Raw genomic sequence first — 105,352 nt, 5'->3', positions numbered from 1 at the left:
AAGGAAAGCGACAGGTCAATATGACTGGCATCCAAGGAATACAAGGGATTCTTAAAGCGAAATTTATGAGCTACTTTTGAGTGTTCATAGTATTTAAGCAACTTGTAAAATAGCTGTTGATACAAGGCAGCAGGCTGCTGCTCATTGATTCGTGCCAGCGTGCTTCGGGGAATAGACTTTGCTCCGAGATGACTCAGCTTTTCCTGTTGGCACTCCAAATTGGATTGAATATCTCTCAGACTTTGCCTACAAGAGAATTGAGACATCAATATGGCAATAAACTGATCCCACCGGGAAGCCGCTCTAAATTTCTGTCCAACATGGTGTACTTTAGCAAGTTGTTCAAAATCCTGTCGCACAACAGGTTTAATTAGCTCATGAAATACGGTATTCTGATGTGACAAAACCTGAATCCTGGTCGTTAAAGTGTTTGTTTACACTCATATTTTAACTGTTAGGACTCAGGTTTTTTTATTTAAAGCAAACTATGGGACAGCAGTGAAAAGCACCATACCTTTTGCAGGCATGATGCTTGAATTTTTAGTTACATTGCGCCAGTGCATCTTTATGGAAATGATCGCGCAGGGTCAGGAAGTTTTTCTGTACCGTGGCATCATGCAGGTCAAAATTATGGGCGGTGCTGGTGCCATCTTGGGCAAAGGTAGCTGAACCGGCTGAAATGAGGGTGTTGCCTTTAAATGCCCATTGTTCAATTGAGCGGCCGGCTTTGAGCTGCCCTCTAAATTCAATCACGCATTTATCAATAAACTTGGTCAGTTTGGCCGAGTTATGCGTGGTGTCTGGATAGACCTCAAGATTTTGGACTTCTTGTAATACCCCCGCTTGTAGTTGTGGAATGACTGGCGCAGAGGTACATGCACCCAGAGAAAGGCAAGTTAGACCAGATAAAATTAAAGTTTTAAGTTTCATAAGCTTCTTTCTTGTTGAGTGTTTTCAGTTTGAGTATAGGGAATATGGAAGGAAAAGCCTATAGGTATGACCTATAGAATAGTGGTACTTAAGAGAAGGAGGAGAGAATTAACTGTAAAGTGAGTAGTGGCGTGTTTGTAAGGTCAGTAATTGAGGTTTTAAATGATTTAAATCTTCATTGAGGCCTACACGTTTTGCCAGAGGGTCAACTAATCTTCTTGTATCATGAGTGCTCGGCAATGGAACGACATTCAAGGCTTGGGAGAGCGCTTTAAGTTGTTGGCGTCTAGAAACACTTGAGCATGAGTATCTGCGGAATTTTTCTAATAGAAAAAACAGTCGGCGCTTTTCTAAGGGGTTTAAACTGGAACTCACAGCAGGTAGTAGTTCTGAATATAATAATGCTTCAGCAACGGGTTTAACCTGCTCGAATGTTGCAGAATTCAATGGCTGCTTTAATAGTGCTTTTAAAGCATGCTCAAATTCCAGCTGATTCATTGTGTCAATCTCCCAGGTCTGAAAGAAGCGAAATCATATATTGAATATTAGAATCTAATTGCTCAGGTGTAACGTAATAGTCTTTAGCATTATTTGCTATTTCTTTGAACTGCTCAAGCGAAAACTTGTTTCTTGCATATAATGCTTGAATATCTTCGATGTCTCTGTCAGACAAGCGTGCCAATTTAGAAACAGCCAAATCTACGCCAGATACGAGATAGACCTCTACGATACTTTCAGCGGTTAAGGGGATAACTCGTTCCCTGTAATCAGGATCGATGGAGGCAAGGCTGGTATTAAATCCACTGTCAAATTCTAAATTTGTTTCAAGATTATTATGATCCAGATATTCAATATCATTATTTTCTAGAAATAAGAAAATATCTTCTTTTTTTAATTGGCTGATCGATTGGATTTCAGCATCAATATCATTACTACCTCGAACATTGGTGTGGATGTGAAACGCACAGCCACCAAAAATAAATGCCTTAACGGCACCATGAGGAAGATATTGATGATTCATTGAAATCCAATCCTCAAGCTCTTGAAAGAGCTTGAGGATTGCAAGGGTGATAGGTGAGTCGTTATAAATACTCATCTTTAGTGTTGAAGCACCGAAATATCCGCCACTTTGGTAAACAAGTCACGCAGCTGAGCAAGCAGACGTAAACGGTTTGCTTTCAGGTCAGCATCATCCGCCATCACCATGACACCGTTAAAGAATGCATCAACAGGCGCACGAAGTGCAGCAAGTGCAGAGAGCGCAGCAGTGTAATCTTTAGAAGCAAACAGTGGCTCAACCACTGGTGTGATTTTCGCAAGTTCAGCGAACAATGCCTTTTCAGCATCTTCAACCAGATTTGCTTCAAGCACAGCGCCTTCATGTGCCGCTTCTTTAGCAAGAATATTGGCAACACGCTTATTCGCAGCAGCAAGTGCAGCCGCTTCAGGCAGTGCACGGAAGTGATTTACTGCATTGACACGTTTGTCAAAATCAAGCGGTGATTTTGGCGACAACGCTTGAACGGCTTGAATCACATCAACAGCCACACCTTGGTCTTCGTATTTGGCACGGTAACGACCTTCAAGGAATGCAACCGCATCGTTTAAAGTCTTATCGTGATCTTTGAGTACATCGCCATACGCAGCTAAAGCAAGTTTGATCAAGTCTTCAATTGATACATCAAGCTCGTTTTCAGTCACTAGACGTAAAATACCAATTGCAGAACGACGCAGGGCAAACGGGTCTTTCGAACCTGTAGGCGCTTGACCAATACCGAAAATACCGGTGAGCGTATCTAAGCGGTCTGCAAGCGCAATGGTTGTCCCAGTTTTGGTTTTCGGTAAAACATCACCAGCGAATTTAGGCAAGTACTGCTCGCCAAGTGCTTCAGCCACTTCATCATTTTCGCCTTCAAGACGTGCGTAGTAAGTACCCGCGATGCCTTGAAGTTCTGGGAATTCACCCACAAGTTCAGAGGTTAAGTCGCATTTCGCAAGAAGTGCCGCTTTTTCAGCATCAGCCGCATTTGCACCTGTAATTGGCGCAAGCGCAACAGCAAGTTTGGCAATACGTTCAGATTTGTTCCAAAGCGTACCGAGTTCTGCCTGGAATACCATATTCGCCAGTTTCTCCTTACGAGAAGCAAGCGGTTGTTTTTGGTCTTGCAGGAAGAAGAATTCAGCATCCGACAAACGTGGACGAACCACTTTCTCGTTACCTTCAATGATCTGTGATGGGTCTTTCGACTCAATGTTTGACACAGTAATGAAGTACGGTTGAAGTTTATTATCGCTGTTCACCAAGCAGAAGTACTTTTGGTTGTCCTGCATGGTTGTGATGAGTGCTTCTTGAGGAACTGCAAGGAAGCGTTCTTCAAAGCTTGCACGAAGCGCAACAGGCCATTCAACAAGAGCAGTTACTTCATCACGAAGGTCGCTTGGTACAATCGCAATGGCATTCACTTCATCAGCCAATGCTTTCACTTGTTGGTCGATGATTGCTTGACGCTCTTCAAAAGATGCCACAACGTGCGCAGCTTTTAACTTGGCAAGATATTCATCTGCATGCGCTAAAGTGATTGCTTCAGGGGCATGGAAACGGTGACCGTAAGTCACGTTACCTGCTTTATGATCTTGAATGGTTGCATCAACAACGTCGTTGTCTTTCAGCAATACCACCCATTTTACAGGACGTACGAATTCAGTACGGCTTGCTGCAGAACGCATGCGTTTTGCGATTGGAAGATTATCCAAAGCCGCTTGTAAAATTTGCGGTAAAAGTACGTCTAGGCTTTGACCTTTGACATCTTTTAAGTAGCAAACTTTTTCAACTTTACCTGCTTGGAAAGTCGATACTTGATCAACCGTAATGCCTTGACCACGCATAAAGCCTTCTAAAGCTTTGGTTGGTTTGCCTTCCGCATCATACGCCGCTTGCACAGCAGGGCCGTCAAAACGTTTTTGTGTGTCGGCTTGCGCGCCATCAACATTGACAATTTTAAGTGCTAAACGACGTGGTGCAGCATAGGCTTCGATTGAATCGAAAGCCAGACCTGCATCTTTTAAGCCTTTAACCGTTTCTGCCTGTAATGCATCACGTAATTTTTTCAGGCTTTTTGGTGGGAGTTCTTCACAGCCAAGTTCAAATAAAACAGTATGTTTAGACATTATTTGTTCTCCGCTGATTTTTCTGCTTGTGCGGCTTCCGCCTCAACCTGTGCTTTTAACTGTGCCAGAACTTCATCACGTAAGTGTGGTTCCGCCATTGGGAAACCAAGCTCTGCACGTGCGGCCACGTAGCTTTGTGCAATGGCACGCGCCAGTGTACGGACACGTAAAATATAACGCTGACGCTCAGTCACAGAAATCGCACCACGCGCATCAAGCAGGTTAAAGCTGTGTGATGCTTTCACCACTTGCTCATAGGCAGGAAGTGGCAGTTTCGCTTCCATCAAACGAGAGGCTTCTGCTTCATAGAAGTCGAACAGTTCAAACAGTTTGTCGACTGGCGCATATTCAAAGTTATAGGTCGATTGTTCTACTTCGTTTTGATGGAACACATCGCCATACGTGACCGTACCGAACTGACCTTTGGTCCAAACCAAATCGTAAACCGAGTCTACACCTTGCAGGTACATCGCCAGACGTTCTAAACCGTAAGTGATTTCACCCGTGACCGGATAACATTCAACACCACCGACTTGCTGGAAATAAGTGAATTGCGTGACTTCCATACCATTCAGCCAAACTTCCCAACCTAAGCCCCAAGCACCGAGTGTTGGTGATTCCCAGTTATCTTCGACAAAACGGATGTCGTGAACCAAAGGATCAATCCCGATGGCTTTTAAAGAATCCAGATACAGCTGCTGGATGTTGTCCGGGTTTGGCTTTAATACCACCTGGAACTGGTAGTAGTGTTGCAAACGGTTCGGGTTTTCACCATAACGGCCATCTTTTGGACGACGTGAAGGTTGCACATAAGCGGCATTCCAGGTTTCAGGCCCTAATGCACGTAGGAAAGTTGCAGTGTGGAATGTTCCTGCACCCATTTCCATGTCGTAAGGCTGCAACACGACGCAGCCTTGCTCCGCCCAGTAATTTTGTAAGGCAAGAATTAAGCCTTGGAAAGTATCAATATGCGATATGGCGCGACTCATGGTCATCCACTTAAAATTAGAGAAAAATTGTGCTCAATTATAAGGATTTTGGCGGGAGGTAGCAAAGGTTATCCATACAATGCTGGCGCTTTGATCAGAAAGCGAAGCCTAACCGAAAAATCGCCATGAAAAATTAGTAGAGAAACCGACATTCGGTTGATCTGTCTATCCACAAAAAACGGATTTTGATCTGTAGGATTCGGGGAAAACCCAGCATTGTCATTTCAGTCATTTTTCTCAAAGATTGGTTTCATCTGGTGTATACAGCGCAATCATCTGCGCTGAACGGTGTATACGCAAAAACGATGTTTTTAAAATGAAGGGCTTATCAATTTTTTCTAAAAAGAGGATGATTCAGTGTGCCTATACTGATATACATCTCAACAGAAAAATTCATAATTATAAGATATAGAATGAATACATCTTATAAGCTGCTTCATTTTATAATGGCGGCCGTCGCCAAAATCACAAAGGATTCCCGTGTTTCATCCGCAATCTGAATGGTTAGAAATCTTAAAACCCAATTTCAAATTACTGCCGCTGAAAGAACGTCTGTTGTGCGGATTGGGTGCTTTGCTGGGCTTAAGTTTATCTTCACTGATCAGCTTATGGATTCTGGGCGATATTAATGCCTGGTATATCGCGCCGATGGGTGCGTCGTCAGTATTGCTGTTTGCGGTGCCGGCCAGTCCGCTGGCACAGCCGTGGAATATGGTGATTGGCAATACTATTGCCGGCATTATTGGTGTGACTTGTGCGCTGTATATTCCGAATCTGACCGAAGCCTTTAGTGTGGCGGTGGCCTTATCTATTATTTTAATGATGTCGACCGATTCGCTGCATCCACCGAGTGGTGCTGTGGCGATTACCGCAGTATTGGGCGGTGAGGCGGTCAGTGAACTGGGCTATTTATTTATCTTTTATCCGGTGCTGTTAAATTCGCTGTTATTGCTGTTGGTGGCAATGATGTTTAACCGACTGACTGGCAAGCAATATCCACACAAGGCCCAGCTGAATCTGCGCTCGCAAGACCCGACCCCGACCCAGAAAGTCACCATTCAGCCGCAAGATATTCATCATGTGCTGGAGCATCAGACCGAGCTGCTGGACATTAGTGAATATGACTTGCAGAAAATTATTCTGGAAGCGCAATATCAGGCCAATGCGCGTATGCAGGATGAAAACGTGCAGGAATGGCGCTGTGAAGATATCATGACCCATGATGTGATTACCTTGCAGCAGGATGATGATATCCAGCTCGCGCTAGACAAGTTCAAGCAGGTCAATTTAATGAGCTTGCCGGTGGTAAATGCCGAGCAGCAACTGGTCGGCACATTGGCACTGTATGAAGTGGTGGAATGGTTTAAACATGCTACCGATGTGCGGATGTCATGGCAGCATCAGGTCAAACACATTATGAACCGCAAGGTGGTGACGGTAAAACCACATCAGAGTATTGCCGATCTGGTCCCGTATTTTGTGGAACGTTCGTTTAACTATATTCCAGTGGTGGAACAGCAGCAGCTGGTCGGGATTATTAGCCGCGCCGATATGATTGCCGCCATGAACCAGCGTCTGATCTGGCTACGCAGCAAAACTACGGAAAGTTAAAGCCAGAAAAAAGAAGCTACGGTAATAGGGGTCCACCGTAGCTTTAAACTGTGCAAGAAAAATGAAGATTAACGGTAACTGTTCTGATCTTCATGAATGGTACGTACCGGATTGCGATAGCCATTCACGTGTTCAATTTCAGCTTTCTTTTTCGGCATCACCAGCCACAGTACCAAGTACACCAGAATACCCGGGAAGGCGGCACTCATAATGGATACCAACACAAAAATAATGCGGAGTAAATTTGCATTCCAACCAAAACGTTCAGCAATACCACCCATTACACCTGCAATCATGTTTGAGCGGTTAGAGCGGTATAAACCAACATTGGCCATTGAGGTCTCCTTAAAAAATAAAATGGTGAGTCAATCAACAACTCATAAAATAAAAATGGCGACCTATTTCCGTTTTTAAAGGGTCAATGCGCTATAAATCGTTAATTTATGTAAATAAAATGACACGGTATAAATATTGCGCTTTAAAATCTTGAAACAGGTCTACAAAAACTGTAGATTTGGGTGAAAATTCATGTAATTTCAATAGCTTCGCTGTGTGCCCATCAATCTGATGCAAAGGCATACGGTGGCTATTTTTATTGATACCCGGGAGACACCATATTGGCTGTGCATTGTTCGAAATGGTTATGGGGAATCTGTTGCCTGTCTTTGGCCGCTTGTGACCCGACGTTTAACAGTCAAGAAGGAGAGGAGGCACAGCCGTTTACACCCGTGGCAGACCTGCAGGTGACAGAAGATGCGCCAAGTAAGCGCCTGAGTGAAGTGGCTGGCCAGCCGGTATTTCCATCTGCAGAAGATGCCGATAAAGCCGTGGTGCCGGAAGCGGCCTTGGCCTATGTCGGCCGGTATCAGGTAAAAATTAGCTGTGAAGATGCCTATGTCAAATGCGAGACCGGTACAGCCGATTTTATTCTGACTTTATTGCCCGATGGCACCGCACATCGTTCCATTGTCTATCTGGGCCGGGTCATGGCCGGTGCACAAATGAATTATCATCTGGATTACTGGATGTATGATGAAACCACACACCAGATTATTGTGCATCGCAGTAATGGGGTGGAAATTTTTTATGATATTGATGACACGCAGAATCTACGCATGGATTTAGAAAAAATTGCCACAGTATCGACGGTAAATCAGCAGTATTTTTCCCGTAATCCTTTACCGGCACATGCTTATTATCTGGAAAAGTCGGCCGATTAAAAAAGCAGATTGAGCGTTCTTTCATCCACATTAATATTGAGGTTGTAGCGCAGATACGATGCAGCCCAGCATATAAATGTGCAATGCAGAGTAGGGAAGCGAAGATATTTATTTTGGAAGATAAATGGTGGGTCGTCCGCGACTCGAACGCGGGACCAACGGATTAAAAGTCCGCTGCTCTACCAACTGAGCTAACGACCCTGAGGAATAAAAAATAAGCTGCTTATTTTTTAAGATGCAAGAACTGGAGTTTTTGCAGAGTTCCTAAGGAAATATGGTGGGTCGTCCGCGACTCGAACGCGGGACCAACGGATTAAAAGTCCGCTGCTCTACCAACTGAGCTAACGACCCATCTTAGGCTTTCAAATGAGTGGTGGGTCGTCCGCGACTCGAACGCGGGACCAACGGATTAAAAGTCCGCTGCTCTACCAACTGAGCTAACGACCCATATCATTTGATGGAGCGTATTGTAGCAAGATCTCGTTTGAGCGCAAGTAAAAAATAAAAAAGTTGTCTATGTTTGATTATAAATGAAACAAATCCATGCTAGGGAATCAAAAAATAGACAACTTTGGGCTTAGAAGCGGTATTGATAGGTTTGAATCTGCTCGAAAATTTCCGGGGTTAGATCAGTATAAGCCGCTGCACCGGGCAGCAACACCAGCAAACGATCCGTGGTAGCTGCCGGATTAAATGCCTGTTCTTTGAGCTTGTTTTTCTGATATTTAAAAGTGCCGGTGGTTTCAACCTGGGCCTGAATCCGTAAAAATACCGGAACCGCATAGCCGGGCAGGGCCTGTTTAAACTGGCTCACCATCTGCTGTAGGTCATGTTCATCCAGTGTTGCATCGGCATTTAAGGTAATGGCCGCCATTCCGGCCCGACCATTGGTTTCTGGAATTTCTACGCCGTAGACCACCGCTTCGGCAATTTTGTCATAATCGCAGAGTATATTTTCCACTTCGGTGGTGGAGACATTCTCGCCTTTCCAGCGGAAGGTATCCCCGAGGCGGTCAACAAACTGGGCATGACGGAAGCCGATATTTCGTACCAGATCACCGGTATTAAAGTATTGATCGCCACGCTGGAAAACACCTTTTAAAATCACCGCCTTGTTTTTTTCCGGATCGGTATAGCCATCAAACGGCGAACGGCGGGTAATTTTGCCAATCAATAAACCAACTTCACCTTTTTTGACTTTCTGGCACCAGCCGCGCGCATCCCGGACCGGTTCATTTTTTTCTTTATCGAAAGCCACAATCGCATAGGGGGTTGGAGAAAAGCCAACGGTATTGTCAAAGTTAAAGATGTTGCTAAAGCCAACATTGCCTTCACTGGAGGCATACAGCTCCAGAATTTCTTCAATCCCAAAGCGCTGTTTAAACTTGTTCCAAATGTTCGGGCGCATACCGTTCCCAATCATTTTGGTAACACGATGGTCCTGATCCAGCGCAGATGGCGGTGCATCCATCAGGTAGCGGCACAGCTCGCCGACATAACCAATGGCAGAGGCATTAAATTTCTGTACATCTTTCCAGAAGCTGGAGGTGGAATATTTACGTCGAATTGCCAGGGTTGCGCTACCGGCAATTACGCCGCACCAGCACACCACAATACCAGTGGCATGATACAGCGGCAGGGTCACATACATGACATCTTTTGGATTCAGATTCAGTACATGGCCGTAGGTGCCATAGGCCAGGGTCCAGCGGCTATGGGTGAACACCACGGCTTTCGGCAGGCCGGTGGTTCCCGAGGTATAGATATAAAACAGGCCATCTTTGCCCTGGACGGAATGCGTGGTCGGCGGATTGAATTTCGGAAAATGGTCGATCTTTTCGGCCAGATTGTTAAAGCCTTTCGGAGCTTTGCCCGCATCGCGCTGGGTTTCCTGATCGGCAAACCAGTCCAGACGATCTGCCGGCAAATCCAGCGCCTGACGAATCTCCTCTACCGCAGCACGGCATTCTTCGCCAACAATTAGCGCGACCGGTTTGACCAGATTGATGCTATGGGTCAGCACCTTGCCGACCTGTGAGGTGTTTACCAGTGCAATGGTGACGCCAATTTTGGCCAGACCGATGACAGTCGCGATCAGTTCCGGGCGGTTTTCCAGCATTACCGCAATCACATCGCCTTTGCGTGCGCCTTGTGACAGATAATAGTGGGCAATCTGGTTGGCCCATTCATTCAGGGCTTTGTAGCTAAAGCGCTGCTCTTCAAACATTAAAGCCAGACCATGCGGATTACGTTTGACCGCTTTTTCAAAGGCAATGCCCAGACCGGCAGGGGTGGATGGCGTTCGTAAATAGGCTTGACTCAGACCCTGAATAAGATTCGGGACTTTGCCGATAAACTTTGGAATTTTGGCGGCGACATCGGCCAGACCAATAAGATCATGTTGTGTTGTATGGCTCATATGAATCCTATTTATTCTCGACATCCAATCTGTAGTTCTAGCGCATGAATATTGCACTTTAAGGTTTTAATCGTTTCGTTGTAGTGTAATCAACCTAATCTGACAAATTAACAAAAAAAATCCAGCCACCGAAATGACTGGATTTTTTTATTCACCTGCAAAAAAGCAAATTATGACTCAGTTGAGGTGTTGGCTTTCTTTGGTGGACGGCCACGTGGACGACGCGGACGTGCCGGTTTTTCTTTCTCGGCCTTGTCTGCTGCGGCTTCTGGAGCTTCGGCTTCTGCATTTGCCGGTGCTTCGCTGGCATCTGCTGCATCAACTGGCAGTTCAGCCTGTACTGGTTGCGCTGCTTCAGCTTTCGCTGTTTCTTTAGCCGGTGCTTCGGCTGCAGCGCTTTCTTCAGTCGCCACTTCAGTTTCAGTCGCAGTGGTTTCAGCCGCTGGTGCTGCTTCAGTTGCTGCTGGCTCGGCAGTCGCTTCTACAGGTGCTGCTGTGCTGCTTGCAGCAGTGGCTTCTGTTGCTTCAGCTGCTTGAGCGTCCGCCGCAGTTTCTGCTGGTGCATCGTTAGCGGATGCTTTTTCTGCTTCGTCGGCATGGGCCTGTTTGGCCTGTTCCAGCGCCTGTTCGGCAGCAAGTTTGGCTAAACGACGACGCTCACGCGGATCATTGGCCACACGTTTGACTGGCGCTGGTGGAGTCAGGTCCAGCACAGGAGCAGGTTCTGCTTCTGGCTCAGCTTTGCTGACTTCAACATCACGGGTCACAGGCTGCTTTTGGCTTTCTGCCGCAGGTGCTTGAGCGACCAGGCTGGCTGCATATTGTTCAGTGAACTTTTGCAGGGCGCGGTTAAAGGTTGGGATTAAACCAAACTGCTCAATCAGTACCGAGCAATCTTCACCATACACATGACGGATCAGGCTGCCTACCGTGTACTGCTGCAAGGCTGGAACCTGAGATGGTGACAGCTTTGGCGGCTGGTTTTGTTGCGCACGACCTTCACGTTGCTGGCGACGACGCTGACGCGGATCGTTGCTGGCGCGTTTCACCGGTTGCGATTTGTGCTCTTCAGCCACAATTGCCGCAGGTGCCACTTCTTCTTTTGGTACTGGTGCTTCTTCTACTGCTTCAGTGCTGGTCGCAACCGGAAGTTCAGCAGTTGCTGCAGGTGCAGCGGCTGCGTTCTGGTTTAGCGCGACAATTTCACTTTGTGCAGCATCAACATTCACCACCAGAGCAGTTGGCATCACGTCCTGACGTGGTGCATCCACCAGGTCCACTTTCAGGCCTTGTGCTTCAGCGGCTGGTGCTGCTGTAGCTGCTGCCGGTGCAGCCGTGTCATTCAGCACGCTGGCATCGCGGTGGCGATTTGGACGCTCTGGACGTTGCTGGTTACGACGGTCACGACGTGGCACAGCATCTTGCTGTTGCGCTTCGTTTTGCGTCTGTTCATTGTTGTTGTGCTGACGGCGGGAGTTGCGTTTGTTTTCACGCGCTTCCTGACGTTGCTCCTGACGTGACAGCTGCACCACTTCTTCGTGTACCTGATGCTGTGCTGGGCTGTTGTCATTCTGGCTGTTTTGCTCGCGCGGCTCTTTGTGCTTGCTGCGCTTTTTGTTGTTGTGACGTGATGATTTTTCTTCACGTTCAGCCGGTTTTTCAGCGTGATCACGCTCATGCTTGGCCACAGTTGATGGGGCAAGATAAGCATTGCTGGTTGCTGCTGGTGCAGCCACAGGCGCCGCAGCTGCAATCTGACCGAACTGGCCACGGCTAACTGCGCCATTATTGACCATTTGCTCAATCGCTGCAGCCGCATTGTTGGCGCTACGTGACTGATCAACCGTGTTGGCCTGTTTTTGCACAAACAGGTTTTCTAACCATGCACATGGGCTAGCACTTGGTGCAGCGGCAGCAGGGGCCACTTGTGCAGGCGCAGCGGCTTGAGCTTTGGCTGGACGCTTCTGTTCCTTTTGCGGTGCTGCAGGCGCAGCTGCATGCTGAGCGTGCTGTTCTTCTTCTAAATGCCATTCAGAGGCTTCATAACCCAGTTCCTGTTCGCTTAAGCGGGTGGCTGCTGTGCGTTCATAGCTGGTTGGGGCAAAGCCTTCCGGATTGTAAGAGATTTCGTAATGTGGGGTTTCTAAATGCGGGTGCGGCAATACCGTTACACGTACATTTGAGGTTTGTTCAAGGTAAACCAGGCTGTGACGCTTTTCATTCAATAAGAATGCTGCAATTTCAACCGGTACTTCAACCTGAACTTCACCATGACGCTCACGTAGCGCAATCTCTTCCACTTTACGCATAATCGACAGTGAGAGAGAACGTAAGTCACGTACCATGCCGGTACCATGACAACGTGGGCAAACATAACCGGTCGCTTCTTCTAAAGATGGACGTAAGCGCTGACGGCTCATCTCCATTAAACCAAAGCGTGACAATTGACCAAACTGGATACGCGCGCGGTCGCTTTGCGTTGCTTCACGCAGCTTGGCTTCCACCATACGCTGGTTACGGTCTTTGGTCATGTCGATAAAGTCGATTACTACCAGACCACCGATGTCACGTAAACGTAACTGGCGTGCAATTTCTTCAGCAGCTTCCAGGTTGGTGTTTAGTGCGGTATCTTCAACGTCCTGACCACGAGTTGATTTTGCCGAGTTAATGTCGATTGACACCAATGCTTCGGTCTGGTCAATCACAATTGAGCCACCTGAAGGCAGTTTGACTTCGCGTTCATAGGCGGTTTGAATCTGGCTTTCGATACCGAAATGCGCGAATAATGGCTCATTTAAAGTATAGGTTTTTAGCTTGTCGAGCTGACGCGGCATCACCGCTTTTACGAAGTTATAGGCTTCGTTATAGGCCTGTTCTGAGTCAATCAGGATTTCAGCCACATCATCACGCAGGTAGTCACGAATGGCACGCGTGACGACACCGGCTTCCTGATGCACTAGCATTGGCGATGGACCAGAACTTGAGGTGCTTTGAATTTGCGCCCACAGATCTAGCAGATGCTGTAAATCGAGTTGTAATTCTTCTTGAGAACGACCAATACCGGCGGTACGTACAATCACGCTCATCCCGCGTGGCACGTTTAAAGAGGCCAGCATTTCTTTCAGTTCTTCACGCACTGAACCGGAAATCTGACGGCTGATACCGCCTCCTTTCGGGTTGTTTGGCATCAGGACCAGGTAACGGCCCGCCAGTGAAATAAAGGTCGACAGGGCAGCACCCTTGTTGCCGCGCTCTTCTTTTTCCACCTGAACCAGCAGTTCGGTGCCTTCAGTAATCAGTTCGCGAATATTTGAGGTTTGACGAGGATCGGCCTTGTAGTAAGAGTTGGCAATTTCGCGCATCGACAGGAAACCTTGACGACCGGCACCATACTCAACAAATACAGCTTCTAAAGATGGCTCTACGCGAGTCACATGACCTTTATAGATATTTGATTTTTTTTGTTCACGGGTACGATTTTCTAAATCAAAATCGTAAAGACGCTGACCAGTGACAAGTGCAACGCGAATTTCTTCAGCATGTGTTGCATTAATCAACATACGTTTCATGGGTGTAACACCTTATAGTGATACACAGCAAAACATCGCTCTATACGTAGCGAGCATCAAACATCACGGATCATGGTTCAGATCTCAAATACAGCGGTCTGAACGTTTCTCTACCGGCCTGATAATCGGGTTTCGGTGGATGATTCACGTATTGATGATGTCAATACGGCTTCAATCTTTAAACGATTAAAGTCACCTGGTCGTTTCACTGGCGGACGAGCGGTACATTGGATGTGAGTAACTTTCACTGTCACATTGCTCAAAGATCATCCCTTCTTTTAGTCGAGTGTCTTGATACGGAATTATCGTCGTATCTTTACAATTTGTGCAGATCCAATGTATCAACGCTGTAGCCTGAATGCGACATCAGGGAACGACTAGTCTGATGTGTATCAGTTTACGTTTAAAAACCAACTTGAGGTTGGCGACATATTTTTTCAGGCAAACTGATTTATGTACCTTAAGTACAATTAAACGCAACAGTTTGCAGTTTTGCCGATATAATAAGCCTTCGGCGTCGGCATAATTCTTTTGGGACCTTTACGTGTTTAGTGGAGTGTTTGATTGAATAATCAACTTCAGTAAAAACCGAAATGACCCAACTTTTACCCACTTACGATGGTTTCCGTGCGCTGACTATATCAAACCTTGCATCATCTGCCTATGGGCTAAGCTTATGTTTCTTGTGTAAAGCATAGCCCAAGTGATCAGTTTTTAATCAATTTTAGTATTTTTTTAGGTCGTCGTAACTGTATGAATTCTACCCAACAATGGCAAAGTGTCACTTGGTTTGAAGTCGATGAGCATCAAGCGGGGCAACGGATTGACAACTTTTTGTTTAGCCGTTTAAAAGGTGTGCCCAAAAGCCGGATTTACCGTCTGATTCGTGAAGGTCAGGTGCGGGTCAATAAAAAACGGGTCAAAGCCGAAACCAAGCTGAATATTGGCGATCAGATCCGGGTTGCTCCAATCCGTTTTGAACAGAAAGATGATACCCCGGCGCCGGTGTCAGACAAAGTCGCTCAAGGCTTGCTGAACCGGGTCATCTATGAAGATGAAGGGCTGATGGTGGTCAACAAGCCATCGGGTATTGCCGTGCATGGGGGCAGTGGTGTGGCCTATGGCCTGATTGAAGGCTTGCGCGCCGCCACCGGGAAAAAATATCTGGAGCTGATTCACCGCATTGACCGCGATACTTCGGGTCTGGTGATGATTTCGAAAAAACGCAGCGTATTAAAAACCTTGCAGGACATGCTGCGCGAACACAAAATCCGTAAAACCTATGCTGCGGTGGTGAAAGGCCAGGTGACGCTGGACAAACAGCTGATTGATGCGCCTTTACATCGTTATGAGCTGGCCAATGGCGAACGTCGCGTGCGTGTGTCTAAAGAAGGTAAAGAGTCAAAAACCCAGTGGAATGTGCAAGAACGCTTTATGCATGCCACACTGGTCTATGCATCGCCGCTGTCTGGACGTACCCATCAGATTCGTGTGCATGGTCTGAGTATTGGCCATCCGCTGGTGGGCGATGAAAAATACGGTCATGAAACCGAATATCGCGGGCCTAAACCACGCCGTTTATGCTTGCACGCCATGCGTCTGGAGATTCCGGGTTATCCAACCATTGAAGCATCATTGCCTGAAGATATGCAGAGTCTGGTCGCACAGCTCCGTGCGCAAAAGGCAGATAAGGTAGTAACACTTGGGGAAGATGACGAATAATCTTTGGCTTTTTAATTCTCGTTCATCTTGCTTTATTTAAGTGGGAAACTTCCCTCTTTATTAAAATTAAAGATGAGGAACATTGTTCCGCAAGGGGAGATTAAATTTCGGAAAAATCCTCTCCCTGAGCAGCACTGCTGCGCAAGTCTCCTTCTTGCACGTCGTTTAAAGCAGTGCTTTAAACTCGTTCAGGAGAGGGAGCGTTGCGATAGTAAATGATATCTGCATCCGAAATGTGCGAAAGGCGACATGGATGTCGCCGTTGGGTAATTAATATCTGTTGTGATCTTGCAATAAAAGTTATTTTCTAATGAAGCTCTCCCTCCTTTTTTAAAGGAGGGTCGGGGTGGATTTAAACCGAATCAAATCGAGGAAACCATATATGAACACAGCTGTAGAACTCATCATTTTCGACTGGGATGGCACCTTGTTTGATTCAGTCGGTCAAATTGTGGCGAGTTTACAGTTCGCTGCGCAGCAGTTCCAGCAACCCTTAACCGATGAGGCCGCCAAAAGCATTATCGGTTTGGGCCTGCCTGAAGTGGCGCAGCGTTTGTTCCCGATGGTACCGGAATTGCATAGCGAGATTTTACAGTGCTATTCCGAACACTATGTGGCCAACTCCAAAACTGATGTCTGGTTTGACGGTGTGGCAGCAATGCTGAATGATTTACAGGACGCAGGGGTAAAACTCGCGGTGGCTACCGGTAAAAGCCGTAAGGGTCTAGATCGTGTGCTGCAGCAAACTCAAAGTATGGGAATGTTTGCTGCGACCCGTGCCGCCAGTGAAACCCGCTCTAAACCGCATCCCTTAATGTTAGAAGAAATTCTGGCAGAAACCGGAGTGCGCCCTGAGCAGGCAATTATGGTCGGCGATACCTCTTATGATCTGGAAATGGCGCAGGCTATTGCCATGCCGCGTGTGGGTGTCAGCTATGGGGTACATACGGTCGAAGTGTTACAGCTGTTTCAACCGCTAAAAATTGCCGGGGATGTCAGCAGCCTGCATCAGTTCCTGTTACAGCAGGTACAAATGAAACAGGCCATCTAGGTGGGAGAGCATCTTTTCAGAAGAAGTGAACCTCTTGCCGCTTCTTCTTTTATTGAAGAGCTCATTTTCTTCCTTCTTATATTGATCTCTGCCTGGGCATGTTGCGTGATTGCAAAGTTTCGTCTTTCTTTTTCTGTTCTAGAGGCTGTATAAACACTGTGCAGCCTTATTGCCTCTAAAAACTGCTGATAAAATCGTCTAATACCGAAGCCTTAAGCGCTGAAACTTCTCATCCAGATTTCCTCAAAAAGTGGATAGAAATACTCGGAAATCTATAGCTATCAGGGGCTTCGTGTCGGTTGAGTTGTGGCTGTGTTATAGGTTCTAGCTATTGTAAAAAATAAAATAAGTATTGGCATAAAAAGTCCATTTTTCCGATTCTAAATCAGTTTATATCTATGCGCGTTTGCTAGAGATCGGCAGCAACAGCCTGTTGCCGCTCTGATCAGTCCCCCCTATATCGGCCGATGTTCAGCTGCATGCCGAAAAATCTAGTCAACAGCATAAGCCCAATTTTTGCAGTTTAAGGAAACATTGATGTCGAATTCTGCTGTTGTTGCATCAGTTGCTCAAGCGTTAAGAGATGCTGAATTATCACAAACTGCGATTGCACCGATTCGCCCACAATTAGGCGGTGAATCTGCTGATGTAGATATCGCGTACGCAGTTCAAGAAGTAAATACCGAACGCGCGTTGAAAGAAGGCCGCCGTTTAGTAGGTCGCAAAATTGGTTTGACCTCGAAGGTAGTTCAGGCACAACTGGGTGTTGATCAGCCAGATTTCGGTATGTTGTTTGCAGATATGGCCTATGGTGATGGTGAAGCCATTCCTGCAGGTTTGCTGATTCAACCGAAAGTTGAAGCAGAAATTGCACTGGTCATTAAAGAAGATTTGACCAAAGAAAAACACACCTATGCTGACATTATCAGTGCAACTGACTACGCACTGCCAGCAGTAGAAGTGGTGGATAGCCGTATTGAAAACTGGAAAATCAGCCTGATTGACACCGTGGCAGACAACGCATCTTCAGCGGCGTTTGTACTGGGTTCTCAACCGGTAAAACTGGAAAACCTGGATCTTGTGAACTGCAAGATGGTCATGACCCGCGGTGAAGAAGTGGTTTCTCAAGGTGTGGGTAAAGCCTGTTTAGCCAACCCGCTGAATGCTGCAGTCTGGCTGGCAGATGAAATGGTACGCCGTGGTCGTCCATTGTTAAAAGGCGACATCATCTTAACAGGTGCATTAGGGCCAATGGTTGTGGCGCAACCAGGCGATGAATTCAAAGTTGAAATTGAAGGCTTTGGTTCAGTTACAGCGGCATTCGCTGCTGAATAAGCCCCAACCTGATCAGAATTTTAAGAGAGTACATTCATGAAAAAGATTAAATGTGCAATGATCGGTCCAGGTAACATCGGTACTGATTTGCTTTACAAATTACAACGTAGCGAATGGTTAGAGCCAGTATGGATGGTGGGTATTGACCCTACATCTGAAGGTCTGGCGCGTGCGGCGAAAATGGGTTTAAAAACCACGGCTGAAGGTGTAGATGGTCTTCTTCCTCACGTAATCGAAGATGACATCAAAATTGCATTCGATGCAACGTCTGCATACGTACACGCAGAAAACAGCCGCAAGCTCAATGAACTTGGCGTATTGATGATTGACTTAACACCTGCGGCGATTGGTCCATTCTGTGTACCACCAGTGAATCTTGAAGCATTGCTTGCGGCTGGCGAAGTACCAAACGTTAACATGGTAACGTGTGGTGGTCAGGCAACCATTCCAATGGTTGCTGCAGTTTCTCGCGTTCAACCTGTTGAATATGGCGAAATCATTGCAACGGTATCGACGAAATCAGTTGGTCCGGGTACACGTAAAAACATCGATGAATTTACTCGTACCACTGCGGGTGCAATTGAAAAAGTGGGCGGCGCGAAACAAGGTAAAGCGATCATCATCATTAACCCAGCTGAGCCACCACTGATGATGCGTGATACTGTTCACTGTCTCGTTGAAGGTGAGCCAGATCAAGCAGCGATTACTGAATCTGTGCATGCGATGATTAAAGAAGTGCAAAAATATGTACCAGGTTACAAACTGGTAAATGGTCCTATTTTTGACGGTAACCGTGTTTCGATCTTCTTAGAAGTCGAAGGTTTAGGTGACTTCTTGCCGAAATATGCAGGTAACCTCGACATCATGACAGCAGCAGCTGCACGTACTGCAGAAATGTTTGCTGAACACGTTTTCAACACTGCTGAAGCTTAAGGAGCAACCTCATGTCTAAGATTATTGTTCATGATATGACTTTACGTGATGGTATGCACCCGCAGCGCCATCAAACCACTGTTGAGCAAATGATTGCCATTTCAACAGCGCTAGATGATGCCGGCGTACCTTTAATTGAAGTGACCCACGGTGACGGCCTGGGCGGTTCATCAGTGAACTACGGTTTTGCTGCTGCAACAGATGAAGAATACCTGTCTGCTGTTGTGCCACGTATGAAGAATGCGAAAGTGTCTGCACTGCTTCTTCCTGGTATCGGTACAGTTGACCATTTGAAAATGGCGCATGAAATTGGTGTATCGACGATTCGTGTTGCAACACACTGTACAGAAGCGGACTGTTCTGAACAGCACATCACTGCTGCTCGTAAACTCGACATGGACACCGTGGGCTTCTTAATGCTGGCTCACATGGCTTCTCCTGAGCGTCTTTTAGAAGAAGCACAGAAGATGGTGTCTTACGGTGCAAACTGTATTTATGTCACAGACTCAGCAGGTTACATGCTTCCTCAAGACGTGAAAGATCGTGTAGGTCACTTACGTCAACACTTAGATCCAAGCATCGAACTCGGTTTCCACGGTCACCACAACTTAGGTATGGGTGTATCGAATACGGTTGCTGCGGTTGAAGCAGGTGCAGTACGTGTGGACTTGGCCTCTGCAGGTCTTGGTGCGGGTGCGGGTAACACACCACTTGAATTGTTCATTGCTGTAGCGAACCGTATGGGTATGGATACAGGCGTTGACCTGTTCAAAGTACAAGACGTTGCTGAAGACCTTGTGATTCCAATGATGCACAACCCAATTCGTGCAGACCGTGATGCGGCAACTTTAGGTTATGCGGGTGTTTACTCTTCATTCCTGTTGTTTGCAAAACGCGCTGAAGCGAAATATGGCGTGTCTGCGCGTGAAATCCTGATGGAACTGGGTCGCCGTGGTACAGTCGGTGGTCAGGAAGACATGATTGAAGACTTGGCGTTGACCATGTCTAAAGCACGTGAAATGCAAGCTTAAGTTTTAATTTTAAAACTGGCTTAAGCAAAGCACTCCAATATATTTGGGGTGCTTTTTTTATTGGTGTGATTGAGTTGCTTAATATCACACTTTAAAAATAAATCCGGATTTAAAATCACACAGATCAATGTATTTAAAACGCATCTTATTTTTATATAAAAAATCTGTTAAATGATCAGCCGGGATTTATTTTAAAAGGATGGAAAAAGGGGGAGTAGAAAACCGATTAATTTAAATTCGAGGAAAAGCTGAATTATTTTAAATATTAAATTTTTTATAAATAATACTGATAGTTAAAAGCTATTAGTTAAAGTGTTAATGTTAAAACCAATAAATAAAGCTTAAAAACTCAAAATAAATAAAAAATACAGTGAAAAATAATATGAATAACAGATGTTTATATTTTTAGGGTGGAGAGTATTTAGCAGGGAAATGATTGCTGAAATATCTTAAAAAAATAAAAAAAGCGCTGTGAAATCAAAAAAATGCCCAAACCGATAAATGTTTAATACTGTGGTCGGATTTTCTATTTGATTATGCTTACGCATGATGACGGCATTGTTTTTATCTGCTGAATGGGAAAATTTACCATGCGTCGTCAAAAATTATGGATAGCAATGCTTGCTGCGACAGCAACTTTAGGAACTTCTGCTACATATGCAGATTTTATTGATGACAGCAATGTTCAACTTAAATTTAAAAATTTCTATTTAGATCGTCAGTATCAAGATAAACCAGAATTGAACTTTGGTTCATGGTCACAGGCGGTAACTTTGGATGCCAAGTCGGGTTATCATGATATTGGTGGTGGCGTGCAAATTGGAGCAGATGTACTGGTTCAACATGCAGTTAAACTCAACGGCCGTGATCAAAATCCGGATTGGGTGTTACCTCACGATGGCAAAGAATCTAAAGATCATTTTGGTAAAGTTGGTGCAACCTTAAAAGTTAAGGTATCTGAAACTGAGTTGAAGGTTGGTGATCTATTACCAATGTCACCAGTGGTATTCTTTGATCCATCTCGCCAATTACTGACTACTTATAATGGTGCCTGGTTAGAGTCTAAGGACCTGAAAGATACCAAGTTAACTCTGGCTTATATTGATGGCATTAATGCACGTTATGAAAATCAATATCATGACCTGAGCTTATTTCCGCAAAACAACTTTGCGACAGCAGTCAGTACAGATGACGGTATGTATATTGCCGGGATTGATCATCAATTCACCCCAAAAGTGGGGGGTAGTTACTGGTATGCAGATGTCACCAACATCTACCAACAGCATTATGCCGCTGTAAACTATAAAACCACCTTGGCTGAAAACACCAAGTTAGACACTCATGTACGTTATTTTGACAATAGCGAGTCAGGTGACCAGCTGTATGGCAAGATTGACAGCCAGGCCGTGTCTGCAGGTGCAAAAATCAACCATGGTATGCACACAGTACAATTAGGCTACCAGCAAATGTTTGGAGAGCATGGTAACAAAGCGCCAATGTTCCCGACATTGGGTGGTTGGGTACCACAGCCTTATCTAGACAACTGGTCGGTGGCAAGCTTTATCCGTAAAGATGAAAAATCATGGAGCTTGGGTTATACCTATAACTTTGCTGATGTGGGTGTACCAGGTTTAACCGCAACTGCACGTCATTTCCGTGGTTGGGATGTCGATAATGGTGCAGGCGAACCGCGTGGCAAAGAAAATGAAAACAACCTGATTGTGAACTATGTGGTACCAGAAGGTAAGCTAAAAGGTTTAGGTTTCAACTACATGTTTATTGATACCAACTATGACAATATCTCAGGTGGTAACGATCTAGAAGAACACCGTATCGCGACGACCTATACCTATACATTCTAATTGGTCAAGATCAAAGAGCAGCTGCACCTCCAGCTGCTCTTTTTTATATAAAAACAGATGAAAGTCCTAATAAAAATAAGGATTTAAAATTAACTAAAATGTTTAAAAACAATGGCTTAAATAATCGTTTTTTTGTAGCTTAAAATCGTAATTTTGTATCAGTTGAAAGCGCAGGAGCGGTTAATATAAGCCTATAGAAAACGCATGTTCAACGAGTCACTTGACGTCCAGACCTTCCAAGATTGAGGGAAACGCAAGCTAAAGACTGTATGAGGAGTAAGTATGAGCACTGTCCAAATCCCTGACTATACAACAGATTCATTCTTTGGCTTAGAAGATAAATGGATTGAAACCGCAGAAGGCGAACTCACCCATTACCATGAAATTGGTGAAGGTACGCCAATTCTGTTCTTGCACGGTTCAGGTACGGGTGTATCTGCAGCGGCCAACTGGTGGTTAAACCTGCCACAAATTGGTGAACAGGCACGTTGTATCGCGATTGATACCATTGGTTATGGTCAAACCGTTGTTGCACCGGGTACCCAATACGGGATCCGTGCCTGGGTTGATCACGCAATCCGTACCTTAGATGCTTTAGGTATCGAGAAAACCTGGTTGGTGGGTAACTCTTTAGGTGGCTGGTTGGCATTTCAATTGGCACTGGATTATCCAGAGCGCGTTCTGGGTATCGTGTCTATGGGTACCGGTGGTGCCAAGCAAACTGCGGCACTGAAAGCGCACGCGAACCCAGTACTGACTGAAGAAGGGATCCGTAAGACACTGTCTATGTTCGTGGTGAACAAAGACCTGATTACAGACGAACTGGTGAAAGTCCGTTTTGACTCGGCTGCAAATGACTATGCATCTGACCGTTTAATGGATGTGGTGGGTGCGCGTGACCGTGACCGTTTCGAATTCCCGTTAGACTTCGAAAAAATGAAAGACATCACCGTACCTGTACTTCTGATTCATGGTACTCAAGACGTGGTGATTCCAGTATCCCGTACCTGGGACATCCTGAATGTGGTGCCAAATGCAGATGCACACATCTTCAGCCAGTGTGGGCACTGGTCACAAGTTGAAAAAGCCGATGAGTTCAACACAGTTATTAAAAACTACCTGGCGGCGCACGGCGTAAAATAAGTCGGTGATAAAAGCGAAAAAAGGATGGTGACAGGCCATCCTTTTTTTATGGGCGGAATTTCTGGCTCAACCGGTTTAGTGTTGAATAAAGCTGGCCACCAGATTAATACAAATCGCCAGAATGGTGGTGTTAAACATATAGGCCAGCACAATATGCAGCGTATTCAGGATACGCATCGCGCGTGAGCTGATGGTGACATCGGCGGTTTGTGCCGACGTGCCAATCACATAACTAAAATAGAGAAAATCCGGATAGGTCGGATAAGGGGTTTTCGGAAACTCCAGACCACCTGCCTGATGCTGTTGCAGCGCCAGATAATAGTCATGCGCATAGTGAATCGCAAAAATGGTATGCATAAACAGCCAGGCACATAAAATAGTGGTAATCGCCAGCAGAAAATGCCCCATGCGTGCAAAGTCGGTTTGGGCAAATAAGTTGATCTCGACAATAATCGCAATAAAACACATCACCAGGGTTAGAAACAGCAGTAACAGAATCAGCCATTTACTGGCATCCTGCTGCTGGGCGCATTGCAGAATATGCTGATGATCACTGTGCCAGAAATTCAGCAGGGTAAAGAGCAGATAGCCGGACACGGCAATATTCCAGCTGATGAGCAGGCAGGTCGACCAGGTCCACGGGCTCAAGCACTGAAAAATACCGTACAGCACCGTGGTGATCAGAAAACTGATAAAAAAATAAGGATGAGACTGCATCCCGGTTTTAATATGGCTAAACGGTGTTTTTATCATTCTTATTCCTTTGATCTGGCCCATGACAGATAAAAGCATGCCTAGCATCCTGCTTCAGGGGCAGAACATAGCGGCACTTCACTGTAGTCTAGCTTATTAGACTTAAGTTGTAGTTTACGGCTGAAAATAAATCTGCGCGGCTAGCAGAGAAAAAGTCGTAAAAGTGCAAAAATGATAAAAAATGGTGCAAAAAATCCTGCGACTTAAGTCTAATCTGATTAAAAAGCCAGCAAATTGGCCATAAAAAAAGCACCATTATTTAGTCTCGAAATAATGATGCTTACAGGCAGTCAGCCAAAGCGCGGCTTAATCGCGGTTAATATCCAGGTAAAACACCCGGGTCAGCAGTTCCATAAACTTGTCGACCGATGGCGAGTTGCTGTTTTTGCGGTAACTGACATACAGGTCCAGATAAGGCAGTTCGATATCCAGCGGACGGATGATGGTGTTGTTCATGGTCAGTGGTGTAATATAGCCTGGAAGGATCGTACAACCTAGACCAATACCAATAGAGTTGATGTTAAACAAGATGTTATCGGCTTTTTGCACGATATTAAATTCAATATTATTAGCTTTGGCAAAATCTAAAATGGTGTTGTGAAGGGTAAGAGATTGCTCTGCTGATGGGATAATAAAATCTATACCATTCAGTGCTTTAACTGGAATTCGTTCGTATTTTGCCAGCGGATGGTCTTTCGGCAAAATGAAAATCAGCGGTTCACGCAGCACGAACTGGCTTTCAATTTCATCACTGTTAAAGTTGTGACGGGTAAAGGTGATGTCCAGTTCACCTTTTTTAATGGCTTTCATCTGATCATTGTTGTTCATACTGAGCAATTCAATTTTCAGATCCGGGTTCTGTACGCGCAGATTCGGCAACACATACGGGAAAATCTTCATTTCCGCGACCGGTACAAAGCCAATGCGTAGCATCTGCTGTTTGGCCTGGGACACCTGACGCGCCATGGCCACGGCTTTGTCGGCCTGCGCCAGGGTCAAGCGCGCCTGTTCCAGAAACACTGCGCCTTCTTCTGTCAGTTCGACCTTACGTTTGGTCCGGTGTAACAGTTTTACGCCAACGTCTTCTTCGAGGTCTTTAATCTGTTGACTTAAAGAAGGCTGGGCTGTGTAGAGCTTCAAGGCAGCCTTACTGAAGTTCAGTTCTTCAGCCACGGTAATGAAATAGCGAAGGTGACGTAATTCCATAAACCCATTCCAAAAGATTAATTCAAAAAATGTCTAACTATCATGTCTTAAGAGTATAATCTATAATCAACTATTAGGTGAAGATTATTCTGCCATTTAGGAAATAAATAGGCTTTCAAATTTTATTAATGCTTTAATAAAGAGAAATAAGCGATAAGTAATTGATAAAATATCTTAATTAAAACAAAAAAAATATTTCACTAAACCCCGCTAAAAAATCATTATCCATGCAAAGTTGAGTCTATTACTTTGTGCCATAACTGGTCACAGGAGAGCTTTTCATGAGTGGAAAAATTGATGTGCGCGAAATCGACGCTTTAGTCGATGCACAAAATGGACGTATCACGCCATCTATCTATACAGATCCTGACATTTACGAATTAGAACTTGAACGTGTCTTCGGTCGTACATGGTTATTCCTTTGCCATGAAAGCCAAATTCCTAAGGCTGGCGATTTCTTCAATACCTACATGGGTGAAGATCCAATCATCGTGGCACGCCAAAAAGATGGCTCAATCAAAGCATTCTTAAACCAATGCCGTCACCGTTCTATGCGCGTAAGCTTCGCAGACTGTGGTAATACACGTGCGTTCACTTGCCCATACCACGGCTGGTCATACGGTATTGATGGTTCTCTAAAAGACATCCCGCTTGAAGATCGTGCTTACCCACATGGTGCATGTAAAGAGCAATGGGGTCTGGTAGAAGTTAACCGTGTTAAATCATACAAAGGCCTGATTTTCGGATGCTGGGATGAAACGACTCCAGATCTAGAAGAATACATGGGCGATATCGCTTGGTACCTGGACGGCGTTGTCGATCGTCGTGAAGGCGGTACTGTGATTGTGGGTGGTGTACACAAGTGGGAAATCGAGTGTAACTGGAAATTTGCAGCTGAACAGTTTGCATCTGACCAATACCACGCCCTGTTCTCTCACGCATCTGCGATTCAGGTACTTGGCGCGAAACCAGACGACGAATCAACCAAGAAATTAGGTGCTGCTCAAACGGCTCGTCCAGTTTGGGAAACTGCAAAAGATGCACTGCAATACGGTTCACGTGGTCACGGTTCAGGCTTCTTCTTCACAGAGAAACCAGATGCAAACGTTTGGGTTGACGGTGAAGTGGCCAACTACTTCCGCGAAACGTATGAAGAAGTAAAAGAGCGTCTAGGTGAAGTACGTGCGCTGCGTCTTGCAGGTCACAACACCATGTTCCCGACACTGTCTTGGTTGAACGGTACTGCAACACTTCGCGTATGGCACCCACGTGGTCCAAACAAAACTGAAGTTTGGGCATTCTGTATTGCCGATGCTGAAGCGTCTCAAGAAGTGAAAGAAGCGTTTGAACGCTCTGCAACGCGTGCATTCGGTCCTGCCGGCTTCCTGGAGCAAGATGACTCTGAGAACTGGATCGAGATTCAGAAAGTTTTACGTGGTTATAAAGCACGTCAAAACAAATTGATCGTTGAGATGGGTAAAGGCAACGAGAAAGTACGTGAAGATGGTATCCCGGGCATCACCAACTACATTTTCTCTGAAACTGCAGCACGCGGTATGTACCGTCGCTGGGCAGATTTATTGATCCATGAAAAATGGGAAGACGTTGAAAAAGCGGCTGACGAATACGAGAAGGAGCTTATGAAATGAGTCAAATCAGCTTAGAACTTCATCACCAGATCAGTCAGTTCCTGTATCAAGAAGCCAAGCTTCTTGATGACTGGAAATTCCGCGAGTGGTTAGACACGCTAGCTGAAGATATTTCTTATACGCTACGTACCACACCAAACGCACAAACCCGTGACCGTCGTCGTTCGGTTGAACCACCGACGACTTGGGTGTTCAACGATACGAAAGATCTGTTGGAACGTCGTGTTGCCCGTCTTGAAACCGGTATGGCCTGGGCAGAAGAGCCTCCATCACGTACGACTCACATGGTGTCTAACGTGATTGTTGAAGCGTCTGAAGTAGAAGGCGAATACGATGTGTACGTGACTTATTTACTGTACCGTACCCAAAAAGAGAAAGACGTTACGATTTACTGTGGTAAGCGTCATGACAAGATCCGTAAAGTTGAAGGCGGCTTAGGCTTCCAGATCTTCAACCGTAAGATCACGCTTGACCAAGTTACCTATAACTCACATAACCTGAGTGTGTTCTTCTAATGAATAAGATTTTTGTTTGCCAAGTTGACGAGCTTGACGAAGGCGAAGCATTGAAAGTGGACTGCGGCGTAAACGGTATCGATGCGCTGGCAGTATTCAACAATGGCGGTGAATTCTTCGCAATGAATGATCGCTGTTCACATGGTAATGCATCGATGTCTGAAGGTTATCTGGAAGATGACGGTACAGTTGAATGTCCGCTGCACTCTGCACGTTTCTGTTTGAAAACTGGTCAAGCACTATGCTTGCCAGCAACAGATCCAATCCAGACATTCCCAGTGATTGTTGAAGATGGCGCGTTATACGTAGAGATGGCAGGAGAGTAATCATGGGTTGGCTAAAAGGCGAAGTTGCACTCATCACTGGTGGTGGTTCAGGTTTAGGCTGGGCTTTGGTTGAGCGTTTTTTGGAAGAAGGAGCACAGGTGGCCGTTCTTCAGCGTTCTCAGTCTAAAGTTGATGCTTTACAGGAACACTTTGGTGACCGAATTCTTGCAATCGCTGGTGATGTTGCCAACTATGAAGACAATGTCCGTGCTGTTCAAGCGACCGTTGAGCGTTTTGGCAAGCTTGACTGTTTTGTGGGTAATGCCGGTATCTGGGATCACTATGCCGATATCGTTAACACCTCGGGTGAGCAACTGGATAAAGCCTTTAATGAAATCATGGGCATTAATACCAAGTCGCTGATTCTGGGTGCCAAAGCAGCGCTAGACGAGCTGATCAAGTCAGAAGGTTCAATCATCTTCACTTTATCGAACTCTGCGCTGTATTCATCGGGCGGTGGTCCTGTTTATACCGCATCCAAACATGCTGGTGTAGGCATCATGAAAGAACTGGCCTATGAATTAGCGCCAAAAGTTCGTGTTAATGCCGTGGCACCGTCTGCCATGAATGTGAATATCAAAGGTGCGGCATCACTCGGTCAGGAAAATGTTGGCCTGCTCGATGCACGTGATCCTGAGAAAATTGCCCGTGGTATGCCACTGAACTTCTTGCCAGAACCAGAAGATATGACCGGTTCATATGTGCTGCTGGCTTCACGTCAAAATAACCGTCCACTGACCGGCGTGCTGATTAACGCGGAATGTGGCTTGGGCATTCGTGGTTTACGTCAACCACGTGCCGGTTTCTTTGACGAGTAATTCACGCCTTAAAACATAATGGACTAACCCGGCAGCCTTTTGGCTGCCTTCCGTTTAGGAGTCACACATGGCCGTTAAACTTATTTGTGCATCGCACAGTCCTTTAATGGAGTTTGCCACTCCGCAAGAACAACGCAAAGAACAAGCTGTTCGTCAGGCGTTTGAAAAACTGTCTGCGGAAGTCAAAGCCTACGATCCAACCCTGATCATTACCTTTGGTCCAGACCATTTCAATGGTTTCTTCTATGACCTGATGCCAAGTTTCTGTGTGGGTATTCGTGCCACTGCAGCAGGTGACTGGGACTATGGTAAAGACAACAACAAGATTGATGTGCCTGAAGAAACTGCACTCAATCTGGTTCGCCGTGTCCTTGATGAAGGCGTGGATGTGGCCTATTCGTATCGTATGCAGGCCGACCACGGTGTGACCCAGCCATTACATTTCCTGTGTGGTGGTCAGCTCGATCGTTATCCTACCATTCCAGTTTTCATTAATGGTGCAGCTGCGCCAATGCCAACCACCAAACGTACCATTGCTTTAGGTCGTGCGGTCGGTCAGTTTATTAAGTCACTGAATCTTGAAAACGAACGCGTACTGGTTCTGGGTACGGGTGGTCTGTCTCACGATCCACCTACACCGCAAATGGGTTCGGTACCACCAGAAGTGGAAGAATTCCTGATTGCCGGTCGCAACCCGACGCCGGAAGCACGTGAAGCCCGTCAGGCAAAAATTATTGCCGTGGGTCAGAAGCTGGCCGCGGGGGATACCTCGGTAGCGGTTCCGCTGAATGCGGAATGGGATATTGCCTTGCTGGAGAAATTCAAGCAGGCAGATTTCGCAGCACTGGAAGCCATGACTGAAGCGGAAATCCGTCGTGATGGCGGCCGTGGCGGTCAGGAAGTCCGTTCATGGATGGCGGCATTTGCTGCATTGCATGAGCTGGGCGAATATGACATGACCACCCACTGCTATGAAGAAATCAGCGAGTGGATTGCCGGTTTCGGTATCGTTTCTGCAGAATTAAAAGGTTAACTGAATGAGCAATGTAAACAGCATCGTGATTGTCGGTGCAGGTCAGGCCGGTGCCAGAGCAATTCTGGAATTACGTGGCAACAAATACGAAGGCAAAATCACCCTGATCGGGGATGAAACCCATTTGCCGTATGAGCGTCCGCCTTTGTCTAAAGATGTGATTCTCAAACCAGCCGAAACCAAAATCGAAATTCTGTCAGAAGAAAAACTGGCGGAACTGGGCGTTGAAACCATCCGTGGTAACGGTGTGGCCAAAATCAATGCCGAGGCAAAAACGGTTGAACTGCAAAACGGTGATGTCGTTGCTTATGACAAGTTACTGCTGGCCACCGGTGGTGCAGCGCGTCGTTTACCCAACTTCGATGCGCTGGGTAAACACGTGTACACCCTGCGTAACCTGGAAGATTCACAAGCGCTGGTGCCGGTATTACAGCCGGGCCGCCGTATCATCCTGATTGGTGGTGGTGTGATCGGTCTGGAGCTTGCATCAAGCGCACGTTTTAAAGAATGTGAAGTGACCGTGATTGAAATGGGTCCAATGGTGATGGGTCGTTCATCACCACGCATCCTGAGCGAGTTCCTGCTGCAGCAGCAACAATTGGCCGGTGTTGATGTACGCCTGTCGACCCAGATTGCAGAATGCAAGCTGGATGGCGAAGAAATTGTGGTAACACTGGAAGGCGGTGAAGAGCTGCGTGCAGATGCTGTGGTCTATGGCATCGGGATTATCCCGAATGCACAGCTGGCCGTTGAAGCCGGTCTGGATGCGGACTTTGCGGTTAAGGTCAATGAAAATTGCCAGACTTCAAATCCGGATATTTATGCAGCGGGTGACGTGGCCACGCAACTGCGTGACTGTGGTAACCACCGCCGCGTTGAAACCTGGGAAAATGCCAACCTGCAAGCCGGTATCTTCGCGCGTCACGTGATGGGCGTTGAACATCCAGCGGCAAACCCGGCCTGGTTCTGGACCGATCAGCTGGACATCAACTATCAGTTTGTTGGTGATATGGCAGCGGCTGAATGGCATGTGCGTGGCGAGATTAAACCTGAACTGCGTGCTGAATCATCATTCGTATTGTTTGGTGTCACCGATGGCGTGATCGTTGGCGGGATTACCGTGAATGCAGCCAAAGACATGCGTCACCTGAAAAAGCTGATCAGCAAACAGGCGGCTTTTGAGGCTGACAAATATCTCGATCTGAGTCAGGATCTTCGTAAGCTGGTAAAATAATCCGGCGATACGGCAGGGCAGACCTTGGGTAACTTTGGTCTGCTTTTTTATGGCTGTTTTATTTTCTTGTTGAGACATGAGCGCAATGTGCATGGTGATTTGTACATGACTTTGTGTCGGTAGGTCTTACTTTTTAAAGCTGATAAGAATCCTCAAAATTTATTTTTGAGTTCGCAGGGCAAAACTCTTTTCATTGTTTGGGCGTCTCTTCGTTCCGTGGTGACATTCAGGTCGTCATCCTCATTATTTCAAGATGGGTTTGAATAAAGATGCTTTCATTTTATGGTTTTCAAATTTAGTTGAGTTGTCTATGAGTTCAAACTCATCTCCCATGATCGTTACCGCAAGTATCTATGCCTTGCTGGTGCTGATCTGGGCCACCACGCCGCTGGCGATTGTGTGGAGTGTGGAAGAAGTCCATCCCATGTGGGTGCTGATTATCCGCTATTTCGGGGCTTCGCTGATTGCGCTGTTTTTACTGAAACTGATGCGTGATCCGTTGCCGCTGGATGAAACCTCACTCAAAAGTTATGTGGCGGGCAGCCTGAACCTGATTGGTGCGCAGCTGTTTATTTATCTGGCAGCCAATTACCTGACTTCGGGTTTAATGGCGCTGATTTTTGGTTTTTCCCCGCTTATTGCCGGTTTAATTGGCCATGTGATTTTAAAAACCCAGAAACTGGTGGCCCTGCAATGGCTGGGCATGGCGGTGGCGGTGGCCGGGCTGAGTTATGTCTTTGCCGACTCGGCAGACAGCAAGATCAACCCGATTGGGATTGTGCTGATGTTAATTAGCATGGTGTCGTATATCAGCTCGATTTTCTGGGTCAAGCAGATTAATGCACCACTGAGTCCGATGTCACAGGCCACCGGTTCCTTGCTGGTCTCGGCACTGGGTTCAATGCTGATGTTGCCATTCATCTGGTCACATATGCCAACCGAATGGCCGGGCATGCAAACCATGATTGGCTTTTTGTTTACCATGATCATGTCTTCGATTGTGGCGATGCTGTGTTATTTCTGGCTGATTCGCCGTCTGGCTGCGTCCACTGTCTCTTTAAGCAATGTGATGACCCCGATTATTGCACTGGTACTCGGAGCGACCCTGAATCATGAGCATATCAGTGCACATGCGGTGGCCGGGATTGCGGTGGTGATGCTGGGCATTGTGATGTATTTCTGGAAAGACTGGCAGCGTCAGTATTTTTCTAAATGGTGACAGCACAGGAAGCCATGCGCTTCCTGCTGTTTTGGCTTTTGCTAAAAACAACAAAAACATAAAACAAAATATTCCACAATTTTGGATACTATGCATATTGCATCGGCACTTGCTGTCCTGTGTAATGAAGACTTAATAAATCACAGGATTTGCTCTACGTGCTTCAATTTTTATCGGACTGACATGAATCAAAACGCGGAACCTAAGCATTTTCAGCTACCAACCGAAACATGTTGGTCACACGCCTGGCGTCAGCCTGCTTTGCAGTTTTTACCTTCCCGGCATTATAACGGTGCCCAGTTTTTCAATCCGGTGCCGGCACCCGAAGGGCGTAGCCGCAGTGATTTGCTGAAATGGCTGTTACAGCGTAAACGCAATAGCTGGACCGCAGAAAACACACCAGAGCAGCCCGCTGAAGGCAAGCGTCCGATTCCGCAGGAACGTCCGAATGCCAGCCTGGATGACTGGCAGATCTGGTTTGTAGGGCATGCTACCGTTCTGATTCAGATTGGCCCCTATAATTTCCTGACCGATCCGGTCTGGTGTGAATATGCCGGACCGCAGCAGGGCAGAGGTCCGAAACGGATTTGCCCGGCTGGAATTGCCCTGGAAGAGTTACCGACCATTCATGCGGTGCTGTTGAGCCATAACCATTATGACCACATGGATCTGGCCACCCTGCGCTGGTTACATGCCCGTTTTGCCATGCCAATTTATACCGGACTGGGCAACAGCTGGTATTTGCCAAAAAACTTTCATGTGGTGGAAATGGACTGGTGGCAATCGGCGCTATTTAATGAATTAAAACTGGTCTATATTCCGGCGCAGCATGGTTCAGGCCGTGGTATGCGCGACCAGAACAGTGCCCTCTGGGGTGGCTTCTCGATTCTGCATGGTGAAGATCACTGCTTCTTTGCCGGAGATACCGGTTATTCCTCGCATTTTAAGGAAATCCATGCCCGTATTGGCGCACCGCGGATTGCACTATTACCGATTGGTGCCTATGAGCCACGGGACCTGATGCGCTATATGCACATGAATCCGGAAGATGCTTTTCAGGCGCATAAAGACCTGCATTCCAAATGTTCGCTGGCCATTCATTACCGTACCTTCCAGCTCACCGATGAAGGCCGTGAACAGCCGGAAGTCGATTTGCAAAATGCCATGCGTAAATCCTCAAAACTGATGAATCCGTTTTATTGCATTCGCGAAGGCAAGAAGCTGATTGTTTAAGTTTAAATCCTGCAACAAAAAACCACCCGAAGGTGGTTTTTTTATGGCTTGAACTCTCTGTGTAGAGGCTTAGAGCACGCCTGGCTGACCCAGCGCAGGGTCGGTGGCTCGAGCGGCCTGAGCATCTGTCACGGTCATCCCCAAGGCTTGGGCTACACCTTCGCCGTAGGCCGGGTCACACATAAAGCAGTTACGGATATGACGGTACTTGATAAAGTCATAGGCATCGCCCATGGCACGCGCAGTATTGTCAAACAGCGCCTGTTTCTGTTCAGGATTCATCAGGTTGAACAGGGCACGCGGCTGGCTAAAGTAATCGCTGTCATCTTGACGATAATCCCAGAAATCGGCATCGCCACGGATTTTCAGTGGTGGTTCACGGTACTGTGGCTGTTCCTGCCATTGCTGGAAGCTGTTTGGCTCATAGTGTGGCAAGCCGCCATAGTTGCCATCCATACGGCCCTGACCATCACGGCGGTTAGAGTGGACCGGACAACGGGCTGCGTTTACCGGAATCTGGGAATGGTTTACCCCCACGCGATAACGTGCGGCATCGGCATAGTTAATTAAACGCGCTTGCAGCATACGGTCTGGTGAATAGCTGATCCCCGGCACCAGAGTACTTGGTGCAAAAGCGGCCTGTTCCACATCCTGGAAATAGTTTTCTGGGTTACGGTTCAGTTCAAACTCACCGACTTCAATTAATGGATAATCACCTTTTGGCCAGACTTTGGTCAGGTCAAACGGATGATAAGGCACGGTTTCCGCTTCGGTTTCCGGCATGATCTGCACGAATAGGGTCCATTTCGGGAAATCGCCACGTTCAATTGCATTAAACAGGTCATTTTGGCTGCTTTCACGGTCCTGGCCAATCAGTGCTGCGGCTTCGGCATCGGTCAGGTTTTTAATGCCCTGCTGGGTACGGAAATGGAATTTGACCCAGAAACGTTCATTGTTGGCATTAATGAAGCTGTAGGTGTGGCTGCCAAAACCATGCATATGACGATAACCATCTGGAATACCGCGGTCTGACATGACAATGGTCACCTGATGCAGCGCTTCTGGTAACAGGGTCCAGAAATCCCAGTTGTTGTTGGCGGAACGGACGTTGGTTTTCGGGTCACGTTTTACCGCTTTGTTCAGGTCTGGGAACTGGCGCGGGTCACGGAAGAAGAACACCGGTGTGTTGTTACCGACTAAATCCCAGTTGCCTTCTTCGGTATAGAATTTTAGTGCAAAACCGCGAATATCACGTTCGGCATCGGCAGCACCGCGCTCACCGGCCACCGTCGAGAAGCGGGCAAACATTTCGGTTTTCTTGCCGACTTCAGAGAAAATTTTGGCGCGGGTATATTGGGTAATGTCGTGAGTCACGGTAAAGGTTCCGAATGCACCTGAACCTTTGGCGTGCATACGACGCTCAGGAATCACTTCACGAACAAAGTTCGCCAGTTTTTCATTGAGCCATAAATCTTGGGTAAGTAATGGACCGCGGGCACCGGCGGTCATACTGTTCTGGTTATCGACCACCGGAGCACCGGCATCGGTGGTGAGGTGGGTGACCGGACATTTTTTAAAGTCTTGGCTCATTATCGTTCTCCGTTATTGTATTCATGTGCTGACGTTGGACACGGGCTGGATTCTCCAGGCAGGTGACATCCCATGAAATTAACCGTTATCAAAGTCATCAATATAAAAAATAAACCCAGCTTATCATTGAAATCTACCTTGCAATAGCTGGCTGGGCAGAATGACGATGGATAAAAAACATAAAAATGCAACTTGGTTCTCATTTAACTTAAACCGAATATAACACTTTTTCAAATAGATAAAACGATTAGTGCTCAAAGGAATAATCGATAGCTTAAAGTTTTGATTTCTGAGTGTTTTAGTCGGATTTTGTTGAGATGAGCCGGGCTAAAAATGGCTGGATGGCCAGTTCAATATCGGCCTGCAGTTGCGGCCAGTCCTGAAATGTGGGCTGGATTAACAGGGTTTGTGAAATAAAGCCATAACTGATGCGATGCAGGTTTTCGGCACAGCGCAAGCGTTCGTGGGTTTCAGGTATATAGCGGCTTAAAATCTGCTGCCAGCTGTCCAGCATCAGCTGATAATGCTTTTGATAGGCCTGTTCGCTCGACAGGCTGCGTTCAAGTAAAAACACACTGGCCCACAGCCGCTGTTCGCTGCGGATACGGTCGAGCTGAAAGCACAGCAGGGCCTGTATATCGCTGCAAATATCACCAGTTGTGGATAACTGTAGCGGTGGCTGGGTATAACTGCGTAGCGCCTCGACATGCTGGATAATCTGCTGGTGGATTACCCAGGCCAGCAAATCTTCTTTCTGGGCAAAGTATTCATAAAAGGTGCCCAGACCGACCCCGGCCAGTTCGGTAATCTCGCGGATGGTCAGCTGTGCGGGTGACTGCTGCTGCAAAAGCCGAACAACACTGTCCAGCAGGGCCTGCTGGGTCTGTTTGGCCCGGGACTGGCGAGGCTTACGCCGCAGCTGTACAGAGGGGGAGGTCATGACTGAAAACCGAACATGCTGTGGGTGAATATTCTTTATACTGAAAGCCTATCATCATAATCAATCAGGAACGATGAACGATGCAGGCATGGATGACCCATTCTATTCAGAATCAGTTTGATGAACGTCAGGATTATAATCTGTTTGCGAGTGACCGCGTGTTGCAGGAAATCTTGCAGCGCTATGGCAGTCAGGATCAGGCACGCCTTAGCGCACTCGGTCAGCAGGCCGGATCGGCAGAGGCTTATCATTCTGCCCATTTAGCCAATAGCCATACCCCGCAGTTACAGGCCTTTGATGCTCGCGGCCGCCGTCAGGATGTGGTCGAGTTCCATCCGGCCTGGCATTACTGGATGGCGCTGAACCGGGAATTTCAGACCCATGCCCATCCCTTTATTGAACCTCAGTCCGCATCTGGCTGGCTCGATTGGGCAGCGCGGTTTTATCTGAGTGGTCAGGTCGAATGTGGCAACCTGTGTCCTGCCTCCATGACCCTGGGCAGTATTCCGCTTATTCAGCGTGAACCTGAACTGTGGCAACAGCTCGGCGATAAACTGCTGTCGAATGAATATGATGCGCGGGATATTCCAATGGCGCAGAAAACATCAATCTGGCTGGGCATGGGCATGACTGAAAAGCAGGGCGGCTCCGATGTACGCGCCAATGAAACCATCGCCACTCCGGTGGGGGCAGCGGGTCGTGGCCAGCCTTATCTGCTGACCGGGCATAAATGGTTTTTCTCAGCGCCGATGTGTGATGCGCATTTGGTGGTGGCCAAAACCGAACAGGATGGCTTGGCCTGCTTCTTTGTGCCGCGCTGGCTGGAAGATGGCCGCAAGAACACGATTCATATCCAGCGTTTAAAAGATAAGGTCGGCAACCGCAGCAATTCCAGCTCGGAAGTCGAGTTTCACGAGGCTTGGGGCATCATGATTGGCGAAGCTGGCCGTGGTATTCCCACTATTATTGAAATGGCCAATTATACCCGCCTGACCTGTGTGGTCGGCAGCAGTGCCATGTTGCGCCAGGCGCTGGTGCAATGTATTGCCTATACCCGGCAGCGTAAAGCCTTTGGTAAGCCGCTGGCTGAACAGCCGCTGATGCAGGCGGTGCTGGCTGATCTGGCACTGGAAACCGAAGCCGCGGTGCAGCTGGGCTTTTATCTGGCGCAGTGCTACCAGTTGGATACGCCGCTGGCGCAGGCCTGGAAGCGGATTATGACCCCGGCTGCCAAGTTCTGGGTGTGTAAGCGTACTGTCGAGCTGAGCGGCGAAATGATGGAGGTCTTTGGCGGCAATGGCTATGTCGACACTGGCATCATGGCGCGTATTTTTAAAGAAGCTCCGGTGAATAGTATCTGGGAAGGGTCGGGCAATGTCATGTGTCTGGATGTGCTACGCGCGATACAGCGTGATCCGGCCTCCATGCAGGTCCTGTTGCAGTCGCTGGCCGACGGTGTGCAACAGCAGCCGCTGTTACAGCAGGAATTACAGGCGCTGATGCAGCTGTTCCAGCAGACAGACCCACAAGCCTTGCAGTTTATGGCACGTACGCTGGTAAGCCGTTTGGTGCTGCTGGCACAAGCGGTCATCTTAAACCAGCATGCACCTGATTTTGTGGCACAGGCCTTTATCCAGAGCCGTTATCAGACCCTGCATGGTCAGGTGGTGGGCATGTTAGACCCGGCCCAGGTCGATGTTGCCCGGCTGTTAGAACGTGCGCTGGCGGTTTAAACATCACGCGTGATAGAGCGTATCCTGATAGAAAAATTCCCCTCTTGACTTCAGCCAAGCGGGGAAATCGGACTGGATGCATGGCGGTCTGCAGTTGCGCAGCCGTGTGATCCCGGCATCAGTCTCACGCTAACGATCAAACGAGCTTGGCTTAATGCGCCGGTTCGTCTGCTTTCACCCCTTTCTGGTACAGGGTGTAGATATAAACCGGAATATTCAGGTCTTCTAAATGCTTGTAAATCAGCGGGCGGACTTCTTCCCAATCCAGACCGCCGACACCGGTGGCCAGACGTGGCAGCGCCAGACTTTCAATATTCTCGGCTTCAACCAGCTGTTTCAGATTTTTCAGGGTGCGGTTGACGTATTCTGTCGATGCTTTACCCGGCTTGGAACCGTTGTCATAGGCCGCTTCCTGAGTCATCAGATTAATGATGCGCTGACCTTCGGCATTGACCCAGGTCCATTGTTCACCCGCTTTAGGATGGTAAATATGGCAATAGTTACGGAAGTCTTTATACAGCGCCGGCCAGTGTTCGCGCAGACTTAAAGCCAGTCCGGTGGCAAAGTTATCATTTGGGGCAACACCGTGGGCAATGGCACGGGCTTGGCTCAATAAAATATCTCCAGAAACTTCATAAATCATGCTGTGAACTCCTGTTTTGGAAGAGGCTGTTTGAATTGATCTTCTAGCTTCATCTTAGCCTATCAGGAAGTTTTTTCTAGCGTGCTATATAACTGCTAAGTCTTTGCAAAATAATAAAAAATATAAGATTTTGTGGTATAATTATAGGGGCGGAGCAGCTGAATCTACTTTCATTTTTTGACTGAAGAATGTTCAGAAAAACACTGCAAAATTTTTCTATACCGTTTCTTTTATTGTTACATGACTGTCGCAAAATTGCTGCTGAATTGTCCAAAAAAATGTATGATTGACTCCCCATTCCAAAGGGATGTCGACGGGAAGCAAAACGCAGTTTTAAGGCTAAAATGCGCTTGAATTTTGCGCAAATGTACCCATCAATACAGCGCAGGAACACCTGCATTCAAATCATGAACTGGAAGGATAAAGTGATGGCAAAGAAAAAACAGCCAGAAGTGATTCAGCATAACTTCGTGGCCAAATATATGCATGAGGTCAACAAGAGCCAGGTTTTTGTCGACCGGAAAAAGAATGCCAAACGCGGCTATAGCAAACACAAACAAGGGCGATATTCTGATGATTATCGCCCTTATTCATTCTGTCTGATTTAAATCAAAATATGGCTTAAGCGCCAACAATCCGGGTAGAGGCCTTGACCATATCGCCCAGACCATGGGTTTTAAAATAATATTCCATCCAGCTTTTCACCATCAGCGAATTATTCATTTTCAGCACCCGTTCCAGCTGCTCCTGTGCTTCGCTCATCGGCACATGGCAAATCGCTTTACGCACGCGCAGAATGTTACTCGAACTCATCGACAGGGTATTAAAGCCCATCGCCATCAACAGCACCGCAGATAGCGGATCACCGGCCATTTCACCACAAATGCTGACCGGTTTATCGTACTTGTGACATTCCTTGACCAGACGGGTCAGCGCGCGCAGCACCGACGGGTGAAAATGCGAATAGACGTTGGCCACGCGTGGATTATTACGGTCTACCGCCAGCAGATACTGGGTCAGGTCATTGGAGCCGACCGAGAAGAAATCGACCAGTTCGGCAAATTCATCAATCTGTAGCAGCACACTGGGCACTTCTACCATAATCCCGATACGCGGCTTGTTGATCTTGACCTGTTCTTCTTCCTGTACCGCATGCCAGTCACGATCCAGCAGATACAGCGCTTCTTCGACTTCATTGACGCTGGTGACCATTGGCAGCAGGATGTGCAGATTGTTCAAGCCAATGCTGGCTTTGAGCATGGCGCGAATTTGCGAAGAAAAAATTTCCGGATGATCGAGGGTGAAGCGAATCCCGCGCCAGCCTAGTGCCGAGTTTTCTTCTTCAATCGAGAAATACGGCAGGTCTTTGTCTGCGCCAATATCCAGGGTACGCATTACCACCGGTTTATTGGCAAAGTGGCTCAGCTGCTGGCGGTAAATGGCACGCTGTTCTTCTTCGCCCGGGAAACGATCCCGCAGCATAAACGGAATTTCAGAGCGGTATAGGCCGACCCCTTTGGCACCACGTTGTACCCCGCGTACCACATCAATCATCAGACCGGTATTGACATACAGTTTGACCGTCACGCCGTCTGGGGTAACGGCGTCCTTGGTTTCATACTGTTTCAGGTCTTTGGCAATCAGTTCTTCTTCTTTCTGAATTTCTTTATAGCGGGTGCGTAAACGCCGTGGCGGATTAATAAACACCCGGCCCTGATGCGCATCGACAATCATTTCTACGTCATCGAGGGTGTTGATCGGCAGTTCAGTCACCCCGACCACGGTTGGAATACCCAGTGCGCGCGCGACAATCACCATATGTGAGTTCATGGCGCCTTCGGTGGTGACAATTGCGGCAATTTTATCGACCGGTAATTCCACCAGTGCCGCGGTCGAGATTTCTTCACCAATCAGAATACTTTCATCGGTCAGTTCGCGGTGGCTGGCATCGGCTTCCTGCAAATAGGCCAGAATACGCCGGCCGAGATCTTTTAAGTCGGAAACCCGTTCACGCAGGTAGTCATCTTCCATCTGGGCAAACTGGGCAATGTGGCTGTCAATGACAATCCGCACCGCACCTTGTGCCCAATTGCCATCCCGAATCAGTTCTTTAATTTCCGCCGGCAGGGCATTTTCATCCAGCATACGCAGGAACACGCTAAACAGGGCGCGTTCTTCGGCCATCAGCGCATCCTGCATTTTGTCATCCAGCGCCTGAATTTCCTGACGCACGGCATCCAGCGCAGTGTCGAGCAGTTTCAGTTCTTCGCTGATGTCATCGGCTTCACGGTCGGGTACCGCGGCCAAATCTGCTGGTGGATAGAGAATGACCGCGCGGCCAAGCGCAATCCCGCCCGAGCCGGAAACGCCCTGGAAGGTTTTGTAGGCCGGCAGATTGCTGGGTTTACGAAAGACATCAATATTGCCAACAGCATGCGCATGCGCAATCACGCCAGAGAGCTGGGCGCAGAGCGTGACCAGAAAGGATTCAGCCGCTTCGCTAAAGTCCTGACATTCCTTGTTCTGCACCACCAGTACGCCCATGACCTTACGACGGTACATGACCGGCACGCCGAGGAAGGAATTATAAATTTCTTCGCCGGTTTCCGGTAAATACAGGAAGCGTTCATGTTTGGGTGCATCATCCAGGTTGACGATTTCTTCGCGCTGGCCGACCAGCCCCACCAGACCTTCACCGGTATGTAGGGACACGTGGCCGACCGCTTCCGGATTCAAACCCTTAGAGGCCATCAGCAGATAACGCTGGTTGCGCTCATCAAGCAGGTAAATAGAGCAGACATCGACATGCATGGCTTCAGCAACCTGATTGACCATAATGTCGAGCGATTCATGCAAACTGGTGGACGCATTAATTTCCTGCACAATGCGTCTTAGGGTATCCAGTTGCATATTCGACATAAAGTCTGCTCCAAATCAGCGTTCCAGTTCTGTTCTCTTTATAGCAAGAGTCGTTTAAAAAATCTGCATGATCATACAGCTTTTTTCAGGCTTTCTTAGATGGCAATTGATGACATAATTCCACCATCGCCTTGCGGTACACATCGCGTTTAAAATTCACGACCTGACCCAGTGGGTACCAGTAACTGACCCACTGCCATTGATCAAACTCGGGCGGATCGGACAGGTTGAGCTGAATCAACTGGGCCGAGGCCGTGAGTTTGAGTAAAAACCATTTCTGTTTTTGACCAATACATACCGGATCGGAATCGGGCCGGATGTAACGGTGCGGCAAACGGTAACGCAGCCAACCTTTCGTTTGTGCGATAATTTGAACGTGTTCGGGCAGTAAGCCAACTTCTTCTCTCAGCTCACGATAAAGTGCCTGCTCAGGGGTTTCTCCATGCTGGATACCTCCTTGTGGAAATTGCCATGCATTGTGTCCAATGCGTTTTGCCCATAAAACCTGTCCAAAGTCGTTTGCCAAAATGATCCCGACATTGGGTCGGAAACCTTCTGAGTCGATCATTTGGCTACCTAAATATTCTGTAAATTATGCCTTTGCTTCCGGGGATTTTTATTTCTGTATCCAACACGAAAAAAAGCAAAGTTTAAAAATGTTAAAATTGCTATGATCTTAACGAATTTCTATCGACTAGCGGAGATAGATTTACAAATTTTTTCTTAAATTTCAGTTTTTACGAGTATTTTCATGAAATTGGCGCTATTTGATCTCGATCACACCTTGTTAAATACAGATTCGGATCATTCCTGGGGTGAGTTTTTAGTCAATGAAGGTCTGGTCGATCCGGTTCATCACCGCGCCATGAATGACAAATTTTATGAAGATTACAAAGCCGGCCAGCTTGACCCGATTGCCTATAACGAATTTGTGTTTGAATTTCTGACCCAGCACGAGTCACACTACCTGACCGAACTGCATGAGTTGTTTATGCAAAAAGTGATTCGTCCACAAATGCGCCCGGAAGGTTTTAAGGCGATTCAGCGTCATCGTGAGGCCGGACATGCACTGGTCGGCATTACCGCGACTTCGGATTTTATTACTGCGCCAATTTTCCGTGAATTTGGCATTAGCGAAATCATTGCCACCAATGCCGAAGTGGTCGATGGCAAATATACCGGTAAGGTCATCAATACTGCCTGTTATCAGCAGGGCAAACTGGTACGTCTGGAACAGTGGCTGGCCGGACGTGAGGTGACCGAATCCTGGGCTTATTCAGATTCAATCAATGACCGTTTCTTGCTAGAATATGCAGACCACGCCATTGCGGTGAATCCGGATGATCGTCTGCGGGCCTTGGCGGTCGAGCAGGGCTGGGAGATTCAGGACTGGTCGATTGCTGCTGAATAAAAGCGCAGTTCATCTACACCAAGATCAGCAGACAGGGCCGCTATAACTGGCCCTGTTTTTTGTCTGAGCTGGTTGTCATCTATCTTGCAAATTTATGAAAAGGTGAAATTTTTTTAACAGCACTAGGATTTGCAGTTTTATATGCTATGGTGAAGACAAGAACAACAACAGGGAGATTCACGCATGCGCCAAACCCGACCAAGAATGACCAATCTGTTTGAACAACTGGGCCTGGACTCCAGCGAACAGGCGATTCAAGATTTTATCGGCCAGCATCAACTGGCGGCGGAAATTCATATTATGGATGCAGAATTCTGGAGTGATGGTCAACGTCAGTTTTTAGCTGAAAAAATTGCCTCGGATGGGGAGTGGGCCATTACGGTCGACCAGCTGAATGAAGCGCTGCATGAAGACTCTGTGCCTCGCCGTTAAATCGTTCGTTCAAATCTCCAGATCATCAGGCCAAATCCGGAATTTGGCCTGATCCCTCACTTTCTTTTCTATCCATTTAGGCAATCCGTTCCCAGAAGCTGACCTGCGCATAGGTATGCTGAAACTTGCGCTGGGTTTCCCGAATCACAAAAGGGATGTCCTGCGGTTCAGTCATTAAACGGAAATGCGGCTCTAGCAAGGCTGTTAAGCCATCCAGACTGCTCCAGTTTTCGCCATCTTTTTTAAAGCCACCCAGCCATTCACTGCGGACAGTGTGTTCTTCCATCCAGGTATAGGGTGAGCTGAGCATCAGAATGCCGCCCATATTCAGCCGTGTATGAATCTGGCTTAAAAACTGCGCCGGATGATGCAGCCGGTCAATTAAGTTGGCTGCCAGAATAAAATCATAGCCTCTGAAAATCGCTTTAAGATTACAGGCATCACCCTGGTAAAACTGGACTTTGTCCCGGACCTCCGCCAGTCCAAGCTGGGCTAAATCACAGGCATGATAATCCACCAGTTCACCTTCGGTGCACATGCTGTAATGCAGGGTTTCGCCCTGTGCCAGTTTGACGCCGTTCTGGATAAAGCGCGCTGAAAAATCAATCCCGACCACTTCATCAAAATAACGGGCCAGTTCAAAGCTGGCGCGGCCGGTAGCACAGCCAATATCCAGTGCTTTACGTCGTGGTCTGTCGGCCAGCTGGGTCAGGGCCAGTTGCACCAGTGTCTGGGCAAAATTGGCCACGCCAAAATATTCACGGCCATACTGAAATTCCAGATATTCAGACACCAGCCGGTCGGTTTCATATTGTGATTGAATCGCCAGCGGCTCCTGATCAGAAACCACATAACGGAAACCGGCATGCTGGAAAAAATGCCGGCGAAAGGCATAGCGTGAGGCCAGTTCGGCTTCATTGCCGGCAGAAATCCAGGAACCGCCTTTGAGCAGATTATGCCGGCCATCAAAGGTCGGGGTGCTGAAATCATCATAAATCGGATGCACCACAAAACCGGGAAATGGATAAATCGGGGTTTCGGTCCATTGCCAGACATTGCCGCGCAGGTCATAAAAATCGCCATGCGGGAAGGTATTGACCGGACAGGAGGAAGCACCATAGGCCAGCGCCAGATTGGCAGGTGCAGACGGCTCATTTACGCCAGCCAGCTGTACCAGCCGATACCATTCCTCTTCGGTGGGCAGTCGTACTGGCTGACCAGTTTGCTTCGCTTTCCAGTGGCAAAAGGCTTTGGCCTCATGATAATTCACCTCCGCCGGCCAGTCCCACGGCATTGGTACTTCTTCGGTCAGCAGCCGGAGTGACCAGTCCGGCCCGTGTTTACGCCAGAAGGTCGGATATTTGGCCTGGGCAAAGCTGCGCCATTGCCAGCCTTCATCTTCCCAATAGTTTGCGTTCTGATAGCCGGCATCTTCAACAAAGGCCAGAAATTCCTGATTGCTGACCAGATAGCGGCTGGCCGCAAACGCCGCTACCTCTGCCTGATATTGGCCATATTCATTGTCCCAGCCGTAAACCGGGTCGTGCCGCTCCTTACCGAGCTGTACCCGGCCGGCTGCCACTGGAAGCAACGCATTCTCTGGTGCGGTGTTAGTCAGGATATTTGGCCGCCATGGTGGCTGTGTCTGGACATAGTCAAGGGCATGCTGGCGAATCAGCACGGAGGAGGTTTCCAGATGAATCCGCTCGTGTTCAATGCCCATCAGAATCGACCACCACGGATGTTGCCAGTCAATTGGCGTGCTGAGCGGTGCCTGTTCAATAATTTCCAGCACCGTGGCACGCACCTGATCGCGGTAGTGTTTCACCTGCGCGGGTGTCGGCCAGTCATAACGGCTGTCATCCAGGTCATCCCAGCTCATCTCATCCACACCCACCGCAAAGATGGATTCAAAATGTGGATTGATACGCTGTTCAATCAGTTTGCTGAGCAGCAGTTTGTTGATGAAAAATGTCGCGGTATGGCCATAGTAAAAAATCAGCGGATGGCGCAGCGCAATCGGCTTGTGATAAAAGGCCTCATCGCCGTTGAGGCAGCTAAACAATGATTCATAACAGTCAAAGGTTTGCAGAAAATACTGCTTGAGGGTGGCACGTAGCGTATCGGCCTGCGTGACATCCAGCCGTGGACTGGGCTGTAAAGGCGGTGCACTGCCGGCTAGGCGCTGCTGGAGCGCCTGGGCTGAACTGAACGAAGGGGAATAGGCAAGCGGGGAAGTGGTCTGGTTCATCACTCTGCTCCTGCATCATTTTTATAAAGATCCTGGTGTCTTGTGCGGGCACCTTGTCTTTTCAAATTACGCCAATTTGGAGCAGCGTGCTGTTTTGTTCAGTAACTGTACAGAAGGATGCGACCGGTCGATGAACCTAGTCCGGCTGCTGCATAAAGTTAACCAGCGCCTGCGCCGCTTTGGACTGTGTGCGTCCCGGATGCCAGACCATGCCCAGCTGGCGGTTCATTTCCAGATTAATATCCAGCTGTTGCAAGTCCTGATTAATCAGGGTTTTCGGTAACACTGACCAGCCCAGTCCAATCGACACCAGCATGCGGATGGATTCCAGCGGGTTATTGCTCATGGTGATCTTCGGCTTCACGCCCTGTTTTTCAAACTCGGCCAGGGTAATCTGGCTGGTATAGGTCTGTGCTGCTGGTAGCAGGCTCGGGAACTGGGTTAAATCTTCCAGTTTCAGTCTTTTCTGCTGGGCCAGCGGATGAAAAGGCGCAGCCACAAACACCAGCGGATCATTCCAGATGGTGACATATTGCAGCCGGTCATCACCTTGCGGTGGCAGGGTTAAAAAGGCCAGTTCCAGATCACCGGCCAGCACCTGTTCATGCGCCTGTTCCGAATCGACAAAATGCACATCTAAGGTGACATCGGGGAAATCTTGGACATAGCGACGCAAATGATCGGGCAGATGATGCAGGCCAATATGATGACTGGTGCCAATTTTCAGGCGACCCTGCACCTGGCCCTGTTCATGGCTTAAAGTATGATGAATATCGCCCAGTTCATTTAGCCAGTTTTTGACTTTGGGTAACAGCGAATGCGCAGCATGGGTTGCCTGCACGCCACGGCCGGCCGACTCAAACAGCTTGACCCCAAAATATTCTTCCAGGCTATGAATCCGTTTGGTGACTGCGGGCTGGGTAATAAACAGCTGATCGGCGGCCAGAGAAATCGAACCGGTTTCCATGACTTTTACAAAAGCTTCAAATGCTGCAAGATTCATCGCAATCACCTATAAAGATTTTTTATGCTTAAAATTATTATTTAGAAATTTTTAGAATTAATCAAAGATTATTTTTCTATAAATTGAAGTTCAACAACCATAACTTGAATATAAATATTTTAAAAACAGTAATTTAAGTTATATTAAAATAAAAAAGATCATCCTGAAGATGATCTTTTGGGAGGAACACCGGGCGAAAAATAGGCTAGGCGGTGATTTCCTCTGTGCCGTCTTGTGCTTTCTTTTCCCACATGCGTTCATGAATAAAATAGGCCACCGCCTGTACTGTTGGTTCCAATAAGCTTAAGGTAATGGCCATCCACAGACTGCCGGTAACGAAATAGCCGACAAGCATGGCCACCGTAATGTGCATCACATAGTAGCTAAAAGTCTTTTTAAACATTCGCTGGTTGTTTGCGACAAAGTTTTGAATATGCGCCATGATGATGTTCCTCGTATCTACAATTCAGTGCTGATAACATCATCATAGTCAGTACGAATTAATTTGTAAAAACGAATATTTTGTAAAATTCAATCGGAAAATTGAATTTTTAATCAGATGTTAATCTGAGCAAAAATCAATTATATTTATTCCATAAAGTTTTTTAACTGATAAAAATGATAAATTAGATTTATGTAATTGTGTGGTTATAATCGAAATTAATGACAGAATTACCCAGTCCAGTGGAGCACATCGACATGGCAGGCGAAACCCAAAAAGCAAAAACATTATATGACAAATTGTGGGATGACCACTTGGTAAAACAGCGTGATGATGGTTCGGCTTTATTGTACATCGACCGTCATTTGTTGCATGAAGTTACCTCTCCACAGGCCTTTGAAGGTTTGCAACTGGCTGGCCGTCAGCCATGGCGTTTAAGTGCCAATATTGCGACTCCGGACCATAATGTACCGACCTCGAAAAAAGAGCGTGAGCAGGGCGTAGCCGGTATTGAAGATGATACTTCGCGTATTCAGGTGCAAACCTTAGACGATAACTGTAAGACTTTTAATATCGTTGAATTTGATATTAACGATATCCGTCAGGGGATTGCTCACGTGGTTGGACCAGAGCAGGGTTTAACCTTGCCGGGAATGACGGTGGTATGTGGCGACTCGCATACCGCGACCCATGGTGCCTTTGGTTGTCTGGCACACGGGATCGGAACTTCAGAAGTTGAGCACGTGTTGGCCACGCAATGTTTAATTCAGAAGAAAATGAAAAACATGCTGGTACGCGTAGATGGTCAGTTGGGTCAGGGCGTGACCCCGAAAGACGTGGTGCTGGCGATTATTGCCAAAATTGGTACAGCAGGTGGTACGGGCCATGCCATTGAATTTGGCGGTCAGGTGTTCCGTGATATGTCGATTGAAGGCCGTATGACCGTGTGTAACATGGCAATTGAAGCCGGTGCACGTGTCGGTATGGTCGCGGTTGATGAAAAAACCATTGAATATGTAAAAGACCGTCCTTATGCACCAAAAGGCGAGCAATGGGATCAGGCTGTGGCGTACTGGAATACCTTGCATTCAGATGCCGATGCGCATTTTGATACTGTCGTGGTATTACAGGGCGAAGAGATTGAACCACAAGTGTCTTGGGGTACTTCACCTGAAATGGTCATTCCGGTTTCTCAGGCAGTACCAACTTTGGAACAGGCCAAAGATGAGGTACAGCGCAATGACTGGACCCGTGCTTATCAATATATGGGCTTAACTGCTGGTCAGGCTTTGGCAGATATCCAGCTGGATCGTGTCTTTATTGGTTCATGCACCAACTCGCGTATTGAAGATATCCGTGCTGCGGCAGACGTGATTAAAGGCCGTAAAGTAGCGCCAAGCATTAAACAGGCGATGGTGGTACCAGGTTCTGGTTTGGTCAAACAGCAGGCAGAAGCAGAAGGTTTGGACAAGGTCTTCCTGGAAGCCGGTTTTGAATGGCGTGAACCAGGCTGCTCGATGTGTCTGGCCATGAATGCCGACAAGTTACAGCCAGGCGAGCACTGTGCATCGACCTCAAACCGTAACTTTGAAGGTCGTCAGGGCAATGGTGGTCGTACCCATCTGGTCAGCCCGGCCATGGCAGCAGCAGCGGCAATTGCCGGTCACTTTGTGGATGTTCGTTCATTCTAAGTTTAAGCCCTCATCCCAGGCCGCTCCTTGCTGGAGCGGATGTGAGAGAGACTACGGATTCATTGGAACATAAATATGAAAGCTTATACCGTTGAACAGGGTATCGTTGCACCTTTAGATCGTGCCAATGTCGATACCGATTTAATTATTCCAAAACAGTTCTTGAAATCAATCAAACGTACCGGTTTCGGTGACAACCTGTTTGATGAATTGCGTTATTTAGATGAAGGCTATCCGGGTCAGGACAATTCAACCCGTCCTAAAAACCCAGATTTCGTCTTGAACCAGCCGCGTTATCAGGGCGCCAGCATTTTAATTTCACGTGCCAACTTTGGTTGCGGTTCCAGCCGTGAGCATGCGCCGTGGGCTTTAAGTGAATACGGCTTGCGTACAGTCATTGCCCCAAGTTTTGCGGATATCTTCTTTAATAACTGCTTTAAAAACGGCATGTTACCGGTGATTTTAACCGAAGCGCAGGTTGATCAGCTATTTAAGGAATGTGCAGCCAATGAAGGTTATCAGTTAACTATTGACCTTGAAGCACAGGAAGTCCGTACGCCAAACGGTGAAGCATTCAAGTTTGAAGTTGATCCATTCCGCAAGCATTGCCTGTTAAACGGTCTGGATGATATTGGTTTGACCTTGCAAGATGCCGATGATATTCGCGCGTATGAGGAGAAAACCAAAGCCGCGCGTCCGTGGGTGTTTGCGGAAATTCAAGCTTAAGTTATTTCGTAAATAGGCATAGCACGGGCGTCGAACTCTTGTTAACATTCAAGGCATAATAATTTAAATATTCTGCTTTTTGATGAGGTTGGGCTCGGGCTATGTTGAAGGTTTTTCGTCGGCTTGCTGTATTGGGGGGAGTGGCTACGCTGTTAACAGCATGTCAAACCTGGGATACAGCACGTCTAAAACAGGTAAAAGAGACACAGGCATCCCAATCCAATGCACGTATTTATTGTTCAGGTACCGAGCATTGCGAGTTTGAGCGCTTGAACCGGGTCATGATCATGGATGCTGAAAGTCAGCGTCTGAGTCGTGAAGCCATCAAGCAGGGATTGGTGCGCTTGCAGGCAGATTCACTACGACAGCCTAATCCGCTATATCTGTCGGTTCCGGCCAAACAGCATGAAGTGGTGATCCGGTTCTATCCGATTTCCCGTGATCAGGCCGAAACCTTGCACGTCATTCATCAGTTTAAGCCGCGTCAAACGTACACTTTTAAAATGTACCGTGACCGCAGCAAGCATAAAGGCAGTCTGCTGAATGTTTCGGCGCCAGAGCCGCTGTGTGTGGATCTTTTACAAAACCAGAAAATTATTCGACGTTTCTGCAAACCTTATAATGTCTTACATGGACTGGGGGAATTTGTGGAACAGAAAATTTAGTCTCCACAGTCGTTGACTGCTACAGGAAATGGAAAAACTCATGTCAAAACATATTTTGATTCTTGCCGGTGACGGTATTGGCCCAGAAATCGTCACAGCAGCGGAGCAGGTGCTTACGCGTGTTAATGAAAAGTTCAATCTGGGCTTGACGTGGGAACAGGGATTGTTAGGTGGTGCCGCGATTGATGCGCATGGTTCACCTTATCCGGATGTGACGTCTGAACAGGCGAAAAAAGCCGATGCTTTATTGCTCGGTGCAGTTGGTGGTCCAAAATGGGATACGATTGAGCGTTCGATCCGCCCGGAACGTGGCCTGTTAAAATTACGTAGCGAATTAAACCTGTTTGCTAACCTGCGTCCAGCGATTCTGTATCCGCAACTGGCTGATGCGTCTAGCTTAAAGCCGGAAATTGTATCGGGTCTGGATATCCTGATTGTACGTGAACTGACGGGTGGGATTTACTTTGGTCAGCCACGTGGTATTCGCGAGCTGGAAAATGGCGAGAAACAGGGCTTTAACACCGACGTCTATGCTGAATCAGAAATCAAGCGTATTGCCAAAGTGGCTTTTGAAATGGCCAAACTGCGTGGTGGTAAAGTCTGCTCGGTGGACAAAGCCAACGTGCTGGAAGTAACTGAGCTGTGGAAACAGACCGTGACCCAGTTACACGCTGAACAATATCCAGAAATCAACCTGTCACACATGTATGTCGACAATGCGGCAATGCAATTGGTACGTGCACCAAAACAGTTTGACGTACTGGTAACCGGTAACCTGTTTGGTGACATCCTGTCTGATGAAGCAGCAATGCTAACCGGTTCTATCGGTATGTTGCCATCAGCGTCGCTAGATGAAAATGGCAAAGGTATGTATGAGCCATGTCATGGTTCAGCACCAGACATCGCTGGCCAGAACATTGCCAACCCGTTGGCGACCATCTTGTCTGTGGCAATGATGCTGCGTTATACCTTCCGTGAAGAAGCTGCCGCGAAAGCGATTGAAGATGCAGTGGGCAATGTGCTTGATCAAGGTTTACGTACGGCTGACATCATGTCTGAAGGCATGAATAAAGTGGGTACTCAGGAAATGGGTCAGGCTGTGGTTGCTGCATTGGGCTAAGTCTCGACAGCAAATCAAAAAACGCAGCTGCAGGCTGCGTTTTTTTATGGCTATTGAATAGCTAGGTCTAGATTCAGCGCTTAACAGGTGCGACCGGTATAGTGTACAGAGTGGGCAATATTCTGTTCCAGCCGGAACACAATCTGGCAGTGCAGGTTAACATTATAGCTGTTGGCTGGGCCAATGGGCGCTGGAATATGGGCTGGACCGGTGGCCGGGGCATTCGATACAGGAATCGGAATGCTGATTGGGCGTATAACGGTGTAGGTGAGCGCCTGTGGGCTGATTTGTGGTGAACTGACCTGTTCGTAACCGAGCAGGCTTAAATCGAGCTGCTGGCGAATCTGCTGGCTGGACTGGCCGACAAATTGGGCCAGATAGGCATCACGTTCAGCTCGGGTACTGGACGGCGTGGTTACACAAGCGGAGAGACTGAACGCGAGGAGCGCCAAAGCAACGGAGCGAGAGACAAACATGCGCGATCTCCATTGAATAAAACTTCATTCTAGGCAAGGACAGCCTAAAAATATGTGTATATTCGATAAGCGGCAGATCTCGACGCCATTCTTGGCTGTTACACAGCATCAGCAGCCAATAAAAAAGCCACTGTTGAAGGTGGCTTTTTGCTTGCGCTAAAACTTAGCGTGCACGATAGGTAATACGACCTTTCGTTAAGTCATAAGGCGTCATTTCAACTTTCACGCTGTCGCCAGTTAAAATGCGAATATAGTGCTTGCGCATTTTACCTGAAATATGGGCAATCACCTCGTGACCGTTTTCTAAACGTACACGGAACATAGTATTAGGAAGCGTTTCGGTGACAACGCCTTCGAACTCGATGAGTTCCTCTTTATTGGCCATAGCCTACCTGATGATCAAATTGGAAAGGCGCAAATTATAGTCAATTTTTTTGAAAAAATCAAGGTGAAACCCGCCGCAGATGAATCATCTGTCAGTAAAATAAGCGAACAAAACATTTAAATTTTTTCTACAAAAAAACGTGGTGGATGGTTGTCAGTTTGGTCAATCACAGTTAATCTAAAATCAATCTTTTTAAGTATAAATGAAGAACATACAAGGAAGGTCTTTGCGTGGGTCAGCTAACTGATGCATCGGTTGTATTGCGATTAGGCTACCAAGCGATTCGTCGTGCCGGTTTGCCAACCGAAGAAATATTAACAAAAGCAGGTGTCGCACTTAATCAGGTTGAGGCCAATGATCGTACGCCTTTGGGCGCGCAGTATGCGTTTTGGGTGGCGGCGGAAGAAGTCAGCCGTGACCCGGATATTGGTTTGCATCTGGGTGAACATTTGCCACTCTATCGGGGGCAGGTGATTGAGCATCTGTTTATTTCTTCGGAAAACTTTGGTGAAGGTTTAAAACGGGCACTGGCCTATCAGCGTTTAATCAGTGATGCCTTTGATGCCAAACTGGTGATTGAAGATGACCGCTGTTATTTAACCAATGGTCAACAGCCGTGGGCTGACAATATTGTCAATCGTCACTTTTCTGAATGTGCCATGTCGGGCATTTTACGTTTCTTCAAGTTTATTACCGAAGGCAAATTCCAGCCGCTATATATCGACTTTAATTTCCAGCAGGGCGCTGCCGATGATGAATATTTCCGGGTCTATGAGTGTCCGGTCAGTCTGGGGCAGAATGAAACACGGTTGTATTTCGATCCTTCCATTTTAGAATACCCGCTGTGGCAGGCCGAGCCGGAGCTATTACAGTTACATGAGCAGCTGGCGCTGGAGAAACTACAGGAACTGGCGCGTTATGATCTGGTCGGTGAAGTACGCCGGGCGATTGGCTCGACCCTGGAAAGCGGGGAAACCACATTGGAAACCGTGGCTGCGCAGCTGAATATCACGCCGCGTCGTTTACGTACCCAGCTGAGCGAGGCCAATACCAGTTTCCAGCAGATTCTCTCGGATTATCGTTGTCGTCTGGCTAAAAAGCTGCTGGCCAATACCAATGAAAGCGTGGAACGGATTGTGTATCTGACCGGATTTTCTGAACCGAGTACCTTTTACCGGGCCTTTAAACGCTGGACCAATGAAACACCGGTCGAGTACCGGAAACGTAAACAGCGTTAAGCATCTCCGCAGTCCCCCTTGATTAAAGGGGGATTTTTTTAGAGTTGCCGCTTGATGCAAGGGTGACTTTCGTTTTTAAAGCTTGGAGTGGCAAGAATGAAACCACTCCCTGAGTAAAAGGGGGGGCGGAATACAATTATTCCGGCATATTCAGCCAATGCGGACCTAAAGGCACTTGAGGCAAGTCAAACTGCTCTGGATAGTGCGCCTGGATAAAGTACAGGCCATCGGGTGGGGCGGTAATGCCAGCCGCTTTACGATCCTGTGCGGCAAAAATTGTATCAATATGGTCAATATCATACATACCTTGGCCAATTTCCAGCAGACAGCCCATGATATTCCGCACCATATGATGCAGGAAACCATCGGCCTGAATATCGAGCACCAAATAATGCCCATGACGGATCAGGCGGCAATGGCTGACGGTACGGACCGGCTGATTGGACTGACAGGCTGCGGCACGAAAACTTTCAAAATTATGCGTGCCTTCAAACTTTTGCGCGGCAGCAATCATCTTGTCGACATCCAGCGCATAGTAGGCATGGGTGACCTGTTTATGCAGCAGGGCCGGGCGCTGTGGATGGTTATAGACCACATAACGGTAGCGGCGCGCACAGGCCTTAAAGCGGGCATGAAAATCCATGTCCATAGCCTTAATCCACTGAATGGCAATGTCTTTGGGTAGCTGGCTATTGGCTCCCATCAGCCAGCCGCGTTCAGGGCGAATGGCTGCCGTGTCGAAATGTGCCACCATGTTGGTGGCATGCACGCCTGCATCGGTACGGCCAGCGCCATGCAGGATAATCGGTTCATTGGCAATTTTGGAGAGGACCTTTTCCAGCGTTTCCTGCACGCTCGGGACGCCTGGTTGCTGGGTTTGCCAGCCCCGGTAGCGAATACCACAAAATTCAATCCCGACCGCAAAACGTTGCATATTCACCTCAAATTGGCCTTAGTCATACCAATGCTGTTGCCATTGTTCTCTGCGCGGGTATTGTAAATACATTTTTAATGCTTTTGCATACAGATCTGCATGTCCAAAGCCATCATTGACTAAAATTTTACTGTTCTGGATCCAGCTGCTGATCGCATAACGCTGATCCAATGGGCCAAATGGCACTTGGGTGGTCAGAATCACGGCACAATCTTGCGTCTGTAAGGACTGTAGCAACGTCAGGAGTGTTTCATTTACAGCCAGATTACCAGTACCAAAGCCTTGTAAAATCAGGCAATGCGGTGGCTGCTGGGCGATCAGTTTCAAATTGGCGAGCTGCTGCTCTAAACCAATCGGCTGCATCATCACACTCATGCAGTTGAAGTGTTGTGCTTTGTCCAGATCTGCAGCCTGTACCAAGTAGGCGGCTTGTTCTTTTTGATTTAAAGCACTGCTGGCGGCCTGACCCTGAAAGGCATCCAGCTCGGTGGTGTGGCATTTTAAGGCGCTGCGACCATGGAAACATTGATGATGAAACGCCAGATACACGCCAACCGGCAATTGCAGCACCGATTCCAGGGCAAAATTCAGGTTATCCAGCGCATCGCTGAAGTCACGGGTGTTCTGTCCATCTATGGTCAGCAGTGGATACTGGCTGCCAGTCAGCACTACATGTGCAGACTGCGCGATAAAGTGTGCCAGCACGGCACTGGCATAGCTTAAAGTATCGGTGCCATGAATGACGACAAAATGCTGAAACTGTTGTAACTGCAGCTGCTGGATAAACTGCACCAGACGTAACCAGTCGGTCGCGGTACAGCGGCTGCTGTCCTGAATCACCGGCGCCACAAAACATTCTACCGACAGATGTAGCGGTAGCACATGACGCAGCTGGGGAAGAAACTGCTTTGCAGGCATGGGGCTGAGTGGCTCACCGACACAGCCAAAGGTACCGCCCATATAAATTAATGCAATTTTTTTCATCATAAAAAAAGCAGCCAAGGATGACTGCTTTATCTTAGTGAGATTTACTTTAAGAAGCTATTTGATTGAGTAACTGCGTGGCGTGTTGCTGCTGTGCTGCAGAATAGTTTGCTTCTTTTTCTGCCAGCAGGGCACGGGCCGCATCATAGGCACCCAGCTCAATATATTGCTGAGCTAGCTCCAGATTCAGCTGGATTTCATTGACTTCGGCCAGTTCAGGGAAGGACTGAATCAGCGGATCATGCGGATCAACCGCGGTTGCCGCCACGGCAGCCATAGCGGGTTCTTCAACCATTGGTGCTTCAGGCGTTGCTGGTGTCGCTTCAATGGTTGGTGCGCTATCTAGGTCAAACTGGAACAGCGGTGCAGTGTCTGTTGGTGCGGTAACCGCAGGTTCTACCGGCTGTTCAGCCACCGGTGTAGGACTGATCGAGAAATCAAAACTAAATTCTGATTTTTCTTCCGCAGGTGGGGTGGTGACAGCTGGTGTGGTCGCAGGTGTGGCTTCAGTTGCAGTCTTTTCCAGCTCAAACGAGAAATCCAGTGCCTGAGGTTCTTGTGCAGCCGGAGTCACTGGCTCAACCGGTGTTACCGGTGCAGCTTGGGTTGGTGTTGGTTCCAGCTCAAACGAGAAATCTAATGCCTGAGGTTCCTGCGCTGCTGCTGGAGCCGGTTCGATCGGTGTAGCTGCTTGTGTGCCGGCAGCCGAGTCAAAAGACAGATTAAATTCAAGAGGTTGAACTTCTTCTGCTTTTGCTGGCGCAGGGGTGTTAACAGGCGCAGCCGAGGTACTTGGGGTAAATTCCAGATCTGGTACCGGAGCGCTTTCGGTTTTTGCGACTGGCGTTTCGGTTTTGAGTGACTGTTGTAACTGGTCAAATGACGTGCTGGCTGTGCTTGAACTGCTGGATTGAATCAGTGCATCAAAATCCGCAGGGGGTTGTGTTTTTGCGCTAACTGGTGTTTCAGAAAATGCTGCAGTAGTTGGCGCTGCAGAGGCCGGTGTTTCTGCTTTGGTTTGAGAAGCTTTCTGTGCTTCGATTTTAGCTTCAGCCTGAGCCAGAATATCTTCCAATCCCAGATTCTTCAGATGATCCAGCAATTGGCGGGTGGCAAATTCATCTTTTTGGGTCAGATGCACGTCCAGTAACAGCAGATACAGTTCATGCAACGACGGGTCACGTTTCAGCGCCTGATTAATCTGCGCTTCGGCCGAGAAAAAGTTACGGTCACGAATCTGGGTCTCAATGGTCTGGCGTAAATCTGCCGGAAGTGGTGTGCTTCCTTGTGGTTCGGCAACAGGCTCGGCCACTATGGCAGTTTTGACCGTAGTTTTCTTCGTAGTGGTGCTTTTCTTGGCCTTGGTTTTACTGGCTGCAGCCGGTTTTTTTGCTGCTGGTTCGGATTCTTTATTGGCTTCACGCTTTTTTAACACCAGCGCGATGACCAGTAACAAAATAAATGGAATCACATAAATCAGCATGTTGCTACCCCTTAGGCAGAGAGGGATAAACCATCTCTCCTGAAAAAAATCATGTTGAGTAATACGTTAGAGTTTTGGCTTATTTTCGGCTTGTTGCTTTTTCAACTGTTGTTGCAATTCAGCAAGACGCGCATTGAGTAATTGAATTCTTTGATCCTTCTGACTTAATGCCAATTCTAACTGTGTTACGTTTCTCTGTAATTTAACGGTTTTCTCACGCGCTGTCATAACTTTTAGTGACAACTCTTCTGAGGTTTGCGCGCTTTGTGTGTTCTTTTTGGCAGAACCTTGGGCAGAATCTTGCTGATTTTCTGCCACCAGACTCATTTCGGCCTGACTGATCCGGTATTTGGCCTTGCCAGACTGGCGTGAAGGCTGGGTTGCCGGGATTGGCACGGTCTTTTTCGCGGCTTTTTGCCCGCTGCTGACGGCCTGTAAATTCAAGGTTGCACCGCGGCGTAAACGGTTGGCATCGCCCTGAATAAAGGCATGTTCATTGTGGGCTTTAATCTGCTGCATCACTTCGCCGACCGGCTGCTGGTTCTCTGCGGCGATACGTGAGGCAATGGCCCATAGCGATTCATTGGATTGCACCACATGCCGTGCTGTGGTTGATGCTGGCGCAGATGGAGCAGGTGCTTTGGGTGCTGTAACCGGTGCCGGCTTTGCCGGTGCTTGCTGTTGCTGCGCTTTTAACTGCTCGGCATATTTCTTGACCAGTGGATCTGCTGAAACCGAGGCAGATGTATTTACGGCAGCTGTGTTGCCCGCGTTATGTGTAGAGGCCGGTTGAGCTGATGTCGCCGGAGTTGATGGCGTAACCGCTGACACAGGGCTTGCAGCCGGCTGTGCTGCTGCGCTGACAGCTGCTGTAGTTGATGGACTTAAAGCCGGTGGCGGGCTGGCTTGAATCGCTAGGGGTGCTTCTACACTGCGCGTGGTGCTGGCAGATGCCGTGGCTGTGGTATAGGCGGTACTGGTCGGCAAGTTTAAGGCAATGTCCCGTTCATTCACGACCATGACCGGTGTTAGTGGCTGCTCTTTCGGTTGCAACTGCGCGCGTTGTTCTGCCAGGGTACTGCGTTTTAGTGAGGTTTTAATATGCTGTAAACGCGTGGCCGAGCCTTCACGAATTTTGACCACAATATTCAGTTCGGTATCGGTCAGTGGCCGAGAAGAGGTAATGGTAATCACCCCGTTGCCGGCACCATCACGTCGGGTAAAGAAATTTAAATGACCCGGTGGACGATGGCTGGCACCAATGGCCATCAAGTCTTCTGCCGAGGCCAGACTGACTTCAATCGGCGCATTGACATTGGACTGACGGAAGTTCATTTCAGCATACAGCAATTCCCCAGGTGCTGACTGAATCTGAACAGGATCGACATTAATCGCATGAATATGTTGTGAGGCAAGAATAGCTAAAATCGCGATCTTTAATTTGTTATATACGGTCATCTTAATCGTTAGCTCGGTCATTTATCGCATAGCGAAAAGAATAGATTAGCGAGTTGTAAGTCGATTGTAAAATATTTACAGGCTAGTTACATAAAAAGCCGATCTTTTCAGATCGGCTTTTGGTAATTTACTTTTGCTTAAAAGGCTTACGCGTTTTTATAGTCAATTAAGATGCGTAGCATACGGCGTAATGGTTCTGCCGCACCCCAAAGCAACTGGTCACCGACGGTGAACGCGCCCAGGTATTCTTTACCCATGTTCAGCTTGCGTAAACGGCCCACAGGAACAGTTAAGGTACCGGTTACTGCAACAGGGGTTAAATCTGTCATAGAGGCTTCACGGGTATTTGGTACCACTTTCGACCAGTCATTGGCGCTGGCGATGATATCTTCGATTTCATCCAGAGGTACATCTTTACGCAGTTTCAGGGTAAGGGCCTGAGAGTGACAACGCATGGCACCAATACGGACACAGTGACCATCAATTGGTACGATTTGCTGGTTGCCTAAAATCTTGTTGGTTTCAGACTGACCTTTCCATTCTTCTTTCGACTGGCCATTTTCCAGCTGTTTGTCGATATATGGAATTAAAGAGCCAGCAAGCGGTACACCAAAGTTGGCTGACGGGAAACCTTCGCCACGTTGCAGTTCAGCAATTTTAGAGTCGATGTCCAGAATTGGAGAACGTGGGTCATCTAGCAGTTCTTTGGTGTTGTTATACAGGTAGCCCATACCGGTGATCAGTTCACGCATGTTTTGCGCGCCTGCACCAGAAGCAGCCTGATAAGTCATCGAGGTTGCCCATTCCACCAGATTGTTCTGGAACAGACCGCCTAAGCCCATCAACATGAGTGAAACCGTACAGTTACCGCCCACAAATGTTTTGGTGCCTTTCACCAGACCGTCTTTAATCACGTTCATGTTCACCGGATCAAGTACGATAATTGCCTCATCATCCATACGCAGGGTAGATGCTGCATCAATCCAGTAACCGTTCCAGCCTTCGGCTTTCAGTTTCGGGAACACGTCTGAGGTATAGTCGCCACCTTGACAGGTAATAATGACATCCATTTGCTTCAGACTGTTAATGTCCGTTGCATCCATAAGTGCTGGGGCAGTTTTACCGCCAAACGCTGGTGCTTCACCACCGGCATTACTGGTAGAGAAATAAAATGGCTCAAAATGAGCAAAATCATTCTCTTCAACCATACGTTGCATAAGGACGGAACCTACCATCCCGCGCCAACCGACCAGACCTACTTTCATGTCACTTTGCCTCGGTGCGTAAAAAAACAAAAAGGAGTATGAGTGTATCAAAAGGGGACACAACTGCAAGCTCTACATAATCAAAACATCATTATTATTGAGTGAAATAACTTGTTTGTGTTACATACAAAATTGATAACGTTAGATTTCTATTTAAAAAAAACGAGAAAAATGAACTTTCTAAGTAGGTGCATATGATTTGGGTGGAAATGCTGGCCATTTTCGTCATCTGGATCAGCTTCTGGTCGCTGATTCCGCGCGATGAATGGTGGTTTCGAGGTGCCGATTTTCCCAGATTGCAGGTTCTGATGCTGGGGATTGTGGCCTTTGTGCTGATGCTGCTGTGGGATGCGGCCTGGGATACGCTGCGCTATGTGATTTTAACCGGCCTGATTGCCGCCCTGGCGTACCAACTGAAAATGGTGCTGCCTTATACCTTTATCTGGAAAAAGCAGGTCAAAAAGGTCAAGCCGGAGCAGTTAAATCCCGATCAGCAAATTTCGTTAATGGTTTCCAATGTATTGACCACCAACCAGAAATATCATCTGCTCATTGCTGAAATCCGGAAATACCAGCCCGATTTGGTACTGACGCTGGAAACCGATACGGTCTGGCAGCAGCAGCTGGCGGTGATTGAACCGGATTATCCTTATCGCGTGCCGGTGCCGCTGGACAATTTATATGGCATGCATCTCTATAGCCGCCTGCCCTTAAAAGAGACTGAAGTGAAATTTATCCTTAGCGATGAAATTCCGTCAATTCATACCACAGTGATCCTGCGTTCAGGCCAGCCGGTGCAGCTGTACTGTCTGCATCCGAAACCGCCGAGTCCGACTGAAGCCAAAGATTCGACCCTGCGTGATGCCGAGCTATTAATTGTCGGCGATCAGATTAAAGATCTGGATGAAAGCTGTATTGTGATGGGCGACCTGAATGATGTGGCCTGGTCCCGCACCACACGTCTGTTTCAGCGCATCAGTGGCCTGCTGGACCCGCGCGTCGGCCGGCATTATGTCAATACTTTCCATGCAGATTATCCCTTATTGCGCTGGTCGCTGGACCATGTGTTTCACAGTACCGATTTTGCCTTGGTGGAGATGAAGCGTTTGCCACATATGGGCTCAGATCATTTTCCGGTCTATGTGGTGTTACAGACCGGTCGGGTGTTTGAGCACATTCAGGAAGAGCTGGAACAGACTGAACCCGATGAAGAAGAAGCGCAGGAGGCGATTCAGGAGGGTATTGAAAAAGCCGAGCGGGAAGAAAAAATCGTGACCGATGATTTGGCTCAGGATTATAAGCAGGGCAGCAAGACGCCATGAAATTTGAGGAAAAGTGTAAGAAATGGCTTACACAGATTTAGGCCGATGGCCAATAGCTGAAACCGAGCAAGCTGCGTATTCTAAGCATATCGGCAGATGGAGTTGGGAAAGGAGAGTCCCGTTAAGGAAGTTGAAGCCGGTGGATTGTCATCATGGAGATGATGCAGGAATGGAAAGCCAGAGATAACAACAAAAAAGTTTTGAAAGCACAACCTCATAAGCCCGAGTTTTGCAGGATGCAGAACTCGGGTTTAACTTTATGGGCTGTCGTGTCCTGGTATTTTAATCAGTATATGGTATTTGGCTTGTAGAAAGATTGGCTTAATACAGCTGCTCATAGCCTTGTGGACGGGTCTTAAAACGGCGATGGAACCACATATATTGAGTCGGCGCGATGCGCAGCTGACGTTCAATAATCAAATTAACACGCGTCGCGTCATCGACTTCATCTTCACTTGGTAAACGCTCAACCGGTGGTTCAATCAAGACATGGTATTTCGGATTTTTAAGATCGCCATGGCGGTAGAAATACAGCGGAATTGCGGCGGCTTTGGTCATTTTCAGTAAACGACGATGCGCAGTCACGGTGGCTGCCGGCACGCCAAAGAATGGCGCCATTACACCTTGTTTCAGGCCAAAATCCTGATCCGGACTGTACCAGATGGCATGGCCATTTTTCAGGTTACGTACCAGACCACGCATATCATCATGGTCAATCTGATGGGCATAAATGGTGGCCCGGCAGCGGTAAATCAGCATATCTAACAGCGGATTGTTCTGCGGACGATAGACCACATCGGGTTCAAAATACTGGGCACATAAATAGCCACCGGCATCAAGCAGGGTCGAGTGGGTGCCCAGCAACAAGACGCCTTTGCCTTCCGCTTGCGCCTGCTGAATATATTCCAGACCTTCAATACTGACCCGGCCCTGGAACCATTTCGGGCTATACCAGGCATTTAGGGTTTCAAATACGCCAATCATCTGGTCAACAAAAACCTGGCGCGCGTTGTCCTGCACCTCTTGCGCAGACCATTCCGGAAAGCAAAGCTCCAGATTGCGGACAGTGGTTTTACGGCGTGAATGCAGATAGCGAAACGCCAGCTGGCCCAGCCACTGGCCTAAACGGTACTGAATGGCCCACGGCAAGATTGCCAAAATCATCAGGAAGATAATACCGATCCAGATGCTCCAGTATTTCGGTAGCAGAAAGGACCATTGAAATTCACCAGGTTGATAATCTTGCGGTTGCGGCATAGTGACGTTTTAAAATGAAGGTTAAATGCAGTGTAGCATGAACGATTTTGAAGATAAAAAGCATCTGCCGCTGTCCGGCAGATGCTGCGGAACGGTTGAATTAACCGCCTTTGCTCATATTTTCCAGCTCATCCCAGCGTTCCAGTTTTTCCAGCAGGATTTCTTCAATTTCTGCCAGACGCTGCGAAGCCTGGGTTGCAGCTTCGGCATCGGATACAAACCAGGAACCATCAGCCAGTTTTTCTGACAGTGCAGCCTGTTCTGTTTCCAGCGCTTCAATTTCAGCCGGCAGTTGGTCCAGTTCACGCTGATCTTTATAGCTGAGTTTCTTTTTCACAGGCGCCGGAGCAGCTTCTACTTTTGCTGCTTCTGCCTTGGCCTGGGCCTTTTTCACCGCCATTTTCTGGTCAACCACGGTTTGATCCGGACGCTGCTGTAAATAGTCCTGATAGCCGCCGACATATTCTTCAATATGGCCTTTGCCATCAAACACCCAGGTCGAGGTGACCACGTTGTCCATAAAGGCACGGTCATGCGAAATCAGCAGCAAGGTGCCTTTGTATTCAGCCAGCATTTCTTCCAGTAGTTCCAGCGTGACCATATCCAGATCGTTGGTCGGCTCATCCATCACAATTAAATTGGATGGTTTCAGCAAGAGTTTGGCCAGTAGCACGCGGTTACGTTCACCGCCGGACAAGGCTTTGACTGGGGTACGCGCACGTTCCGGGTTAAACAGGAAGTCTTGCAGATAGCTGTAGATATGACGGCGCTGTCCATTGACATCAACAAAGTCGGAACCTTCAGAAACGTTGTCCTTGACCGATTTTTCCAAATCGAGCTGGTTACGCAGCTGATCAAAATAGGCAATTTCCAGCTGGGTGCCGATTTTAACGGTACCGCTGTGTTCTACTTCATCCAAAATGGCTTTAATCAGGGTGGTTTTACCGACCCCGTTATCTCCGACCAGACCAATCCGGTCGCCACGCATGACAATGGCCGAGAAGTCTTTGATTAGCGGCTTGCCATCATAGCTGACGCCCAGATGCTCAATATCAAAGACCAGTTTGCCTGAACGCGCAGCTTCCTGTACGCCCATGTTGACTTTGCCTTGCTGGAAGCGACGCGCTTTGGATTCTTCGCGTAAGGCTTTCAGGGCACGAACACGACCTTCGTTGCGGGTACGACGCGCTTTAATACCCTGACGGATCCAGGCTTCTTCTTCGGCCAGTTTTTTCTCAAACAGGGCATTCTGTTTTTCTTCTGCTTCCAGCTGCTGGGCTTTGAGATCCAGATAGCGTGAATAGTTGCCTTCATAACTGCGCAGAATCCCGCGATCCAGTTCGACAATACGGGTTGCCAGACTGTCGACAAAGGTCCGGTCGTGCGAAATAAACAATAAGGTCAGGTTGTTCTGATCGAGCAGGAATTTTTCCAGCCATTCGATACTTTCAACATCTAAATGGTTAGTCGGCTCATCCAGTAACAGGATGTCCGGTTGGGTCAGCAGGGCACGGGCCAGCAGCACGCGGCGTTTACGGCCACCGGAAAGATCTGCCAGATCGGCATTCGGGTCCAGCCCCATTTTGCTTAAAATAGAGTTGACCTTGTTTTCCAGTGCCCAGCCATCAAGCTGATCCAGTTTGTGTTGCAGTTCACCCATGCGCTCGCAGGCGGCCATATCGCCCAGTACGCAGGCATCATTGGCGGCATGATAGGCACGCAGGACCTCTGCTGCTTCACCGGCACCATCGGCGACAATATCGGCAACCTTGCCCGAATCCATCGGGACATCCTGGGTGAGCATGGACACGGTTAAGCCATTTTGAATCGAGACTTCACCGGCATCGGGCAGTAAGCTTCCTTCAATCAGTTTAAGTAAGGTAGACTTACCTTCACCATTACGGCCGATCAAACACACTCGTTCGCCACGTTCAAGAGTAAAGTTCGCGCCGTCGAGCAGGGCGGGTCCACCAAACGCGAGTTGGACATCCCTTAGGGTAATATAGGCCATAGTGTTTCCTGAAAAATCTCAAATGAGGATTTAAAATGACTAAACAACAAAATCTAAATGATCAGGCGTCATTTTCCGCACCCATTGAAGATTTGCAAGTCCGAATTGCATTTTTAGATGATTTAGTTGAACAGCTGAATGAGCAGGTGACTAAACAGAATCTGGAAATTGCCGACCTCAAGAAACAAATGCAGCTGCTTTATCAACGGGTTGAGTCGGCTGACCTGTCAGAAGGCATTGCTCCCTTCGATCCGCTGACCAATATTCCGCCGCATTATTAATCTGTCAATTGCTAGAGCATCCCGCACAATCTATGAATACACCCGCAGCCTGAATGCGGGTTTTATGTTGAGGTATCTATATAAAGCGGGGGCTAGTGGGGCGGTTTAGCTCCAGTCGCTTTTGAGGCAGCGATCACAGCGCCGCAATAAAAAAATTTGACCTTTATCTCACTTCCGGCTCTAATGCCCACTTTCGGCTCTCAGATCCTTTATTTTTTGTCATGACCCAGAAAGTTGTACTTTTAGATCTTGAACAGAATATGCCTACGGCACAACTGCTGCGCGATATTCTGCAGCATTATTCGACACTCTACCTGTTTAACTGTGCCGGACGCTTTGAGTACGCGCTGGATGACCTGACTGAACTGGCCAGCTGGATGAACAGCGCTCAGGTGGTGGTACTGGACACCCCAGAAGCACCGCATAAAGAGTTTGAATATGCCGTGGTGGTCGGGCAGTTAATGGCATTACTTGAGCCAGATAGCCATGTCGAAATTATTTCGGCCCAGGACAGCAGCGATATTCTGGTGCAGATGCTACAGGCCTCGAATATCAGTGCCCATCTGATTTTGATTCAGCCAGAAGATGCGGCGCAGCCACTTCATACGCCAAAATACAGCTTGCCGAGTATTGCCACCATCCAGCAAAAACCGTATTTGCAACTGGTCAAAAAATACTGTGATGCTCTGGCAAAAATGAGCGGTAAACCGAATACGGTCGAGAAGCTGAAAAACTCCATCAGCAATATTTTGCAGGTGGTGCCGGAAAAAGCCCAGCGTCTGGTCGGTTTGTTAATTAATCTAAAAATTATCAAGCGTTATGATGAGCAAATTGCCTTTCGCAAGAAGGTGCTGAAACAGTGGATTCAGCTGGATTTAAATGCCTCTGCTGAAAAAACACCGGTGGCCAGCAGTCTGGATCAGGCCTTAAAACAGTTACAGTCGACAGAAAGCGGAGCTGCTCCTGTTATTGAACAGGACTCTGTCGCCGTGCCGATTCAAAGTGCGCAGCAGCCGCTGTTTAAAAACTTTGACCAGATTGATCCGGTACAGCTGGAAGTGGCGCGTAAACTGCGCGAACTGAAAGCCGATAAACCCAAAGATATTTATGCCTTGCGTGACCTGTTAGAACAGATGTTTCCCCAGTCCGACGTGCGGTTATTGCTCAAGGAACTGCTGGAAAAAGGCTATATCTACTGGAACGGGCATGAAGTGGTCTATAGCCACGAAATGTTCCTGAATTAATTTTATCGTGCAAACTTGCGTTTTATATGGCGCTTATGCAACTCTAATAAAAGAACATAAAGGTTGAGCTATGGAAAATACTGGAATTTGGGTGGCACTGGCCATCATCATTTTTGTGCTGGGCTCGATTTTTGGTTTGCGTGTCAGTCCAAGAGAAAAAGCCCTCGGCCTGATGCGTGAAAAAGCCCGCAAGATGGGCCTGCATCCGCGTCTGGTGGCTGCGCCGGACTGGACCAAAATTCCGATGGCCACAGAAAGCCGTGCCAGTATGGTGGCCTATTATAGCGTATTGATTCCAGAGGCTCGCCTGCCGTTAATGCGCGCCCGGGTGGTCGATCAGAAGCTTGAGCTGGTGCATGGTGAGGAAAAATTTAATCATACACCCGTTGCATTAAAGGGCATTTATGCTATTGATATGCAGGCAAACTGTGTAGGACTCTATTGGGATGAAGAAGCTGACCTGAAAGCCACCCAACTGGATGACATCAAGGCATATTTACATTCTTTGGCTGAACTTTAATTTAAAACATTTTCACAGGAACTACGGTTAACTATGGCGAACGCTCCTCGCTCCACATCGAAAAGCACTACAGCAAAATCTGCCGATGGCGCTAAACGTGCCTTGGTGATTGTGGAGTCGCCTGCAAAAGCGAAAACAATCAACAAATACCTCGGTTCGAATTACATTGTAAAGTCGTCGGTCGGTCACGTGCGTGATTTGCCTACAGGCGCCAGTAAAAGTACAGAAAAGAAAACCACCACACGTGCCAAACTGACCGAAGCACAAAAAGCAGAAAAAGCTCAGCAGGCCTTGGTCAACCGCATGGGGGTAGACCCGGAGCATGGCTGGAAAGCCCAGTATGAAGTGCTACCGGGCAAGGAAAATGTTGTTGCTGAATTGAAAAAACTGGCATCGCAGGTCGATGAAGTCTATCTGGCAACGGATTTGGACCGTGAAGGGGAAGCCATTGCCTGGCATTTAAAAGAAGTCATTGGCGGTGATGATGCGCGTTATCAGCGTGTGGTATTTAACGAAATTACCAAAAATGCCATTCAGGAAGCCTTTAAGCATCCGGCACGTCTAGACACCAATAAAGTCAATGCGCAGCAGGCGCGCCGTTTCCTGGACCGTGTGGTTGGCTTTATGATTTCGCCATTGCTGTGGGAAAAAATTGCCCGTGGTCTGTCAGCCGGTCGTGTCCAGTCAGTAGCCGTCAAACTGGTGGTAGAGCGTGAACGTGAAATTCGTGCCTTCATTCCGGAAGAATACTGGCAGGTATTTGCCGATACCAAATCTGCACAAGATGATATTCGTCTGGAAGCAGTCAAGCAAAATGGCAAGACCCTAAAGCTGCGTAACAAGGCTGAAACCGATGCCTTGCTGAACCTGATTAAAGATGCAGACTATACGGTGGCTGCACGTGAAGACAAGCCGACCAAGGTGAATCCGAGTGCGCCGTATATCACCTCAACGCTGCAACAGGCGGCCAGTACCCGCTTAGGTTTCTCGGTCAAGAAAACCATGATGCTGGCACAGCGTCTGTATGAAGCCGGTTTTATTACCTATATGCGTACCGACTCGACGTTCCTGAGTGATGACGCCGTGAATATGGTGCGTACGCATATTGAATCTGAGTACGGCCAGAAATATTTACCGGCCAAGCCAAACCGTTACGGCAACAAAGCCGGCGCGCAAGAGGCTCACGAAGCGATTCGTCCATCCAATGTTGGTCTGAAAGGCGACAGCCTGGCCGGTGTCGAGCGTGATGCCCAGCGTTTATACGATTTAATCTGGCGTCAGTTTGTGGCCTGTCAGATGACTCCGGCCGAGTATTTATCATCGACCATTCTGGTCAATGCTAACGGGGTAGAACTGAAAGCCAAAGGCCGTACCCTGGTCTTTGATGGTTTTACCAAAGTGCGTGGTCAGAACAAGTCTGATGATGATGTATTGCTGCCTGCAGTGAAAGTCGGCGAAGTGCTGAAACTGCAAAAGCTGGACCCATCACAACACTTTACCAAGCCGCCGGCACGTTTTACCGAAGCCTCGCTGGTGAAAGAACTGGAAAAACGTGGCATTGGCCGTCCATCGACCTATGCGGCGATTATTTCCACCATTCAGGACCGTGGTTATGTCAAGCTGGAAAACCGTCGTCTGTTTGCGGAAAAGATGGGTGAGATTGTCACCGACCGTTTGGATGAAAGCTTTAACAACCTGATGAACTACGACTTTACCGCGGACTTAGAAGGTCAGCTGGATAAAGTGGCCGATGGTGAACGCAACTGGAAAGATCTGCTCGACAGCTTCTATGGCGATTTTAAAACCCGTTTGACCAATGCACAGGGCGAACAGGGCATGCGCCGTAATCTGCCGGTGGAAGTGGATGCCGTGCATTGTCCGGAATGCGAACGTCCAATGCAGATTCGTACCGGTACCACCGGGGTATTCCTGGGCTGTTCCGGTTATAACCTGCCGCCAAAAGAACGCTGTAAAGGCACTTTGAATTTAACGCCAGTTGAATCTCTGGCGGCCCTGTCAGATGATGACAGTGCTGAAACCGCCGACCTGATGTCGAAAAAACGCTGCCCGATCTGTGAAACTGCCATGGATAGCTACGTGATTGATGGTGGCCGTAAATTGCATATTTGCGGTAATAACCCGGACTGTGCCGGTTTTGAGCTGGAAGAAGGCGAGTTCAAGATTAAAGGCTATGATGGCCCGACCATTCCATGCGATAAATGTGATGGCGAAATGCAGCTGAAAACTGGCCGTTTTGGTCCGTATTTTGCCTGCACCAGCTGTGACAATACCCGTAAAGTCTTGAAAAACGGTCAGCCTGCGCCGCCGCGTGTCGACCCCATCAAGATGGAACATTTACGCTCGACCAAGCACGATGACTTCTTTGTCCTGCGTGATGGCGCTGCCGGTCTATTCCTGGCGGCCAGCAAGTTCCCGAAAGTGCGTGAAACCCGTGCACCGAAGGTGGCGGAACTGCGTACGGTTGCTGACCAGCTTGATCCAAAATATCAATTCATTTTGCAAGCACCCGATGTAGACCCAGAAGGCAACCCGACTCTGGTGAAATTCAGCCGTAAAAATCAGGCGCAATATATTGGCTCTGAAACCCCTGAAGGCAAGCAGACCAAATGGAGTCTGGTATATCAGGATGGCAAATGGGTTGAAGCCTAAAAGCTAAAAATAAAAAATGCCGACATCAGTCGGCATTTTTTATGTCAAAATCAACTCCACAATAAATTTGAATAATAAGCGCTTGGGGAACCGGTGGATATCCAAACAAAAAAATTTGCGGTGTTAATTGATGCCGATAACTCTTCGATTCACGCTATTGCTTCGGTGCTTGAAGAAGTCGCCAAATATGGCATTGCCAGCGTGAAACGGGTCTATGGGGACTGGAGCAGTGAAACCCTGAAAAAGTGGCGTGATGTGCTGTTGCCGCATGCCATTACCCCGGTACAGCAGTTTGCCTATACCAAAGGCAAAGATGCCACCGACATGATCCTGATTATTGATGCCATGGATTTGCTCTATGCCGGAGCGCTGGATGGTTTCTGTATTGTGTCCAGTGACAGTGACTTTACTCCGCTGGCCTCGCGGATTCGTGAAAATGGCCTGAGTGTTTATGGTTTTGGCAAAAAATCGACCCCGGAAGCATTTAAAAAAGCCTGTGATAAATTTATTTATATTGAAAACCTGATCTCTGAAAATGAACTGAAAAATGCCGAAGAAGATGAAATCAGCCCGGTTCAGGACAAAAAGAACATAGAAAGTGCAAAAAATTCCGAGCTAAAATCCAGCACTGCGCCGAAAGAAAACCCGGCTGCGGAGATGATGGATCGCGCCACACTGAATCTGATTTATAAAGCAGTCAAAGACAATGCCGATGAAAATGGCTGGGCCAATCTGGGCATGGTCGGGCAATATATCAGCGCGGTAAAACCGGATTTTGATTCCAGAAACTATGGCCGGGCCAAGCTTTCCGGACTCATTAAAACTCTGAATCTGTTTGAAACCAAAATTGAAATGAGTCAGATGTATCTGAGAAAACTCAAAAAACAGAGCGCTTAAGCCGATGTGGAAAAAGATTCGTATCCTGATCCTGTTGCTGATTCTTTTCATTGTGGCGGTAAATGCCTATCGTGACCAGAATCAGGACTGGAATAAACCAGTGCGGGTGCTCTTGCATCCGGTGAATGCTGATGGACATGACAGCACGCAGCTTTATATCCAGCAGCTGTCTAACAGCAGTTTTCAAACGGTGCAGCAGTATTTGCAGCAGGCCGCAGCACAGTATCGCCAGCAACCGGTATATTTTTATCTGCAGCTTGGCCGGGAACTGAAACAGTTGCCGCCACAGGTACCGGAACAGGCTTCTTTACTCGATAGCATCATCTGGAGTCTCAAGTTCCGGTTTTATGCCTGGCGTCAGCATCAGTCAGTTGATGGCGCACCGCATGTGACCCTGTATTTAAACTATTATGATCCAGCTCATCAAAAAGCTTTAAAACATTCTACCGCGCTGGAAAAAGGCCGGATTGGTTCGGTTAACCTGTTTGCCGCCGAGCGTCAGAACCAGCAGAATCATGTGGTACTGGCACATGAATTACTGCATGCTTTTGGCGCCCGTGATAAATATGATCTGGCCACCGGACTGCCGATTTATCCGCTGGGTTATGCCAACCCGCAGCAACAGCCACGCTATCCACAGCAGAAAGCTGAGTTAATGGGCGGGCATATTCCGCTAAGTAGCAGCACCAGCAAAATGCCGGACAGCCTGCAATACACCGTCATTAATGACCTGACCGCTGCGGAAATTGGCTGGCTACGCTAATATGCGGATAAGTCAACACTTATCCACAATGGACACCCACGCTGGGGATAAACCACATGCCACTTCGTTTTGTGATTGCACCAGATTCCTTTAAAGAAAGCCTGAGCGCAGTACAGGCCGCCCAGGCCATGCAGCGCGGAATCTTGCGGCAGTTTCCGGATGCAATCTGTCGCTTAGTACCGCTGGCCGATGGCGGTGAAGGCACCGTCGATGCCCTGTTAAATGCATGTGCCGGGCAGAAAGTTTCGTGTCGGGTACGCGGCCCTTTGCCGCAGCAACAGGTTGAAAGCTACTTTGCCCTGATTGACGACGGCAAAACTGCAGTCATTGAAATGGCCAAGGCCAATGGTATTCATCTTATTCCGTTGGCGCAGCGCAATCCGGCGCTTACTTCTACTTATGGCACTGGCGAGATGATCCGCCAGGCGCTGGATCTGGGCGTGTCTAAAATCGTGATTGGACTGGGCGGCAGTGTCACCAATGATGCCGGCAGTGGAATGGCGCAAGCGTTGGGGGTGAAATTTTTAGATCAGGCTGGCCTGGAGGTGCAACCTTGTGGCGGCAATTTAAAGCAGATCTGCGAGATTGACCTTAGTGCTTTGGATGCCCGTTTGGCAACCACCGAGATGCTGATTGCCAGCGATGTCAATAATCCGCTCTGTGGGGAATATGGTGCCTCGGCCATTTTTGGACCGCAAAAAGGTGCCACACCGGAGCTGGTCAAAATTCTCGATCAGAACTTGGGTTATTTTGCCAATCTGGTTGAAACAACGCTCGGGGTTAATGTGCAACATCAGGCCGGGGCCGGTGCAGCGGGTGGACTGGGCTTTGGCTTGCTTGCTTTTGCACGCGCAAAAATTCAGTCAGGTGTTGAACTGCTGATTCAGCAAACCGGGTTGACTGAAAAAATTACACAGGCCGATGTGGTCCTGACCGGCGAAGGGAAAATTGATCGGCAGACCTTCATGGGCAAAACCCCATTTGGCGTGGCACAGGTTGCGAAAAGCTTGAATAAACCGGTCTATGCGTTTGCAGGAATGATTGGTGAAGATATTGAGCCACTGCTGGAGGCGGGATTTACACAGATTATTGGTATTAATCCACCTGATATTTCAGTGGAAGATGCGATTCGAAATGCAGAAAACAATTTAACCGACAGCGTCGAAAATGTCATGCAATCACTAAAGAAAGCGTGACAAACCCAGATGCCAATAGGGTTTAAAAATAAAATGCTAAATGGGGAAATGATGAAAAAGATCATCTTGGTTTTGATATTAAGCTGCATCACTGTACACAGTTTTGCAAAACCGGCCTACCGCGAAAATATGCAAAATTATCTCAAGAAAAACCCTGTGCAGCAGCACTCACAGCCGAGAGTGCTGTCTTTTCATTTTGATGAGGTGCATCTGAGTGTTTTAAAATCTGCTGGCAATTGAAAAGAAGGTCACGCTGATTGTGGATTCAGATGTCGACATGAATCATCAATTTCCCCTTCATTTACGCAATTCGAACTTTTTTGAATTTTTGGACGTAACGACCCGACAGCTGGGGCTGCAATACGAAGTACTCAATTCGAAAACGATCCGGGTTTACAAATAGGCTAGTTTTTATGTTGATGGGATGCTTATGATAAGATCTCGCTTTGAATTTTCGAGAAATGATTTGGTATGTCACTTGCACAGCTCATCGACGAGTTAAATCCCCAACAGAAAAATGCAGCCACCACTGAAGCAAAGCACAGTTTGGTCTTGGCTGGGGCAGGCTGTGGCAAAACCAAAACCATTGTGGCGCGTGCGGCGTATCTGATTGATCAGGGCGTTCCGGCCAACCAGATTCAGATTCTGACTTTTACCCGCCGTGCCGCTGCCGAAATTGTAGCGCGGGTCGAACTGGCGCTGGGCGAGCAGGCCAAGGGCTTGCGTGCTTCGACCTTCCATACCTTCTGTATGTATCTGCTGCGCCGGATTCCAAAAGCCTTTGGGCTGGAACAGTTCTCGATTATTGATCGTGATGACCAGATCATGATGTTTCGTTTACTGCGTGGTAAAGATGACAAGAAAAATCCAAATGCCTTGCCCAAGCCGCAGCAGCTATGTGACCTGTATTCATTTGCCCGCAATACCCGGCAAAAACTGAGTATTGCCCTGGAAAAGCAGCTGCCGGAATGTCTGGATTATAAAGATCAGATTGCCGAGATCATGAAAGAATATGAAGCGCGCAAGCAGGCGCGTCATTTTCTGGATTATGATGATATTCTGGCAATTGTCGCTTCGGCGCTGGCCCAATCAGAGGGGCTGGTCGATTATGTCGCGTCGTTGTGCCAGCACATGCTGGTCGATGAAATGCAGGACACCAATCCTTTGCAATGGGCCTTACTAGAGCCGTTAAAAGAGCGGGTGCAGCTGTTCTGTGTTGGTGATGATGCGCAGTCGATTTACGGTTTCCGTGGTGCAGACTTTGAAAACATTCATCACTTTAAAGAACGTGTTCCGGGTGCCCAGATTTATAAGCTGGAGCGTAATTATCGTTCAACCCAGGAAATTTTGGATCTGTCGAACTGGTTGCTGGAGCAAAGTCCGATCGGCTATGACAAACGGCTGGAGGCGTATCGTGGCAGTGGCTTAAAACCGCGCATGCATATTTTCCCGAATGAGTTTGATGAAGCCAAATGGATTGCGATTGATATCAAAGAGCGTCACTTTATCCAGGGGGCAGCATGGCAGGAGCATATGGTGCTGGTGCGTTCCAGCTTTGCCGCGCGGCATATTGAAGCGGCCTTTATTGCGGCCAATGTTCCGTATCGTTTTATTGGCGGCATGAAATTACTGGAATCGGCACACGTTAAGGATTTGCTCAGTCTGCTGCGGGTCATTGCCAATCCGGCCGATGATATTGCCTGGATGCGTTTTCTGACCCTGTGGAATGGCGTTGGAGATGTCGGTGCCAGTAAATTGGCACAGCAGTTATTGTTGAATCCGGAAATGGAGCAGATTGCGGAAAAGCTGGAGAAATTTGGCCGGATTCCGGATAAAACCATTTTGATTATGAAGCAAATGGCCGTACTGAAACAGGAAGTCGACGTCTGTGTCAGTCTGGCGATTGAGGCACTGGTGGAGCAGCTGGAACAGAATTACGCCAAAAAAGACTGGTCAAAACGGCTTAAAGATTTTGATCTGGTCAAGCAGCTGGCCAGCAAACACGGTCAGCTCAGCGAGTTTCTGGAAGAATATGTACTCGATCCGATTTCGATTAGTGAAATTGAGCGCCAGTCAGATGATGATGTGGTCACGCTCATTACCATCCACTCGGCCAAAGGCACCGAGCAGAAGGTCTGCTATGTGGCCAATGTCACTGCCGGGCAGTATCCACATGCACGGGCGCAAGGGAATTTTGACGAAGTTGAAGAAGAACGCCGGGTGCTGTATGTGGCTTTAACCCGGGCGCAAAACGAGCTGATTCTGACCAAGCAGAACATCAGCTGGTGGGCCAGAGATACGGTCGATGAACAGGGACGTACTGTAGAAAGCTATTTTCTGAACGATTTGACCCGTAACCTGTGTCAAAGTGAAACCCATTATAAAACCCGTGAACAAACTGTTAAAAGTGCACTGATCGAACGCCAGAAGATTCGTTTAGATTTTGGGATTGATCTCGATTAAACTAGAGCCATGTGTTGTGCAGCTTGATGCACAATCTCCAGAGTAGAGTAGGCGCATGCTTTTGGATGATTTGGCCTATTTGGAAAAAGTAAATGAAAATTCTTGTACGTAATTTAGAGCGTTCTATCACCGATGCTGAACTGCTGGCGCTGTTTCAGCCGTTTGGCACAGTCGAATCTGCGGTGATTGTTAAAGAGGCTGACAGTGGCAAGTCCAAAGGGTTTGGCTTTGTGGAAATGCCGCATGGTCGTGAAGCCGTCAAAGCGATTAAGGGCCTGAATACCCTGAAAGTCAAAGGTGCTGGCATTCGCGTTAAAGCTGCGGAAGACAAGCCGAAAGCTTGAACATCAACAGGAGTCCTTAGTGGCTCCTTTTTTAGCGCTGCATTTTTCTTTATTTAAACCCATCGTAGAAAATATCGGTGCTGATGATAGCGCTCATATGTATTTTTTATTGGGCATTTGGACGCAGAGCGTTTAAGCTTAATGTTGAAATAAAAGCCAAAATTTAGGAACGCTATTCATGTCCCGTGTTGCTCGCTTTCATGCCGACCGTACCAATCAAAAACTGTATTTTGCCCGTCTTTCATGTCAGCAAGCTGAACAAACCGAACATATCCAGCAGGCGCAGGCACATCGCGAAGCAGCGGTGTTTCATCTGCATGGTGCTGTACTGGCCTTTTTGCAGGAACTGATGCGTTACTACCGCCTGAATGAGCTGCAGCCGACTTTAAAATCAATTGAAGAAGCGATGGCGGCCAAAGGTCAGGTATCGCCTGAAGTGGTGATTCTGCAAAAACTGGCCAAAGAAGGCTTTATTGCTGAATTAAAACGCGCTTATCGTCTTTGTCAGTATACGCCGGAGCCAAGCGCACCGGAACCGGAAGATGAGACTTCATCGAACCTGATTATTAAAGTCACTCAAACCCCGCAAGCATGGCTGCCAGATACCAAAATCCTGCGTGAATGGCATCGTGAGCTGATGCAGTTAATTGATGGTTTCAGAAATGAAATGGTGGAATTCTAAACCCGACCAGTGTCCCTTGAATTCTGAAAACCTGACATCATATTAACTATCTAAGCGATGCAAAGAGTCCATCTTTGCCACCATGTTGAACATGGAGGAATTATGTCTATAGAACAGTTAAAAGCCTTATTTGGAAATCAGGACGCGATTTTGGAATTGGTTCAGCTTGAAGGTGGTGAGTTGGCATTGCGTAATGCTGGTTCAGAACAGGAACCTCTGGTCAAAATCCAGTTTAATGATGAAGTCAAAGCCCTGCTGGGAGATCAGACGCCAATTGTCGCCCAGCACATGATTCAGGCCGCATTATTCGGGCTGCTGGAAAAGCAGGTCAATGAATGGCAGGCCGAAGTGGTTGATGAGCAGCCGAAGTATCTGAGCTAGTCGGCTCATGCTCTGGAATGCAAAAGCGCACCTGAAGGTGCGCTTTTTTGTGCCTGAGGCTTAATGTGAGGGTGGTTGATGATGGGCAATTTCAATCTGGTTTAAAATATGATTGCTCATGTTCTTGGCCATTTCTTCTTTGGCAAAGTACACCTCACCGATATTGTCACGGCGAATGACTTCGGCTTCTTCTTTGCTTTCCGCGCAGATCAGCACCTGAATTTGCGGATTCAAAGTAGTCGCAATATCAACAATTTTATGAATATCAATAATGTCCATCGGTGAAATCACCAGTAAACGGGCATGCTGAATATGTGCCTGAATCAGTACTCCAGGCTCAGTGGCCACACCGGATACCGCAGCAATGCCTTTTTCCCGCAGGTTTTCGACAATCTCACGGTTTTCTTCGGCAATCACCACCTTGATATTTTCCGCCATCAGGTTTTTGGTAATACGGCGGCCGACTTCACCATGGCCAATAATCACCACCTGATCCCGCAGATAATCTTGTGAAACTTCATCGGGTAACATCGCCAGCGGGTCGCCACTGCGTTCCAGCAAACGGGCCAGATGTGAACGCTCGCGAATCCAGCGCTGTACCGGTTCAATCGCCGAAAACAGGAAGGTGTTTAAGGTAATGGAAATCAGGGCACCGGCCAGAATCAGGTTTTGACCTTCTAGAGACAGCAGCTGTAACGATACGCCGAGCGTGGCCAGAATAAAGGAGAATTCACCAATCTGCGCCAGTGAAGCACCCACCGTTAATGCAGTGTTAATCGGGTAGCGGAAGAACAGGACCAGGGCCATGGCGGCAATGGTTTTACCAATCATGATAATGCCGACCACTGCCAGCACATGCAGCGGTTCTTCCAGCAGAATCCGCGGGTCAAACAGCATCCCCACCGACACGAAGAACAGGATCGAGAAAATCTCCCGTAGCGGCAGGGTTTCTTCTTCAGCACGATGGCTAAAGTCAGACTCTTTCACCACCATACCGGCAAAGAAGGCGCCCAGTGCCATCGACACACCAAAGACTTTATAGGCACCAAAGGCAATTGACACGGCCGCCGCGACCACAGTCAGGGTAAACAGTTCACGGGAACCTAGACGCGCCACCACCTGCATAATCCAGGGTACCAATCGTTTTCCGACAATCAGCATAAAGGCAATAAAGCCGGTGACTTTTAACAGGGTAATGCCCAGTGTCAGCCAGATGTTTTCATCAGCTGCACTACCGGCAAGTGCCTGTCCACCCAACAGGACCGCAGTAGCCGGTAACAGTACCAGCACCAGTACCATCACCAGATCTTCGACCAGCAGCCAGCCCACGGCAATCTTGCCGTTGACCGAGTCTAGCAGGCCGCGATCCCCCAGTGCTTTGAGTAGAACTACCGTACTGGCACAGGACAGGCTAAGACCGAACACCAGTGCAGAGCCGAAACTCCAGCCCCACATCATCGAGACTCCAATCCCCAGTAAAGTGGCGACAGTAATCTGCAGGATGGCACCGGGCAGGGCAATCCGTTTGACTTGCATCAGGTCATTGAGCGAGAAATGCATCCCGACGCCAAACATCAGGAACATCACACCCAGTTCAGCCAGCTGGTTGGCCAGGTGAATATCACCGACCACGCCGGGCGTATTTGGACTAATCAGGATACCGGCCACCAGATAACCGATCAGGGGCGGTAAACGTAAACGGGCGGCAATATAGCCGAACAGTAAGGCCAGTCCAAAGCCGACAGCCAATAAGATAATAAGTTCTACATCATGCGGCACTAACAACTCCTTAAGCCAAGGTTAAGGGTAAAAAAGACAAGCACAGAGAGTGCCAGATTGAAAAGATCAGGAAATTTTAACAACTGGAAGAAAAAAAGTGCAAAAAAAACGACCTGCAGAGAGGTCGTTTTTTTCAAAAAGCCAAAATTATTTGATTTTAGCTTCTTTGAAGATTACGTGTTGACGGATTTTTGGATCAAATTTTTTGATTTCCATTTTTTCCGGCATAGTACGTTTGTTTTTAGTCGTGGTATAGAAATAACCTGTACCAGCTGTAGAAACTAAGCGAATCTTATCACGCATTGTCCTGACTCCTTACTTAGATCTTTTGACCTTGAGCACGTAGGTCAGCAACAACCTTTTCAATGCCCAATTTGTCGATAATACGCATACCTTTAGTGGTTAAACGAAGACGTACAAAACGTTTTTCGCTTTCTAACCAGAAACGGTGGTGGTGCAGGTTCGGCTCGAACCGGCGCTTAGTTTTGTTGTTGGCGTGTGAGACGTTGTTACCAACGACTGGACGCTTGCCGGTAACTTGGCAAACCTTAGACATGGTGTAACTCCATTGATTTAGCCAACAGCAAATCTGTATGGCCAGTCAAAAATAAACGGATGAATTCATTCAAGGGGCGTTTTATACCAAAAATGCGCTTAAAAGACAAGCGATTTTCAGGAAAACGCAGCATGAGCCATGCTAATAGCTCATGCCTTGATCATTTAGCGAAGAAGCATCTTTGAAATTAGTCTGTGAATCGGCTTATTGAACGGCGGCAGGATGTATTTCAAGCTATACAGCTTCGGATTAGACATCACCGAGCGTTCATGCGACAAACTGAAGAATCCTTCGGGACCATGATATTTGCCCATCCCTGACGCACCGACACCACCAAATGGTAAGTCATCCTGTGCGACATGGGTCAGTACCATGTTTTGTCCGAAATGCCCTGAATGGGTACGCTGTGCGACATAGTCGGCACGCGCCTGATCAAAGTCGAAGTAGTATAATGCAAGTGGACGCGGACGGCTATTAATAAACTCGATTACATCATCAATTTGTTCATATTCCATGATGGGCAGCAGTGGTCCGAAAATTTCCTCTTTCATGATGCGCATTTCGGTGGTGACCCCGGTCAGTACGGTCGGAGCGACTTTGCGTACATCGTCCAGCAGTTCATTTTGCGGATTGATTTCAATCAGTTGGGCGCCCTGTTCACGGGCATTGTCTAAATAGCCCTGCAGCCGGTTGTACTGCTTGTCATTAATAATGGAGGTGTAATCCTGATTGTCGCGCAGACTTGGATACATCTGCTTAATATATTGTTCATAATGACCCAGGAATTCGGCGGTTTTGCCTTTAGGCAGGAACATATAGTCCGGTGCCACGCAGGTCTGTCCGGCATTCCAGAGTTTACCAACCGCAATCCGCTCGGCAACATCGGCCATATCACTTGATGGATGCACCAGCACGGGCGATTTACCGCCCAGCTCTAAAATCACCGGCACCAGATTTTCGGCTGCCGCCGCCATCACGGTTTTACCGACATTGGTCGAACCGGTAAAAATCATTTTATCGAAGGACAGATGACTAAAGGTATCGGAAATCGCACCGCCGCCGGTAATGACCGCCACCAGTTCCTGCGGGAAAGCTTCAGCAATGGCATTTTCCAGCACGCGGCCAAAATGCATCGAGGCACTGGAAATTTTAATCATGGCGTGGTTGCCGGCTGCTAAAGCGCAGATTAACGGACCGACCGACAGTAACAGCGGATAATTCCACGGTGCAATAATGCCGACCACACCCAAAGGCTGGTATTGCACCCAGGCTTTGGCCGGCTGATGAATAATTCCGACATGTCGCTTGGATGGTTTCATCCAGCCACTGAGGTTTTTGCTGTAGTATTTGATATGTTCAAGGCAGGTGAGTAATTCGCCAATTTTGGTCTCGCCCATCGAACGGTTACCATAGTCTTCATTAATTGCTTCGGCAAACTGATCCTGATATTTAACCAGCACCCGTTTTAACCGTGCCAGACGGTCAATCCGTTCTTTGGCGGTTGGCAGCGGATAGCGCTGATAGGCGTATTTCTGCAGGGCCAGAACATCATGTAAACGTTGTGCATCAAGGTTATGGGGCGTGCTGTCGGGAGTGGTCATCGAAGTTGTTTTTGTTTGACTGTTCATGGCGTGTTACCATTCGATTGAATCAATTAATTTAGTTTTTAGAGTATTTACTCTAAATAGTCAAGTTACTTTATCTGTTAGTTTCTTAACAGTTTGAAAGAATGGTTACTTTAGGATGTCACACTCGAAAACGGTGAAAACCAAAGAACGTATTTTGCAGTTAAGCCTGCAACTTTTTAATGAACGTGGCGAACGTGTCGTGACGACCAATCATATTGCAGCTGAATTGGGCATGAGTCCGGGTAATTTGTACTATCATTTCCGCAATAAAAACGAAATTATTAAAGAGCTGATGGAGCAGTATCAGGCCGAAACCCTGAGCATGCTGGCCTTGCCAGATGACCGTCCGCTGGATGCCAACGATAAGATTCATTACTTTCAGGTCCTTAGCAGCCAGTTATGGAACTACCGCTTTTTGCATCGGGATGTCTATCATCTGGTGGAAAATAACGAAGATTTCCGCAAAATGTATCCGCGTTTTGCCGGACAGGTGATGCAGCAGGGACAAAAAATTTATAAAGCTTTCGTGGAAGCCGGTTTAATGGAAATGACCGACTCGGAAATTGAAGCCTTAATTATTAACCTGTGGATTGTGCTGACCAACTGGACCAACTTCCTGTATATGTCGGGGCATATTACCGACTCGAATACGCTGGAAGAGAAGTGGGTCTGGCAGGCGCTGCGTCAGATGGTATTCCTGGAAGGGGCGTATTTGCGTGGTGAAAGCCGTCAAACCTATGAAGGCCTGTTACAGACCCTGGGTTCATCGGAACTGTTTGCCAGCTTATCTTCAAGCAAGAATACAGAAACTGATTCCCCTATTTAGTCTGTTAAGGAAACGCGCTAGAATAGCCGGCTTATTTTTTCAATTTAACTGATTAGTGATATAAACCAACATGAATATGACGACTGCGAATACTGCACGTTTACTGATTACTTGTGAGGATAAGCCAGGTATCGTGCAGGCTGTATCGAGCTTTTTGTATCATCAGGGAGCAAATATTACCGCACTTGATCAATACGCGACTGAAGCTCAGGGCGGGCGTTATTTCATGCGCGTTGAATTCGAGCTGGATCATCTGCAAAGCCGTCGTGAAAGCCTGATCCAGACCTTTGCCAGCAATGTGGCCGAGCGTTATGAAATGCAATGGCGTCTGGCCTTGGTGGCCGATGTGAAAAAGGTCGGTATTTTAGTGTCTAAAGTCGATCATGCCTTGCTGGAACTGTTATGGCGTCATGCGCGTGGTGGTCTGCCGTGTGAAATCACCAAAGTGGTGTCGAATCACGAAACTTTACGTGAAGCGGTTGAGAACTTTGGTATTCCATTTGAAGTGGTGCCGGTTAACAAGGAAAATAAACGCGAAGCCTATGCCAAAATTGATGAATTGATGCAGGGCAATGATGTACTGGTGCTGGCACGTTATATGCAGATTCTGGATGAAGAATTTGTCAGCAAATGGGAAATGAAAGTGATCAATATTCACCATTCCTTCCTGCCAGCTTTCGTTGGCGCCAACCCGTATCAGCAAGCCTATGACAAAGGCGTGAAACTGATTGGGGCAACTGCGCACTATGTGACCGCGGATTTAGACCAGGGCCCGATTATCGAGCAGGATGTGGAGCGTGTTAGCCACGATTTTACGGTCGAGCAGCTGCGTGAACTGGGTCAGGATGTGGAGCGTAACGTGCTGGCGCGTGCAGTGAAATGGCATCTGGAAGACCGGATTATTGTTGATGGCAATAAAACAGTGGTATTCCAATAAGTTGTTGTGAATCACCAGATTTAAAGGCATACTTTTAGTATGCCTTTTTTATTGATTATTTGAAAAAGCCATTAAAATAGCCAAATTAATTGTTGCAAATGAAAACACTTCTCATTTATCATTGCGGTACTTTAATTGTGCTAACCGATGAGCTTGATAGGTCAAATCTGAAACTGGCTATCACCTCTTTAAGGTAACTGAGTTTAATGAGTCCATCTTCTACTCCCATGATGCAATCTCCTCATCCCATGAAAAAGAAAGTGCTGTCTGCACTGGTGGCCGTAGTTATTGGCCATATCGGGGTGTTGTGGGCGGTTAGCCAGATGGAATCACCGGAACTGAAACCGATTGACAAGGAGCCGCTAAAAGTCCGCTTTGTCAAAATTCAGGAACCACCAAAACCTTTACCGCCACAACCAAAAGCAGAACCAAAACCGGCACAGCCTAAGCCACCAGAAGTCAAAGAAGTGAAAGTGGTTGAAAAAGCATTGCCACCACCACCGAAAAAAGTGGAAAAAGTCCAGCAGGTGAAAAAGGCCGAAGCGCCAAAACCTGTGGTCAAACCGGTTGAGCCAACGCCGCAGCCAACCCCAACGGTTACCACCACGGTTTCTGAAACCAAAGTGGTGAAACCGGCACCGCAACCGGTGGTACAGCCTGCGCCAGTAGCGCCGCCTGCACCGGCTGTGCCAGCAACCAAATCGGTATCCATTGGGGGTTCGGGCGTGCAGTGGAGCCGCTCACCAAAACCATCGTATACCAACCGAGATTTACAGGGTGAAACCCGTAGCGTGGTGGTCTTAATTGAAGCCAATGAAAAAGGCTCAATCACCAGTGCGCGGATTACCCGTTCAAGCGGCATTGCTGCTTTAGATGAAAAGATTTTACGCGCTGTGCGTAGTGCAAAATTCAAACCGTACAAGGAAAATGGCGTTGCTTATCCAATTCGTGCCGAGCAACCCTTTGAATTGACATTGAATCCTAACGGCTAACTTTAATCAGGAGTTCGAGTATGAACTTTTCAGTTTATTGGCAACATGCAGATGCAGTCAGCAAAACACTGTATTTCGTGTTACTGGCAATGTCGATTGCGACCTGGACAATTTTTGTGCTGCGTCTGATGGGCACCCGCCAACTTAAACAGCAAGCCTATGCTCAACTCGCTCAAGCGCTGAACAGCCTGAAAGCCAAATTTGCGCCTTTAAGTTTTGAACAGCGCAAGGCCGTGGCAGAGCAGGCGCTGTTACGCCAGATTTCGGCAGAAAAAGCCTCTGCAGAAAAAGGCGTATCGGTACTCGGAACTATTGCATCGCTGGCACCGTTTGTCGGTCTGTTTGGTACCGTATGGGGGATTTTCCACGCGCTGGTAGCGGTGGGTAAAAGCGGTCAGGCTGGCCTTGCTCAAGTGGCGACGCCTGTCGGTGAAGCACTGATCATGACCGGTTTTGGTCTGGCTGTCGCAATTCCAGCAGTTATTGCCTATAACATCTGTAGCCGTTTTAACCGGACCTTGTCACATGAGCTGCAAGATCATGCACACAACCTGTTAATTGACACCATGCTACAGCAGGATTCTGCGACCGCTCAGGCTGAAGTGAAAACTGCACAGCAAGGTTTAGTGGGAGGTCAGGCTTAATGGCATTTCAATTGGGTGAAGACAACGATAGCGGCATGAATGAGATGAACCTCATTCCGCTCATCGACATTATGCTGGTCTTGATGATCATCTTCCTGGTGACAGCGACCGTTGCCAACCCATCAATACCATTAACCTTGCCAGAAACCACGGCAGAAATTATTGATCCACCACCACAGGCGATTACCGTTAGCATTAATGCTTCGGGTGAAGTGGCCTGGGATGATCAGATCATCAGTCTGGATGAGCTGGAAAACCGTTTAAATGCGGCAGGCGAGCAGGAACGTAAGCCAACGGTACAATTACGTGCCGACAAAGATGCCCGTTATGATACCGTTGCCCAGGTAATGTCACGTGCGAGTGAAGCCGGACTCAGTGATATTGCCTTTGTCAGCGATAACTAAACGTGACAGGCCAGACTCAGGACGACCCATCACGGGTCGTTTTTTTATGGCAGCTGTTTATGTGCAAATTGCAGGAAAAGCGTGCAGCACATATTTTAAATGCCTGCCAATTCAATTAAGGTAGGCTAGGGAAAAACGAGAATTTTCAAGGAATTTTGGTGAAACAACGACAGGCACTGGATGCCAGAGCAGCCAGCATAATGTTTGTGCTGTGTATTTTCTGGGGACTGCAGCAGGTGGTGCTGAAAATTGCCGCGCCTGATATTTCACCGCTAATGCAAATGGCGCTGCGTTCCGGGATTTCTGCGCTGCTGGTCTGGCCGTTAATTCGGCTGGCTCAAGGTGTGCATTTATGGACACCGACGTATTTGTATCCGGGCTTGCTGGTCGGGCTGCTATTTGCCGCCGAATTTTTTATGCTGGCTGAAGCCATCCGCTTTACCTCGGCCTCCCATACCGTGGTGCTGCTGTATACCGCGCCAATTTTTGTAGCTTTAGGCCTGCACTGGAAGCTGCCCAGTGAACGGCTTTCCCTGCTGCAATGGAGCGGTATTCTGCTGGCTTTTCTGGGCATTGTAGTGACTTTTTTGGGGCGTGACAGTCAGCTCAGTGCCGCAACCAGTTCCATGCTCTATGGCGACTTTCTGGCTTTATGTGCCGGTATTTTATGGGCGGCCACTACCATAGCGGTGCGCTTAACCCCGCTGGCCGAAGCACCAGCCACCCAAACCTTGTTCTATCAGCTGCTGGGCGGTTTTATCGTGCTATTCCCTTTGGCCTACTGGTCCGGACAGGCGGTGGTGCACTGGAGTCCGGTCGCGATTGGCAGTCTGTTGTTTCACGCCATTCTGATTTCTTTTGCCAGTTATTTAATCTGGTTCTGGTTACTGAAAAACTATCTGGCCTCACGCTTGGGGGTATTTTCTTTTTTAACCCCATTATTTGGGGTGCTGTTCGGCGTGTGGCTGCTGGGTGAGCAACTGGAACACAGCTTTATTATGGGGGCTATCCTGGTGATGCTGGGCGTGGTCATGGTCAGCGCACAGGGCTGGTTCAAGCGGCGCGTGGCCTGATGCTGGGCCAATCACAACGTTTTACTGCGCTGGGCTTGAGCTCGCTGCTGATCTGGGCCAGTCTGGTGGGTGTGGTCAAGCTGATCAGTGAACAGCTCAGTCCGGTGCTGGCACTTGCACTGATTTATAGTGTCAGTGCGCTGGTGATTCTGTTACATCAAGGCTGGCCTAAACTTAGCCAGATGCCGAAAATCTATCTCTGGGGTGGTGGGGCGCTATTTGTTAGCTATGAAATTCTGTTCCTGCTGTCGATTGCCTTATCGACACAGCGCGAACAGGTGCTGATGATTGCCATGATCAATTATCTATGGCCGCCGCTGAGTATTGTGCTGGCGATTCTAGCCAAACAGCTACGTTATCACTGGGCGGTAATTCCAGGCTTTGTGCTGGCCGTACTGGGCTTGATGCTGGTGGTCAATCCGGAGATCTGGAACTTGGCCCAGCTCTGGAGCGTACTGACGGAAAATCCGTTGGCTTATAGTCTGGCATTTTTAGCGGCCTTGTTATGGCCCTGCTACGGGGCGCTGACCCGAGCCTATGCCCAAGGCAGCAATGCAGTGTCACTGTTTTTTGTGGTGACTGCGGGTTTGCTGTGGGCGCTGCATGTAGGACTGGATGAGCCATGGCAATGGCCAAGCCTTTCGCTATGGGGATGGATTGTGCTGGCCGGTGCCCTGATTGGGATGGCCTATCATAACTGGAACCAGAGTATTCAGTTTGGCCGTATTCAGCTGCTAATTCTGGCCACCTATTTTATTCCGGTGCTGTCTTCATTGATCTCGATGTGGCTGTTGCAGCTACAGCCTGGCTGGGTGTTCTGGCTCGGCTGTAGTCTGGTCAGTCTGGGTGCGCTGATCTGCTGGAAAAGCACCAGCGAAATTTCCGCTTAGCTGGCGCTTATTTCCCGGCCTTAAAGATCAGCAGGTGCTACCTCTATTTTTCTTCAAAAATTTTCGACAATGGAATCGACAGCTTGGCTGCCAAATAGTCATCAGCTTCAATCAGTGCCGGTCCGAGTTTCTGCATCCATTCATCATCCGGATGAATATTGCCGACATCTTTGCGCTGCGGCAGCGGATAAGGCAGCTGGGTATAAAAACTCCAGAAATTGACCTGCGATAAATTCCGTACCAGCACCAGTTCATCGTTATCGGTGCGTTTAATCAGGTTTTGCTGCTCCAGCATCCAGATATAATTTGGTAAGCGGCCAATTTCATCGCGGCCCAATACTTCCAGTGCTTCCTGCTCGGTCACGCTTTCGCCTTTTTTCTGCTTTTGATAAAACAGCTCCAGCAGGTCCAGCAGCATAATCATCGGATGGCGTTTCTGGTCTTTGCCGGAATTAAAAGCGGTGAGGGCAAAGCTAATTTCTACGCCCAGCAAAATAATATTCCACGACAGAAAAATCCACAGCAGGAAAATTGGCACGGCAGCAAAGGCGCCATAGACAATTTCATAACTGGTGAAATTCGACATGATAAAGCCGAACAGGTTTTTTAATGCCTCAAATACCACCGCACTAAAGACGCCGGCAATCAGCGCGGCTTTAATTGGTACATTGCGGTTGGGAATGGTCCAGTACAGAATAAAAAAGCCGACAATGGTCAGGGAGAAGGAAATAATCCACAGAATAAAAGCGCCGTTGACCTCATAACCGGCAAAGTTATTGCTCAGCACATTCATCGAGGCAACGGTAGATGACAGCACAAAGGCGCTGCCAAGTAAAATCGGCCCCAGCGAAATAATGGTCCAGTAGCGCATAAAACCCATAATCCCGCCGCGGGTTTCTTTCACTCGCCAAATCCGGTTAAAGGCAGTTTCGATACTGGTCAGCATCAGTACAGTGGTAATGAACAGGAACAGAATCCCGATAATGGTGAGATTGCTGGATTTATCGGTAAAGGCATTCAGGGCCTTATCAAAGGCGATGGTGGTTTTGGGCAGAAAGTTGCTGTAAATCAGCTGCTGTAACTGCTGACGCGCCGGTTCTAAAGCTTTAATCGAGGAGATGATGACCAGAAAAACCGTCAGCATTGGCACCACCGCAAACAGTGTGGTATAGGTGAGCGAGCCGGCCTGTTCACGACAGCGGTCTGCTTCAAAACGGCGTAATACAAACAGCACGAATTGAAACCACTGGTGGTCATAAAAGGGCAGCTTTTTTAAATACTCAACAATCATGCGGCTAAAGTCTCGATTTTTTAGTGATCTTTCTGTGTTTTCCTGTGCCAGCTTAACCAAAAATACAGCAAAATACCGTATAGTTTTCTTTTTTACTCTACAGATAACATTATGCAACCCTATGTTTTAGTTCTGTATTACAGCAAGTATGGCAGCACCCGTGAAATGGCCCATCTGATTGCCAACGGGGTAGAAGCAGCAGGCGTAGCGGTAAAAATACGTACAGTACCGAATATTGCCCCGGTGGTCAAAACTGCCGAGCCGAGTATTCCGGCCGAAGGCGATATTTACTGTAGCCTAGATGACCTGGCCAACTGCGCTGGTCTTGCGCTTGGTTCGCCGACCCGTTTTGGCAATATGGCCTCGGAAATGAAATTCTTCTGGGATCAGACCACCAGTCTGTGGCTAAGCGGCGCTTTGCATGATAAACCGGCCTGTGTATTTACTTCTTCCGGTTCACAGCACGGTGGCCAGGAAAGTACCTTGCTGACCATGCTACCGCCGTTATTCCATCATGGCATGATGATTATGGGACTCAGCAATGCTCATCCGGCTTTATCCAATACCAAAACCGGCGGTACACCGTATGGTGCATCGCATGTCAGCGGCCCGCGTCATGACCAGAGCTTAAGTCAGGATGAAAAGAAACTTTGTGAAGCGCAAGGATTACGTTTAGCAGACGTGGTGAAAAAACTGCACAGCGCTTAAAAAATAGCTTTAAAAAAAATAGCAGCAGCAAGGCCAAAATAGCGCTCAGATCCGTTAATGGCTTTCTGCTGTTGATGCTGGTTTTTTGATTGTTAATTTAAATGAATTTCATGTGAAAATGACTGCTTCTGGTGATTTTCGACCACCCCAATTCGGCGTCTATCTAATAGTCTTTCTATACACAGCCTATGCTGTGACGGTTCTCTCCCTATTCATGATCGGTTGGGTGCTTTCCTGTGGAGGAAAAGAGCACCTTGCCGTCATGCACACTGAGAAAAATCCAAACTACTGAGGAATACGAGATGAAAATGTGGTTCGTTATGGGATTCAGTGTACTGAGTCTAAGTCTGGTGCTGTCCAATGCAGTAGCAAGCGTGGTGCATCATCCGGATTATCCTGAAGAAAAAGCACAAACCAAAGCCAAAGATCAGGCCAGCTCAAAAGAGCCAGCGGCGACTGAACAAGGCGCCCCGACACAGAAGTAATGTATGCGGTGCTCCGTTGGTGAGCTCGCACCCTCCATCGACCTCACCTCAAAGGTGTTAGAGTTTTTCTTTAAAGCGGTGTTTGCAGTTGAGGCACTGAAAATCCAGGAAGATATTCTGGTCCACAATGACCCCGGCTTTTTTACCAAAGCGATGACCCAGAAAACCGCCGGTAATGCCGACACTAATTGCACCCACAAAGGTACCAATGGTGCCGCCCATAATCACCCCTAACGGTCCGGCCACGGTGCCTATGGCAGCGCCTAAAGAGGCACCGGAGGCGGCCCCGCCGACAGTTCCGGCTGCTGTTCCGGCCGACCCGAGCAATACTCCGCCAATTTTTTGTAAGTTTTGTTCATGGTTGCGCTTTTCAACCTGATTTGAGCCACATTTCGGACAGACGATACTGTGTTCCATCAACGGATTGTCTTGTGTCATGAGTGTAGAGTGCCTTCTAAAAATGCTGGGTCAATCCAAAGAGCCAATAGCTTAGGACAAAAGGCGTTAGCTGACCTTGGTCAAAACGCTCAGAATTTGCCGTTAGGCTTATGCTAAGCCATTCGGTCTGGAGCGTGGTAGAGAATTTTGTAAATCACATCGCCATAAAAAAAGAGCACCTGAGTGCTCTTTTAGATATAAATTGCAGGCGAAGTCTTAGTCGCGAACAAATTCAACCGTACCATTGGCCAGTGACTTGACACGCGCCAGAGATTCAACCCGGTAGCCTTTTTCCAGGAGCAGGTCACGACCTGGCTGGAAGGATTTTTCAATCACAATACCAATACCGACCACTTCCGCTTGGGCCTGATGAATCAGGTCAGCCAGACCTAAAGCCGCCTGACCATTGGCCAGGAAGTCATCAATCACCAGTACTTTGTCGCTTGAGCTGATGTGCTTGTTTGAAATCGCAATGGTGCTTTCGACCTGTTTAGTGAATGAAAACACTTTAGAGCGATACAGGTCATCTTTTAGGGTTAAAGACTGATATTTACGTGCAAAAATCACGGGAACGCCCAGCTCTAAACCTGCCATGACTGCCGGTGCAATACCTGACGCTTCAATGGTAATAATTTTGGTGATGCCGGCATCTTTAAACAAACGCGCAAATTCTTGACCAATTTGCTGCATCATGACCGGATCAATTTGATGGTTTAGGAAAGAATCGACTTTCAGAACTTCTTCAGACAGAACGATACCTTCAGCTAAGATTTTCTGTTCTAGTGCGTGCACGGGAGAATCCTCAACAGCAGGTGCTTTTTAAAGCAAAAGCGTATTTTAAAAAGCACCTGAAAAAATGCAAGCAAAAATCGAGAAAATGATTAACTTGTTGGGCCTTTATAGCCGGTTAACAGCAGGCCATAAGAGTTCTTCTTGTCCAGATGGGTCACTTTCACCGGTAAGTAGTCCAGTTTTGGCGCTAACCAGAAAATGGTTTCACGGCCCGGCTTGTCATGCTTAATCGCCACTTTAATGGTGTCAAAGGTGCCATAATTGGTTTTTACGCTTTCACTGCCTTGGCGTACAAATTTACGTGCTTCGACCTCCTTGGCATCGGCCAGGTAATAGGTCGATTTGAGCGAACCATTTTTTAAGTCTTCACGAATCTGCAATTCGGCATTTAGCTCATCGAGTACACCGGCTTTCCAGGCAAATGAACGCGACTCTTTGTCTTTTTTGGTATTAATTTTTTTCGCAGCCGGATTAAAGTGAATACTCATGGTGTTGTTATGAATCAGGATTTTGCTGCTGCGGCTAAAGCTGGAAGAACCAATTTTGCCATTTTCAAAGGTGAAGCGGCTGGTTTCCGTGGCCGAAGCAATCCCGCCGGCTTTGGCGGCAAAAACATAGTTCCACTGATTGCCGGATTTGCTTAAGGTTCGGGTCGCAGAGCCAAGGTTTTTGCCGTTATAGCTGAACTGATAACTGGCCTGGAATGGACTCATGGCAAAAGTCTGGCTTGAGAACCCTGCAAATAACAGTGCAGTCGAAACTCCCGCTGCCATGCCCATCGTTTTCAATACGTGTTTAGCCATAAGTAAATTGTTTCCTATGCTGTAAATAAGCGCACATTGTGCTTTGTTCTATTATGCGCTTGAATGATGAAGAGAAAATTTGCAAATATGCACTTTATGTAAAGCTTGTGTAGCAATCCTGATAGGTATCTGCAATCTCTTTCCCTGAGCTTTTAGCTCTTTTTCTGTTTGATGGGCGTCACTTCTGTGGCCGTTTGTGCTTCTTCGGCTTCTTCACGATCGCGATCTTCAGCAATTTTTCGAAATAGGGCGGTTAGGTTGACATTGCCCATGACCACCAGTTCGGCTTCACGCAACACCGCATGATTGACATGCACTTTGCCCAGAGTGTCAATGATCGAGCGGTTCTTACCCAGCCAGCGGTTCAGGTCTAAATGTAATAGATCATCTTTAACTTTAATTACATTCAGTTTTTCCAGAATCATGCCGAGTGGATCTTTGTTCAGCACTTTCTGATAGAAGAACAGCGCAAACCGAACACCCAGCTTATGCAGGATACTTGGATATTTGGCTTCAATCACCTGGGTATCACTAATCTGTTCAAATACAATCAGCTGGACATTTTTATTCAGTTCCATCTGCACCAGTTTCAAATCTACCGACAAGGTAATATACAGCCCGTTATAATCCAGGGTCGCGTACAGACGCAGCCACTCGTCATGTAAATCGGCATGTAAGTCTTTCAGCATTTTGACATTGTCGGTGACAAAGCGCTGAAAAGTCGCATTCAGAAAAACCTGAGACATTGGAAATTCGCGTTCATCTTCAATAAATCCTTCCGCCTTCTGATACATCTGACGTAAACGTTTTGAAATGAGAGAAATAAGAGGGGACATACAGGGCATTCCAATGGGTTAATCTTTATTAACTTTGCAGAGATCTTGTCGAATTGTATTAAAAATACGCCAATTGAAGCTTGCAGTTTAGCAAAATAAACTGCACCATTTTCAAGATTTTATTTATCGTGACACGACATGTTGACGAGTGTCTCGCTTTTTTTTTAAAAGTAAAAACCAGTCTTATTTTATCTCGTTTTATACGATTTGGGGAATCCGCGATTTTGTCGGATTAATGTGATGTTAAAGAAATTTCATTTTGCACCTTTGACGCAGCAGTGGTGGAAAGATCCACTATTTGGCACCGTACTGACGCTGGCAGCACTTTCGCATCTGGCTGTGTTAACGGTGCAATTTGTCATGCCACAGCAAAGCGATGCCGCGGTCAAGGAAATTGCAGTCAGCTTAAGACCAAGTGCCACCGAAATTAAGGATGCCGACTTTTTAGCACAGGCCGACCAGCAGGGTTCTGGCACCTTCCGGGAAGCGCACCGCATGTCCAGCGATATGCCCGCACCAATGATTGAACAGAGTGCCGGTGATCAGCAGCTGGAAAGTCTGGAGCGTTTGCAGCAGCAGCGTGAACTGAGCTTTGAAGAAAAAGTGCTAATGACTACCTTAAGCTGGCAAAAGCAGGCGGCGGAAAACCAGCGTAAAAAAGCGCTGGAAGAATTAAACAGCCAGTTTCAGGCCAAAGCGGCGATGGTGGCCAGTCTGGAAGCGCAGTATTTACAGCGTCAGCAAAATTTTAGCCGTCAGCAGAAAATTAAAACCGTAGATGGAGTTCAGGCCAAGCAGGATGTCGCGGCCGGTTATCTGGAAAAATTCCGTCAGAAAGTCGAATTTTATGGTAATCGTTATTATCCGGAAGCGGCCAAGCAGCAACAGCTGGCCGGTGAAGTACGTTTAATGGTGATTTTAAATGCCAACGGCGGGATTCGCGCGATTCGTTTAATTGAAAGCTCGGGACATGCCATGCTGGATGAAGCTGCCAAGGCTTCTGTGCGTAAAGCTGCTCCTTTTGGTGCCTTTGATGCCAAGATGAAAGATATTTCCGAGCTACGCATTATCCGGACCTGGCGTTTTGACCCGGCTGAGGCGGAGTTTGAGGTGCGCTAGCGTTTGTAGTGACGTAATACTTCACAAATTTCAACACTGAAATTTTTATACCAAGTGTTATGTCCGAGTTGTTGTGCGACTTGGTGTTCCGCATCTAAATGCCAAGCGTGTATATCTGAAAGATCATGCCAATAGGATAGGGCGATTTCAGATAAACCTTCTGTTAATGTTTTAAAATGAATGCAGCGGAATTGGCTTAAGGCTTTCTGACATAACTGCTGTGCTGTGGCAAAATACAGAAGGATCAAGTTTTTTAATTTTCGCTTTAAAAATAACAACGTATTTCATGATTGTGGCTTATCTATTTTTATTCATCTCATCATAAAATAAACCCTATAAAAAAAGCGAGCCTAAGCCCGCTTCTTCATTGTTTAACTTTAATCGCGTTCTAGATACGGGTTTTCAAAACCGAGCTTATCCAGAATTTCAATTTCAATGCCTTCCATTTCTTCAGCATCTTCATCTGAAGTTTCATGGTCATAACCCATCAAATGCAAGGTGCCATGCACTAGCATATGGGTGAAATGGGTTAGCGGTGCTTTGCCTTGCTCATTCGCTTCGCGTAGCACCACCGGAATACAGATCACTAAATCCCCAATGGGGAAGGCATCAAGAAATTCGGCCATTTCATCGGGCAGTTCACTTGGGAAAGACAGCACGTTGGTCGGTTTGTCTTTCTGGCGATATTCCAGATTCAGTTTATGGCTTTCTTCATTGTCGACACAGGCGATCCCGATTTCACAGTCACTTTGGGTGCCAATATGTCGCAAGGTGGTTTCTACAACTTTTTTGATATAGCCACGTTTCAAGACCAGTTCAGGGGCTTGAACATCCTGTTGTAGAGAAAGACTCAGTTTCAAAATATATCCTTAGATCAGTTTAGTCCTGCGCATCGGCCTTGGCATCGTTTTCTGCAATCAGCGCTTCCTGACGGGCTTTGCGTTCGGCACGGGCTTCTGCACTCAGACGTTGTTGCTCACTGTCCCAGCCTTCGTAGGCTTCAACAATTTTCTGCACCAGTTGATGACGCACCACATCACGTGAATGGAAACGGGTAATATGAATTTCCTTGACGTGCTCCAGCACGCGCAGGGCATGCGCCAGACCAGACTGCTGACCACGCGGTAAATCGACCTGAGTCACGTCACCGGTAATTACGGCACGTGAGCCAAAGCCCAAACGGGTCAGGAACATTTTCATCTGTTCTGGTGTGGTGTTCTGCGCTTCATCCAGAATCACAAAAGAATGGTTCAGGGTACGACCACGCATATAGGCCAGCGGCGCGACTTCAATCACCTGACGTTCAATCAGCTTGGCGACTTTTTCAAAGCCGAGCATTTCATATAACGCGTCATACAGCGGGCGCAAATACGGGTCAATTTTCTGGGTTAAATCACCCGGCAGGAAACCGAGTTTTTCACCGGCTTCAACCGCAGGGCGAACCAGTAAAATCCGCTGGATTTCATTACGCTCCAGCATATCGACGGCTGCAGCTACCGCCAGGTAGGTTTTACCGGTTCCTGCTGGGCCAATCCCGAACGAAATATCGCTTTGTAAAATACGCTGCACATAACGTTTCTGGTTGGCACCGCGCGGGTTAATCCGGCCTTTGCGGGTCTGTAACCAGACCGCATCTAAACCGGTATGTTCCTGCTCTTCATCAATCTGCAATTCACGGTCAGTCTGGCTGCCCTGAATCATCATGTGTAAGGTGTCGGCACTAATCTGGCTGGAATTTTCCGATTCTTCATATAAACGCTGAAGCAAGAGCTCGGCTCTCTCAACTGCATCTATTTCACCATCAATAAAAAAGGCATCACCTCGATGAGAAATTTGCACATCTAGACGCTGTCCAATCTGTTTCAAGTGGCCGTTATAAGCACCGAGCATGCTTTTGAGACGTTCCATTGAAATGCCAGGAAAATTTACTGTACGTCGAATTGCTGCAGTCAAGAGAATTCCTTATTCAGAAGTAGTCGTATTGTTCCCTTACATTACGCCACGTCTGGTTCAAGATTCAAGAGTTCACCATAAACTAAATTTAAAGTTTTAATCTCGGTAATCTCAATCTCCGCAAAGCGTCCGACCCAAGCCGGATCACCAATAAATGTTACCAAACGTGTATTGTCCGCCGTGCCGACCAGTACATTCGGATCTTTGTTCGACACGCTCTCAATTAACACACGTTGCACGGTGCCGAGCATGGCATCAGTTTTGTCAATACTGGACTGTTTAATCCATTGCTGCACTTTGGCCAGACGTTCTTTTTTGACATCTTCCGGGGTGTTGTCCGGCAGTTCAGACGCCGGCGTGCCCGGACGTTTTGAATAGACAAAGCTGTACGAATGGTCGAAGTCCATATCCTGAATAAACTGATAGGTTTCTTCAAAGTTCTCGTCGGTTTCGCCCGGGAAGCCAATAATAAAGTCGGAAGACAAATGCATGTCCGGACGTACTTTACGTAACTTGGCAATTTTTTCGATGTAAACATCAATGGTGTGGTTACGTTTCATGGCCTGTAATACATCATTGGAGCCACTTTGTACCGGCAAGTGCAAATGCGACACCATTTGTGGCAAGTCGCGGTAGCATTGAATCAGGTCATCATTAAATTCTAGCGGATGCGAAGTGGTATAACGTAAACGGCCAATCCCCGGAATTTCGGCGACCAAACGCAACAGGTCAGCAAAGGTACAGATGTTGCCGTCAAAAGTTTCACCGCGGTAACCATTCACGTTCTGACCGAGCAGTGAAATCTCACGCACACCTTTTTCTGCTAAACCGGCAATTTCCGCCAGTACGTCATCGAGTGGACGTGAAACTTCTTCACCACGGGTATAGGGCACCACGCAGAAAGAACAGTATTTGGAACAGCCTTCCATAATCGACACAAAGGCTTTAAAACCTTCGACGCGCGGTTCTGGCAGGAAGTCGAATTTTTCAATGTCCGGGAAGGAAATATCCACCAGCTTGATTTTTTCTTTTTTCGGTTTTTCAACCTGATCATTATGCTGATCCAGCATTTGTGGCAAACGGTGCAAGGTTTGTGGGCCAAACACCATGTCGACATACGGCGCACGTTTTTGAATATTGTCACCTTCCTGAGAAGCAACACAGCCACCCACGCCAATCACCAGATCCGGATTTTTTTCTTTCAGTTTGCGCCAGCGGCCCAGTTCCGAGAACACTTTTTCCTGTGCCTTTTCGCGGATGGAACAGGTGTTCATCAGCAGGATATCGGCATCGGCCGGATTGCTGGTCAGCACATAGCCGTGAGAATCGCCTAAAAGGTCTGCCATACGATGACTGTCATACTCATTCATCTGACACCCTTGCGTTTCGATGTACAGCTTTTTCACTGAACCGTCGGCTGGGGTGTGCTGTGGCTGGGTAACAGTGTTTTCTGAGGCAGCTTTGGCACCATTTGGAATGAAGGTTTGAACCGTCATGTAGGCTCCTGAAGGATAAAATCGAGATCGTCCGTTCTGAAATGTTTGAACGGCAGAGGTGATAGAAAAACGCGTATTTTAACAGGAACTGGGTATAAACTTATAGCCCTAAATGAGGGAAGCAGAAGATTGATTTATCAATTAAAATTGTTCGAAAATTAATATTGTTTAATCATGAGGTTACATAACACAACAATTGAGGTGTTTGAGAATAATGAAACTGTTTTAGTATATTGCGGTAAGAGAGGAGGGGCGAAGTAATGACTGAAAATAGGCACATGCGCACATGGACTGAAAAGAAAAGAATTTTTTGCAAAAAGCTTGTGTTAGGTTTGGCATCACTGAGCATTTTCCCAACCTTGTACGCAGCCGAAGAGCAGTTTAATGATGCGCTGCGGGCAGCCAATGCCAGTAACCTCTCTTTATTGCAGCAATATCAAAGTGCCATGCAAAATGATGTGCTCGGCTATTATCCGGAATACTGGATTTTAAATACCAATCTGGCCACTCAGTCACCCGCCTCGATTGTGCAGTTTGCCCAGCGTTATCCACAGTCGGCCATGGCAGAAAAACTGGCCGCTGACTATGTCGAAGAAAAAGTCAAACAGGCCGATTTTAGCAATGCTGTATCAGTGCTGCCCTATGTGACCAATGCCGACCGTGCCGAAAGCTGTGCCGTGGCGCAGGTGCGTGCCCAGTCAGGTGATCCGCTGGTTTTTGCCGAATTTAAAGATGTCTGGCTAACCACCAATTCGCAGCCGGAATCCTGTACCGGTCTGGGCCGGATGATGTTATCCAGCCCACTGATGACCCAGGAAGATAAACAGCAGCGTTTGTGGGTGCAGCTGCGTGCCGGCCAATCCGGACAGGCGCTTGCCACTGCACAGGGACTAGGTTTAAACCTGAGTCTGCCGCAGCTGAATAGCATTCAGGCCAATCCGCTTAACTATTTATGGTCTGCACCAAAAGCCAGTGCTGAAGATCAGGCTTATCTGATTTATGCCTTGGGCCGCCTGGCCGATACCGACCTGAACTCGGCTCTATCTGCGGTGAAACGTGCTGCAGAAGGTACCCCGCAGTCGGTGCAGCGCGCCTTGTATCGTGCTGTGGGCTATATTGGCGGCACCACCGTCATGAAGAACAATTTTAACCGTGAAGTACTGAATGCGCTGGATGCCAGCTATGGACTGCCATTTAGCCCGGAAGAAGCGGAAATTTATGCCCGTCAGGCGATTCGTTTTGGTGCCTGGGAAAGTGTAATTCGCGCGATTGATGCCATGAGCGTGTCGCAAAAGCAGGAAGACCGCTGGCAGTACTGGCTGGCGCGTGCCTCTGAGCAGCGTGGCGATGCCACTTCAAAACGCAGTGCTGACGCGATTTATAAACGTTTGGCTCAGGGTGATGATTACCACAATTTGCTGGCCAAAGATCAGCTCGGATACAGCTATTCTTCGATTCCTGTGAGCCGTGAGCCAAGTTCGCAGGATATGCAGCGTTTAAATCAGGATATTCACTTTAGACGCGCCTTTGCCTTGCGCCAGATTAATGCACCGGCCAGTTATATTAACCGTGAATGGAACTGGGCTGTGCGTCAGGCCTATTTAAAACATGATGATGGTCTGTTATTGGCTGCAGCCAAACGCGCCACCGATATGGGTTGGTATGACCGGGCCATTTATGCGGCAGACCGCACCACCAAGCAGCATAATTATCAGTACCGTTATGCCATGCCGTACAAGAATTATGTGGTCAGCCACAGCCAGAATGCCGGGATTGATCCGGCCTGGGCCTATGGCTTGATGCGTCAGGAAAGCCGTTTTGTGACTACGGCGCGTTCGCATGTCGGGGCGGGTGGTTTAATGCAGATTATGCCGGATACCGCGCGTTTAATTGCCCGTCAAATGGGAGAAACCTATAATCCGGCGGCACTCACCGATATGAATACCAATATTCGTTATGGCACGTTTTATCTGTCGACCATCCAGGGTCAGCTTAGTAATAACTCGGTTTTAGCAACTGCGGGCTATAATGCCGGGCCAAACCGTGCCCGTCGCTGGCAGCCTGAATTTCAAAACATGGCAGCGGATCAATATACCGAATCCATTCCGTTGCTGGAAACACGCGATTACGTTAAACACGTTATGACCAATGCCACGCACTATGGATTATTGCTGGGTCAGGGCGCGCAATCAATCAGTAAACGTATGCAGCAGATTCCAATGCGCAATACGCAGTAAACAAGATGGGGTGTCTCCTGCATGGATGCTGGAGGATGGGACTCAAAACGACACGAGAAGGTGCTAAGTTTGAGAATGAAGAAATTGACAGCCGGGGGGCAGCCAGCGGGAATCCTCATCCTGATTTCGGGTGGGACGGGGGTATTGCTCAGTAGTGCTGCATGTGCTGCCACGGTGCAGGGCTATGTCATGGATGTACAAATGACACCCGCCGTGTGCATGTTTGACAGCAACCGCGCCAAGCAGCGGAAATGCCTGCAAGGCTACTCGCTGAATATTACCGGGCTGTATCCGGAAACCTCCCGTCGTGACTGCGAAACCAGCTCTTCAGCCAAACTGTCTCCCATTCAGGCCAAAGTGGTGGCACGGGTCATGCCCGATGAACATGCCCGGGTGCAATTGTGGCAGGGTATTGGTGGCTGCGTACCGATGAATGCCAGCCAGTATTTTCGTACCATTATTAACTATGCCGACCGGCTGAAAGTCCCGGCGGTGCTGACCGGTCAGGAAACTACCGTGGTGCAGCAGAATGAACTGAACCGGCTGTTTATTCGCCTGAATCCGGGCATGCATTCCAAGAGCATTCATTTTCAGTGCACCTCGCATCAGGCCAAAAGTTATTTAACCGAATTGAAAATCTGCTATAGCCCGAATGGGCGCTATAAACAGTGCAGCAGTAGCGTGGAAACCCAGTGTCCATCGGCCTTTATTATTAAAGGTTCATACTAAAACCCGACGTTTTTCGGCATTTTATTTATATTTCCTATCAGACTTTTGTTGAAATCCATAGCCTTTTACATGCATCTGACAAAGGATTGGAGTACAATCTTTGCCGTTTATGATTATTAAGATTAGATAGAACAGCTATTTAATCGCATTAACTATCCTCTCAACTGGAGATAATTACATGAAGCAACCTGTTCGCGTTGCCGTTACTGGCGCTGCTGGTCAAATTGGTTACAGCCTATTATTCCGTATCGCTAGCGGTGAAATGTTGGGTAAAGACCAACCAGTTATTCTTCAATTATTAGAAATTCCTGTTGAGAAAGCTCAACAAGCGCTGAAAGGCGTAATGATGGAACTTGACGACTGTGCTTTCCCATTATTGGCTGGCATGATCGGTACTGATGATCCTAAAGTTGCATTCAAAGATGCTGACTATGCACTTTTAGTTGGTTCACGTCCACGTGGTCCAGGTATGGAACGTGCTGACCTTCTTAAAGTCAACGGTGAAATCTTCATCGGTCAAGGTCAAGCGCTGAACGAAGTTGCGAGCCGTGACGTTAAAGTTCTTGTTGTAGGTAACCCTGCGAACACGAATGCTTACATCGCAATGAAATCTGCTCCAGATCTTCCAGCGAAGAACTTCACAGCAATGTTACGTCTTGACCACAACCGTGCGTTGACTCAACTTGCTCAAAAAGCTGGTGTTGCAGTTTCTGACATCAAAAACATGACAGTTTGGGGTAACCACTCTCCAACAATGTATGCTGACTACCGTTTTGCGAACGTAAACGGCGAAAGCTTGAAAGACAAAATCAACGATGCTGAATGGAACAAAGACGTATTCCTTCCAACTGTTGGTAAACGTGGTGCTGCAATCATCGAAGCGCGTGGTCTGTCTTCTGCTGCTTCTGCTGCAAACGCTGCAATCGACCATATGCGTGACTGGGCGCTTGGCACAAACGGCGAATGGGTAACCATGGGTATTCCTTCTGATGGTTCTTACGGTATCCCTGAAGGCGTAATGTTCGGTTTCCCTGTAACTTGCGAAAATGGCGAATACAAGATCGTTCAAGGTCTTGAAATCGACGAATTCAGCCGTGAGCGTATCAACTTCACGCTAAACGAGCTTGAAGAAGAACGTGCAGCAATTGCTGACATGGTGAAATAATTTAGTGTTGAACTAAGTTAGAAAAAGCACTCCATTTGGGGTGCTTTTTTTATGCAGCTGTATGGATTGTTGTATTGATCAGCGCCATGACAAACCTCACAAAACATAACAAGAATACATCGGCTTGTAGCCCTAATGCTGTTCCGGATTTGCTAGTTTATGGACTTCGCCTAGAAAAATACGGAGTCATTCCATGGTACTCGAACAACAGCCGACCTTAGAATTATTATTTGAACAACTGGGTTTAGCCGCAGACGAAGCATCTATTGAGCAATTTGTGCGTGCCCATCAATTGCCGGCAGAAGTGACCTTGCCCGATGCTGGATTCTGGAGTGAGGGACAAAGCGCCTTTTTACGCGAACACTGGCATCAGGATGATGAGTGGATTGTGATTATCGACAAATTAAACCAGTTACTACACGTTGAAAGCGACAAGCTGGCGCAATAAGCCGGAGCCAGTTCAATCAGGCTCATCCGCCTTACATGCTTTGGTACAAAAAAATACAACAAGCGCAGTCACAAGGCTGTGCTTTTGTGCAGAATTCTTATAACGTAAAGCTACAATACAGTAAAAAAATGCTGAGGAGGGCGCCATGTTTGATCAGCAACCCACATTAGAACTGTTATTTGAGCAGCTGGGTCTAGAGTCCAGTTCAGAAGCCATTGATCAATTTATTGAAAGCCATCAATTAACTTCCGATATTCCCCTACATAAAGCCGCATTCTGGAGCAAGGCCCAGCACGATTTCATTATCAGTCACTGGAAAAGTGATGATGAATGGGCCATCGTGATTGATGTCTTAAACGAGCAATTACATACCGAACATAAGCTTTCCGGCTCTTGCGAACTTTAATCACAAATTGAAACAACAAACCTGGTCGCAAAGACTAGGTTTTTTTTGCTTTATCTTATAAGTTAGATGGATAAATAACTACAATTTATCTGATATATAAGGAGGGCGAGATGCTCAATCACAACACACCATCCTTAGCTCTATTATTTTCTCAACTTGGTTTAGCCAATAGTCCGGCGGCCATTGAACTTTATGTACGTACCCATCAACTGCCTTCCCATATTTCTTTGCATGATGCGCCGTTCTGGAATAAATCCCAGCGTGCTTTATTAATCAGTCATCTGGTCCAGGATGATGACTGGGCGATCTGGGTCGATGAATTGAATCAACAATTACATATGGATGCCTATAAAGCCCAAACCGCTTAATCCTGCCTGAAGATTCAAGCGTTTCTGTAGTCCATAAAAAATGCCTCAATCAATGAGGCATTTTTGTTGTTAAATATTTTTTTCGTGCTGAGCTTTAGTGTAAACGCGGCTGAATCAGCTGCACAAACCAGCTTTGACCATGACAGTGTTCAAAGGCAGTATGTTCACGTAGTACATCGGCATCAAACTCGGCTGTTTTACGGTATTTGGTCAGCCAATGCTGAGTCAGTGCATTTTCTTTTTTCGCTGCGCTGGCATAGGCCAGGAACAGGTAAATATCGCCATGATTATAATTGGTCAGCGGTTTTAGAATCTGCTGGGTAATTAAGGCAAAGCGGGTTTCCTGACTGATTTCAAAATACAGCATATAGGCCTTGGCCAGGGTTAAGGACAGATTTAAATATAAGGACAGCGGCATTTCCTCAAATTCAACCCGGCCTTGCTCCAGCAGCACAATCGCTTCTTGCAGGAAATAGGTCTGTTCCTGACGGACCTGACTCAGCATCACCAGTTCTAGGCGTAATGAAGCACGTTCCAGCGCCAGTTCCGGGGTGTTGCCCTGTAAATAGAGCTGGTCAGTTTCACCGATACGCTGAATAATCGGTTGGGTGGTATCACGCATCGGCACAATCCTCAGTTCACAATACGGTTTATATGAGGCCACTTGCCAGGATTTAAAGGATCACCACAACTGTGGATCACTACGCAGCCAGGCAGTAATCGAAAGGCGCTGCTGTTTGGAGAGCAGCACTTCATGCAGCAAATCACTTTGGAATAAGGCCATCCGGTTGGGCTGTGGCGCAATGATCTGCCATTCGCCCTGTTTGTCCTGCAAGCGTAATTCACCGCCCCAATCGGCCTGCCACTGTTCATGCAGATAAAAGACGCAGGAAATCATCCGGCCATTTTTACCTTGCGGATTATCGCGGTGCAGGGCATAAAATTCGCCGGCGTTATAACAGGCAAAATGGGCTTCGACTTCCTTAATGCCCAGAAAAAAGGCACGATTTAATTGCTCGGCCAGCGCCATTAAGGTTTGGGTATGCTGCTCGGCAACCGGCAGGCTTGAATCCAGCCATAAGATATGATCACTGCGAATCTGGCTGACCACACCGTTTTGAATGGCTGCGTTACGAAACTCATTCAAATGTGCGGTACATTCTGCTACCAAAGCTTGTACATAATCCTGTGGATAGGCATCATCAATCAGGGCATAACCGGATTGATCCAGATCATTGAATATCTGTGCCAGATTCCAGGATGGTGGTAGAGAATGTGTTTGCATAGGCAAAACTCGAACAAGGATAAAAAAGCGGGGGAACTATTTTAGAGCAAGATAAGCCTCTGAATGAAACTTTTTTTCATGCTAAAATACCGGTTGATTTCAGGAATTAAAGAAACATGAATTACCGTCACCATTTCCATGCAGGCAACTTTGCCGATGTCATGAAGCATGTGCTTTTGCTTCAGTTACTGACACGTTTAAATGCCAAAGATAAACCTTATCGCTATATTGATACACATGGCGGTGCAGGCAAATACGACTTATCTTTAGCACCTGCACAGAAGTCGGGTGAGTTCTTAAATGGTATTCACCGTCTGGTCAAACTGGATGACTCGATTATCCGCAATGCACCGGAAGGCGTGAAGCAGTATCTGAATCTGGTCGAGCAGATGCGCGAGACGGATGGCAAGGGTGCTTATCCGGGTTCACCATGGTTTGCCTTACAAGGCATGCGTGAGATGGATAAAGCCACGGTGTTTGAAATGCAGCGTGATGTTTTTCAGCAATTGCGCAGCAATATCCGTGACCGTCGTGCTGGCTTGCATGAACGTGATGCTTACGAAGGTCTGCTTGGGGTGATTCCACCGAAAGAAAAACGCGGTCTGGTCATGATTGACCCGCCTTATGAGCTGGAACGTAAAGACTTCCCGCAGCTGGTAGAACTGCTGGTCGCGGCCTATAAAAAATGGCCAACAGGCGTGTTTGCGGTGTGGTATCCAATTAAAGACCGCGCCATGATTGAACGTTTTGAAAAGAAAATGTACAAATCGGGCATTCGCCGTCAGCTGGTTTGCGAAATCTGTGTCTGGCCAGATGATACCCCGGTTGGCTTGAATGGCTGTGGTTTACTGGTGATCAATCCACCTTGGAAATTCTCTGAAGATGCAGATGAAGCCTTACAATGGTTATTCCCGCATTTACGCATGCAGGACAATGGTGGACATGCAGCAGTACGCTGGCTGGTTGGCGAATAAGCCAAGCAGTCACAACAGAGATTAGGTTAGAGTTAGGAATAAAATAATGATAAACACACCGAAGCCCGAGGGTGATTCCGTGACGCGTGAACATGATTACGATGGAATCACATTTGAAGTGGTGGAAGAGGAACGTACCCGCGAGGGGCAAAAGGTCAAACGCCGTGGCATCTACCTGTGGCCTAATCTCATTACCACCGCGGCTTTACTGTCGGGCTTTTATTCAATTATTGCCAGCATGAATGGCGAATATAGCCAGGCCATTTATGCCATTTTCCTGGCGGCCTTATTTGATGGTTTAGATGGTCGTGTTGCGCGTGCCATTGGTGCGCAAAGTCCGTTTGGTGAGCAGTTTGACTCCTTGTCCGATATGCTGGCCTTTGGTGTGGCCCCGGCAATTTTAATGTATAGCTGGAGCCTGAATGATCTGGGCCGGATTGGCTTGGCCTGCTGTTTTGTTTATACCGCCTGTGCGGCTTTCCGTCTGGCGCGTTTTAATGTGCAGATTGGCGTGGTTGATAAACGCTATTTTATTGGCGTGGCCAGTCCATTGGCGGCTTTAATGCTGGTGTCGCTGGTCTGGGTCGGCCGCGATTTTCCTGAAATTTATAATATTCAGGACTTTGGTATTCAGATCATCAACGCCGTGATTATTGTGGCGGTTGGCTTGCTGATGATTTCCAATATTAAATATTATTCCTTTAAGACATTGGACCGTAAGCGGGTGCCGTTTATTGTGCTGCCAATTGCCGTTTTTGTACTGGCGGCCATGACCTATAATATTCCGGTCGGTATTCTGGTGATTTCTATCATCTATGCATTATCAGGTTTTGTGACCACTTATATGGCGAGAAAAACCGCCGAATCATAACAAGATGACACCCAGGAGCTTGCTATGCAGATGTTTCAAGATTTTCTCGATCGATCCAAACAACTGAATCAAGCTCCACATCAACTCAAGCTTGAGCAGCTGCCTTTTCACGCCCCGAACCAGAAATATAAAATCATTCATCAAGGGCTGATGATTCCCAATTTGCCCGCGCCCTTACATTATCTTAATTTCCTGAGCCTGATTGGGCAGCCAAATGCCCCGATGCTGCGTAATGACAGCGCGATTCAAACCCATCCGCTGGATACTGCTACGGTACTGGTCAGTTCCAGTCCACATATGGTGGGGCAGCTCAGCAGTTATTCAGTGGAAAAAGAATGTTATTTCAAGCCGGCACTGTTTCAGTTTGGTGGTCGGGAGCAGCTGGAAGGACATTTTCCGGAGTTTCGGGTCCAACGTCTGGATTCTGAACTCAGTTTTGATCTGAAGATTCGTACTACCCCGGTGATTTCCTATTTTGCCAAGCTACGCATGGGGCTGGCCGATCACTGGTCTTTGCTGTGTGAATGCAGTGGACAGCTTCAATATAAACAGCAACATTATCAGATCCAGCAACTCGGCAGTTTTGAATATGCGCGAGCCATTAATTTTCCTTATCTACCTTTAGCCTTTTTTACCTATCAGGTGATTAATCTGCAGCAGCAACGGCAGTTATTACTGGCCCAAGTGCGGGACCGCTTTAACCGGATTTTGCAGTCGCGGATGTATTTGCGTGACCTGAGCGGTGGCCAAAGCCAGCTGTTTGATGAAGGCGTATATTTTAAAGTGCACCGGGTTTATCCGGCGGTGATGACTCCAAACCGGCAAAGCATGTATCTGCCGCGTGAATTTGAATGGTGTTACAGCGGTGCAGATGGCACGCGTATCCATATTCAGGCACAAAGCCGCGGGGATTTTAAATTTGGCTTGGCTGCAGGTTATGTCGGCAGTTTTCATTATCAGGTCAAAATAAATGATGTCGAAGAACAGGGCGAAGGCGGCTATTGTGAATATATTGATTGTCGCGCCTTAAAATGGCAGGAAAAAAATCAGGCAGAAAAATTAGGTGATCATTTGGCCAATCCGGTCCCATTTTTAGTGAAAAAAGAAAAATAAGTGTATTTTTGTTGAATAAATAAACAGTTGTGTCGTATTTCCCAAAATAATTAAAAATAGGGGTTGCGTCAGGTTTTATTTGCTCTATAATGCACATCCATCGGCGGTGATGTTGATAAAAACTTGTTGATAAACAAGGATTTAGCTAAAATGGTTGAGTTCTGGTTTAGGTGGTAAGTTTAGAAATAAAATCAACATTGCATGTTGACTTTCTAAAAATAGAGAGTAATATAGCCGACCTAGCTTGATGCTGACGAAGCATCGAGAAGATCATTAAGAGATTATGAAGAACAACTTGTGTGGATTTTTACTGATTGATTAATCGAAATATTATCATTGATTGATTGGTTTAAATTACTCGAAGTTTATTTGAGCGAAATTTAAGTCAGAAAATTGATGAGCCAGATTTGGTCACTTCGAATAAAGTGACAAAATGATTTTAACTGAAGAGTTTGATCATGGCTCAGATTGAACGCTGGCGGCAGGCTTAACACATGCAAGTCGAGCGGAGCGAGGGTGCTTGCACCTTAGCTTAGCGGCGGACGGGTGAGTAATGCTTAGGAATCTGCCTATTAGTGGGGGACAACATTCCGAAAGGGATGCTAATACCGCATACGCCCTACGGGGGAAAGCAGGGGATCTTCGGACCTTGCGCTAATAGATGAGCCTAAGTCGGATTAGCTAGTTGGTGGGGTAAAGGCCTACCAAGGCGACGATCTGTAGCGGGTCTGAGAGGATGATCCGCCACACTGGGACTGAGACACGGCCCAGACTCCTACGGGAGGCAGCAGTGGGGAATATTGGACAATGGGGGGAACCCTGATCCAGCCATGCCGCGTGTGTGAAGAAGGCCTTTTGGTTGTAAAGCACTTTAAGCGAGGAGGAGGCGCTCTAGGCTAATACCCTAGATGCGTGGACGTTACTCGCAGAATAAGCACCGGCTAACTCTGTGCCAGCAGCCGCGGTAATACAGAGGGTGCGAGCGTTAATCGGATTTACTGGGCGTAAAGCGCGCGTAGGTGGCTAATTAAGTCAAATGTGAAATCCCCGAGCTTAACTTGGGAATTGCATTCGATACTGGTTAGCTAGAGTATGGGAGAGGATGGTAGAATTCCAGGTGTAGCGGTGAAATGCGTAGAGATCTGGAGGAATACCGATGGCGAAGGCAGCCATCTGGCCTAATACTGACACTGAGGTGCGAAAGCATGGGGAGCAAACAGGATTAGATACCCTGGTAGTCCATGCCGTAAACGATGTCTACTAGCCGTTGGGGCCTTTGAGGCTTTAGTGGCGCAGCTAACGCGATAAGTAGACCGC

Annotated in this window: 100 protein-coding genes, 3 tRNA genes, 1 rRNA gene and 1 pseudogene; 59 read left to right on the top strand and 46 right to left on the bottom strand. The window is 47.6% G+C overall.

Annotation, left to right across the window (positions count from 1 at the left end):
- From FTU54_RS07825 to glyQ, 6 genes are all read right to left on the bottom strand, one after another.
- A partial coding sequence (locus FTU54_RS07825; RefSeq protein ID WP_155858690.1) for a DUF4372 domain-containing protein occupies window positions 1–404 on the bottom strand: 404 nt, incomplete at its 3' end.
- A gap of 136 nt (window positions 405–540) precedes the next feature.
- A complete protein-coding gene (locus tag FTU54_RS07820) occupies window positions 541–930 on the bottom strand; it encodes a hypothetical protein (protein ID WP_005181941.1) in 390 nt (129 codons plus the stop codon).
- 108 nt (window positions 931–1,038) lie between these two features.
- Complete coding sequence (locus FTU54_RS07815) at window positions 1,039–1,428, bottom strand: hypothetical protein (RefSeq protein WP_005181943.1); 390 nt, start codon at window positions 1,426–1,428, stop codon at window positions 1,039–1,041.
- Between the two features lie 4 nt (window positions 1,429–1,432).
- Window positions 1,433–2,026, bottom strand: a complete 594-nt coding sequence (locus tag FTU54_RS07810; RefSeq protein ID WP_168396756.1) for a DUF6036 family nucleotidyltransferase — start codon at window positions 2,024–2,026, stop codon at window positions 1,433–1,435.
- 2 nt (window positions 2,027–2,028) lie between these two features.
- Complete coding sequence (glyS, locus tag FTU54_RS07805) at window positions 2,029–4,098, bottom strand: glycine--tRNA ligase subunit beta (protein ID WP_180047362.1); 2,070 nt, start codon at window positions 4,096–4,098, stop codon at window positions 2,029–2,031.
- Window positions 4,098–5,087 carry a glycine--tRNA ligase subunit alpha gene (gene glyQ / locus FTU54_RS07800; RefSeq protein ID WP_127801778.1) on the bottom strand — a complete coding sequence of 330 codons (990 nt, stop codon included), beginning with the start codon at window positions 5,085–5,087 and terminating at the stop codon, window positions 4,098–4,100. Before glyQ ends, glyS begins: the two co-directional genes overlap by 1 nt.
- Before the next feature lie 480 nt (window positions 5,088–5,567).
- Between glyQ and FTU54_RS07795 the strand changes: the two genes are divergently transcribed.
- On the top strand, window positions 5,568–6,698 hold the full coding sequence (locus FTU54_RS07795) for an HPP family protein (RefSeq protein WP_005181952.1): 1,131 nt from the start codon (window positions 5,568–5,570) through the stop codon (window positions 6,696–6,698).
- A 68-nt stretch (window positions 6,699–6,766) separates the two neighbouring features.
- Here the strand turns inward: FTU54_RS07795 and FTU54_RS07790 are convergent, their stop codons facing one another.
- Window positions 6,767–7,033, bottom strand: coding sequence for a PspC domain-containing protein (locus tag FTU54_RS07790; protein ID WP_005181954.1), 267 nt, complete (start codon window positions 7,031–7,033; stop codon window positions 6,767–6,769).
- A gap of 288 nt (window positions 7,034–7,321) precedes the next feature.
- Between FTU54_RS07790 and FTU54_RS07785 the strand changes: the two genes are divergently transcribed.
- Window positions 7,322–7,918 carry a hypothetical protein gene (locus tag FTU54_RS07785; RefSeq protein ID WP_373685791.1) on the top strand — a complete coding sequence of 199 codons (597 nt, stop codon included), beginning with the start codon at window positions 7,322–7,324 and terminating at the stop codon, window positions 7,916–7,918.
- 125 nt (window positions 7,919–8,043) lie between these two features.
- Here the strand turns inward: FTU54_RS07785 and FTU54_RS07780 are convergent.
- The 5 genes from FTU54_RS07780 to FTU54_RS07760 form a co-directional block, all read right to left on the bottom strand.
- Window positions 8,044–8,119: transfer RNA gene (locus FTU54_RS07780), tRNA-Lys, on the bottom strand.
- A 74-nt stretch (window positions 8,120–8,193) separates the two neighbouring features.
- Window positions 8,194–8,269 (bottom strand) — tRNA-Lys (locus FTU54_RS07775).
- A gap of 20 nt (window positions 8,270–8,289) precedes the next feature.
- Window positions 8,290–8,365, bottom strand: a tRNA-Lys gene (locus tag FTU54_RS07770).
- Between the two features lie 130 nt (window positions 8,366–8,495).
- Window positions 8,496–10,337, bottom strand: coding sequence for a long-chain-acyl-CoA synthetase (locus FTU54_RS07765; protein WP_180074603.1), 1,842 nt, complete (start codon window positions 10,335–10,337; stop codon window positions 8,496–8,498).
- A gap of 170 nt (window positions 10,338–10,507) precedes the next feature.
- Complete coding sequence (locus FTU54_RS07760; RefSeq protein WP_180047360.1) at window positions 10,508–13,906, bottom strand: Rne/Rng family ribonuclease; 3,399 nt, start codon at window positions 13,904–13,906, stop codon at window positions 10,508–10,510.
- Window positions 13,907–14,659: 753 nt separating this feature from the next.
- On the opposite strand from FTU54_RS07760, the gene FTU54_RS07755 reads away from it, so the two are divergent.
- The 7 genes from FTU54_RS07755 to FTU54_RS07725 all read left to right on the top strand — a co-directional run bounded on the left by FTU54_RS07755 (window position 14,660) and on the right by FTU54_RS07725 (window position 22,983).
- A complete protein-coding gene (locus FTU54_RS07755; RefSeq protein WP_180069469.1) occupies window positions 14,660–15,628 on the top strand; it encodes an RluA family pseudouridine synthase in 969 nt (322 codons plus the stop codon).
- Window positions 15,629–16,010: 382 nt separating this feature from the next.
- Window positions 16,011–16,679 (top strand): HAD-IA family hydrolase, encoded by a 669-nt coding sequence (locus FTU54_RS07750; RefSeq protein ID WP_104470673.1) that lies wholly within the window; start codon window positions 16,011–16,013, stop codon window positions 16,677–16,679.
- A gap of 537 nt (window positions 16,680–17,216) precedes the next feature.
- Window positions 17,217–18,014 carry a 2-keto-4-pentenoate hydratase gene (locus tag FTU54_RS07745; RefSeq protein WP_005181967.1) on the top strand — a complete coding sequence of 266 codons (798 nt, stop codon included), beginning with the start codon at window positions 17,217–17,219 and terminating at the stop codon, window positions 18,012–18,014.
- A gap of 36 nt (window positions 18,015–18,050) precedes the next feature.
- On the top strand, window positions 18,051–18,947 hold the full coding sequence (locus FTU54_RS07740) for an acetaldehyde dehydrogenase (acetylating) (protein ID WP_005181969.1): 897 nt from the start codon (window positions 18,051–18,053) through the stop codon (window positions 18,945–18,947).
- An 11-nt stretch (window positions 18,948–18,958) separates the two neighbouring features.
- Window positions 18,959–19,978, top strand: coding sequence for a 4-hydroxy-2-oxovalerate aldolase (gene dmpG, locus FTU54_RS07735; RefSeq protein WP_005181971.1), 1,020 nt, complete (start codon window positions 18,959–18,961; stop codon window positions 19,976–19,978).
- A gap of 590 nt (window positions 19,979–20,568) precedes the next feature.
- Window positions 20,569–21,840, top strand: coding sequence for an OprD family outer membrane porin (locus FTU54_RS07730; RefSeq protein WP_180046348.1), 1,272 nt, complete (start codon window positions 20,569–20,571; stop codon window positions 21,838–21,840).
- Between the two features lie 282 nt (window positions 21,841–22,122).
- Window positions 22,123–22,983 carry an alpha/beta fold hydrolase gene (locus FTU54_RS07725; RefSeq protein WP_005181976.1) on the top strand — a complete coding sequence of 287 codons (861 nt, stop codon included), beginning with the start codon at window positions 22,123–22,125 and terminating at the stop codon, window positions 22,981–22,983.
- 75 nt (window positions 22,984–23,058) lie between these two features.
- Here FTU54_RS07725 and FTU54_RS07720 read toward each other — a convergent pair whose 3' ends face one another.
- Both FTU54_RS07720 and hcaR read right to left on the bottom strand, forming a co-directional pair.
- The gene (locus FTU54_RS07720) at window positions 23,059–23,736 is read right to left on the bottom strand and encodes a DUF1345 domain-containing protein (protein WP_180046346.1); all 678 of its coding nucleotides are present in this window, start codon (window positions 23,734–23,736) and stop codon (window positions 23,059–23,061) included.
- 306 nt (window positions 23,737–24,042) lie between these two features.
- Window positions 24,043–24,942 carry a DNA-binding transcriptional regulator HcaR gene (hcaR, locus tag FTU54_RS07715; protein ID WP_180046344.1) on the bottom strand — a complete coding sequence of 300 codons (900 nt, stop codon included), beginning with the start codon at window positions 24,940–24,942 and terminating at the stop codon, window positions 24,043–24,045.
- A gap of 281 nt (window positions 24,943–25,223) precedes the next feature.
- Between hcaR and hcaE the strand changes: the two genes are divergently transcribed.
- From hcaE to FTU54_RS07675, 8 genes are all read left to right on the top strand, one after another.
- Window positions 25,224–26,591: a 3-phenylpropionate/cinnamic acid dioxygenase subunit alpha gene (gene hcaE / locus FTU54_RS07710; RefSeq protein WP_180046342.1), complete on the top strand. Its 1,368-nt coding sequence runs from the start codon at window positions 25,224–25,226 to the stop codon at window positions 26,589–26,591.
- Window positions 26,588–27,106: a 3-phenylpropionate/cinnamic acid dioxygenase subunit beta gene (gene hcaF, locus FTU54_RS07705; protein ID WP_005181997.1), complete on the top strand. Its 519-nt coding sequence runs from the start codon at window positions 26,588–26,590 to the stop codon at window positions 27,104–27,106. Before hcaE ends, hcaF begins: the two co-directional genes overlap by 4 nt.
- Window positions 27,106–27,432 carry a 3-phenylpropionate/cinnamic acid dioxygenase ferredoxin subunit gene (gene hcaC / locus FTU54_RS07700; protein ID WP_005181999.1) on the top strand — a complete coding sequence of 109 codons (327 nt, stop codon included), beginning with the start codon at window positions 27,106–27,108 and terminating at the stop codon, window positions 27,430–27,432. The genes hcaF and hcaC overlap by 1 nt, the downstream gene beginning before the upstream one ends.
- Window positions 27,433–27,434: 2 nt before the next feature.
- Entirely contained in the window at window positions 27,435–28,250 is an 816-nt protein-coding gene (gene hcaB, locus FTU54_RS07695; RefSeq protein WP_168408474.1) for a 3-phenylpropionate-dihydrodiol/cinnamic acid-dihydrodiol dehydrogenase, read from the top strand.
- 67 nt (window positions 28,251–28,317) lie between these two features.
- Window positions 28,318–29,283 (top strand): 3-carboxyethylcatechol 2,3-dioxygenase, encoded by a 966-nt coding sequence (locus FTU54_RS07690; protein ID WP_005182005.1) that lies wholly within the window; start codon window positions 28,318–28,320, stop codon window positions 29,281–29,283.
- A 4-nt stretch (window positions 29,284–29,287) separates the two neighbouring features.
- A complete protein-coding gene (gene hcaD / locus FTU54_RS07685; protein ID WP_180046340.1) occupies window positions 29,288–30,517 on the top strand; it encodes a 3-phenylpropionate/cinnamic acid dioxygenase ferredoxin--NAD(+) reductase subunit in 1,230 nt (409 codons plus the stop codon).
- 310 nt (window positions 30,518–30,827) lie between these two features.
- Window positions 30,828–31,736: a DMT family transporter gene (locus FTU54_RS07680; RefSeq protein ID WP_016659599.1), complete on the top strand. Its 909-nt coding sequence runs from the start codon at window positions 30,828–30,830 to the stop codon at window positions 31,734–31,736.
- Window positions 31,737–31,919: 183 nt separating this feature from the next.
- Complete coding sequence (locus FTU54_RS07675; protein WP_005182011.1) at window positions 31,920–32,969, top strand: MBL fold metallo-hydrolase; 1,050 nt, start codon at window positions 31,920–31,922, stop codon at window positions 32,967–32,969.
- A gap of 69 nt (window positions 32,970–33,038) precedes the next feature.
- Here FTU54_RS07675 and FTU54_RS07670 read toward each other — a convergent pair whose 3' ends face one another.
- Window positions 33,039–34,559, bottom strand: coding sequence for a catalase (locus FTU54_RS07670; protein ID WP_180046338.1), 1,521 nt, complete (start codon window positions 34,557–34,559; stop codon window positions 33,039–33,041).
- Between the two features lie 298 nt (window positions 34,560–34,857).
- A complete protein-coding gene (locus FTU54_RS07665; RefSeq protein ID WP_180046336.1) occupies window positions 34,858–35,499 on the bottom strand; it encodes a TetR/AcrR family transcriptional regulator in 642 nt (213 codons plus the stop codon).
- Window positions 35,500–35,579: 80 nt separating this feature from the next.
- Here FTU54_RS07665 and FTU54_RS07660 point away from each other — a divergent pair, with 80 nt between their 5' ends.
- Window positions 35,580–37,232: an acyl-CoA dehydrogenase family protein gene (locus FTU54_RS07660; RefSeq protein WP_180046334.1), complete on the top strand. Its 1,653-nt coding sequence runs from the start codon at window positions 35,580–35,582 to the stop codon at window positions 37,230–37,232.
- Between the two features lie 151 nt (window positions 37,233–37,383).
- Here FTU54_RS07660 and FTU54_RS07655 read toward each other — a convergent pair whose 3' ends face one another.
- Window positions 37,384–37,875, bottom strand: coding sequence for a macro domain-containing protein (locus tag FTU54_RS07655; protein WP_016659595.1), 492 nt, complete (start codon window positions 37,873–37,875; stop codon window positions 37,384–37,386).
- A 428-nt stretch (window positions 37,876–38,303) separates the two neighbouring features.
- Between FTU54_RS07655 and FTU54_RS07650 the strand changes: the two genes are divergently transcribed.
- Window positions 38,304–38,483: a hypothetical protein gene (locus FTU54_RS07650; RefSeq protein ID WP_005182025.1), complete on the top strand. Its 180-nt coding sequence runs from the start codon at window positions 38,304–38,306 to the stop codon at window positions 38,481–38,483.
- Between the two features lie 13 nt (window positions 38,484–38,496).
- Here the strand turns inward: FTU54_RS07650 and ptsP are convergent, their stop codons facing one another.
- Both ptsP and FTU54_RS07640 read right to left on the bottom strand, forming a co-directional pair.
- A complete protein-coding gene (ptsP, locus tag FTU54_RS07645) occupies window positions 38,497–40,794 on the bottom strand; it encodes a phosphoenolpyruvate--protein phosphotransferase (protein ID WP_005182028.1) in 2,298 nt (765 codons plus the stop codon).
- An 85-nt stretch (window positions 40,795–40,879) separates the two neighbouring features.
- Entirely contained in the window at window positions 40,880–41,362 is a 483-nt protein-coding gene (locus FTU54_RS07640; protein ID WP_005182032.1) for an RNA pyrophosphohydrolase, read from the bottom strand.
- Between the two features lie 183 nt (window positions 41,363–41,545).
- Between FTU54_RS07640 and FTU54_RS07635 the strand changes: the two genes are divergently transcribed.
- Both FTU54_RS07635 and FTU54_RS07630 read left to right on the top strand, forming a co-directional pair.
- Window positions 41,546–42,205, top strand: a complete 660-nt coding sequence (locus FTU54_RS07635) for an HAD family phosphatase (protein WP_005182034.1) — start codon at window positions 41,546–41,548, stop codon at window positions 42,203–42,205.
- 183 nt (window positions 42,206–42,388) lie between these two features.
- Window positions 42,389–42,637: a DUF2789 family protein gene (locus FTU54_RS07630; protein ID WP_005182035.1), complete on the top strand. Its 249-nt coding sequence runs from the start codon at window positions 42,389–42,391 to the stop codon at window positions 42,635–42,637.
- Between the two features lie 76 nt (window positions 42,638–42,713).
- Here FTU54_RS07630 and ovoA read toward each other — a convergent pair whose 3' ends face one another.
- The 3 genes from ovoA to FTU54_RS07615 form a co-directional block, all read right to left on the bottom strand.
- Entirely contained in the window at window positions 42,714–44,888 is a 2,175-nt protein-coding gene (gene ovoA, locus FTU54_RS07625) for a 5-histidylcysteine sulfoxide synthase (protein ID WP_180046333.1), read from the bottom strand.
- 136 nt (window positions 44,889–45,024) lie between these two features.
- Window positions 45,025–45,891, bottom strand: coding sequence for a LysR family transcriptional regulator (locus tag FTU54_RS07620; protein ID WP_005182039.1), 867 nt, complete (start codon window positions 45,889–45,891; stop codon window positions 45,025–45,027).
- A 205-nt stretch (window positions 45,892–46,096) separates the two neighbouring features.
- Window positions 46,097–46,333, bottom strand: coding sequence for a DUF2061 domain-containing protein (locus tag FTU54_RS07615; RefSeq protein WP_005182043.1), 237 nt, complete (start codon window positions 46,331–46,333; stop codon window positions 46,097–46,099).
- A gap of 257 nt (window positions 46,334–46,590) precedes the next feature.
- On the opposite strand from FTU54_RS07615, the gene leuC reads away from it, so the two are divergent.
- From leuC to leuB, 4 genes are all read left to right on the top strand, one after another.
- Window positions 46,591–48,024 carry a 3-isopropylmalate dehydratase large subunit gene (leuC, locus tag FTU54_RS07610; RefSeq protein WP_005182046.1) on the top strand — a complete coding sequence of 478 codons (1,434 nt, stop codon included), beginning with the start codon at window positions 46,591–46,593 and terminating at the stop codon, window positions 48,022–48,024.
- Window positions 48,025–48,099: 75 nt separating this feature from the next.
- On the top strand, window positions 48,100–48,750 hold the full coding sequence (gene leuD / locus FTU54_RS07605; RefSeq protein WP_005182049.1) for a 3-isopropylmalate dehydratase small subunit: 651 nt from the start codon (window positions 48,100–48,102) through the stop codon (window positions 48,748–48,750).
- Between the two features lie 101 nt (window positions 48,751–48,851).
- Window positions 48,852–49,415 carry a hypothetical protein gene (locus tag FTU54_RS07600; RefSeq protein ID WP_016659592.1) on the top strand — a complete coding sequence of 188 codons (564 nt, stop codon included), beginning with the start codon at window positions 48,852–48,854 and terminating at the stop codon, window positions 49,413–49,415.
- Between the two features lie 40 nt (window positions 49,416–49,455).
- Complete coding sequence (gene leuB, locus FTU54_RS07595) at window positions 49,456–50,535, top strand: 3-isopropylmalate dehydrogenase (protein WP_005182055.1); 1,080 nt, start codon at window positions 49,456–49,458, stop codon at window positions 50,533–50,535.
- Between the two features lie 80 nt (window positions 50,536–50,615).
- Here the strand turns inward: leuB and FTU54_RS07590 are convergent, their stop codons facing one another.
- The gene (locus FTU54_RS07590; RefSeq protein WP_180046330.1) at window positions 50,616–51,011 is read right to left on the bottom strand and encodes a hypothetical protein; all 396 of its coding nucleotides are present in this window, start codon (window positions 51,009–51,011) and stop codon (window positions 50,616–50,618) included.
- Between the two features lie 163 nt (window positions 51,012–51,174).
- The gene (infA, locus tag FTU54_RS07585; RefSeq protein WP_001284370.1) at window positions 51,175–51,396 is read right to left on the bottom strand and encodes a translation initiation factor IF-1; all 222 of its coding nucleotides are present in this window, start codon (window positions 51,394–51,396) and stop codon (window positions 51,175–51,177) included.
- A 230-nt stretch (window positions 51,397–51,626) separates the two neighbouring features.
- On the opposite strand from infA, the gene FTU54_RS07580 reads away from it, so the two are divergent.
- Entirely contained in the window at window positions 51,627–52,634 is a 1,008-nt protein-coding gene (locus tag FTU54_RS07580; protein WP_005182061.1) for an AraC family transcriptional regulator, read from the top strand.
- Between the two features lie 136 nt (window positions 52,635–52,770).
- On the opposite strand, the gene truA is transcribed toward FTU54_RS07580, so the two are convergent.
- The 5 genes from truA to asd form a co-directional block, all read right to left on the bottom strand.
- Window positions 52,771–53,568 carry a tRNA pseudouridine(38-40) synthase TruA gene (gene truA / locus FTU54_RS07575; RefSeq protein ID WP_180046328.1) on the bottom strand — a complete coding sequence of 266 codons (798 nt, stop codon included), beginning with the start codon at window positions 53,566–53,568 and terminating at the stop codon, window positions 52,771–52,773.
- Between the two features lie 18 nt (window positions 53,569–53,586).
- On the bottom strand, window positions 53,587–54,555 hold the full coding sequence (locus FTU54_RS07570) for an asparaginase domain-containing protein (RefSeq protein WP_180046326.1): 969 nt from the start codon (window positions 54,553–54,555) through the stop codon (window positions 53,587–53,589).
- A 46-nt stretch (window positions 54,556–54,601) separates the two neighbouring features.
- On the bottom strand, window positions 54,602–56,035 hold the full coding sequence (locus tag FTU54_RS07565; RefSeq protein ID WP_180046324.1) for a fimbrial protein FimV: 1,434 nt from the start codon (window positions 56,033–56,035) through the stop codon (window positions 54,602–54,604).
- Between the two features lie 66 nt (window positions 56,036–56,101).
- Window positions 56,102–57,514: a hypothetical protein gene (locus FTU54_RS07560; protein ID WP_180046322.1), complete on the bottom strand. Its 1,413-nt coding sequence runs from the start codon at window positions 57,512–57,514 to the stop codon at window positions 56,102–56,104.
- Window positions 57,515–57,639: 125 nt separating this feature from the next.
- Entirely contained in the window at window positions 57,640–58,758 is a 1,119-nt protein-coding gene (gene asd / locus FTU54_RS07555; RefSeq protein WP_005182074.1) for an aspartate-semialdehyde dehydrogenase, read from the bottom strand.
- 194 nt (window positions 58,759–58,952) lie between these two features.
- On the opposite strand from asd, the gene FTU54_RS07550 reads away from it, so the two are divergent.
- Window positions 58,953–60,080, top strand: coding sequence for an endonuclease/exonuclease/phosphatase family protein (locus FTU54_RS07550; protein WP_180046320.1), 1,128 nt, complete (start codon window positions 58,953–58,955; stop codon window positions 60,078–60,080).
- Window positions 60,081–60,401: 321 nt separating this feature from the next.
- Here FTU54_RS07550 and lpxL read toward each other — a convergent pair whose 3' ends face one another.
- Both lpxL and FTU54_RS07540 read right to left on the bottom strand, forming a co-directional pair.
- Window positions 60,402–61,337 carry an LpxL/LpxP family Kdo(2)-lipid IV(A) lauroyl/palmitoleoyl acyltransferase gene (gene lpxL / locus FTU54_RS07545; protein WP_016659582.1) on the bottom strand — a complete coding sequence of 312 codons (936 nt, stop codon included), beginning with the start codon at window positions 61,335–61,337 and terminating at the stop codon, window positions 60,402–60,404.
- A gap of 100 nt (window positions 61,338–61,437) precedes the next feature.
- Window positions 61,438–63,348, bottom strand: a complete 1,911-nt coding sequence (locus tag FTU54_RS07540) for an ATP-binding cassette domain-containing protein (RefSeq protein WP_104487702.1) — start codon at window positions 63,346–63,348, stop codon at window positions 61,438–61,440.
- 35 nt (window positions 63,349–63,383) lie between these two features.
- Between FTU54_RS07540 and FTU54_RS07535 the strand changes: the two genes are divergently transcribed.
- The 12 genes from FTU54_RS07535 to FTU54_RS07480 all read left to right on the top strand — a co-directional run bounded on the left by FTU54_RS07535 (window position 63,384) and on the right by FTU54_RS07480 (window position 74,789).
- On the top strand, window positions 63,384–63,629 hold the full coding sequence (locus FTU54_RS07535; RefSeq protein ID WP_005182087.1) for a SlyX family protein: 246 nt from the start codon (window positions 63,384–63,386) through the stop codon (window positions 63,627–63,629).
- Between the two features lie 221 nt (window positions 63,630–63,850).
- Window positions 63,851–64,873, top strand: coding sequence for a hypothetical protein (locus FTU54_RS07530; RefSeq protein ID WP_180046318.1), 1,023 nt, complete (start codon window positions 63,851–63,853; stop codon window positions 64,871–64,873).
- 70 nt (window positions 64,874–64,943) lie between these two features.
- Window positions 64,944–65,393: an ammonium transporter gene (locus FTU54_RS07525; protein ID WP_180046316.1), complete on the top strand. Its 450-nt coding sequence runs from the start codon at window positions 64,944–64,946 to the stop codon at window positions 65,391–65,393.
- 33 nt (window positions 65,394–65,426) lie between these two features.
- A complete protein-coding gene (gene topA / locus FTU54_RS07520; RefSeq protein ID WP_005182090.1) occupies window positions 65,427–68,063 on the top strand; it encodes a type I DNA topoisomerase in 2,637 nt (878 codons plus the stop codon).
- Window positions 68,064–68,156: 93 nt separating this feature from the next.
- The gene (locus FTU54_RS07515; RefSeq protein WP_163142891.1) at window positions 68,157–68,960 is read left to right on the top strand and encodes an NYN domain-containing protein; all 804 of its coding nucleotides are present in this window, start codon (window positions 68,157–68,159) and stop codon (window positions 68,958–68,960) included.
- Between the two features lie 4 nt (window positions 68,961–68,964).
- Complete coding sequence (locus tag FTU54_RS07510; protein ID WP_180046314.1) at window positions 68,965–69,723, top strand: hypothetical protein; 759 nt, start codon at window positions 68,965–68,967, stop codon at window positions 69,721–69,723.
- A gap of 56 nt (window positions 69,724–69,779) precedes the next feature.
- Entirely contained in the window at window positions 69,780–70,919 is a 1,140-nt protein-coding gene (locus FTU54_RS07505; RefSeq protein WP_168396959.1) for a glycerate kinase, read from the top strand.
- Between the two features lie 51 nt (window positions 70,920–70,970).
- Complete coding sequence (locus FTU54_RS15280; protein ID WP_228289027.1) at window positions 70,971–71,159, top strand: hypothetical protein; 189 nt, start codon at window positions 70,971–70,973, stop codon at window positions 71,157–71,159.
- A 231-nt stretch (window positions 71,160–71,390) separates the two neighbouring features.
- The gene (locus FTU54_RS07495; RefSeq protein WP_163169941.1) at window positions 71,391–73,382 is read left to right on the top strand and encodes an ATP-dependent helicase; all 1,992 of its coding nucleotides are present in this window, start codon (window positions 71,391–71,393) and stop codon (window positions 73,380–73,382) included.
- A 92-nt stretch (window positions 73,383–73,474) separates the two neighbouring features.
- Window positions 73,475–73,726 carry an RNA-binding protein gene (locus FTU54_RS07490; RefSeq protein WP_005182105.1) on the top strand — a complete coding sequence of 84 codons (252 nt, stop codon included), beginning with the start codon at window positions 73,475–73,477 and terminating at the stop codon, window positions 73,724–73,726.
- 178 nt (window positions 73,727–73,904) lie between these two features.
- Window positions 73,905–74,408, top strand: a complete 504-nt coding sequence (locus tag FTU54_RS07485; RefSeq protein ID WP_180006785.1) for a DUF6586 family protein — start codon at window positions 73,905–73,907, stop codon at window positions 74,406–74,408.
- Between the two features lie 102 nt (window positions 74,409–74,510).
- Window positions 74,511–74,789 (top strand): hypothetical protein, encoded by a 279-nt coding sequence (locus tag FTU54_RS07480; protein WP_005182110.1) that lies wholly within the window; start codon window positions 74,511–74,513, stop codon window positions 74,787–74,789.
- Window positions 74,790–74,849: 60 nt separating this feature from the next.
- Here FTU54_RS07480 and FTU54_RS07475 read toward each other — a convergent pair whose 3' ends face one another.
- The 4 genes from FTU54_RS07475 to FTU54_RS07460 all read right to left on the bottom strand — a co-directional run bounded on the left by FTU54_RS07475 (window position 74,850) and on the right by FTU54_RS07460 (window position 78,752).
- Window positions 74,850–76,568 carry a cation:proton antiporter gene (locus FTU54_RS07475; RefSeq protein ID WP_075167257.1) on the bottom strand — a complete coding sequence of 573 codons (1,719 nt, stop codon included), beginning with the start codon at window positions 76,566–76,568 and terminating at the stop codon, window positions 74,850–74,852.
- Window positions 76,569–76,715: 147 nt separating this feature from the next.
- Window positions 76,716–76,871 carry a 50S ribosomal protein L33 gene (rpmG, locus tag FTU54_RS07470; protein WP_003654787.1) on the bottom strand — a complete coding sequence of 52 codons (156 nt, stop codon included), beginning with the start codon at window positions 76,869–76,871 and terminating at the stop codon, window positions 76,716–76,718.
- 16 nt (window positions 76,872–76,887) lie between these two features.
- Complete coding sequence (rpmB, locus tag FTU54_RS07465) at window positions 76,888–77,124, bottom strand: 50S ribosomal protein L28 (RefSeq protein WP_000048256.1); 237 nt, start codon at window positions 77,122–77,124, stop codon at window positions 76,888–76,890.
- A gap of 164 nt (window positions 77,125–77,288) precedes the next feature.
- Complete coding sequence (locus FTU54_RS07460) at window positions 77,289–78,752, bottom strand: coniferyl aldehyde dehydrogenase (protein ID WP_005182115.1); 1,464 nt, start codon at window positions 78,750–78,752, stop codon at window positions 77,289–77,291.
- Between the two features lie 115 nt (window positions 78,753–78,867).
- On the opposite strand from FTU54_RS07460, the gene FTU54_RS07455 reads away from it, so the two are divergent.
- The 7 genes from FTU54_RS07455 (at window position 78,868) to yddG (ending at window position 84,518) form a co-directional block, all read left to right on the top strand.
- Window positions 78,868–79,578, top strand: a complete 711-nt coding sequence (locus tag FTU54_RS07455) for a TetR/AcrR family transcriptional regulator (RefSeq protein ID WP_005182118.1) — start codon at window positions 78,868–78,870, stop codon at window positions 79,576–79,578.
- A gap of 70 nt (window positions 79,579–79,648) precedes the next feature.
- Window positions 79,649–80,515 carry a formyltetrahydrofolate deformylase gene (gene purU, locus FTU54_RS07450; RefSeq protein ID WP_005182122.1) on the top strand — a complete coding sequence of 289 codons (867 nt, stop codon included), beginning with the start codon at window positions 79,649–79,651 and terminating at the stop codon, window positions 80,513–80,515.
- A 206-nt stretch (window positions 80,516–80,721) separates the two neighbouring features.
- Entirely contained in the window at window positions 80,722–81,507 is a 786-nt protein-coding gene (locus FTU54_RS07445; protein WP_180046310.1) for an energy transducer TonB, read from the top strand.
- Window positions 81,508–81,527: 20 nt separating this feature from the next.
- Complete coding sequence (locus FTU54_RS07440) at window positions 81,528–82,151, top strand: MotA/TolQ/ExbB proton channel family protein (protein ID WP_005182127.1); 624 nt, start codon at window positions 81,528–81,530, stop codon at window positions 82,149–82,151.
- Window positions 82,151–82,555, top strand: coding sequence for a biopolymer transporter ExbD (locus FTU54_RS07435; RefSeq protein ID WP_005182129.1), 405 nt, complete (start codon window positions 82,151–82,153; stop codon window positions 82,553–82,555). Before FTU54_RS07440 ends, FTU54_RS07435 begins: the two co-directional genes overlap by 1 nt.
- Window positions 82,556–82,713: 158 nt before the next feature.
- A complete protein-coding gene (locus tag FTU54_RS07430; protein WP_127799009.1) occupies window positions 82,714–83,628 on the top strand; it encodes a DMT family transporter in 915 nt (304 codons plus the stop codon).
- A complete protein-coding gene (gene yddG / locus FTU54_RS07425; protein ID WP_180046306.1) occupies window positions 83,628–84,518 on the top strand; it encodes an aromatic amino acid DMT transporter YddG in 891 nt (296 codons plus the stop codon). The genes FTU54_RS07430 and yddG overlap by 1 nt, the downstream gene beginning before the upstream one ends.
- Window positions 84,519–84,561: 43 nt before the next feature.
- Here yddG and FTU54_RS07420 read toward each other — a convergent pair whose 3' ends face one another.
- Window positions 84,562–85,809, bottom strand: a complete 1,248-nt coding sequence (locus FTU54_RS07420) for a YihY family inner membrane protein (protein ID WP_005182132.1) — start codon at window positions 85,807–85,809, stop codon at window positions 84,562–84,564.
- 111 nt (window positions 85,810–85,920) lie between these two features.
- On the opposite strand from FTU54_RS07420, the gene wrbA reads away from it, so the two are divergent.
- Both wrbA and FTU54_RS07410 read left to right on the top strand, forming a co-directional pair.
- Entirely contained in the window at window positions 85,921–86,517 is a 597-nt protein-coding gene (gene wrbA, locus FTU54_RS07415) for an NAD(P)H:quinone oxidoreductase (RefSeq protein WP_075167263.1), read from the top strand.
- A gap of 302 nt (window positions 86,518–86,819) precedes the next feature.
- Window positions 86,820–87,002, top strand: coding sequence for a hypothetical protein (locus FTU54_RS07410; protein ID WP_045796412.1), 183 nt, complete (start codon window positions 86,820–86,822; stop codon window positions 87,000–87,002).
- Between the two features lie 57 nt (window positions 87,003–87,059).
- Here the strand turns inward: FTU54_RS07410 and FTU54_RS07405 are convergent, their stop codons facing one another.
- The 4 genes from FTU54_RS07405 to FTU54_RS07390 all read right to left on the bottom strand — a co-directional run bounded on the left by FTU54_RS07405 (window position 87,060) and on the right by FTU54_RS07390 (window position 89,871).
- Window positions 87,060–87,440 carry a hypothetical protein gene (locus FTU54_RS07405; protein ID WP_005182135.1) on the bottom strand — a complete coding sequence of 127 codons (381 nt, stop codon included), beginning with the start codon at window positions 87,438–87,440 and terminating at the stop codon, window positions 87,060–87,062.
- A 216-nt stretch (window positions 87,441–87,656) separates the two neighbouring features.
- Window positions 87,657–88,232, bottom strand: a complete 576-nt coding sequence (locus FTU54_RS07400; protein ID WP_005182137.1) for a xanthine phosphoribosyltransferase — start codon at window positions 88,230–88,232, stop codon at window positions 87,657–87,659.
- A gap of 89 nt (window positions 88,233–88,321) precedes the next feature.
- Window positions 88,322–89,035, bottom strand: coding sequence for a DUF3108 domain-containing protein (locus tag FTU54_RS07395; protein WP_045796415.1), 714 nt, complete (start codon window positions 89,033–89,035; stop codon window positions 88,322–88,324).
- 152 nt (window positions 89,036–89,187) lie between these two features.
- Window positions 89,188–89,871 carry a hypothetical protein gene (locus tag FTU54_RS07390; RefSeq protein WP_127799001.1) on the bottom strand — a complete coding sequence of 228 codons (684 nt, stop codon included), beginning with the start codon at window positions 89,869–89,871 and terminating at the stop codon, window positions 89,188–89,190.
- 240 nt (window positions 89,872–90,111) lie between these two features.
- Between FTU54_RS07390 and FTU54_RS07385 the strand changes: the two genes are divergently transcribed.
- Window positions 90,112–90,990 (top strand): energy transducer TonB, encoded by an 879-nt coding sequence (locus FTU54_RS07385; protein ID WP_180046304.1) that lies wholly within the window; start codon window positions 90,112–90,114, stop codon window positions 90,988–90,990.
- On the opposite strand, the pseudogene FTU54_RS07380 reads toward FTU54_RS07385, so the two are convergent.
- The 4 genes and pseudogenes from FTU54_RS07380 to miaB all read right to left on the bottom strand — a co-directional run bounded on the left by FTU54_RS07380 (window position 90,987) and on the right by miaB (window position 94,439).
- A pseudogene (locus FTU54_RS07380) lies at window positions 90,987–91,278 on the bottom strand (antibiotic biosynthesis monooxygenase). The gene FTU54_RS07385 and the pseudogene FTU54_RS07380 overlap by 4 nt on opposite strands.
- An 89-nt stretch (window positions 91,279–91,367) precedes the next feature.
- Window positions 91,368–91,850: an rRNA maturation RNase YbeY gene (ybeY, locus tag FTU54_RS07375; RefSeq protein ID WP_005182166.1), complete on the bottom strand. Its 483-nt coding sequence runs from the start codon at window positions 91,848–91,850 to the stop codon at window positions 91,368–91,370.
- Between the two features lie 19 nt (window positions 91,851–91,869).
- Window positions 91,870–92,943 carry a PhoH family protein gene (locus FTU54_RS07370; RefSeq protein ID WP_016659561.1) on the bottom strand — a complete coding sequence of 358 codons (1,074 nt, stop codon included), beginning with the start codon at window positions 92,941–92,943 and terminating at the stop codon, window positions 91,870–91,872.
- A 41-nt stretch (window positions 92,944–92,984) separates the two neighbouring features.
- On the bottom strand, window positions 92,985–94,439 hold the full coding sequence (gene miaB / locus FTU54_RS07365) for a tRNA (N6-isopentenyl adenosine(37)-C2)-methylthiotransferase MiaB (RefSeq protein ID WP_005182171.1): 1,455 nt from the start codon (window positions 94,437–94,439) through the stop codon (window positions 92,985–92,987).
- A 260-nt stretch (window positions 94,440–94,699) separates the two neighbouring features.
- Here miaB and FTU54_RS07360 point away from each other — a divergent pair, with 260 nt between their 5' ends.
- From FTU54_RS07360 to FTU54_RS07335, 6 genes are all read left to right on the top strand, one after another.
- Window positions 94,700–96,676, top strand: coding sequence for a transglycosylase SLT domain-containing protein (locus tag FTU54_RS07360; RefSeq protein WP_373685464.1), 1,977 nt, complete (start codon window positions 94,700–94,702; stop codon window positions 96,674–96,676).
- 75 nt (window positions 96,677–96,751) lie between these two features.
- Entirely contained in the window at window positions 96,752–97,405 is a 654-nt protein-coding gene (locus FTU54_RS07355) for a ribonuclease I (RefSeq protein ID WP_168408491.1), read from the top strand.
- 178 nt (window positions 97,406–97,583) lie between these two features.
- A complete protein-coding gene (locus FTU54_RS07350) occupies window positions 97,584–98,570 on the top strand; it encodes a malate dehydrogenase (protein ID WP_005182191.1) in 987 nt (328 codons plus the stop codon).
- A gap of 193 nt (window positions 98,571–98,763) precedes the next feature.
- Complete coding sequence (locus FTU54_RS07345; protein ID WP_005182193.1) at window positions 98,764–99,018, top strand: DUF2789 family protein; 255 nt, start codon at window positions 98,764–98,766, stop codon at window positions 99,016–99,018.
- A gap of 145 nt (window positions 99,019–99,163) precedes the next feature.
- Entirely contained in the window at window positions 99,164–99,424 is a 261-nt protein-coding gene (locus FTU54_RS07340) for a DUF2789 family protein (protein WP_005182196.1), read from the top strand.
- Between the two features lie 110 nt (window positions 99,425–99,534).
- On the top strand, window positions 99,535–99,792 hold the full coding sequence (locus FTU54_RS07335) for a DUF2789 family protein (protein ID WP_005182199.1): 258 nt from the start codon (window positions 99,535–99,537) through the stop codon (window positions 99,790–99,792).
- 94 nt (window positions 99,793–99,886) lie between these two features.
- Here the strand turns inward: FTU54_RS07335 and FTU54_RS07330 are convergent, their stop codons facing one another.
- Together FTU54_RS07330 and FTU54_RS07325 are read right to left on the bottom strand one after the other, a co-directional pair.
- Window positions 99,887–100,414 carry a hypothetical protein gene (locus tag FTU54_RS07330; RefSeq protein ID WP_005182203.1) on the bottom strand — a complete coding sequence of 176 codons (528 nt, stop codon included), beginning with the start codon at window positions 100,412–100,414 and terminating at the stop codon, window positions 99,887–99,889.
- Between the two features lie 60 nt (window positions 100,415–100,474).
- Window positions 100,475–101,077: a 2OG-Fe(II) oxygenase gene (locus tag FTU54_RS07325; protein WP_005182206.1), complete on the bottom strand. Its 603-nt coding sequence runs from the start codon at window positions 101,075–101,077 to the stop codon at window positions 100,475–100,477.
- Window positions 101,078–101,193: 116 nt separating this feature from the next.
- Here FTU54_RS07325 and FTU54_RS07320 point away from each other — a divergent pair, with 116 nt between their 5' ends.
- The 4 genes from FTU54_RS07320 to FTU54_RS07305 form a co-directional block, all read left to right on the top strand.
- A complete protein-coding gene (locus tag FTU54_RS07320; RefSeq protein WP_005182209.1) occupies window positions 101,194–102,051 on the top strand; it encodes a 23S rRNA (adenine(2030)-N(6))-methyltransferase RlmJ in 858 nt (285 codons plus the stop codon).
- 46 nt (window positions 102,052–102,097) lie between these two features.
- Window positions 102,098–102,922 carry a CDP-diacylglycerol--serine O-phosphatidyltransferase gene (gene pssA / locus FTU54_RS07315; RefSeq protein WP_075168287.1) on the top strand — a complete coding sequence of 275 codons (825 nt, stop codon included), beginning with the start codon at window positions 102,098–102,100 and terminating at the stop codon, window positions 102,920–102,922.
- A 24-nt stretch (window positions 102,923–102,946) separates the two neighbouring features.
- Window positions 102,947–104,035, top strand: coding sequence for a DUF6670 family protein (locus FTU54_RS07310; protein ID WP_005182214.1), 1,089 nt, complete (start codon window positions 102,947–102,949; stop codon window positions 104,033–104,035).
- A gap of 440 nt (window positions 104,036–104,475) precedes the next feature.
- Window positions 104,476–105,352 (top strand): 16S ribosomal RNA (locus FTU54_RS07305); the annotation flags it as partial.

Source organism: Acinetobacter sp. YH12116 (assembly GCF_013418895.1).
GTDB lineage: Bacteria > Pseudomonadota > Gammaproteobacteria > Pseudomonadales > Moraxellaceae > Acinetobacter > Acinetobacter indicus.
The sequence above is the reverse complement of the archived record's forward strand: the minus strand, read 5'-3'. Positions and strand labels throughout refer to the sequence as shown.

What these genes read in the sequence shown, in the direction of transcription:
- FTU54_RS07635 (WP_005182034.1), top strand. Translation starts at nt 41,546, where the DNA reads ATGAAATTGGCGCTATTTGATCTCGATCACACCTTGTTAAATACAGAT.
- FTU54_RS15280 (WP_228289027.1), top strand. Translation starts at nt 70,971, where the DNA reads ATGAAAAAGATCATCTTGGTTTTGATATTAAGCTGCATCACTGTACAC.
- hcaF (WP_005181997.1), top strand. Translation starts at nt 26,588, where the DNA reads ATGAGTCAAATCAGCTTAGAACTTCATCACCAGATCAGTCAGTTCCTG.
- FTU54_RS07410 (WP_045796412.1), top strand. Translation starts at nt 86,820, where the DNA reads ATGAAAATGTGGTTCGTTATGGGATTCAGTGTACTGAGTCTAAGTCTG.
- FTU54_RS07640 (WP_005182032.1), bottom strand. Translation starts at nt 41,362, where the DNA reads ATGATCGACTCAGAAGGTTTCCGACCCAATGTCGGGATCATTTTGGCA.
- FTU54_RS07720 (WP_180046346.1), bottom strand. Translation starts at nt 23,736, where the DNA reads ATGATAAAAACACCGTTTAGCCATATTAAAACCGGGATGCAGTCTCAT.
- FTU54_RS07490 (WP_005182105.1), top strand. Translation starts at nt 73,475, where the DNA reads ATGAAAATTCTTGTACGTAATTTAGAGCGTTCTATCACCGATGCTGAA.
- FTU54_RS07630 (WP_005182035.1), top strand. Translation starts at nt 42,389, where the DNA reads ATGCGCCAAACCCGACCAAGAATGACCAATCTGTTTGAACAACTGGGC.
- yddG (WP_180046306.1), top strand. Translation starts at nt 83,628, where the DNA reads ATGCTGGGCCAATCACAACGTTTTACTGCGCTGGGCTTGAGCTCGCTG.
- hcaR (WP_180046344.1), bottom strand. Translation starts at nt 24,942, where the DNA reads ATGGAATTACGTCACCTTCGCTATTTCATTACCGTGGCTGAAGAACTG.
- FTU54_RS07350 (WP_005182191.1), top strand. Translation starts at nt 97,584, where the DNA reads ATGAAGCAACCTGTTCGCGTTGCCGTTACTGGCGCTGCTGGTCAAATT.
- FTU54_RS07550 (WP_180046320.1), top strand. Translation starts at nt 58,953, where the DNA reads ATGATTTGGGTGGAAATGCTGGCCATTTTCGTCATCTGGATCAGCTTC.
- FTU54_RS07325 (WP_005182206.1), bottom strand. Translation starts at nt 101,077, where the DNA reads ATGCAAACACATTCTCTACCACCATCCTGGAATCTGGCACAGATATTC.
- lpxL (WP_016659582.1), bottom strand. Translation starts at nt 61,337, where the DNA reads ATGCCGCAACCGCAAGATTATCAACCTGGTGAATTTCAATGGTCCTTT.
- leuB (WP_005182055.1), top strand. Translation starts at nt 49,456, where the DNA reads ATGTCAAAACATATTTTGATTCTTGCCGGTGACGGTATTGGCCCAGAA.
- FTU54_RS07530 (WP_180046318.1), top strand. Translation starts at nt 63,851, where the DNA reads ATGACCCAGAAAGTTGTACTTTTAGATCTTGAACAGAATATGCCTACG.
- FTU54_RS07360 (WP_373685464.1), top strand. Translation starts at nt 94,700, where the DNA reads ATGACTGAAAATAGGCACATGCGCACATGGACTGAAAAGAAAAGAATT.
- leuD (WP_005182049.1), top strand. Translation starts at nt 48,100, where the DNA reads ATGAAAGCTTATACCGTTGAACAGGGTATCGTTGCACCTTTAGATCGT.
- rpmB (WP_000048256.1), bottom strand. Translation starts at nt 77,124, where the DNA reads ATGTCTAAGGTTTGCCAAGTTACCGGCAAGCGTCCAGTCGTTGGTAAC.
- FTU54_RS07690 (WP_005182005.1), top strand. Translation starts at nt 28,318, where the DNA reads ATGGCCGTTAAACTTATTTGTGCATCGCACAGTCCTTTAATGGAGTTT.
- FTU54_RS07665 (WP_180046336.1), bottom strand. Translation starts at nt 35,499, where the DNA reads ATGACCTCCCCCTCTGTACAGCTGCGGCGTAAGCCTCGCCAGTCCCGG.
- FTU54_RS07760 (WP_180047360.1), bottom strand. Translation starts at nt 13,906, where the DNA reads ATGAAACGTATGTTGATTAATGCAACACATGCTGAAGAAATTCGCGTT.
- FTU54_RS07675 (WP_005182011.1), top strand. Translation starts at nt 31,920, where the DNA reads ATGAATCAAAACGCGGAACCTAAGCATTTTCAGCTACCAACCGAAACA.
- FTU54_RS07730 (WP_180046348.1), top strand. Translation starts at nt 20,569, where the DNA reads ATGCGTCGTCAAAAATTATGGATAGCAATGCTTGCTGCGACAGCAACT.
- FTU54_RS07525 (WP_180046316.1), top strand. Translation starts at nt 64,944, where the DNA reads ATGGAAAATACTGGAATTTGGGTGGCACTGGCCATCATCATTTTTGTG.
- FTU54_RS07445 (WP_180046310.1), top strand. Translation starts at nt 80,722, where the DNA reads ATGAGTCCATCTTCTACTCCCATGATGCAATCTCCTCATCCCATGAAA.
- FTU54_RS07495 (WP_163169941.1), top strand. Translation starts at nt 71,391, where the DNA reads ATGTCACTTGCACAGCTCATCGACGAGTTAAATCCCCAACAGAAAAAT.
- FTU54_RS07745 (WP_005181967.1), top strand. Translation starts at nt 17,217, where the DNA reads ATGTCGAATTCTGCTGTTGTTGCATCAGTTGCTCAAGCGTTAAGAGAT.
- FTU54_RS07480 (WP_005182110.1), top strand. Translation starts at nt 74,511, where the DNA reads ATGTCTATAGAACAGTTAAAAGCCTTATTTGGAAATCAGGACGCGATT.
- wrbA (WP_075167263.1), top strand. Translation starts at nt 85,921, where the DNA reads ATGCAACCCTATGTTTTAGTTCTGTATTACAGCAAGTATGGCAGCACC.
- FTU54_RS07345 (WP_005182193.1), top strand. Translation starts at nt 98,764, where the DNA reads ATGGTACTCGAACAACAGCCGACCTTAGAATTATTATTTGAACAACTG.
- FTU54_RS07820 (WP_005181941.1), bottom strand. Translation starts at nt 930, where the DNA reads ATGAAACTTAAAACTTTAATTTTATCTGGTCTAACTTGCCTTTCTCTG.
- miaB (WP_005182171.1), bottom strand. Translation starts at nt 94,439, where the DNA reads ATGACGGTTCAAACCTTCATTCCAAATGGTGCCAAAGCTGCCTCAGAA.
- dmpG (WP_005181971.1), top strand. Translation starts at nt 18,959, where the DNA reads ATGTCTAAGATTATTGTTCATGATATGACTTTACGTGATGGTATGCAC.
- FTU54_RS07615 (WP_005182043.1), bottom strand. Translation starts at nt 46,333, where the DNA reads ATGGCGCATATTCAAAACTTTGTCGCAAACAACCAGCGAATGTTTAAA.
- FTU54_RS07660 (WP_180046334.1), top strand. Translation starts at nt 35,580, where the DNA reads ATGCAGGCATGGATGACCCATTCTATTCAGAATCAGTTTGATGAACGT.
- FTU54_RS07750 (WP_104470673.1), top strand. Translation starts at nt 16,011, where the DNA reads ATGAACACAGCTGTAGAACTCATCATTTTCGACTGGGATGGCACCTTG.
- FTU54_RS07455 (WP_005182118.1), top strand. Translation starts at nt 78,868, where the DNA reads ATGTCACACTCGAAAACGGTGAAAACCAAAGAACGTATTTTGCAGTTA.
- FTU54_RS07815 (WP_005181943.1), bottom strand. Translation starts at nt 1,428, where the DNA reads ATGAATCAGCTGGAATTTGAGCATGCTTTAAAAGCACTATTAAAGCAG.
- FTU54_RS07620 (WP_005182039.1), bottom strand. Translation starts at nt 45,891, where the DNA reads ATGAATCTTGCAGCATTTGAAGCTTTTGTAAAAGTCATGGAAACCGGT.
- purU (WP_005182122.1), top strand. Translation starts at nt 79,649, where the DNA reads ATGAATATGACGACTGCGAATACTGCACGTTTACTGATTACTTGTGAG.
- FTU54_RS07725 (WP_005181976.1), top strand. Translation starts at nt 22,123, where the DNA reads ATGAGCACTGTCCAAATCCCTGACTATACAACAGATTCATTCTTTGGC.
- rpmG (WP_003654787.1), bottom strand. Translation starts at nt 76,871, where the DNA reads ATGCGTGATAAGATTCGCTTAGTTTCTACAGCTGGTACAGGTTATTTC.
- FTU54_RS07440 (WP_005182127.1), top strand. Translation starts at nt 81,528, where the DNA reads ATGAACTTTTCAGTTTATTGGCAACATGCAGATGCAGTCAGCAAAACA.
- FTU54_RS07535 (WP_005182087.1), top strand. Translation starts at nt 63,384, where the DNA reads ATGACTAAACAACAAAATCTAAATGATCAGGCGTCATTTTCCGCACCC.
- FTU54_RS07335 (WP_005182199.1), top strand. Translation starts at nt 99,535, where the DNA reads ATGCTCAATCACAACACACCATCCTTAGCTCTATTATTTTCTCAACTT.
- FTU54_RS07320 (WP_005182209.1), top strand. Translation starts at nt 101,194, where the DNA reads ATGAATTACCGTCACCATTTCCATGCAGGCAACTTTGCCGATGTCATG.
- ptsP (WP_005182028.1), bottom strand. Translation starts at nt 40,794, where the DNA reads ATGTCGAATATGCAACTGGATACCCTAAGACGCATTGTGCAGGAAATT.
- FTU54_RS07510 (WP_180046314.1), top strand. Translation starts at nt 68,965, where the DNA reads ATGTGGAAAAAGATTCGTATCCTGATCCTGTTGCTGATTCTTTTCATT.
- FTU54_RS07385 (WP_180046304.1), top strand. Translation starts at nt 90,112, where the DNA reads ATGTTAAAGAAATTTCATTTTGCACCTTTGACGCAGCAGTGGTGGAAA.
- leuC (WP_005182046.1), top strand. Translation starts at nt 46,591, where the DNA reads ATGGCAGGCGAAACCCAAAAAGCAAAAACATTATATGACAAATTGTGG.
- hcaB (WP_168408474.1), top strand. Translation starts at nt 27,435, where the DNA reads ATGGGTTGGCTAAAAGGCGAAGTTGCACTCATCACTGGTGGTGGTTCA.
- FTU54_RS07650 (WP_005182025.1), top strand. Translation starts at nt 38,304, where the DNA reads ATGGCAAAGAAAAAACAGCCAGAAGTGATTCAGCATAACTTCGTGGCC.
- FTU54_RS07680 (WP_016659599.1), top strand. Translation starts at nt 30,828, where the DNA reads ATGAGTTCAAACTCATCTCCCATGATCGTTACCGCAAGTATCTATGCC.
- FTU54_RS07395 (WP_045796415.1), bottom strand. Translation starts at nt 89,035, where the DNA reads ATGGCTAAACACGTATTGAAAACGATGGGCATGGCAGCGGGAGTTTCG.
- hcaD (WP_180046340.1), top strand. Translation starts at nt 29,288, where the DNA reads ATGAGCAATGTAAACAGCATCGTGATTGTCGGTGCAGGTCAGGCCGGT.
- FTU54_RS07355 (WP_168408491.1), top strand. Translation starts at nt 96,752, where the DNA reads ATGAAGAAATTGACAGCCGGGGGGCAGCCAGCGGGAATCCTCATCCTG.
- FTU54_RS07565 (WP_180046324.1), bottom strand. Translation starts at nt 56,035, where the DNA reads ATGCTGATTTATGTGATTCCATTTATTTTGTTACTGGTCATCGCGCTG.
- FTU54_RS07810 (WP_168396756.1), bottom strand. Translation starts at nt 2,026, where the DNA reads ATGAGTATTTATAACGACTCACCTATCACCCTTGCAATCCTCAAGCTC.
- FTU54_RS07560 (WP_180046322.1), bottom strand. Translation starts at nt 57,514, where the DNA reads ATGACCGAGCTAACGATTAAGATGACCGTATATAACAAATTAAAGATC.
- FTU54_RS07420 (WP_005182132.1), bottom strand. Translation starts at nt 85,809, where the DNA reads ATGATTGTTGAGTATTTAAAAAAGCTGCCCTTTTATGACCACCAGTGG.
- FTU54_RS07310 (WP_005182214.1), top strand. Translation starts at nt 102,947, where the DNA reads ATGCAGATGTTTCAAGATTTTCTCGATCGATCCAAACAACTGAATCAA.
- FTU54_RS07505 (WP_168396959.1), top strand. Translation starts at nt 69,780, where the DNA reads ATGCCACTTCGTTTTGTGATTGCACCAGATTCCTTTAAAGAAAGCCTG.
- FTU54_RS07600 (WP_016659592.1), top strand. Translation starts at nt 48,852, where the DNA reads ATGTTGAAGGTTTTTCGTCGGCTTGCTGTATTGGGGGGAGTGGCTACG.
- asd (WP_005182074.1), bottom strand. Translation starts at nt 58,758, where the DNA reads ATGAAAGTAGGTCTGGTCGGTTGGCGCGGGATGGTAGGTTCCGTCCTT.
- FTU54_RS07755 (WP_180069469.1), top strand. Translation starts at nt 14,660, where the DNA reads ATGAATTCTACCCAACAATGGCAAAGTGTCACTTGGTTTGAAGTCGAT.
- FTU54_RS07405 (WP_005182135.1), bottom strand. Translation starts at nt 87,440, where the DNA reads ATGACACAAGACAATCCGTTGATGGAACACAGTATCGTCTGTCCGAAA.
- FTU54_RS07540 (WP_104487702.1), bottom strand. Translation starts at nt 63,348, where the DNA reads ATGGCCTATATTACCCTAAGGGATGTCCAACTCGCGTTTGGTGGACCC.
- ovoA (WP_180046333.1), bottom strand. Translation starts at nt 44,888, where the DNA reads ATGAACCAGACCACTTCCCCGCTTGCCTATTCCCCTTCGTTCAGTTCA.
- pssA (WP_075168287.1), top strand. Translation starts at nt 102,098, where the DNA reads ATGATAAACACACCGAAGCCCGAGGGTGATTCCGTGACGCGTGAACAT.
- topA (WP_005182090.1), top strand. Translation starts at nt 65,427, where the DNA reads ATGGCGAACGCTCCTCGCTCCACATCGAAAAGCACTACAGCAAAATCT.
- FTU54_RS07340 (WP_005182196.1), top strand. Translation starts at nt 99,164, where the DNA reads ATGTTTGATCAGCAACCCACATTAGAACTGTTATTTGAGCAGCTGGGT.
- FTU54_RS07590 (WP_180046330.1), bottom strand. Translation starts at nt 51,011, where the DNA reads ATGTTTGTCTCTCGCTCCGTTGCTTTGGCGCTCCTCGCGTTCAGTCTC.
- FTU54_RS07460 (WP_005182115.1), bottom strand. Translation starts at nt 78,752, where the DNA reads ATGAACAGTCAAACAAAAACAACTTCGATGACCACTCCCGACAGCACG.
- FTU54_RS07790 (WP_005181954.1), bottom strand. Translation starts at nt 7,033, where the DNA reads ATGGCCAATGTTGGTTTATACCGCTCTAACCGCTCAAACATGATTGCA.
- hcaE (WP_180046342.1), top strand. Translation starts at nt 25,224, where the DNA reads ATGAGTGGAAAAATTGATGTGCGCGAAATCGACGCTTTAGTCGATGCA.
- truA (WP_180046328.1), bottom strand. Translation starts at nt 53,568, where the DNA reads ATGCAACGTTTTGCGGTCGGGATTGAATTTTGTGGTATTCGCTACCGG.
- FTU54_RS07485 (WP_180006785.1), top strand. Translation starts at nt 73,905, where the DNA reads ATGTCCCGTGTTGCTCGCTTTCATGCCGACCGTACCAATCAAAAACTG.
- FTU54_RS07390 (WP_127799001.1), bottom strand. Translation starts at nt 89,871, where the DNA reads ATGTCCCCTCTTATTTCTCTCATTTCAAAACGTTTACGTCAGATGTAT.
- FTU54_RS07655 (WP_016659595.1), bottom strand. Translation starts at nt 37,875, where the DNA reads ATGATTTATGAAGTTTCTGGAGATATTTTATTGAGCCAAGCCCGTGCC.
- FTU54_RS07435 (WP_005182129.1), top strand. Translation starts at nt 82,151, where the DNA reads ATGGCATTTCAATTGGGTGAAGACAACGATAGCGGCATGAATGAGATG.
- glyS (WP_180047362.1), bottom strand. Translation starts at nt 4,098, where the DNA reads ATGTCTAAACATACTGTTTTATTTGAACTTGGCTGTGAAGAACTCCCA.
- glyQ (WP_127801778.1), bottom strand. Translation starts at nt 5,087, where the DNA reads ATGAGTCGCGCCATATCGCATATTGATACTTTCCAAGGCTTAATTCTT.
- FTU54_RS07570 (WP_180046326.1), bottom strand. Translation starts at nt 54,555, where the DNA reads ATGATGAAAAAAATTGCATTAATTTATATGGGCGGTACCTTTGGCTGT.
- FTU54_RS07765 (WP_180074603.1), bottom strand. Translation starts at nt 10,337, where the DNA reads ATGAGCCATACAACACAACATGATCTTATTGGTCTGGCCGATGTCGCC.
- FTU54_RS07330 (WP_005182203.1), bottom strand. Translation starts at nt 100,414, where the DNA reads ATGCGTGATACCACCCAACCGATTATTCAGCGTATCGGTGAAACTGAC.
- FTU54_RS07740 (WP_005181969.1), top strand. Translation starts at nt 18,051, where the DNA reads ATGAAAAAGATTAAATGTGCAATGATCGGTCCAGGTAACATCGGTACT.
- hcaC (WP_005181999.1), top strand. Translation starts at nt 27,106, where the DNA reads ATGAATAAGATTTTTGTTTGCCAAGTTGACGAGCTTGACGAAGGCGAA.
- infA (WP_001284370.1), bottom strand. Translation starts at nt 51,396, where the DNA reads ATGGCCAATAAAGAGGAACTCATCGAGTTCGAAGGCGTTGTCACCGAA.
- FTU54_RS07670 (WP_180046338.1), bottom strand. Translation starts at nt 34,559, where the DNA reads ATGAGCCAAGACTTTAAAAAATGTCCGGTCACCCACCTCACCACCGAT.